This window comes from Streptomyces sp. BHT-5-2 (assembly GCF_019774615.1).
In the GTDB taxonomy this organism is placed as follows: Bacteria; Actinomycetota; Actinomycetes; order Streptomycetales; family Streptomycetaceae; genus Streptomyces.
The window spans coordinates 2,802,809-2,915,780 of record NZ_CP081496.1 but is presented as its reverse complement, the minus strand read 5'-3'; the positions used below and the strand labels follow the sequence as shown (position 1 = coordinate 2,915,780).

Genomic DNA, 112,972 nt, shown 5'->3' with positions numbered 1-112,972 from the left:
CAGCGTCGAACCGATGAACCCCTCGGCCCCGGTGACCAGGACCTTCCGTCCGGCCCACGACCGGGACACGGTGCTGTGCGTGCTCATGCTGACTCCTTCAGGGGGTTGACGAGGTGAGAGGAATGGGAGAGGTGGGAGGGATGGGTGTGGCCGGCCAGCGCCAGGGTCCGGGCGGCCAGCAGGTCGGCGGCGCGGGCGTGTGTGCCGGGGTCCGCGGCCGCGCCCATCGCCGCCAGCCGGTCCGGATCGGCCAGCAGCGGGGAGACCAGCGCGTCCAGCCGGTCGGCGGTGACCTCCGCGTCGGGCAGCAGCAGCGCCGCCCCGGCGTCGGAGAGCACCCGGGCGTTGTGCGTCTGGTGATCGCCGGGCGCGTGCGGATACGGCACGAGGACGGCCGGCATCCCGATGGTGGCCAGCTCGGCGACGGTCGCCGAACCGGCCCGGCAGAGCACCAGGTCGGCCGCCGCGTACGCCAGGTCCATCCGGTCCAGGTACGGCACCGCCGCGGCGACCGCCGCCCCGCCGTTCGCCTCCAGCGCGGCGCGGGCGCCGTCCAGCGCCGCCGGCCCGGTCTTGATCAGCAGCCGCAGCCGGTTCCGCGCCAGATAGCGGCCGGCGAGCCCGACGGCGGCCTCGGTGAGCCGGGCGGCGCCCAGGCTGCCGCCGTTGACCAGCAGCAGCCTCGCCTCCTCCGGGATCCCCAGGGCCCGGCGGGCGGCCTGCCGCAGCGCCGCCCGGTCCAGCCCGGCCAGCGGCCCGGACAGCGGCATCCCCACCGTCTCGGCCCGCTCGCCGCCCGCCAGGTGCGGGCGGCTGCGGTCGAAGGCCAGGGCGATGTGCGGGGTGAGCCGGGCGGCGAACTTGTTGGCCCGGCCCGGCACCGCGTTGGATTCGTGGATCAGGCTGGGCAGCCCCGCCATCCGGGCCCCGACGATCACCGGGGCGCTCGGGTAGCCGCCCATCCCGACGGCGACCTGGGCGCCCTGCGCCCGCAGGATCGCCCGGCACTGGGCGCCCGACTTCAGCAGCGCGGCCGGCAGCAGATAGCGCCGGGCGCCCAGCGACGGGTCGAAGGGGATCATGTCGACGGTGTGCAACTGATAGCCGGCCTGCGGGATCAGCCGTGTCTCCAGACCGCGGTCGGTCCCCACGAAGGAGATCACCGCGTCCGGCACGGCCCGGCGCAGCGCGTCGGCGAGGGCGAGTCCGGGATAGATGTGGCCGCCGGTGCCGCCCGCACCGATCACGACCGAGAGTGGTGTGCGCATGGCCGCCACGCTCGTCCGCCGCCTTAAGAACGTTCTAAGACGGCGTTTGGGAGCCTTGTTCCATGACCGCACGCCCCGCACCCGCGCCCGGGCCCCGCAACATCCCCTCGGTTCCGCCGGCCGCCGCCCCCCGGATCCTGGTCGTCGACGACGAACCGGAGGTCCGCGCCGCCGTGTCCGACGGACTCGCCGTCGAGGGCTACGAGGTCCGCGGCGCCGCCGACGGCCTGGCCGCGCTCTCCGAGGTCGCCACCTGGCAGCCCGACGCGCTGGTCCTCGACGTGATGATGCCGGTGCTGGACGGCCTGGCGGTCTGCCGCCGGCTGCGCGCCCTCGACGACCGCACCCCGATCCTGGTCCTGACCGCCCTGGACGCGGTCAGCGACCGGGTCGACGGCCTGGACGCCGGCGCCGACGACTACCTCGTCAAGCCGTTCGCCCTGGACGAGTTGATCGCCCGGGTGCGCGCCCTGCTGCGGCGGGCCGCGGCCGCCGCGGCCGACGACTCCCGGCTGGCCTTCGCCGACCTGGTCGTCGATCCCGCCACCCGCAGCGGCCACCGCGGCGGTCGGCCGCTGGAGTTCAGCCGCACCGAGTACACCCTGCTGGAACTGCTGCTCCAGCACCCCGGCCAGGTGCTGCCCCGGGAGACGATCCTGGAGCGGGTCTGGGGCCGGGACTTCGGACCGGACTCCAACTCCCTGGCCGTCTACGTCGGTTATCTGCGCCGCAAGCTGGAGGCCGGCGGCGAACCCCGGCTGGTGCACACCGTGCACGGCATCGGCTACCGCCTGGACCGGCCGGAGGGCACGTGAACGGGGACATGAACGGGGACATGAACAGGCACCTGAACGGGACCGCCCTCGGGGGCCGTTCGGCACGCACCGGCACGGGCACGTACGCGGGCGCGGGCCCCTACGCGGGCGCGGGCCCGGCGCACGGCGGGGGCGCGGCATGACCGGCCGGCGCCGCCTGGGCGGCCGCTGGGTCCGCCGCCGGCCGCTGCGCACCCGGCTGGCGCTGGCCGCCTCCGCCGCGGTCGCCCTGGTGGCGGTCGGCGTCTGCGCCGCCGCGTTCCTCGTCATCCGCGTCCAGATGACCCGCCAACTCGACCTCGCCCTGGGGCAGACGGCCACCCAGCAGCTCCAGCGCACCCGCGACTGGGGCCCCGTCGCGGGCGACACCGGCTGCCGCTACCCGGCCTCCGCCTGCATCCAGATCACCCCCGCCGACCCCCGCAAGGACGCCCGCGGCCACTACGTCCTGCCGGTCGCCCCCGCCACCCGCGAGGTCGCCGCCGGCCGCCACCTGCCCTACTACACGAACTCCACCGTCGCCGGTTATCCCGTCCGGGTCTTCACCACCCGCGTCCCCCACCGGGACGAGGCCCTGCAGGTCGCCCTCCGCTCCGACACCGTCGAACGCGGGGTGCGACAGGCCGCCTGGGGGCTGGCCGTGGTCGGCGGCGCGGGCGTCCTGCTGGCCGCCGGCCTGGGCTACTGGGTCTCCCGTACGGGTCTGGCCCCGGTCGCCCGGCTGACCGCCACCGCGGAGCGGATCGCCACCACCCGCGACCCCCGGCACCGCATCGACCTCCCGGCGGGGCCGCCCGGCCACGAGGACGAGGTCACCCGGCTCGCCGCCAGCTTCAACACCATGCTCGGCGAACTGGAGCAGTCCGTCACCGCCCAGCGCCGCCTGGTCGCCGACGCCTCCCACGAGCTGCGCACCCCGCTCACCGCGCTCCGCACCAACGCCGAACTCCTCGCCCGCGCGGACCGCTTGACGGACAGTCAGCGAGATCGGGCGTCGGCGGCGCTGGCCCGCCAGCTGCGCGAGGTCACCACCCTCGTCAACGACCTGATCGAGCTGGCCCGCGACGAGGAGCCCCGGCCGCTGCTCGAACAGGTCCGCCCGGCCGCCCTGCTGGAGCACGTGGTGACCGCGGCCCGCGAACACTGGCCGGACGTCGCCTTCACCCTCCGCATCGCCCCCGAGGCGGCGGACACCGCGCTCCCCGGCGTCCCCGCCCGGCTAACCCGGCTGCTGTCCAACCTCCTGGACAACGCCGCGAAGTTCTCCCCGCCCGGCGGCCCCGTGGAGACCGAACTGTCCTCCGTGGCGGACGAGGTGCACCTGACCGTCCGCGACCACGGCCCCGGCATCGACGCCGACGACCTGCCGTACGTCTTCGACCGCTTCTACCGCGCCCGGGCCGCCCGCGCGCTGCCCGGCTCGGGCCTGGGCCTGGCCATGGCGCGGCAGATCGCCCGCGCGCACGGCGCCGAGCTCAGCGCGGAGCAGGCGCCGGGCGGCGGCGCGCTCTTCCGCCTGCGCCTGCGCGGCGCCGGGCCGCCCGCCGGGACGGGGTGACGGGACGGCCCGGCACCGGCCTCGGCGGGCGGACGGCGGACAGTGGGCGGCGGGCGGCGGGCGGCGTCAGAAGCCCGCCGGCTCGGTGTACGTGCCCCACTCGTCGCGCAGCGCACCGCAGATCTCGCCGAGGGTCGCCTCCGCGCGGACGGCGTCCAGCATCGGCCCGATCATGTTGCGGTCGCCGCGGGCGGCGGCCAGCATCTCCTTCAGCGCGGCCTGCACCCGGGCGTCGTCGCGGGCGGCCTTCCGCCCGGCGAGGACCCGCACCTGCTCCCGCTCGACCTCGTGGCTGACCCGCAGGATCTCCAGGTCGCCGGTGACCGAGCCGTCGTGGCAGTTGACGCCGACGACCCTCTTCTCGCCCTTCTCCAGGGCCTGTTGGTAGCGGAACGCGGACTCGGCGATCTCGCCGGTGAACCAGCCGTCCTCGATGCCGCGCAGGATGCCGGAGGTGATCGGGCCGATGGGGTGCTGTCCGTCCGGCACCGCCCGCGCCCCGCGCTCCGTTATCTGCGCGAAGATCTTCTCCGCGTCCGCCTCCATCCGGTCGGTCAGCGCCTCCACGTACCACGAACCGCCCAGCGGATCGGCGACGTTGGCGACGCCGGTCTCCTCCATCAGCACCTGCTGGGTGCGCAGCGCGATCTCCGCGGCCTGCTCGCTGGGCAGGGCCAGCGTCTCGTCCAGGGCGTTGGTGTGCAGCGAGTTGGTGCCGCCGAGCACCGCGGCCAGCGCCTCCACGGCCGTGCGCACCACGTTGTTGTACGGCTGCTGGGCGGTCAGCGAGACGCCGGCGGTCTGGGTGTGGAAGCGCAGCCACTGCGCCTTCTCGCTGCGCGCGCCGTAGACGTCGCGCATCCAGCGCGCCCAGATCCGGCGCGCGGCGCGGAACTTGGCGATCTCCTCGAAGAAGTCCACATGCGCGTCGAAGAAGAAGGACAGGCCGGGCGCGAAGGTGTCGACGTCCAGCCCGCGGGAGAGGCCCAGCTCGACGTAGCCGAAGCCGTCGGCGAGGGTGTACGCCAGCTCCTGGGCGGCCGTCGCGCCGGCCTCCCGGATGTGGTAGCCGGAGACCGACAGCGGCTTGTAGGCGGGGATGCCGTGCGCGCAGTGCTCCATCAGATCGCCGATCAGCCGCAGATGCGGCTCCGGCTGGAAGAGCCACTCCTTCTGCGCGATGTACTCCTTGAAGATGTCGGTCTGGAGCGTGCCGTTGAGCACCGCCGGGTCGACGCCCTGCCGCTCGGCGGCGACCAGGTACATGCAGAAGACCGGGACGGCCGGGCCGCTGATCGTCATGGACGTCGTGACGTCGCCGAGCGGGATGTCCTGGAACAGGACCTCCATGTCGGCCGCCGAGTCGATGGCGACGCCGCAGTGCCCGACCTCGCCGAGCGAGCGCGGGTCGTCGGAGTCCCGCCCCATCAGCGTCGGCATGTCGAACGCCACCGAGAGGCCGCCGCCGCCGGCCTTGAGGATCATCTTGTAGCGCTCGTTGGTCTGCCGGGCGTTGCCGAAGCCGGCGAACTGGCGGATCGTCCACGTCCGGCCGCGGTAGCCCGTCGGATACAGGCCGCGCGTGAACGGGTACTCCCCCGGCCAGCCGATCCGGTCGAAGCCCTCGACGGAGTCGCCGGGGCGCGGACCGTACACCGGCTCCACCGGGTCGCCGGAGAGCGTGCTGAAGTCGGCCTCCCGCTTCCGGGCGGAGTCGTACCGGGCCTGCCAGCGACGGCGGCCCTCTTCGATCGCGTCAGCGTCCATGCCCACGAATTTACTAGGACGTCCTACTACCTGTCGATGGGAAGCGCCCCTGAAACACCCCTGAGCCCGCGTGCGCCCGGCCCCGGAGGCTCCACGGGGCGCCTCCCCTACGGGTCGCACCCACCCCCGGCCGGGGGGATGCCCGGCCCCGGCCACCGAAAACCCGGAAGCCCGGAAGAAGCCCGGAAGCCCGGAAGCCCGGAAGGACAGAAACCCGGAAACCCGGCGGCCCCGCCCGGCTCACCCGCCCGCCCCACCCCGTCCAGCACAAACGCGCCCCTCCCGCAACGGGAGAGGCGCGTGGGGCGCGCAACGGCACCGGCGACGGGCCGGGCCGCCGCCGTCAGACCTTGACCGGCTCCGGCGCGGTCTTGGCCAGCAGCGGCCGGACCTCGCGGACCACCTTGCGCTCCACGAAGAACGCGGCCGTCGGGATCGTCCCGGAGATCAGCACCCACAGCAGCTTGCCGAACGGCCAGCGCGCCTTGGAGCCCAGATCGAAGGCGAAGATCAGGTAGATGATGTAGAGCACGCCGTGGACCTGGGCGACGAAGAGGGTCAGGTCCTTGCCGATCCCGAAGCCGTACTTGAACACCATGCAGGCGCAGAGCACGAGCAGCATCACGGCGGTGATGTAGGCCATCGCCCGGTAACGGGTCAGCACGCTTGGCTTCATGCCCTGAGCGTAACCGCCCCTTCCGGGGCGATCTTCGCCACCCCCCGTTCCACGGAGTGCCGCCACGCGCACCGGCACGTCCGCCGCCCGGACCAGGGAAAACGCGGCCGGCCGCGGCCGGAGGAAGGCCCCGGGACGCCCCGCACGGCCGTCAGTCGTCCGTGAAATCCCCCGCCGCCACCCGCAGCGGCCGCAGCAGCGCGAAGACCTCCGCGCACTCCTCGGCGTCGTACGCGCGCAGCCCGAAGTCCATCGCCATCAGGTCCCGGGTGGCCGCGTCGCACACCTCGCGCCCCTTCCGAGTGATGGACGCCAGGGTGCCCCGGCCGTCGTTGGGGTTGGGCCGCTTGGCGACCAGCCCCGACTTCACCAGCCGGTCGACGGTGTTGGTCACCGACGTCGGGTGCACCATCAGGCGCTCGCCGATCTTGGACATCGGCAGTTCGCCCGCCTGGGAGAAGGTCAGCAGCACCAGCGCCTCGTAACGCGCGAAGGTCAGTCCGTACGGCTTGACCACCGCGTCCACCTCGGACAGCAGGATCTGCTGGGCCCGCATGATCGAGGTGATCGCGGCCATGGAGGGCACGGAGCCCCATCGCTGCTTCCAGAGTTCGTCGGCGCGAGCGATCGGGTCAAAGGCAAGGCTGAGCGGCTTCGGCACGCTTCCGACCCTACCCGGCGGTCATATGCTGGTCAGCCCTGTCTCAACTTTCGGTCTCATGAAGTGGTCCGCCCCGCTCCGGCCCGCGGACCCGGTGCGCCCCCGAGCGCCGTACGACGGCGATCACCCCCAGGACCGCGACGGCGCCCAGCACCCCCGCGGCGGGCATCACCACCGGCAGCGGTGCGTACTGCGCGGCCACTCCGGCCAGCGCCATCGCCAGCCCCATGACCGTCATCCGGCCCGCCTGCATCACCGTCATCGCCTGCCCCAGCAGTTCCTCGGGGACCGCGGCGACGAACCACCGGTCGACGCCGAAGTTGTACGAGATGCCGGTGCCGGTCAGCACCAGCAGCACCAGCGCCCAGCCCAGCGACGGCCGGGCCGCGAACCCCAGGGACGGCAGCACCGCGAACACCCCCATGGGGAACGTCAGCCGCGCCCGGGCCCGCGGCCCCAGCAGCGCCCCCACCAGGGTCTCGGCCACCACCGCCCCCACCGGCATCCCGCACATCAACAGCCCCTGCCCGGCCGGCCCCGCGCCCAGCAGGTCCCCGTACGGGACGAGCAGCGCCTCGGGGACGACCACGACCGCCGGCGGCACCCAGGTGAGCAGCAGCAGCGCCCGGACCCGCCGGTCGGCCAGCAGCCGCCGGGTGCCGGCCAGCGAGGCGCCCAGGAGCGCACCGTCCGCGCGTCCCCGCGCCGGGCGGGCGGCCGTCCCCAGCCGCAGCAGCAGCGCCGAGGCGGTGAACGTCGCCGCGGTGATCCCGAGCACCGCCCCGGGCGGCACCGCGGCCAGCAGCAGCCCCCCGGCGGCGAACCCGGCCAACTGCGCGCCCTGGTTGACGATCCGGATCAGCGAGCGCCCCAGGACGAACAGGTCGCCCTCGCCGAGGATCTCGCCGAGCGTCCCCGCCCGGGTGCCGGCGAAGACCGGCGCGACCGCCGCGATCGCGCAGCGCAGCCCGAGCAGGACCGCCACCGGCACCCCGGGCGCCGCCATCGCCGCGGCCGCCGCCGCACACACCGCGTCGCAGCAGACCAGCACCCGGCGGGCCGGATACCGGTCGGCGACGGCCGACAGCAGGGTGCCGCCGAGGACGTGGGGCAGCAGGCCGAGCGCGAACGTCAGCGCGCTGAGCAGCGGCGAGTCGGTGAGCCGGTAGACGAAGACGGAGAGCGCGAGTTCACAGACCACCACGCCCAGGGAGGAGAGCAGGTGGGCGGCGAAGACACGGCGGAACTCGGGGACGGCGAAGACGGCGCGGTAGCCGGTGCCGGCCGGCCCGGCGGCACCGGACGGGCCGGGGGCGGGCGGGCAGGCGGGAGCGGAGCCCGGTCGTACGGGCCCGGAAGGCGTCGGCATGGCGTCAGGCTGCCGCTGCCGCCCCGGGCCCCGTAGTGTTTCGTCGCCAGCCGAATCCTGGGGAGGGGAGGGCCCAGCGGTGCCGCTGGAGCTGCATTTCGGCGCGGACGACCTGCTGCGGATCCGGTTCGCGATCTCGCCGCTGTGCGAGACCCACGAGGCGCTGCGCACGCTGCGGCGCACCGACCGGCACGCCTACCACCTGCCGTGGCTGCGGCGGATGCGGGAGCGGGCGGCGGGGCTGGACCTGTCGCCGCTGTGGCTGTTCATGCCGTCCCCGCGCCCCGGTTACACACCCGATTTCCTGGGCCGGCCGCCCGAGGTGCCGCTGGCGGACTTCGCCGCGGAACTGGCCCGCCTGCGGGCCACCGACCCCGCCCTGGCCCGCGCCGAGATGGCCAAGTCGCTGGCCTGTACGCCCGGTGCGGCGCGGTCGCCGCGCGGCCGGGCGGCGCTGGCGGACCCGGCACGCACGGTACGGGAGCTGGCGGACCTCACCGAACGGGCCTGGGAGGTCCTGGTCGCGCCCGACTGGCCCCGGCTGCGGTCCCTGCTGGAGGCGGAAATCGCCTACCGCTCGCAGCAGTTGGCGAGCGGCGGCCTGCGCCTCCTGTTCACCGATCTGCATCCCCGGCTGTCCTGGTCGGACGACGGCACGCTGACCGTCCGCACCCGTACGGACTTCGCGCAGCTGCAGGACCTCGACGGCCGGGGCGTGCTGCTGCTGCCGAGCGTCTTCGTGTGGCCGGACGTGATCAGCGGCTTCGACCCGCCGTGGCAGCCGACCGTGATCTATCCGGCGCGCGGCATCGGCGGGCTGTGGCAGGAGCCGTCCGGCGGCCCCGCACTGGCGCGCCTGCTGGGCGCCAACCGGGCCGCGGTGCTCACCGCCCTGGACGCGCCGGCGACGACCTCGGCGCTGGCCCACCGGCTGGGCCTGGCCCCCTCGTCGGTCTCGGCGCACCTGTCCGTGCTGCGCGACGCCGGACTGCTGACCTCGCGCCGGCACGGACACCAGGTGCGCTACGAGCGCACACCGCTGGGCATCGCCCTCCTGGCCGGCGGCTGACGGCCGGCCCCGTCAGGAGCCCTGCGCGTCCCCGGCCAGATGGCGCTCGACGGTCTCCACCTTCGAGGTGAGCCCGTCGGTGACGCCGGGCCGGATGTCGGCCTTCAGCACCAGCGAGACCCGCCCGGCGCGCGCCTCGACGGCGGCCACCGCGCGCTTGACGACGTCCATGACCTCGTCCCACTCGCCCTCGACGGAGGTGAACATGGCGTCGGTGCGGTTGGGCAGGCCCGACTCCCGGACGACCCGGACGGCGTCGGCGACGTACTCGCCGACGTCCTCGCCGACGCCCAGCGGGCTCACGGAGAAGGCGACGATCATGCGTTCACCGTACCTTCCCGGCGGGCCCGGGCGGCGATCACACCGGCCTCCTCCTCGCGCTTGAGCACCTTGTCCGCGTACAGGCCGCCGAACGGCAGCACCGCGAGGAGGAAGAAGAACGCGACCCGCTTGAAGGGCCACTTGGTGCGGTTCCAGGCGTCCAGGAGCAGCACCAGGAAGATGGTGAACAGGATGCCGTGCAGCAGGCCGAGGGGCATGACGAGCTTGTCGTAGCCCAGGAAGATCCGGAAGCCCGTGCCGAATATCAGCAGCGCCGGGAAGGAGAGCGCCTCCGGGATGGATGCCAGGCGCAGTCGGTGCAGGGCGGCGGCGGTCTTGATGTCCACGGGAACCTCGTTCGGGCGGAGGGGAGGCGTCACATTGCTTGCGCAGAGGATGCTTGTGCAAGAGTTCACAAGCATCCCGCCCCATTGTTACAGCCGCCCCGACGATCACTGCGCCGGGGGCGGCCCGGGGCGGCCCGCCGCGGCGACGGGGGCGACCTCGGGGAAAGGTCCGGGAAAGGCCCGGGACAGGCCGGGGCGAAAGGTCCGGGTCGACTCCGGGACGAAAGCCCTGTCCCGCCCCACCCCCGCCGACTACCGTCTGACCCGTGGCTCAGTTTCGGCTCCAGGGGAGCAAGGTGCTCGCCGTCGACCTCGCGGGCGACGCCGTCAAGGCGAAGAACGGCGCGATGGTCGCGTACGACGGCACCATGACCTTCAAGAAGATGACCGGCGGCGGCGAGGGGCTGCGCGGCATGGTCACCCGGCGGCTGACGGGTGAGCAGATGACGGTGATGGAGGTGAAGGGCAAGGGCACCTGCTATTTCGCCGACCGCGCCGGCGAGATCAACCTCGTCCGCCTCCAGGGCGAGAAGCTGTTCGTGGAGGCGAGCAACCTGCTGTGCACCGAGGCGACGCTGCACACCGGCACGACGTTCACCGGCCTGCGCGGCGCCTCGCAGGGCAACGGCCTGTTCACCACCACCGTGGAGGGCCACGGACAGGCCGCGCTGCTCTCCGACGGCCCGGCCGTGGTACTGCGGGTCACCCCGCAGCAACCCCTCCAGGTCGACCCGGGCGCGTATGTCGCGCACACCGGGCGGCTGACCCAGCACTTCCAGTCCGGAGTGAACTTCCGCACATTCCTCGGCGAGGGCTCCGGCGAGGCGTTCCAGATCCGCTTCGAAGGCGAGGGCCTGGTCTACGTGCAGCCCAGCGAGCGCAACACCGTGGGAGGTGAGCTCTGATGCCGTTCACGGCCCTCAACTCCCGTATGGTGCAGGCCACGATCGCCCCCGGCCAGCGGCTGTTCAGCCAGCGCGGCGCGATGCTCGCCTACCGCGGCGAGGTCACCTTCACCCCCAACATCCAGGGCGGCCAGGGCGGCTTCGGCTCCATGATCGGCCGCCGGATCGCCGGCGAGGCGACGCCCCTGATGACCGTCGAGGTCCCCCAGGGTCCCGACGGCCGGGGAGGCGCCGCCACCGCCACGGTCATGTTCGGCCACGGCGGCCACCACGTCCACGTCGTCGACCTGACCGGCGACACGCTCTACGTGGAGGCCGACCGCCTGCTGGCCTTCGACGGCTCGCTCGCCCAAGGGACGATGTTCATGGGCGCGCAGGGCGGCGTGATGGGCATGGTGCGCGGACAGGTCACCGGCCAGGGCCTGTTCACCACCACCCTCCAGGGCCACGGCTCGGCCGCGGTGCTGGCCCACGGCGGCGTCATCGAGCTGCCGATCACCCCGCAGCGCCCCGTCCACGTCGACCCGCAGGCGTACGTCGCCCACCGCGGCGACGTCCGCAACCGCCTGTCCACCGCGATCGGTTGGCGCGAGCTGATCGGCCGCGGCTCGGGCGAGGCGTTCCAGCTCGAACTGTCCGGCCAGGGCACCGTGTTCGTACAGGCGTCGGAGGAAAAGCTGTGACCGGTCCCGTGATCCACGACGTCCACACCCTCCCCTCGGACGACAACGTCAACCCGTACGCCTTCAGCGTCGACCTCGACGGCCAGTGGTTCCTCCAGAAGGGGAAGATGATCGCCTACTACGGGCAGATCGACTTCCACGGCATCGGACACGGCCGCCTGGACCGCCTGATCGCCACCAGTTTCCATTCGCCACTGCACGCCGCGGACTGGGTCGTCGCCGAGGGCCGCGGAAAGATGCTCCTCGCGGACCGGTCCTTCGACATCAACTCCTACGACCTGGATGAGGGCAACCTCACTGTTCGCTCCGGCAACGTGCTCGCGTTTCAGCCATCTCTCTCCCTGAAGCAGTCGATCATCCCGGGCTTCCTCACCCTGATCGGCACGGGCAGGTTCGTGGCCGCCTCCAACGGCCCGGTCGTCTTCGCCGAGCCCCCGATCCGGGTGGACCCGCAGGCCCTCGTCGGCTGGGCCGACTGCCCCTCTCCCTGCCACCACTACGACCACCGGTACCTGCGGGGATTCCTGGGCGGCCTGCGTGCGCACACCGGCATCGGCGGCACCTCCGGCGAGGAGCACCAGTTCGAGTTCACCGGCGCCGGCACGGTCCTGCTCCAGTCCACCGAGCAGTTGATGGCGGAGCTGCCGACCGGCGCGCCGCCCACCGAGGAGGGTGTCCCGGGCAGCGGCGTCCCGGCGGCGGAAAGTGGCTCACAACTGCCGCAGCTGCCCGGCGGCCTGGGGGGCCTCCAGCGCCGCTTCGGGCTGTGAACGGTAGTCTGCGGACGGTGACCTCGAACGTCTGACCAACGGTGGGGCCCGGCCGGCCGTCTCACGCAACGCCGATATGCCACACGCCAACTAATTCATTATTCAACTTTCACGGGTAGAGTTCATCCATGACGACCGACAGCGACACTCCCTGGCTGACCGACCAGGAGCAGCGCGCCTGGCGCACCCATCTGGACGTCAGCAGACTGCTGATGCACCAACTGGAGCGCGATCTCCAGCCGTTCGGCCTGACGAACAACGACTACGAGATCCTGGTCAACCTCTCCGAGGCCGAGGACCACCGGCTGCGGATGAGCGATCTGGCCGCCAGCACCCTGCAGTCCAAGAGCCGCCTCTCGCACCAGATCACCCGCATGGAGAACGCGGGCCTCGTGCGCCGCGAGAGCTGCGAGTCGGACCGCCGTGGCCTCTACGCCGTCCTCACCGAGGACGGCTGGGAGACGATGCGCCGGGTCGCCCCGCACCATGTCGCCTCGGTCCGCCGCCACTTCATCGACCTCTTCACCGCCGAGGACCTCGACGCCCTCCGCGCCTCCCTCACCCCCGTCGCCGACCACCTCCGCAAGAGCCGCGGCAACCCCTGACCGACCCTGGCCGACCACACAAGGCCGACTACACAAAGTAATCATCCGGGAACTCCCGGCTCTCCTCCTTCGTTGCCGAAACAAGGAAGGAGGCACCCGGCCAAGGCGCCCGCCACGGCGCCCGAAGCGCCCGCCACGGCCGGGAACGGACCACGACCGCGAGCGGACCAGGACCACAGCGACAACCAGTCCAACAACCACAACCAGTTCAAACGGACCGCAACGCGCCACGACGCACGGGCCACGACGCGGGGAGGCCGGGCCCGGCCCGTCGTCACCCCCCGTTCGTCAGCCCCGCCACCAGTTCGTCCGCCGCCCGGTAGGGGTCCGTCTCACCGGCGACGATGCGTTCGGCCAGGGCGTCGAGATGGCGGTCGCCGGACAGGTCGCCGATGCGGGAGCGCAGCGTGGTGACGGCGATCGTCTCGACCTCGCGGGCCGCGCGGGCCAGCCGGCGCCGCGCCAGGACGCCGTGCTCCTCCATCCAGGCACGGTGCTTCTCAAGGGCTTCGAGGACCTCGTCGACGCCCTCGCCGCGGGCCGCCACCGTCTTGACGATCGGCGGCCGCCAGTCGCCGGGCGCGCGGGCCTCGCCCAGGCCCAGCATGTGGTTCAGCTCGCGTGCCGTGGCGTCGGCGCCGTCCCGGTCGGCCTTGTTGACGACGTAGACGTCGCCGATCTCCAGGATTCCGGCCTTGGCGGCCTGGATGCCGTCGCCCATGCCGGGTGCCAGCAGCACGACGCTGGTGTCGGCCTGGGAGGCGATCTCGACCTCGGACTGGCCGACGCCCACGGTCTCCACCAGGATCACGTCGCAGCCGGCGCCGTCCAGCACCCGGATGGCCTGCGGGGCGGCCCAGGCCAGCCCGCCGAGGTGGCCGCGGGTGGCCATCGAGCGGATGTAGACGCCCGGGTCCGAGGCGTGTTCGCTCATCCGGACCCGGTCGCCGAGCAGCGCACCGCCGGAGAACGGCGAGGACGGGTCAACGGCGAGGACGCCGACCCGTCGGCCCGCCTTGCGGTAGGCGGTGACCAGCGCGGACGTCGTGGTGGACTTGCCGACGCCCGGCGAGCCGGTGAGCCCGACCACGTACGCGCCGCCGGTGAGCGGCGCCAGCGTCGCCATCACCTCGCGCAGCTCCGGCGCCGCTCCCTCGACGAGGGAGATCAGCCGGGCCACCGCCCTCGGGCGGCCCTGCCGGGCCTGTTCCACCAGCTGGGGGACGTCCACCATCGCGCTCGGCTCCTTCGACCTCGACTCACTGGCTGGTACGCGCTGCTCCCGTGCCGCGCGCCGGTTCCCGGCCGGCGCGCGGGCCCGTCACTTGCCCGGTACGCGGAGGATCAGCGCGTCGCCCTGACCGCCGCCCCCGCACAGGGCGGCCGCGCCGATCCCGCCGCCGCGCCGGCGCAGTTCCAGCGCGAGGTGCAGCACGATACGGGCGCCGGACATGCCGATCGGGTGCCCCAGCGCGATGGCACCACCGTTGACATTCACCTTTTCCGGGGAAACCCCGAGATCCTTCATTGACTGCACGGCGACCGCGGCGAACGCCTCGTTGATCTCGATCAGGTCGAGGTCGTCGACGGTCAGGCCGTCCTTGGCGAGCGCGTGGTTGATGGCGTTGGACGGCTGGGACTGGAGGGAGTTGTCGGGGCCGGCGACGTTGCCGTGCGCGCCGATCTCCGCGATCCACGAAAGGCCCAGTTCCTGCGCCTTGGCCTTGCTCATGACGACCACGGCGGCGGCGCCGTCGGAGATCTGCGAGGAGCTGCCCGCGGTGATGGTGCCGTCCTTGGCGAAGGCCGGGCGGAGCTTGCCGAGGCTCTCCGCGGTGGTCTCCGCGCGGATGCCCTCGTCCTTGCTGAAGAGCACCGGGTCGCCCTTGCGCTGCGGGATCTCCACGGGGGTGATCTCCGCCTCGAACAGGCCGTTCTTCTGGGCGGCGGCGGCGCGCTGGTGGGAGAGCGCGGCGATCTCGTCCTGCTCGGCCCGACCGAGGCCGAGGCGGGTGTTGTGCTTCTCGGTCGACTCGCCCATCGCGATGCCCTCGAAGGCGTCGGTGAGGCCGTCGTGGGCCATGGCGTCGAGCATCTCCACCGCGCCGTACTTGAAGCCCTCGCGGGACTTGGGCAGCAGGTGCGGGGCGTTGGTCATGGACTCCTGGCCGCCGGCCACGACGATGTCGAACTCGCCGGCGCGGATGAGCTGGTCGGCCAGGGCGACGGCGTCCAGGCCGGAGAGGCAGACCTTGTTGACGGTGAGCGCGGGGACGTTCATGGGGATGCCGGCCTTGACCGCGGCCTGGCGTGCCGGGATCTGCCCCGCCCCGGCCTGCAGCACCTGACCCATGATCACGTACTGCACCTGGTCACCGCCGATCCCCGCGCGGTCCAGAGCCGCCTTGATGGCCACTCCGCCGAGGTCGGCCCCGGAGAAGCTGCGCAGCGAGCCGAGCAGGCGGCCCATGGGGGTGCGCGCCCCGGCCACGATCACGGAGGTGGTGCCGTTCGTTGCAGACATACGATGCGGCCTTCCTTTGCAGGGAAGTTAACGAGGGTTCCCGTCAATGTACTGAGGGGTAGTCGCCGGGTCACCGGCAAGCGGGTGTGATCGCGCGCACGTTGCGTAACCAGCCGTGCGAGCGGTGCACTGGAGCCATGCTGACGCGAATCGACCACATCGGGATCGCCTGTTTCGACCTCGACCGGACCGTCGAGTTCTACCGTGCCACGTATGGCTTCGAGGTGTTCCACACCGAGGTCAACGAGGAGCAGGGAGTCCGCGAGGCGATGCTCAAAATCAACGAGACGTCGGACGGCGGCGCCTCGTACCTCCAGTTGCTGGAGCCGACCCGGGAGGACTCCGCGGTGGGCAAGTGGCTGGCCAAGAACGGCGAGGGGGTGCACCACATCGCGTTCGGCACGGCGGACGTGGACGGTGACTCCGAAGCCGTGCGCGGCAAGGGTGTCCGGGTGCTCTACGACGAGCCGCGGCGCGGTTCGATGGGGTCGCGGATCACCTTCCTGCACCCCAAGGACTGCCATGGTGTGCTGACCGAACTCGTCACCGCGGCGCCTCCGGACGCGACTGACCACTGACCTTCCGCTTCCCCGGCCGGTAGAGTGCAGCTTCGGCCGGGGTACGGGAATGGGGCTCGGTCCATACTCTGCCGATGATCTGACACCATTTCTTCGGAAGGGTCAGCTCCGAAGGGCGCGAGTTCGGTACACCGTCGTGTGTGCGGAACCTGCGCCGCAGGGCCGGAGCCGGCCGCCGCCATGACCAGGGGACGGATGGGACCGCGCAGTGCGGGGCAACGAGCGCCAGGAGCGTCAGTGGGCTGAGGCCGACCACCTCTCGCAGTTCGAAGCCGAGATGGAGCGGCTGAAGACCGAGCGGGACAAGGCCGTCCAGCACGCCGACGACCTCGGGTACCAGGTCGAGGTGCTGCGCGCCAAGCTCCACGAGGCGCGCCGCAACCTCGCCTCTCGGCCTGCCTACGACAATCTCAGTCACCAGGCCGAACAACTGCTGCGCAATGCGCAGATCCAGGCCGACCAGCTGCGCTCGGACGCCGAGCGGGAGCTGCGCGAGGCGCGGGCGCAGACGCAGCGGCTGCTGCAGGAGTCCGCCGAGCGGCAGGCCCGGATGGAGGCCGACCTGCATGCCGAGGCGGTCAGCCGTCGGCAGCGGTTGGACGAGGAACTCAACGAGCGCCGGCAGACGGTCGAGTCGCACGTCAACGAGAACGTGGCGTGGGCGGAGCAGTTGCGGGCCCGTACGGAGTCCCAGGCGCGGCGTCTGATGGAGGAGTCGCGGGCGGAGGCCGAGCAGGCGCTGTCGGCGGCGCGTGCCGAGGCGCAGCGGCTGGCGGATCGGGCGCGGGAGCGGCTGGGGACGGCTGCGGAGGAGGCTCGTGCCGAGGCCGAGTCGATCCTGCGTCGGGCACGTACGGATGCCGAGCGGCTGCTGAACGCCGCGTCGAACCAGGCGCAGGAGGCCACGGACCAGGCGGAGCAGTTGCGCTCGGCGGCGGGTTCGGAGGCGGAGGAGGCGCGCCGGCAGGCGGCCGAGTTGACGCGGGCCGCCGAGGAGCGGGTGCGGGAGGCCGACGGCGCGCTGCGGGAGGCGCGGGCCGAGGCGGAGAAGCTGCTGGAGGAGGCTCAGCAGTCGGCCGGGAAGCGGCTGTCGGCGGCGGAGTCGGAGAACGAGCAGCGCGCGCGGACCGCCAAGGCGGAGGTGGCGCGGCTGGTGGCCGAGGCCACCAAGGAGGCCGAGGCGCTGAAGGCGGAGGCCGAGCAGCTGCGGGCGGATGCCCGGGCGGAGTCGGAGCGGCTGCTTTCGGAGGCGCAGGAGTCGGCGCGGTCGAAGGCGGCGGAGGATTCCGCGGCGCAGTTGGCGAAGGCCGCGCGGTCGGCCGAGGAGATGGTGTCGAAGGCGTCGGAGGACGCCAAGGCCACGACGAAGGCGGCCGTCGAGGAGGCGGAGCGGCTGCGGCGGGAGGCCGAGGCGGAGGCCGACCGGCTGCGCGAGGAGGCGCACGACACCGCCGAGCAGTTGAAGGGCGCGGCGAAGAACGACACCAAGGAGTACCGCGCCAAGACCGCCGAGCTCCAGGAGGAGGCGCGGCGGCTGCGCGGTGAGGCGGAGCAGCTGCGGGCGGATGCGGTCGCCGAGGGCGAGCGGATCCGTGGTGAGGCGCGCCGGGAGGCCGTTGCGCAGATCGAGGAGGCGGCGGGGACCGCCGAGGAGCTGCTGTCGAAGGCCAAGTCGGATGCGGAGGAGACCCGTTCGGGTGCGGTCGCGGAGAGCGAGCGGGTGCGGACGGAGGCCATCGAGCGGGCGGCGGCGCTGCGGCGGCAGGCCGAGGAGGCGCTGGAGCGGGCTCGTGACGAGGCCGAGCAGTTGCTGCTGGAGGGCACGCAGGCCGCCGAGGAGTTGACGGGCGAGGCGGAGAAGAGCGCGGCGAAGCTGCGGGCCGAGGCCGAGGAGGCCGCCGAGGAGCGGCGGGCGGAGGCGCAGGCGGAGCTGGATCGGCTGCGGGCCGAGGCCGAGGAGAAGGTGGCGGCGGCGGAGGAGTCGCTGCGGGAGGCGCGTTCCGAGGCGGAGCGGCTGCGGCGGGAGACGCAGGAGGAGGCGGCCCGGCTCAAGGCGGAGGCCGCGGAGCGGCGTCGGTCGTTGCAGCAGCAGGCCGAGGAGGAGGCCGAGCGGCTGCGCGAGGAGGCGGCCGGGGATGCGTCGGCGGCGCGTGCGGAGGCCGAGGCGGCGGCGACGCGGCTGCGGAGCGAGGCCGCGGCGGAGGCCGAGCGGCTGAGGGCGGAGGCGCAGGAGACCGCGGACCGGGTGCGTGCGGAGGCGGCGGCTGCCGCGGAGCGTACGGGCGCGGAGGCGGCGGAGGCGCTGGCCGAGGCGCAGGAGGAGGCGGCGCGGCGGCGTCGGGAGGCCGAGCAGCTGCTGGCGGAGGCGCGCGAGGAGGCGCACCAGGAGCGGACGGCGGCGCGGGAGCAGAGCGAGGAGTTGCTGGCGTCGGCCCGTACGCGGGTGGGCGAGGCGCAGGCGGAGGCCGAGCGGCTGGTCGAGGAGGCGGACCGGCGGGCGGCGGAGCTGGTGGCGGCGGCGGAGCAGACCGCGCAGCAGGTGCGGGATGCGGTCGCGGGGCTGCACGAGCAGGCCAACGAGGAGATCGCGGGGCTGCGTTCGGCTGCGGAGCATGTCGCGGAGCGGACGCGGACCGAGGCGCAGGAGGAGGCGGACCGGGTCCGCGCGGACGCCTACGCGGAGCGGGAGCGTGCTTCGGAGGACGCGTCGCGGGTGCGTCGGGAGGCGCAGGAGGCGACGGAGGCCGCCAAGTCGCTTGCCGAGCGGACGGTTTCGGAGGCCATCGAGGAGGGCGAGCGGCTGCGGTCGGAGGCGGCCGGGGTGCTCGACGAGGCGCGCCGGGACGCCAACGCGGCGCGGTCGGAGGCCGCGGAGCAGGCCGACCGTCTGGTGACGGAGGCGACGGCACAGGCCGAGGAGCTGGTCGCGGAGGCCACCGCGAAGGCCGAGAAGCTGGTCGGGGACGCCACGGCGAAGGCGCAGCAGCTGCGTACGGACGCGTCGGATGCGTTGGCGTCGGCGGAGCAGGACGCGGCGCGGGCGCGGGCCGAGGCGCGGGGCGACGCGAACCGGATGCGGTCGGAGGCGGCGGAGCGGTCCGAGCGGCTGTTGGGCGAGGCCCGTGCGGAGGCGGAACGGATCGTCACCGAGGCGGCGGAGCTGACGTCTTCGGCGCAGGACGATGCGGATCGTGCGGTCCGGGAGGGCCAGGAGGCCGCGGAGCGGCTGCGGGCCGAGGGCGAGCAGCGGGCGCAGCGGATGGTGGCGGAGGCCACCGAGGCGGCGGAGCGGCTGCGGGCCGAGGCGGCCGAGGCGCTGGAGAGTGCCCGGGCGGAGGCCGAGCGGACGGGCGACGAGGCGCGTGCGGCGGCGAACCGGACGCGGGCCGAGGCGGCGGCGCAGGCCGACGAGTTGGTGGCGGAGGCGGCCGGCGAGGCGGAGCGGCTGCGGTCGGAGGCGGCGGAGCGGACCGCGGAGGCCGAGCGGGCGGCGGACCGTGCCCGGGCCGATGCCCGTGAGCAGGCGGACCGGATGGTCGCGACGGCGACGGCGGAGGCCGATCGGCTGCGGGCCGAGGCGGCGGAGACGGTGGCGGCGGCGCAGGAGCATGCGACGCGGACGCGTGCGGAGTCGGCGCAGGTCCGTGCGGATGCGGAGGAGGCCGCCGAGCTGGCCCGTGCCGAGGCGCAGGAGGAGGCGGACCGGCTGCTGGACGAGGCGCGCGAGGATGCCGCGAAGCGGCGGAGCGACGCGGCGGAGCAGGCGGACCAGTTGATGGCCAAGGCGCAGGAGGAGGCGCTGAAGACGGCGACCGGCGCGGAGGAGCAGGCCGACGCGATGGTCGGGGCGGCGCGCAAGGAGGCCGACCGGATCGTCGTGGAGGCCACGTCCGAGGGCAACGCGCGGGTGGAGAAGGCCCGTACGGATGCGGACACGCTGCTGGGCGAGGCGCGCCGGGACGCGACGGCCATAAGGGAGCGCGGCGAGGAGCTGCGGGTCCGGGTCGAGGCCGAGGTCGAGGAGCTGCACGAGCGGGCGCGCCGGGAGTCGTCGGAGGCGATGAAGAACGCCGGCGAGCGGGTGGACAAGCTGATCGAGCAGGCGACGGCGCAGCAGGTGGAGGCCGAGGAGAAGGCCGACAAGTTGATGGCGGACGCCAACAGCGAGGCGAGCAAGGTCCGGATCGCGGCGGTGAAGAAGGCCGAGGGCCTGATCAAGGAGGCCGAGAACAAGAAGGCCGAGGCGGTGCGCGACGCGGAGCGGATGCGGGTCGAGGCGAAGGAGGAGGCCGCGCGGATCGTGGCGGAGGGCAAGCGGGAGCTGGAGTTGCTGGCCCGTCGTCAGCAGGACATCAACACCGAGATCTCCCGTGTCCAGGACGTGCTGGAGGCGTTGGAGTCGTTCGAGGTGCCTGCGCAGGGCGGAGAGGGAAAGGGCGGGGCGGTGAAGGCCGCCGCGGGCGCCGGGACAACTCGTTCGAGTGGCAAGCAGTCTGAAGGGTAGCCACTCAAATGAGGGGTCATTCTCCACTTCAAACGCGCAATGACTCGATGACACGCCGTTAAGGCCCCTAGGATTCTCCTTATCACCTCACCGGTCTCTTTCGACAGGAACCCCATGAGCGACACTTCCTCCCCCTTCGGCTTCGAGCTCGTGCGGCGTGGGTACGACCGCGGTCAGGTGGATGACCGCATTACGAAACTGGTCGCGGACCGCGACAGTGCGCTGGCCCGTATCACCTCGCTGGAGAAGCGCATCGAGGAGCTGCACCTCGAGACGCAGAACGCCCAGGCTCAGGTCACCGACGCCGAACCCTCCTACGCGGGCCTCGGGGCGCGCGTGGAGAAGATCCTCCGCCTGGCGGAGGAGGAGGCCAAGGAGCTGCGCGAGGAGGCCCGGCGGGCCGCCGAGCAGCACCGCGAGCTGGCCGAGTCGGCCGCCCAGCAGGTCCGTAACGACGCCGAGCAGTTCGCCGTGGAGCGGAAGGCGAAGGCGGAGGACGAGGGTGCCCGGATCGTCGAGAAGGCGAAGGGCGAGGCGTCCACGCTGCGCGCCGAGGCGCAGAAGGACGCCCAGTCCAAGCGTGAGGAGGCGGACGCCCTCTTCGAGGAGACCCGCGCCAAGGCCGCGCAGGCCGCCGCGGACTTCGAGACGAATCTGGCGAAGCGTCGCGAGCAGTCCGAGCGGGATCTGGCCTCGCGTCAGGCGAAGGCGGAGAAGCGGCTGGCGGAGATCGAGCACCGGGCGGAGCAGCTGCGTCTGGAGGCGGAGAAGCTGCGGACGGACGCGGAGCGTCGGGCCCGGCAGACGGTGGAGACCGCGCAGCGGCAGGCCGAGGACATCGTGGCGGACGCCAACGCCAAGGCCGACCGGATCCGCAGCGAATCGGAGCGCGAGCTGGCGGCGCTCACCAACCGCCGCGACTCGATCAACGCGCAGCTGACCAACGTCCGGGAGATGCTGGCGACGCTGACGGGTGCGGCGGTGGCCGCGGCCGGTGCGCCGGGCGACGAGGAGTCGGTGACCCGCGGGGTGCCGGCCCAGCAGAGCCGCTGACGCCGGGAAAGGTTTCGGGCGGTCTTTCGTGCCCCCGTATCGCCGTTGTGGCGGTGCGGGGGCGCTTTCGTTCCGGGGGGGGCGGGGCGCTCCTCCGGGCGGCGCGTCCCGGTGGCGGGGGTCCGGGGGCGCCCCTAGCGTGCTGTACATGATCGAGTTGGCGGGGCTGACGAAGCACTACGGCGACACGGTCGCGGTGGACGGGCTGACGTTCACCGTGCGGCCGGGTATCGTCACCGGCTTTCTCGGCCCCAATGGTGCGGGGAAGTCCACCACCATGCGGATGGTGCTCGGTCTGGACAATCCGACGGCCGGTTCGGTGCGGATCGAGGGCCGGCGCTACCGGGAGTTGCGGAATCCGCTGACGTGCGTGGGGGCGTTGCTGGACGCCCGGGCGATGCACGGTGGCCGGAGTGCGGTGAACCATCTGCGGTGTCTGGCGCAGAGCAACGGCCTGCCGCCGTCGCGGGTGGCGGAGGTGCTGCATCTGGTGGGGTTGACGTCGGTGGCGCGGCGGCGGTCGAAGGGGTTCTCGCTGGGGATGGGGCAGCGGTTGGGGATCGCGGCGGCGCTGCTCGGCGATCCGCGGATCCTGATGTTCGACGAGCCGGTCAACGGGCTGGATCCGGAGGGCATCCAGTGGATCCGGAATCTGATGAAGACGCTCGCCGCGCAGGGGCGGACGGTGTTCGTGTCGTCGCATCTGATGAGCGAGATGGCGTTGACGGCGGAGCATCTGGTGGTGATCGGGCAGGGGCGGCTGTTGGCGGACACGTCGATGGCGGAGTTCATCCGGGAGAACTCGCGGTCGTATGTGCGGCTGCGGTGTCCGGAGCGGGAGCGGTTGCTGGATGTGCTGTACGGGGAGGGCGTCCGGGCGGTGGCGGGGCCGGAGGGCGCGGTGGAGGTGGACGGGGTGCCGGCGGAGCGGCTGGGTGAGCTGGCGGCCGCGCATCGGCTGGTGTTGCACGAGCTGAGTCCGCAACAGGCGTCGTTGGAGGAGGCGTTCATGCAGTTGACGGCGGGGGCGGTGCAGTACCACGCGCATCGGGCCGGGCCGGGCGGGCCGGGCGGGGTGCGGCCGGGCGGGGGGCCGGCGCGGCCGGCGGTGCCGCAGGGGGCGTTCTCGGGTGGGCCGCCGCCGGGCGGTCGGGGGCAGGGCTGGCAGCGGAGGAGGAGCTGAGGATGGCGGTGGTCGGGCAGGTCCTGCGGTCGGAGTGGACGAAGATCCGGTCGGTGCGGTCGACGGTGTGGACGCTGGGCGTGGCGGTGGCGGTGACGCTCGTGGTGGGCGTGCTGATCTGCACGCTGGCCCGGAAGGACTTCGACTCGATGCCGGACGCGCGGAGGGTCGCCTTCGATCCGACGAACGTCAGCTTCGCCGGGATGGGGCTGGGGCAGCTGGCGATGATCGTGTTCGGGGTGCTGGTGGTGTCGAACGAGTACAGCACCGGGATGATCCGGGCGTCGCTGTCGGCGGTGCCGCGGCGCGGGGTGTTCCTCTTCTGCAAGCTGACGGTGGCCACCGCGCTGGTCCTGGCGGTCGGGATGGTGACGAGCTTCGCGACGTTCTTCGTGGGGCAGGCGGCGCTGGGCGAGCACCGGGCGTACCTGGGTGATCCGGGGGTGCTGCGGGCGGTGGTGGGCGGCGGGCTGTACATGACGATGATGGCGTTGTTCTCGATGGCGGTGGCCACGATGCTGCGCAGTCCGATGTTGTCGCTCGGCATCCTGATGCCGTTCTTCTTCCTGGTGTCCAACATCCTCGGGAACGTCTCGGCGACCCGGAAGGTCGGCCGTTATCTCCCGGACCAGGCGGGTTCGCGGATCATGCAGGTGGTGCCGCAGGTCGGGGACGATGCGCCGTACGGGCCGTGGGGCGGTTTCGCGATCATGGTGGGGTGGACGGTGGCCGCGTTGCTGGTGGGCTGCCTGTTGTTGAACCGGCGGGACGCCTGACGGCTCCGCGGGCCGTCGGCCGTCGCGCCGCGCTTTGGCGGGAACCGTCAACGCCCCGATAGCCTCATAACCCTCACGGGGGCACGAGGGCGCCTCTGCCCCGACCATCTCGCGAGGGGCGGAGAATGATCGAGGCAGTCGGCCTGACCAAGCGCTACGGGCCCAAGACGGCCGTGCACAACCTGTCGTTCCAGGTGCGTCCGGGCACCGTCACCGGCTTTCTGGGGCCCAACGGCTCCGGCAAGTCGACGACGATGCGGATGATCCTGGGCCTCGACGCCCCGACGTCGGGCCGCGCCACGATCGGCGGCCGCCCGTTCCGGCAGACCCCCAACGCGCCGCGCCAGGTGGGTGCGTTGCTGGATGCCAAGGCGGTGCACGGCGGGCGCAGTGCGCGGGCGCATCTGCTGTCGTTGGCGCAGCTGTCCGGGATCCCGGCCCGGCGGGTCGACGAGGTGCTGGGGGTGGTCGGTCTGCAGGACGTGGCCGGCCGCCGGTCGAAGGGGTTCTCGCTGGGCATGGGCCAGCGGCTGGGGATCGCCGCGGCGCTGCTCGGCGATCCGCAGGTGCTGCTCTTCGACGAGCCGGTCAACGGACTGGACCCGGAGGGCATCCTGTGGGTGCGGAACCTCATGAAGCAGCTGGCGGCGGAGGGCCGTACGGTCTTCGTCTCCTCGCACCTGATGAGCGAGATGGCGCTGACCGCCGAGCACCTGATCGTGATCGGCCGGGGGCAGTTGCTCGCGGACATGCCGGTGAAGGACTTCATCTCGGCCAACTCCGCGGACTTCGCCCGGGTGCGGACGCCGGACGGTGCGCCGGAGCAGCGCGAGAAGCTGCTCGCGGCGGTCGCCGAGGCGGGCGGTCGGGCGGAGCCGGAGGCGGACGGTGCGCTGCGGGTGACGGGGCTGCCGCTGCCGCGGATCAGCGAGTTGGCGCACACGGCCGATGTCCGGCTGTGGGAGCTGTCGCCGCACCAGGCGTCGCTGGAGGAGGCGTACATGCGGATGACGCAGGCGGCCGTCGACTACCGGTCGACGGCGGACCAGCGGGCCGGTTTCCAGCCGGCGCCGGCCGGTTATCCGCCGCCGGGCGCCGCTCCCCAGGGGCCGCAGGGGTATCTGCCGGGGCAGCCGGGCGGGCCGGGCCAGATGCCGCCCGGGGTGTCCGCGCCACCGCAGTATGCGCAGCCGGGCGCGTACGGGCAGCCCGCCGGGGCCGCCCCGGTGCCGGGCGCTCCCGTGCCGCCGCAGCAGGGTCACCCGTACGGGGCACCCGCTCCGTACGGCGCACCGCACCCGTACGGGCAGCAGCCGCCGGCCCAGCCGCCGGTACCGCCCACCGCCCCCAAGCTCTCAACTCCGTTCGAGCAGGGGGGACCCTCATCCGTCGACCAGCCCACGCCGCACACCCAGGACGTTCGATGACCAGCCCTCAGCAGCCGCAGCCCCAGCCGCAGCCGCAGCCCGCGCCGGAGTCCGGTGGGCAGCCGATGCCGCCCACCGCCGGGCCGATGCCGCCCGCGTCGCCGCAGCCGGCCGCCGGACAGCCGGCGCCGCAGCAGCCCTCCCCCGAGCCCTCGACCCCGTTCGAGCAGGGGGGTTCCCCGTCCGCCGGGGAGGCGGGGACGATGATGCTGCAGGCGCAGCCGCAGCCCGGGCCCGGGCCCGCCAAGGAGGCCGGCACGATGCTGCTCCAGGCGCAGCCGCCGGCCGGTGGCCACCCCGAGCCGCGGCCGCTGTCGGCGCACGGGCCGGGCAGGTCGGGCAACGAGCCCGGCACGATGATGCTCACCGTCCCCGCGTCGCAGCCCCAGCCCCAGCCCCAGCAGGCGCAGCAGCCCCAGCAGCCGCCGCAGGCACCGGCCCCGCAGCAGCAGCCGCCGCACCCGCAGCAGCCGCCCGCCACGCCCAACTGGCAGGCGGCCGGGGCTGGTTACGTCTCCCCGATACCCGTCCGCCCGACCCACCTGGGCCATGCGCTGGCCGCAGAGTGGACCAAGATCCGTTCGGTGCGCTCGACGATGTGGACGCTGGGCGTGATGGTGGCCCTGATCGTCGGCATCGGCCTGCTGACCGCCACCGCCCTGTCGGGCCACCGCGTCGGCCTCGGCATCTCCTACGGCTTCTTCAGCGTCCTGCTGGGCACCCTGTGCATCATCCCGCTCGGCGTCCTGGTGATCTCCTCCGAGTACGGGACGGGGATGATCCGGACCACCATGACCGCCTGCCCCAGCCGGGCCCGGGTGCTCGCCGCCAAGGCGATCGTCTTCTTCCTGCTCGCCTTCGTGATCACGACGCTCACCACCACGCTGGTGACGCTCGCCCTGTCCGGCATGCTGGACAGCCGGGAGCCGACGCTCGACGAGTGGCTGCGCTGCACGGTGGGCGCCGGACTGTACGTCTCGATGCTCGGCCTGCTGGCCATGGCGGTGGGCTCGCTGCTGCGGCACTCCGCGGGCGCCATCAGCGCCATGTTCGGGGTGGTCCTGCTGCCGATGCTGCTCGCGGTGTTCATGCTCGGCTCGTCGAGTCTGCAGTGGCTCGCCAAGGGGCTGATCACGTACTCGGTGCCCAACGCGCTGGCGACGCTGTACGGCATGCCGTTCCTCGGCACCGGTGAAGGCCCGCAGGGCTGGGGGCCGCTGGGGATCCTGACCGGCGTCGCCGCGGTCGCGCTGGGCGCCGCCTTCGTCGTCCAGGAGCGGCGCGACGTGTGACGTCCTCAGTATCTGGGGGCATTACGGGACCGCTGGAGCCGTGCGCTCCGGCGGTTCCGTGCGTTCCAGCAGGCTTTGTGCCAGTGCCGGCGGTCGTCGACGTCGCCGTGCCGGGGCCAGGTGACGACGTGCGGGACGCCGGGCGGGATCTCCTGGTCGCAGCCGGGGCAGCGGTAGTGCTTGGCCGCGCCGGCGGCGCCGACCGGCCGGACCACCCAGTCCTCGCCGCGCCACTCCTCGGTGGTCTCCAGTCCGTAGCGGCCGAGCCCCGCGTGATCCGCGCGGGCTGGGTGGTCGGGGCGGTTCGCACCGCGTTGGCGGTTTCGGCGCGGGGACACGGCACACCTCGGCAGGTTGAGGGGGTCACAGGCTGTCACCAGCGTACGCGGCACGGTCAGGGGCAGACGCCCGCCGTCACGTTTCTGCGATGATCTGGAAATTTCGCGTCAGGCCGTGCCCTGGGCACGTGTCGCCCGTTGTTGCCGGGTGAGGGGGGGTCGCGTCGGCTGCAAGGAGGCAGAGAGCGATGCGCGTAGGGGCTTTCATCCTGGCCGCCCAGTTCCCCGGTCAGGGGCAGGGGGAGGCACTGCACCGCGCGGTGCGTTCCGCGGAGGTAGCGGAGCAGTCCGGACTCCACGAAGTCTGGCTCGCCGAACACCACTTCGTCCCGTACGGGGTCTGCCCGCAGGCGGCGACGCTGGCCGCGCTGCTGCTGGGGCGGACGAGCCGGATCGGGGTCGGGACGGCGGTCAGTGTGCTGCCGACCCAGCATCCGGTGGCGCTCGGCGAGCAGGCGGCGCTGCTGCACCTGACGTCGGAGGGGCGGTTCACGCTCGGGGTCGGCCGGGGTGGTCCCTGGGTGGATCTGGAGGTCTTCGGCTCCGGTCTGGCGGCGTACGACCGCGGTTTCCCGGAGTCGCTGGACCTGCTGCTGCGGTGGCTGCGCGAGCCGCGGGTGGGGGCGCGCGGCGAGCGCTATGCGTTCCGGGAGGTGGCGGTGGTGCCGCGGTCGGCCGAGGCGCTGACCGACCCGGACGACCCGGACGGGCTGCTGGCCGGTCCGCCGGTGGTGGTGGCGTGCACCTCCCCGTCCTCGGTCCGGCTGGCCGCGGTCCGCGGGCTGCCGATGCTGCTGGGGATGCACTGCGGCGACGAGGAGAAGGCGGAGATGGTCGCGCTGTGGCGGGCGGCGGCGCTGGAGGCCGGCCGGGATCCGGTCGAGGTGGCCGCGGCGGAGCACGTCTCGGCGGGCGTGGTGCAGGTCGCGGACGACCGGGCGGCCGCGGTGGAGACGCTGACGAAGGCGATGCCGGGCTGGCTGCGGCAGGGCCTGGGGGCGCATGTGACGGTCGACGGCCGGTATCGGTCGATGCGCGATCCGCTGGCGTACACGGAGTTGCTGTGCGCGCTGCACCCGGTCGGCACCCCGGAGTTGTGCGCGGACCGGCTGGCGGCGACGGCGGAGCGTACGGGCATCAGGCGGTTCGCGCTGCTGGTGGAGGGCTCGGGGGATCTGGCGGCCACGGAGGAGAACGTCCGGCGGCTGGGCGCCGAGGTGCTGCCGCAGTTGGGGTGACCCCGCCGGGGCGGGAGCGGGGTGCGGGACCCGGCTGGTCGGTGGTGCTGCCGCCGGTGCACGACCCCGGAGGGTGCTCCGGCCGGCCCGCTCAGCGGCAGCAACTCCGATCAGCAGTCGCGGAGTTCGGGCGACTGGTTCAGCAACTGACCGCGGATGGACGTGAAGCGGGCCAGCCGGTCGTCGACGGCCGGGTCGAGCGGGAAGACCGCGACCCGGTGGCAGTTCTGGAAGGCGAGGCGCACACCGAAGTGACGCTCCAACGAGCCGCGGATGGCGTTGCTCGCCAGTGCGCGGAGCAGTTGGCCGCGCGCCTGCTCGTCCGGCGGCGGCGTCTGGTTGTCGGCGAACTCTCCGCCGTCCGCCTTCAGCCGGTCCACCAGAGAGCTGATCATCCCCCACGCGTAGGGCAGGGAAGTCCGGACGCAGTCGACAAACGCGGCTTCGTCGACCTCGCCTCGCTCGGCCTGTTCGAGGAGGGCCGGTGAGACGTCGAGCGACATGAGGTTCTCCTCTCGCGGCCCCGTCGGAACAGGCGGGGCCTCATGGATGGGACAAGGGGAATTCGCGACACAGCGTGTTCGCCTCACGACCCCCCGCGTCAACGGTATGCCGCGCAAGGGGCCCGCACCAGGAGATTGCACATACAACCGGCCATGCCCGGGCGCCGGGGGTGCGGGGGTTTCCGCCGTAAAGAGACCCCGGTGCGGGGGCGAATCGCGTCGGCGGCCCCGATTCGAGTAGCGTGGCGCACCATGCGTCTCGTCATTGCCCGTTGCTCCGTGGACTACGCGGGCCGGCTCACCGCCCATCTGCCCTCCGCGCCCCGCCTCATCCTCGTGAAGGCGGACGGGTCCGTGTCCATCCACGCGGACGACCGGGCCTACAAGCCCCTCAACTGGATGTCCCCGCCCTGCTCCCTCAAGGAGGGTGACGGCAGCGTCTGGACGGTGGAGAACAAGGGCGGCGAGAAGCTCATCATCACCCTGGAGGAGGTCATGCACGACTCCTCGCACGAGCTGGGTGTGGACCCCGGGCTCATCAAGGACGGCGTGGAGGCCCACCTCCAGGAGCTGCTCGCCGACCGGATCGAGACACTGGGCGAGGGCTACTCGCTTATTCGGCGTGAATACCCCACTGCCATTGGCCCGGTGGATATCTTGTGCCGGGACGCCGACGGCCAGACCGTCGCCGTCGAGATCAAGCGGCGCGGCGAGATCGACGGCGTGGAGCAGCTCACCCGCTATCTCGAACTCCTCAACCGCGACCCGCACCTGGCCCCGGTGAAGGGCGTCTTCGCAGCTCAGGAGATCAAGCCGCAGGCCCGCGTGCTGGCCACCGACCGCGGCATCGGCTGTGTGGTGCTGGACTACGACGCGCTGCGCGGCATCGAGGACGACAAGCTGCGGCTGTTCTGACCGGTCGCGCCGGCCGCACCGCGACGGCCCGGTACGGAAGTCGTCCGCCTCTTCGGCGGGCGGTCCGTACCGGGCCGTCGCGCGTTGCGTCGGGTGCCGGGTGGGGCCTACGGGGCTCCGGTGGCGTCAGCCGGCCGGGGTGCCCTGGCCTGATGCCGACTGGCCGGATGCCGACTGGCCCGTGGCCGGCGCGCCGGTGTCGTCGGCGCTCCCGTTGCTGGTGGACGGCGCCACCGCGGAGTTGTTGCCGGACGGGCTGCCGCCCGAGCTGCCGCCGGATGTCGTCGGCGGCTCGCCGGTCGGGGTGTCCGTAGGCTTGTCGGTCGGGGTGGGGCCGGTCGGGGTGTCGGTGGGGTGCTGGGTCGGCGTGGGGTGGGTGGGGGTGCCGGTGGGCTTGTGGGTGGGGTGGGTCGGGTTGCCGGTGGGCGAGGTGGGGCCGCCGGTGGGGTTGCCGGTGGTCGAGGTCGGGCCACCGGTCGGGGTGCCGGGGCCGCTGGGGGCGCCGGTGGTGCCGGGGGCGGACGGCGAGGTGCCGCCCCGGTGGCCGGGGGTGCCGGGGGTACCGGGCCGGGTGGTGCCGGAGCCGGTGGGTGGCAGGCCGGCGCCGGTGCCGGGCTCCTGGGCCGGCTCCTGGCCGTCGCCGCCGGCCGCCGGGGACTGGTCGGTGGTGACCTTGTCGTCGTGCGGGCCGGAGTTGTCGGAGGTCATGCCGAGGGTGACGACGGTGCCGAGCACACCGGCCAGCACCACTCCGGCGGCGACCGCGACGAGGTTGCGGCGGCCGGTGCGGCGGATGCCGCGCGCGAGTCCCCCGCCGGCGCCGGCCGGGCCGGACTTCGCGGCGTGGGCGCCGTGCGCGGCCTTCCCCGCCTGCCCCGCCGCCTTGCCCGCGTTGCCCGTCTGGCCCGCCTTGGCGAACGGGAGCGCCGCGGTGGTCTCCTGCGGCGCGGCCGATCCGGCCTGGTCGAACGGGCTGGTCAGGTCGGCGGCGGTCCGGGCGCTGACCGTGCCGGCCGTCCCCTCCGGGCGGGCGACGGCGTGGAGCTTGGCGGTCGAGACGGCGTCGGGCGACGCCTCGCCGGCCGGTCCGGCAGCCGGGTCGCGGGGCTCCGACGCGTCCGCGCCGTCCGCGGCGGCCCCGGCGTCACCGGACGCGGGAGCGACGGCCGCCAGCAGCGTCGTCGGCGCGTTCGCGGCGGCGGCCCGGGACCGGTCGATGACCAGGGCGAGGGCCCGCCGCCCGGCGATCGCACCGTCGCGGTCGGAGAGCACCCCGCGCAGCCCGATGGACGCCTCCAGCTCGGCGCGCGCCCGGTCGACGTTGCCGCTGCACAGCGCGAGCACGCCCAGGTCGTGGTGGAAGTACGCCTCCTCGGCGACCTCGCCGGCCAGCCGGGCGGCCTCCTGGCCGTGCCGCAGGCTGCGCTCCCAGGCGCTCCAGTGCAGCGCCGCGGCGAACGCGGGCGCGGCGGTGCGGGCCAGCAGCACCGCGGCGGCCGGGTGGCCGCTCTCCCGGCTGCCGGTCAGCACGCCCATGGCGGCCAGCACCGCGTCGGACTCGGCGGCGGCCCGCTCGGGGGTGACCGAGGGGTGACCGGCCCACCAGGCGTAGTGCTGGGCCGCCGTGTGCGCCCGGGCGGCGGCGTCCTCGGCGTAACCGGCGGCGGTGAGCTGTTCCTGGACGGTGGCGGCGAGGCGGTAGTGCCCGCCGGCCGGGCTGATCAGACCGCAGCCGAGCAGCTCGCCCAGGGCGGCGTCGGCGTGGGTGTCCTGGGTGAGGGCCGGCAGATGCGCCTGGTGCGGCAGTTCGCCGTTGAGGGCGACCGCGAAGCGGAGGGTCTCCTGGGCGGCGACGCCGAGCCGTTCGGCGAGCAGCGGGGCGGGCGCGGCGGCCTCGCCGACGGCCGGCAGCGGGACCTCGGGGCGCTGCTCCGGGTCGGCCGTGCCGTCCTCGGGGAAGAGGCCGTAGCCGTCGTCGAGGGCGCCCGGTGCGGTCCGGGCCTTGTCGCGCTGGCGCAGCAGAGCGGCGCCCTGGACGAACCGCAGCGGCAGCCCCTCGGACTCGAACCACAGGTCGGCGGCCCAGGCCGCCTCGTCCTTGGTGAGCGGCCGGTCCAGGGCGCGCTCCAGCAGCCGCCGGCCGGCGTCCTTGCCGATCCCGCCGACGAAGACCTCCTCGACGTGCGCGCCGGCGCTGGGCGCGGGGACGTCGGGGGTGGCGGCGAGGAGGAAGGCGCACTCGGGGGTGGCGTCCAGCAGCTCGTCGAGCGCGGCACCGCCGAACTCCAGGTCGTCCAGGACGACGATCGCGCCGACGCCGCCGAGCAGACGCAGCAGCTCGGGCCGCTCCGGGCGGTGCTGCGGGGCCCGGTGGACCGCGGCGAAGAGGGCGTACAGGACGTCGGTGACGGTGCGGTGGTAGCCGGAGAGCCGCACCACGCCGTCCGGGGCGAGCTCGCCGACGCGGTCCGCGACGGCGTCCAGCAGCCGGGTCCGGCCGGAGCCGGCGGGGCCGGTGACGCGTACCGAGCGGCCGCGGGTGAGCAGCCGCTCCAGCCGGGCGATGTCCTCGTCGCGCTCTTCGAGGGGGATCTCGTGGCCGGCGAACGAGACCGGTCCGGAGGGCACCGGCGGCTGGGCGGCGCGGGCCGCGGCCGCGCGCTCCTCGGCGTCGAGCTTCTCGGGCGGAGCGGGGCGCTCACCGGGCGGGCAGGGCTGTATCTCGCAGCCGTCGACGGGGTTGACGGTGACGAGGTAGTTGCCCGAGACGAGCCGGACGACGCGGGCGAGGCCGCCGGATCCGGCGGGACGGCCGGCCGACTCGGGAGCCGGCGGACCGGCCGTGCCGGCCTGCTCGCCGTGCTCCTCGGGGCCCGGGTGGGTGTTCGGGTCCATGCTGCAAGCTCTCCAGAATGTGCGTGCCGTCGGTGCTTCCGGCCGTCCGCACTGCCCCGGCTCCGGCGGATCTCCTCAGCCGTCGCGTCTGGTCCGGTGCGCCGCCGCGGATGATGACACACGGCGGACAACCGAACCATAGACCGATCCCGGGCCCGGGGCACGACCGGGGTGGCACCTTGAGGGGAACAACACAGATCGACTGGAATGCGCGCCTTGCCGTATTTCGCCCGGCCCCTCCGATCCGTTCCCCGACCGATTCCCCGACCGGTTCCCCGGTCCGGCCGCGGCGGGGCCGGACCACAGGACGGGGCGGGGCGCCACCCCCGCCCCGCCACCCCACTCCTCGCAGCCGAGCACACCCGGGCGCACCCGGCGCACCCGGTCACGGCCGGTCGCGCCCGGTCACACCCGGGGCAGCGACTCCGCCTCGATCCCGCCCTCGATGGCGAGGATGCGGTGCAGCCGGGTGGCGACCAGCAGCCGCTGCATCTGCGGCGGCACCCCGCGCAGCACCAGCCGGCGGTTGTTGCGGCCGGCCCGGCGGTGCACGCCCATGATCACGCCGAGGCCGGTGGCGTCCCACGAATCCAGCTCGGTCAGGTCCAGCACCAGATCACCCCGGCCGGAGTCCACGGCGGCGTGCAGGGCCGTGCGGGCGTCCGCCGCGCTGCGGACGTCGAGTCGGCCCCCGACGACCAGCTCGGCGTGGTCGCCCCTGATGTGCATATGCGCTCCCCGATGTCATGGGTTGTGGTGCATTGTCGTCTACCGATCTGACTGCCTCTCATACGGCGAAGTTGCCGTCTGTAAGCGAACCGATACCGAAATCACCCCGGCGGGTGACCCGTCGGGGTACAGCCCTGACGCGGTATCAGTGGGTGTAGAAGCCCTGGCCGCTCTTGCGGCCGATGTCGCCGGCGTCCACCATGCGGCGCATGATCTCCGGCGGGGCGAACTTCTCGTCCTGGGACTCGGTGTAGATGTTCTCGGTGGCGTGCAGCAGGATGTCGACGCCTGTCAGGTCGGCGGTGGCCAGCGGCCCCATCGCGTGGCCGAAGCCCAGCCGGCAGGCGATGTCGATGTCCTCGGCGCTGGCCACGCCCGACTCGTAGAGCTTGGCGGCCTCGACGACCAGCGCCGAGATCAGCCGGGTGGTGACGAAGCCGGCCACGTCGCGGTTGACCACGATGCAGGTCTTGCCGACCGACTCGGCGAACTCCCGGGCGGCGGCGAGGGTTTCGTCGCTGGTCTTGTGGCCGCGGACCAGCTCGCAGAGCTGCATCATCGGCACCGGCGAGAAGAAGTGGGTGCCGACCACCCGCTCGGGCCGGGAGGTGGCCGCGGCGATCTTGGTGATCGGGATCGCGGAGGTGTTGGAGGCCAGCACCGCGTCTTCCTTGGCGAGCTTGTCCAGCGCCTGGAAGATCTCCCGCTTGACCTCGACCTTCTCGAAGACCGCCTCCACGACGACGTCCGCGTCGGCGACCGCGTCCAGGTCGGTGGTGGTGGTGATGCGGCCCAGCGCGTCCTCGGCGGCGGCCGCCTCCAGCTTGCCCTTGGCCACGAACTTCTCGTAGGAGGCCGCGATGCCGCCCTTGCCGCGGGCCAGCGCCTCGTCCGTCACATCACGGAGGACGACGTCCCAGCCGGCCTGGGCCGAGACCTGCGCGATCCCGGAACCCATCAGTCCGGCGCCGATGACGGCAAGCTTCTTTGCCACTGCTTGTCCCCTCACACCCTGTGCATTTGACGGTCCCCAGTGACGTTAGCGGTCACCGGCGATCGATTGGCGGGGAAGAGATGCGCGTCACTCCCACCCGTCACCCGACCGCCACCCCCCAACGAGGCCCTTCGGGCCGCAGCGCCTCTCTTCCATGACGGACATCACAGCCGCGGGTTGCGGCGGGCACCCGGAAGGCCGTCAGCCCGCCGCCCCCGGCACGTAGTTGAGGGGCTTTCCGCCGGGCGCCGGCACCGTCCCGTCCCGTCCCGTCCCGTCCCACACGACGAACGCCTGGGCGGAGCCCGCGGTGCTGCCCTCCGCGAAGGGCCCGCGGCCGGGTCTTCCGCCGGGCCGCGGCGTAGTCTCGCTCGTATGGTGAATCTGACCCGCATCTACACCCGTACCGGAGACAAGGGCACCACCGCGCTCGGCGACATGAGCCGGACCGCCAAGACCGACGCCCGCATCGCGGCGTACGCGGACGCCAACGAGGCCAACGCGGCGATCGGCGTGGCGCTGGCCCTCGGTGCGCTGCCGGAGGAGATCACCGCGGTGCTGCTGCGGGTGCAGAACGACCTCTTCGACGTCGGCGCCGACCTCGCGACGCCCGTCGTGGAGAACCCCAAGTTCCCGCCGCTGCGCGTCGAGCAGTCCTACGTCGACAAGCTGGAAGCGGACTGCGACCGCTTCCTCGAAGGGCTGGAGAAGCTGCGCAGCTTCATCCTCCCCGGCGGCACCCCCGGCGCCGCCCTGCTCCACCAGGCGTGCACCGTCGTCCGCCGGGCCGAACGCTCCACCTGGGCGGCCCTGGAGGAGCACGGCGAGACCATGAACGCACTCACCGCCACCTACCTCAACCGCCTCTCGGACCTCCTGTTCATCCTGGCCCGGACGGCCAACAAGGAGACCGGGGACGTGCTGTGGGTACCGGGCGGCGAGCGCTGAAGCCCCGCCGCCCCCGCCTCAGCGGACGCTCTTCTCCCGGGGCCGGGCCGGCGACTCCTCCGGCGCGGTCCGGTCCTTGGGGGCCTTCTTCGGCCAGATGAGATACGTCAGCACGATCACGGCGTGGATCGCCACGATGCGCAGGCCGGTCCCCTGCCAGCTGCGCAGCGACGAGACGTCGCCGTCACCGCCGACGTACCAGATCGCGCCCTGCAGCAGTGCCGCCGCCACCGCGGCCATCAGCACCGTGCGCAGCCACAGCTTCGCCTCGTGCGTGAGGGCGTCCCGGCCGTAGCGTTTGACCGGGGGCGGGCCGCCGGCGAAGCGGTGCGCGACGTGCACGTCCACCCATGTGATCGTGTAGTGGCCGTAGGCGACGGTGTAGCCGATGTAGAGGGCGGCCAGGCCGTGCTTCCAGTCCGCGGTGGCGCCGTTCTTCAGGTCGATCGCGGTGACGACCAGCAGCGCCAGTTCCAGCAGCGGTTCCAGCAGCAGCACCACCGCCCCGGTCCTCGGCATCCGCGCCAGATAGCGCAGCGCCAGACCCGCGACGAGCAGCACCCAGAAGCCGACCTCGCAGGCGATGATCAGTGTGACGACCACGGTGACTCTCCTCTCCGGCCGCCCCGCGCCCCGGGCGTTTCCGGGGCTCCCGCCGAGCGGAGCGACCTCGTCCAGCGTCCCAGCCACCGGCGCCCGGAACGTCACCGGCGACGACGATCCGGTGCTGCATCTTTCGATGTAGTCGGCCTGGTCCGCGGGGTGGCGGCGGAGCGCGCCGGCGCCGTGTTGGATGGAGGGGTGACCGCCAGAGCCCTCGCCGCCCCCGGACGCCCGCGCCGCCACGACGTGCTCATCGCCGGCGGCGGCCTGGCCAGCGGGGTGCTGTTGCGGGCGCTGCACCTGCACGGCGGGCCGCCGCTGCTCGGCCTGCCCGCGTCGCTGAACCTGCTCGCACTGACCGTCATGGCCGGGGCCGAACTCCTCCGCCGGACCGCTCCGTTGGCCGCGCTGGCCCTCGCCGTACCGGCGCTGGCACTGGACTTCTGCACCGGCACCCTGATCGCCACCGTCCTGATGTTCACCGACGTCGTCTACGCCGCGGTGCTCTACGGCCCACCGGCCGCGGCCCGCCGGATCCCACTCGCCTCGGAACTGGTGTCGGTGCTGGCCACGGCCGTGACGGCGGCGTTCTGGCACAACCCGCAGGTGCTGCTGATCGGCATCGGCATCGCGCTGGTCACGGTGGCCCCGGCGTGGACCGGCCTGATCATCCGCAACCACCGGGACGCCGCGCAGACCGCCCGGCTGCGGGCCGAACAGACCGCGCTGCTGGCCGAGATGGACCGCACCCAGGCGGTGGCCGGCGAACGCGCCCGGATGGCTCGGGAACTGCACGACCTGGTCGCCAACCACCTGTCCGCGATCGCCATCCACGCCACCGCCGCGCAGACCCTCGACGAGCCCGCCGCGACCCGTGCCGCGCTCGGCGTGATCCGCGAGAACAGCGTCCAGGGCCTGGCCGAAATGCGGAGGCTCATCGGCCTGTTGCGGGACGCGAACGCCGGGGAGGAGCCGGCGGCCACCCCCACCCTCGACGGGCTGGAAGCCCTGATCGCCCAGGCCCGTGCCAACGGCGCCGCCAGCGGCCTGGAGTTCGTCCTCGACGACGACCGCCGGGCGGCTGGTGCGGGCGCTGAACGGCCGCCCGCACCGGTCGAGTTGGCGGCGTACCGCATCGTCCAGGAGTCGCTGACCAACGCGCTCAAGCACGCCGCGCCCGGCGAGGTCCGGGTGCGGATCGCCGACGGTCCCGGCGGGGCACTCGCCGTCACCGTCCGCAGCCCGTACGCCGACCGGCCGGGGCCGCGCGCACCCGGTTCCGGGGCCGGCCTGGTCGGTATGCGGGAGCGGATCGCCCTGCTGGGCGGGGAGTTCGACGCCGGCCCGGAAGGCGGGCCGGACGGAAGCGTCTGGCTGGTCCGGGCAGCACTGCCCGCCGCCGGGGAGGGAGAGCAACGATGACCGGTGCCGCCGAGCGGCCCGTCCGGGTCCTGGTCGCCGAGGACCAGTCCGCCGTACGGGCCGGGCTGGTCCTCATCCTGGGGTCCGCGCCCGACATCGAGGTCGCCGGGGAGGCCCTGGACGGCGAGGAGGCGGTCCGCCTGGCCGAGGCGCTGCGCCCCGACCTCGTCCTCATGGACATCCAGATGCCGCGGCTGGACGGGGTCTCGGCCACCCGCCGGATCACCGAGGAGGGGCTGGCCGACGTCCTGGTGCTGACCACCTTCGACCTGGACGAGTACGTCTTCGGCGCGCTGCGCGCGGGCGCCGCGGGCTTTCTGCTCAAGGACAGCGACGCGCCGACGCTGCTCGGCGCGGTGCGCACGGTGGCGGCCGGCGAGGGGCTGATCGCGCCGGCGGTGACCCGGCGGCTGCTCGCCGAGTTCGCCCGGGCGCGGCCGGCGGCCCGGCGGTCACGGGACCGGACGGCCCCGGACCCGGCGGTCCTGGACACGCTGACACCGCGCGAGCGGGAGGTGCTGGGATGCCTGGGCGAGGGCCTGTCGAACGCCGATATCGCGCTGCGCCTGGCGATGGCCGAGGCCACCGTGAAGACCCACGTCAGCCGGCTGCTGAACAAGCTGGCGCTCCGCAGCCGCCTCCAAGCGGCCGTACTGGCCCAGGAGTTGGGGGTGGAGGCGCCGTGAAGGGGGCTGTGCGCGGTGAGAAGAGACTGGCGTCGTGGGGGCTGGCTCGGGGGGGGCGGGGGTGCCGTAGGGGCCACCCGAACGGATCCCGTAGGGGTCGCGACGCCCCCCTGCGGGGCCACAACGGCCGAGCGGCGGAGAAATATTCCGGGTCGCCGCACGCCCCGACCGACCCTGCTCGCCCCTTCTCAGTCCCTCACGCCACGTTCACCCGCTGTCCGGGTGGGGCCGCCTCCAGCCAGGCGAGGAAGCCGGTGAGGGCGTCCTCGCTCATCGCCAGTTCGACGCGGATGCCGCCATGGGCGCAGGCCAGCACGATGGAGTCGGAGAGCAGCGCGAGCTCCTCCTCGCCCTGCGGGGTGCGGCGCGCCAGCACCTCGATGGCGGAGCGCTCCAGCAGGCGACGGGGCCGGGGCGCGTACGAGAACACCCGGAACCACTCGATCCGGTCGCCGTTGTACCGCGCCACGCCGTAGATCCAGCCCTTGCCGCTGGGCTCGTCCTCCGGCACGTTCCAGCGCAGGCTGCAGTCGAAGGTGCCGCCGGGTCGCTGGATGAGCCGTCGTCTCAGTCCGAAGACGAACAGCCCCAGCAGGACCAGCAGCACGACCGCGCCGCTCACAAGCAGAGCGAGGACCATCTCGACCGACCTCCTCGCCTCGGTGGGGGTGGCCCCGGACGGGGTCCGGGGCAGGGAAACGCACCTGCATTGCCTCAGCCGCGGACCGCTCCGGAAGTCCGGGCAGCCCGCGGCTGAGGATCGATCTCGTCGGTGACGGAGCTCAGTGAGCGCCCGCCACCGCGCGCAGCCGGACGTCGGCGCGGCGCTCGGCGGCTGCGTCAGCATCCGACTTCGCCCGCTCCAGTGCCCGCTCCGCACGCTGGACATCGATCTCGTCCGACAGCTCGGCGATCTCCGCGAGCAGAGACAGCTTGTTGTCGGCGAACGAGATGAAGCCGCCGTGCACCGCGGCGACGACGGTGCCGTCCCCGCTCTCCCCGGTCGTACGAATCGTCACCGGGCCCGACTGCAGCACGCCGAGCAGCGGCTGGTGTCCGGGCATGACGCCGATGTCGCCCGACGAGGTGCGCGCGACGACCAGGCTGGCCTCGCCGGACCAGACCTGCCGGTCCGCGGCGACCAACTCGACGTGCAGCTCAGCCACGATGGCTCCTCGGGTCTCCACCTGCCTGGTGTGGCAGATGTTGGGTCAAATACTAGTGGTCGTACGGGCCGGGGACGGCCAGGGCCGCCCCCGGTCCGGGAGCACGGGTCAGGAGACGCCAAGCTCCTTGGCGTTCTTCTTGAGGTCCTCGAGACCACCGCACATGAAGAACGCCTGCTCCGGGAAGTGGTCGAACTCGCCGTCGGCGATCGCGTTGAAGGCCGCGATCGACTCGTCCAGCGGCACGTCCGAACCGTCGACACCGGTGAACTGCTTCGCCACGTGGGTGTTCTGGGAGAGGAAGCGCTCGATCCGGCGGGCGCGGTAGACCGTGAGCCGGTCCTCCTCGCTGAGCTCGTCCATACCCAGGATGGAGATGATGTCCTGGAGGTCCTTGTACTTCTGCAGGATCGACTTCACGCGCGAGGCGCAGTTGTAGTGGTCCTGCGAGATGTAGCGCGGGTCCAGGATCCGGGACGTCGAGTCCAGCGGGTCGACCGCCGGGTAGATGCCCTTCTCCGAGATCGGACGCGAGAGAACGGTGGTCGCGTCCAGGTGGGCGAAGGTGGTCGCCGGCGCCGGGTCGGTCAGGTCGTCCGCGGGGACGTAGATCGCCTGCATCGAGGTGATCGAGTGACCGCGGGTCGAGGTGATGCGCTCCTGGAGGAGACCCATCTCGTCGGCCAGGTTCGGCTGGTAGCCCACCGCGGAGGGCATCCGGCCGAGCAGGGTCGAGACCTCGGAACCGGCCTGGGTGAAGCGGAAGATGTTGTCGATGAAGAACAGCACGTCCTGCTTCTGGACGTCGCGGAAGTACTCGGCCATGGTGAGGCCGGCCAGCGCGACGCGCAGACGGGTGCCCGGGGGCTCGTCCATCTGACCGAAGACCAGCGCGGTCTTGTCGATGACGCCGGAGTCGGTCATCTCCTCGATGAGGTCGTTGCCCTCACGGGTGCGCTCGCCGACACCGGCGAACACCGACACACCGTCGTGGTTGTTGGCCACGCGGTAGATCATTTCCTGGATCAGAACGGTCTTGCCGACACCGGCGCCACCGAACAGACCGATCTTGCCGCCCTTGACGTACGGGGTCAGCAGGTCGATGACCTTGATGCCGGTCTCGAACATCTCGGTCTTCGACTCGAGCTGGTCGAAGGACGGGGCCTTGCGGTGGATCGCCCAGCGCTCGGTGACCTCGGAAGCCGCCTCCGGCTTGTTGAGGATCTCGCCGAGGGTGTTGAACACCTTGCCCTTGGTGATGTCACCGACCGGAACGGTGATGCCGTTGCCGGTGTTGGTCACCGTGGCCTGGCGGACCAGGCCGTCGGTGGGCTGCATGGAGATCGCCCGGACGAGGCCCTCGCCGAGGTGCTGCGCGACCTCGAGCGTGAGGGTCTTGGTGGCACCGGCCTCGGCGGGGTCGGCGACCTCGACGGTCAGCGCGTTGTAGATGTCGGGCATCGCGTCGACGGGGAACTCCACGTCGACGACCGGGCCGATGACCCGGGCGACGCGGCCCGTGGCAGCGGCCGTCTCAACAGTGGTGGTCATAGTTGTCAGTCACTCCCCGCGGTCGCGTCGGCCAGTGCGGCACTGCCGCCGACGATCTCGCTGATTTCCTGGGTGATTTCGGCCTGGCGGGCCGCATTGGCAAGCCGCGAGAGCGACTTGATGAGGTCTTCCGCGTTGTCGGTCGCCGACTTCATCGCACGCCGGGTGGCGGCGTGCTTGGAGGCGGCGGCCTGCAGCAGCGCGTTGTAGATCCGCGACTCCACGTACCGCGGCAGCAGGGCGTCCAGGACGTCCTCGGCCGACGGCTCGAAGTCGTAGAGCGGGAGGATCTCGCCCTTGGACTTCTCTTCGGACTCTTCCGCGGCGGCCTTGTCCAGGGACAGCGGCAGCAGACGGTCGTCCAAAGCGTTCTGCGTCATCATCGAGACGAACTCGGTGTAGACGATGTGGAGTTCGTCCACCCCGCCCTCGGCGGTGTCCTTCTGGACCGCCTCGATCAGCGGGGCGGCGACCTTCTTGGCGTCGCCGTAGTTCGGGCTGTCGGTGAAGCCGGTCCACGACTCCACGACCTTCCGCTCGCGGAAGCCGTAGTACGACACACCCTTGCGGCCGACGATGTAGGTGTCGACCTCCTTGCCCTCGGCCTTGAGGCGCTCGGTGAGCGCCTCCGCGGCCTTGATGACGTTGGAGGAGTAGGCACCGGCCAGACCGCGGTCGCTCGTGATGAGCAGCAGCGCGGCCCGGGACGCCTTCTCGGTCTCGGTGGTCAGCGGGTGCTGGGTGTTCGAACCCGTGGCAACCGCGGTCACCGCGCGGGTCAGTTCACTGGCGTACGGCGTCGATGCCGCCACCTGGCGCTGCGCCTTGACGACGCGCGAGGCGGCGATCATCTCCATCGCCCTGGTGATCTTCTTGGTCGCGGAGACGGAGCGGATGCGACGCTTGTAGATCCGGAGCGAGGCTCCCATGGATCAGGTCCCTTCCGTCGTCACTTGCCGGAGGCCGGGGTGTCCTCGCCGAGCAGCTTGCCGTCCGAGGTCTCGAACTGCCGCTTGAAGGCGTCGACCGCGTCGGCGATGGCACCGATGGTGTCGTCGGACATCTTGGCGCCCTCGCGGATGCTGGTCAGCAGGTCCTTCTTCTCCCGGCGGAGGTGGTCGAGGAGCTCGCGCTCGAAGCGGCGGATGTCCGCGACCGGCACGTCGTCCATCTTGCCGTTGGTGCCGGCCCAGATGGAGATGACCTGGTCCTCGGTGGCCATCGGCGCGTACTGGTCCTGCTTGAGCAGCTCGGTCATGCGCTGACCGCGGCCCAGCTGGGCCTTCGAGGCCGCGTCCAGGTCGGAACCGAAGGCGGCGAACGCCTCCAGCTCGCGGTACTGGGCGAGGTCCACGCGGAGCCGGCCGGAGACCTGGCGCATGGCCTTGTGCTGGGCCGAACCACCGACGCGGGAGACCGAGATACCGACGTTCAGTGCCGGACGCTGGTTGGCGTTGAACAGGTCCGACTCCAGGAAGCACTGGCCGTCGGTGATGGAGATGACGTTGGTCGGGATGAACGCCGAGACGTCGTTGGCCTTGGTCTCGACGATCGGCAGACCGGTCATCGAGCCGGCGCCCATGTCGTCGGAGAGCTTGGCGCAGCGCTCCAGCAGACGCGAGTGCAGGTAGAAGACGTCGCCCGGGTACGCCTCACGGCCCGGCGGGCGGCGCAGCAGCAGGGAGACGGCGCGGTAGGCGTCGGCCTGCTTCGAGAGGTCGTCGAAGATGATCAGGACGTGCTTGCCCTGGTACATCCAGTGCTGGCCGATGGCCGAGCCGGTGTAGGGCGCGAGGTACTTGAAGCCCGCCGGGTCGGACGCCGGGGCGGCGACGATGGTGGTGTACTCCAGGGCACCGGCCTCCTCCAGCGCGCCGCGCACGGACGCGATGGTGGAGCCCTTCTGGCCGACGGCGACGTAGATGCAGCGGACCTGCTTCTTCGGGTCGCCGGAGCGCCAGTTGTCGCGCTGGTTGATGATCGTGTCGACGGCCAGGGCGGTCTTGCCGGTCTGGCGGTCGCCGATGATCAGCTGACGCTGGCCGCGGCCGATCGGCACCATGGAGTCGACGGCCTTGTAGCCGGTCTCCATGGGCTCGTGGACCGACTTGCGGACCATGACGCCGGGGGCCTGCAGTTCGAGGGCGCGGCGGCCTTCGGTCTCGATCTCGCCGAGGCCGTCGATCGGGTTGCCCAGCGGGTCGACGACGCGGCCGAGGTAGCCCTCGCCCACGGCGACCGAGAGCACCTCGCCGGTGCGCTGCACCGGCTGGCCCTGCTCGATGCCGCTGAACTCGCCGAGGATGACCGCACCGATCTCGCGCTCTTCGAGGTTGAGCGCGAGGCCGAGGGTGCCGTCCTCGAACTTCAGCAGTTCGTTCGCCATCGTCGAGGGCAGGCCCTCGACGTGCGCGATACCGTCACCGGCATCGCTGACCGTGCCGACCTCTTCGCGCGAGGCCGCGTCCGGCTTGTACGCCTGGACGAAGTTCTCCAGTGCGTCCCGGATCTCCTCCGGCCGGATCGTGAGCTCCGCCATCTGGGTTCCCTGCTCTCCTTGTTGGGCCCGAAGTTACGTGCGGTGTCCGGGGGCTCGTCCCCCACGGGCTTTCCGCTTACGGCCCAACTCGGGCCGCCGTCGTGCTTGTGCTGTTCTCCGGGGCGTCGTCCGGACCACGGCCGGACCTGTCGGTCCGGCGGGTCCGGTGTCCGGCCGCCGGGTGTGCAGCTCTTGAGTTGGTGGCTGGGTCAGCCGGCCATCCGACGGGCTGCCTCGTCGAGGCGGTCCGCGATGGTCCCGTTGATGACCTCGTCGCCGATCCGGACCTGGACGCCGCCGAGGACCTCGGGGTCCACGTCGAGGTTCAGGTGGATCTGCCGTCCGTACAGTGCGGCCAGTGCCGCGCCGAGGCGCTGCCGCTGTCCGTCGCTGAGCGGCACCGCGGAGGTGACCACCGCGACCATCCGGTCCCGGCGGGCCGCCGCCAGCTTGGAGAGGGCGTCGAGCCCTGCCTCCAGGCTACGGCCCCGCGGCTGTGCGACAAGACGGATCACCAGCCGCTCGGTGACCGGGTTGGCCCGGCCGCCCAGCAGCGTGTGCAGCAGCTCCGTCTTGGCGGAGACCGTCGCGCTCCGGTCGGTGAGGGCGCGGCGGAGCTCGGCGCTGGACGCGATGATCCGGCCGAACCGGAACAGCTCGTCCTCGACGTCGTCCAGCCGTCCGTCCCGCTGGGCCGCGACGAGGTCGGCGCTGTAGGCCAGCTCCTCGATCGCGTCCGGCAGGTCGCGGGAGCGCGACCAGCGGGCGCGGACCATTCCGGTCACCAGGTCGAGCGCGGCCTCGCCGACCTGGCCGCCGAGCAGCCGCCGGGCCAGCTCGGCCCGCGCCTCGGCGGGCTGCGCCGGGTCGGTGAGGACCCGACGCAACGACACCTCGCGGTCGAGCAGAGCGGTGACGGCAGCCAGCTCCTCGGCGAGGTTCGCGGCGTCGACGGAGGTGTTGTCCGTCAGCGCGTTGAACTGCTCGCGTGCGGAGGCGAGTGCCTCGCGGCTCGCTCCATTCATCGGCCGGCCTCAGCCTTCGTCACGTCCGACGCCGCCTTGGCCTCGAGGTCGTCGAGGAAGCGGTCGATGGTCCGGCTCTGCCGGGCGTGGTCCTCGAGGGACTCGCCGACGAGCTTGCCGGCCAGTTCGGTGGCGAGCTTGCCCACGTCCTGGCGCAGCGACTGGGCGGCCGCCTTGCGGTCCGCCTCGATCTGGGCGTGGCCGGCGGCGATGATCTCCTCACGCTGCCGCTGGCCCTCGGCGCGCATCTCGGCGATGAGCGTCGCGCCCTGCTCCTGCGCCTCCTGGCGCAGACGCGCGGCCTCGTGGCGGGCGTCGGCGAGCTGGGCCCGGTAGTCCGCGAGAACCTGCTGCGCCTCGGCCTGGGTCGCCTCGGCATCCTCGATACGGCCTTCGATCTGCGCCCGGCGCTCGTCCAGAACCTTGTTGATGTTCGGGAGGAGCTTCTTGGCGAGGAAGCCGAAGACGATGAAGAAAGCGATCAGGCCGATGACAAGCTCTGGAATCGGCGGGACGAGGGGGTTCTCGGGAACCTCCACCGCCAAGTTCAGGGCGTTCACATCAGTGCCTTCCGTCTGAATGGATAGTCGATGCGGCTTCGGTTTACTTGTAGACGAAGCCCATGACGATGCCGATCAGGGCGAGCGCCTCACAGAAGGCGAAACCCATCATCTGGTTGGTGCGGATCAGGCCGGCGGCCTCGGGCTGGCGGGCCAGGGCCTGGGTGCCGTTACCGAAGATGATGCCGACGCCGACGCCGGGGCCGATGGCGGCGAGGCCGTAACCGATCGACGCGACGTTGCCGACCACCGTGGTCTTGGCGGAGTCGCCGGCGGCGGCGAGGTGGTTGACCATCTCGAGAGCAGCGGACATGCCGTTACTTCCTTCTCGTTTCACGTACCGGTGGGGGTTGGCCACCGGACAGCTGTTGGTATGGGGAGGCGGGGTGCTCAGTGGTGCTCGGCGAGCGCGCCCTGGACGTAGTTGCAGGCCAGAAGGACGAAGATGTACGCCTGGATGGCCTGGATGAACAGCTCGAAGGCCGTCATCAGGAGGGTCATGACGAACGAGGCGCCGGCGTAGGCGAAGCCGATGCCGTTCATCAGGTACCAGCTCGCGACGGTGAACATCACGATCAGCAGGTGGCCCGCAAACATGTTCGCGAAGAGTCGTACCGCGTGGGTGAACGGCCGGATGATCAGGTTCGAGAGCAGCTCGATGACCATCAGCAGCGGCAGGACCCAGCCGAGCGACTTGTCATAGCCGGTGAAGTTCTTGAAGGCGCCGACGAAGCCGTGCTTCTTGAAGGTGAGGAAGACCCACAGGATGTAGACGACCGCGGCCAGTCCGGCGGGGAACGCGATGATCGAGGTCACCGGGAAGGAGGCGACCGGAATGATCGACCACAGGTTCATGATCCACACGAAGAAGAACAGCGAGACCATGAAGGGGACGTACTTGTCGCCCTCCTTCTTCCCCAGCGCGTCGTAGACGAGTCCGCGTCGGACGAAGTCGTAGCCCGCCTCGCCGATCATCTGGAGCTTTCCGGGCACCACCTTCGCCCGGCCGAATGCAGCCCAGAAGAACCACACCACGACGACCGTGCTGAGCAGTGCCAGCAGCATCGGCTTGTTGAACTCGAATCCGCCGATGGTGAAGAGCGGCTCGAAGACAAAGTTATGGAGCCCGGGAGCATCAAAACCGCACCCGGAAAAGATGTGGCAGTCGGTCTCGAAGGCGAGCATCGTTTCAGCACTCACCGCGAGCTCCTTCAGCGTGGCGCATAGGTACGGCAACCTCGTTGTGTCGGCGCGGCGTTGAGCCACGGAGCGGCACTGGACTGGTCTTACGGATTGGGGGGCGGCTGGTCGGCGCAGGGCCGGACCGGATCACAGGCATTGGCCGCGAGAACTTCCCGGTCCGCTTCGTGGACTCCGGGAGCTCAGCCGCCTGCGCCAGCAGCGCCGCAGTTGGCACCGGACGATAGCAGGCCCGCATGAGGCCGTTTATCTCGGCCCTACGTGTCACGTCGGCGACCCCGCCGTCTCGGCCGTCTCGGCCTTCGCGGAGTCGGGATCCACGTACAGGATCTTCGCCTTCATGTGGCCGCGCGCCTGGGCGGCGATCCACACGAGGGTGGCTGCGAGCAGGGTGAACGCAAATGCCTTGGTGTCGAAGAGAGTTGTGCCCTTGAAGGCGATGAGGAACACCGCCACGAACAGGATCTGCACCGTGTACAGCAGCAGGCCCATCATCTGGAACAGCTGCGGAAGCTTCTTGGCGGTCTGCTGCAGGACGAAGAGTCCGGCCCCCATCACCAGCACCACCAGCACGGTGCCGACGACGCCGCCGATCGCTCCTGTGGCACCGGCGACCAGACCGCTCACGGCGACGGCGACGGCGCCGACGGCAAGGGTGGGCACGGCGGCTTGAAGAAGGAGTCGGGCGTCATTCGACTGCATGGTGGCGCTCCGGCATTGGGTGGGGGTGTGTCGTCAGGGACGAGCGTAGACCCGGCCTGAGGGAGAACCTGAGGCCGAAGGGCCGTCGCACTACGGTCCTTCGGCTCTGTCGCCGGGTTTCGTGAACGGTATCACAAACTATTTGATGAGGTCTTTACCTGGTTCGTGTGGATCCTGTCACACGTGAGAGTGACAGCGCCCATAGGTGCACTGACAGGCCGTCACTTGTCTGATATGGGGTCAACCGTCCCGATTCCCGGCGCACTTTCGAGCGACCTCGGCCCCCCTCAGCGATGACTCCCCGCCTTCCGGCGGTCCACGAAGCGTGACCGGTCGCCGATCGCCGTGGCGCCGTGGATCCCGGCCGGAACGGCCGGCCGGCGCTCCTCGCCCGCCGCCCCGTCGGCCGCGCCGCCCGCGTCCTCCGCCGCCGGCGCGCCCGTGCCGGCCACCGCGCGGACGACCCGGCGGTAGCGCGGCGGCACCAGTCGCTCGGCCCACAGCGGGGCCCGCGGGGTGAAGCGCGGCAGCAGGAGCAGCACCAGGCCGACGGCGCTGAGCAGCACGATTCCCAGGACGATCCACATGCTGGCGTCGTTCGCCGAGTACGCCACCGCGCCGAACGCGATCAGCGCCGACCAGAAGTACATGATCAGCACCGCGCGGCTGTGGGAGTGACCGATCTCCAGCAGGCGGTGGTGCAGGTGCCCGCGGTCCGCCGCGAACGGCGACTGGCCCTTCCAGGTCCGTCGCACAATGGCCAGAATCAGGTCCGCGACCGGCACCGCGATGATCGTCAGCGGCAGCAGCAGCGGGATGTAGACCGGCACCATCGCGTGGGTCGCCTCGCGCAGACCGCCCGCCTTCTGGTTGAGCAGGTCGGGGTCGACCTGGCCGGTCAGCGAGACCGCGCCGGCCGCCATCACCAGGCCGATCAGCATGGAGCCGGAGTCGCCCATGAAGATCCGCGCGGGGTGCATGTTGTGCGGCAGGAAGCCCAGGCACATGCCCATCAGGACGACCGAGAACAGCGTGGCCGGCGCCGCGGCCTCGATGCCGTAGCCGAACCAGAGCCGGTACGTGTACATGAAGAACGCTGCGGCGGCGATGCAGACCATGCCGGACGCCAGGCCGTCCAGGCCGTCGACGAAGTTCACCGCGTTGATGGTGATGACGACCAGCGCGACGGTCAGCAGCGTGCCCTGCATGGGGGTCAGCGCGACGGTGCCGATGCCGGGGACCGGGAGGTAGAGGATCGTCAGCCCCTGGAGGACCATCACGCCCGCGGCGATCATCTGGCCGCCGAGCTTGACCAGGGCGTCCACGCCCCACTTGTCGTCGAGCACGCCGAGGATCCAGATCAGCGCGGCGCCGGAGAGCAGCGCCCGGGGCTCGTTGGTCTCGAAGACGCTCTTGAGGTTGGTCAGGTGCCCGGCGACCAGCAGCCCCGCGCACAGCCCGCCGAACATCGCGATCCCGCCCAGTCGGGGGGTCGGCTCGCGGTGCACGTCACGGGCGCGGATCTCCGGCACGGCACCGGCGGCGATCGCGAACTTCCGCACCGGGCCGGTCAGCAGGTAGGTCACCGCGGCAGTGACGCACAGCGTCAGCAGGTATTCACGCACGGGCTGCCCCATCGAGATAGCTGGCCATCACAGCCCCACACCTTATGCGCGTCCGCCCCCGGGCCGTGAACACAGGGGAATACCCGAGAGGACGCCGGGGCCCCCGCCGGCGGTTCCGCGGACCGGACGGATCAGGACCGATCGGGATAGGGCGGGAACCGGCCGACCAGCCCCGCGACGGCCGCCCGCACCGCGCCGTCCTCCCGCAGCGCCGCCCCGATCAGCTCGGCGATCCGGTGCATCTCCGCCTCCCCCATGCCCTGCGTCGTCACCGCGGCGGTGCCCAGCCGGATCCCGGTCGGGCACCGCCCGGAGCCCGTGGACGGCCCCCCGCCCGGCAGTGCGCAGGTGTCCAGCACGATCCCGGCGGCCGCCAGCCGGCCGCGGGCGGTGCGCGCCTCCACGCCGAGCCCCGTGGTGTCCGCGGTGATCAGGTGGGTGTCGGTGCCGCCGGTGGTGACCGCCAGGCCCTCCGCGGCCAGTCCGTCGGCCAGCGCCCGGGCGTTGGCGATCACCTGGTGCGCGTAGCCGCGGAACGCGGGCGTGGCGGCCTCCGCGAAGGCCACGGCCTTGGCGGCGACCGCGTTCATCTGGGCACCCCCCTGGGTGAACGGGAACACCGCGCGGTCGATGCGGTCGGCCAGCCGCGCCCGGCACAGGATCATCCCGCCGCGCGGCCCGCGCAGCACCTTGTGGGTGGTGGCGCACACCACGTCGGCGTACGGGACCGGGCTGGGCGCCGCGCGGCCCGCGATCAGTCCCATCGGGTGGGCCACGTCGGCGATCAGGTAGGCGCCGGTCTCGTCGGCGATGTCGCGGAGCGCGGCGTAGTCGATGTGCCGCGGATAGGAGATCGAGCCGCAGACCAGGGCCTTGGGGCGGCGCTCGCGGGCCAGTGCGCGGATCGCGCCGTAGTCGAGCAGCCCGCTGTCGCCGTCGACGCCGTAGCCGGCGAAGTCGAACCAGCGGCCGGAGAAGTTGGCCGGCGAGCCGTGGGTGAGGTGCCCGCCGTGCGGCAGGGACATCGCCAGGACGGTGTCGCCGGGGCGCAGCAGGGCGGCGTAGGCGGCGAGCACGGCCGAAGACCCCGAGTGGGACTGGACGTTGGCGTGTTCGGCGCCGAACAGGGCCTTGGCGCGCTCCACCGCGATCCGTTCGGCGAGGTCGACGATCTCGCAGCCGCCGTGGTGTCGGGCGCCCGGATAGCCCTCGGCGTACTTGTTGCTCAGCGGGGAGCCGAGGGCGGCCAGCACCGCGGGCGAGACGAAGTTCTCGGCGGCGATCAGCTGGAGCCCCTCGCTCTGCCGGGCGCTCTCGGCCAGCAGGACGCCGGCGATCTCCGGGTCCTGGTCGAGCAGCGTGGCGAAGTCCGGTGAGCCGGGCGGGCGGGTGAGTTCGTCGCGGACGGCGGTCCGCGCCTGCCACTCGGCGGTCTCGGCCGCCTCGGCGGTCCGGGGCGCGGCGGCCGGGGGGCGGCCGGCGGCGGAGGTACGGCGGGATGACGCGGTGGTGGCGGGCATCGCTGGCTCCGGGCCTCGTACGGGGACCAGGGCACGTCGCACGTGCCCCCAGGGCCCGTCCGGACCTCGTGCTCCCGGGCAGGCCCCAATCCCAATGTAGGCGCGGCAGGGGGTTCGGGCGCGGCGGGTGGGGCGGTCGGGGGCCCGGGGCCGGCCCACGGGCCGCCAAGGGCCCTCCAGGGCCGTTCCCCGGGGTGGTTACGCCGGTGCCGGGACCCCGGTGAGGGCCGTGACGACCGGGTCGAGCGCGCGGTTGATCTCGTCGCCGATCGAGCGGAAGAACGTGATCGGCGCGCCGTAGGGGTCGTGGACCTCGTCGGACTCCGGGTTGGGCGCCAGCAGCCAGCCGCGCAGCGCGGCGGCCGCGCCGACCAGCGCGCGGGCCCGCTCGACCAGTCCGCCGTCGGGCAGGCCGGGGTCGGGCGCCGGCAGGGTGGCCGGATCTATGGCGCGAACCAGCCGGTTGAACTCCTTCAGGGTGAAGGTCCGCAGCCCGGCGGAGTGCCCCATCGAGATCACCTGCGCACGGTGGTCGCGGGTCGCGGTGAGCACCAGGTCGGCGCGGATGACGTGCTCGTCGAGCAGTTCGCGGCCGATGAAGCCGGCCGGGTCCGCGCCGTAGTCGGCGAGCACGGTCGCGGCGTGCGCCTCCATGGGCGCGCCCTCATGGCCCCAGGTGCCCGCGCTCTCCACGAGGAGGCCGCAGCCGCGGACCGCCTGCGAGGAGCCCAGCCGCTCCTCCAGCGCATGGCGGTGCAGCCGCTCGGTGATCGGCGAGCGGCAGACGTTGCCGGTGCTGACGTGGAGGATCCGGAAGCAGGGCGCGTGGTCCGCCGGGACGAGGAGGGGGTCGTCGCCTGGTCCCGCTATGCCACGCCCCTGCGGCGGGGGCATCAATGCGACACCTCGAGCTCGGGTACGACCTTGCGGAGCTCCTCCGCACTGATCGCGCCCTCGCGCAGCAGCACCGGCACCGTGCCGGTGACGTCCACGATCGAGGACGGCACGGCGGCCGGGGTCGGGCCGGCGTCGAGGTAGACCGAGACGGAGTCGCCGAGCATCTCCTGGGCGGCGTCGCAGTCCTGCGGCGACGGATGGCCGGTGAGGTTGGCGCTGGAGACCGCCATCGGGCCGAACTCGGTGAGCAGCTCGATCGCGACCGGGTGCAGCGGCATGCGGACCGCGACCGTGCCGCGGGTCTCGCCGAGGTCCCAGGTCAGCGACGGCTGGTGCTTGGCGACGAGGGTGAGTGCCCCCGGCCAGAACGCGTCGACCAGCTCCCACGCCTGCTCGGAGAACTCGGTGACCAGGCCGTGCAGGGTGTTGGGGGACCCGACCAGGACCGGGGAGGGCATGCCCCGGCCGCGGCCCTTGGCCTCCAGCAGGTCACCGACGGCGTCCGGGCTGAAGGCGTCCGCACCGATGCCGTAGACGGTGTCGGTCGGCAGCACGACCAGCTCGCCGCGGCGGACGGCCGAGGCGGCCTCACGCAGGCCGGTCGCGCGGTCGGTCGCGTCGCTGCAGTCGTATCGCCGTGCCATTAGCGGTCCTCCTCGTGCGGAACGAATACTTCGGATGCATCGGGTGCATCGGGCGCCGGGGCGGTGCGGTTCATGGCGTCGCCCGGCGCGCGGTGGCGAATCGGGGCCGGTTGTTGAGGTCGGGGTGGTCGGCCGCGTCGGCCCAGCCCCGCTCCTCGTTGAAGATCCACGGCACCTGCCCGCCCTGGGTGTCGGCGTGCTCGATGACGACCACGCCGCCGGGGCGCAGCAGGCGGTGTGCGGTCCGCTCGATGCCCCGGATGGTGTCCAGGCCGTCCTCGCCGGAGAACAGCGCCAGCTCCGGATCGTGGTCGCGGGCCTCGGGGGCGACGTACTCCCACTCGGTGAGCGGGATGTACGGCGGGTTGGAGATCACCAGGTCGACCTGCCCGTCCAGCTCGGGGAGCGCGGTGAGCGCATCGCCGTGGTGGAGAACGACGCGGGACCCCTCCACGTTCTTGCGGGCGTAGCCCAGGGCGTCCTCGGAGAGCTCCACGGCGTGCACCCGCGACCGGGGGACCTCCTGCGCCAGGGCGAGGGCGATCGCCCCCGAGCCGGTGCAGAGGTCGACGATCAGGGGCTCGACGACGTCCATGGCGCGCACCGCGTCTATGGCCCAGCCGACCACCGACTCGGTCTCCGGGCGGGGCACGAACACCCCTGGCCCGACGGCGAGTTCGAGGTAGCGGAAGAACGCCCGGCCGGTGATGTGCTGGAGCGGCTCGCGCGCCTCGCGGCGGGCGATGGCCTCCCAGTAGCGGGCGTCGAAGTCCGCGTCGGGGACCGTGTGCAGCTGGCTGCGCCTGACGCCGTGCACGTGCGCGGCCAGCTCCTCCGCGTCGAAGCGCGGCGAGGGCACGCCGGCATCGGCCAGCCGCTGGGTGGCCTGGGCCACCTCCGCGAGCAGCAACGATCGGGAGTTCGGGGGGCGCCCCCCGGAATCGTGCGGCACTGGTCCTCCAGCCGGTACGTCCTGGTCTTGCGGTCTTACTGGGCGGCGGCGAGCTTGGCCGCCGCGTCGGCGTCGACGCACGCCTGGATGACGGGGTCCAGCTCGCCGTCGAGCACCTGGTCCAAGTTGTACGCCTTGAAGCCCACCCGGTGGTCGGAGATGCGGTTCTCCGGGAAGTTGTACGTGCGGATGCGCTCCGAGCGGTCGACGGTGCGCACCTGGCTGCGCCGGGCGTCGGACGCCTCCTTCTCGGCCTCCTCCTGGGCCGCGGCCAGCAGTCGCGAGCGGAGGATGCGCAGGGCCTGCTCCTTGTTCTGGAGCTGGCTCTTCTCGTTCTGGCAGGAGACCACGATGCCGGTGGGCAGGTGGGTGATCCGGACCGCGGAGTCGGTGGTGTTGACGGACTGGCCGCCGGGCCCGGACGAGCGGTAGACGTCGATCCGCAGGTCGTTGGCGACGACCTCGACCTCGACCTCCTCGGCCTCGGGCGTGACCAGCACGCCGGCCGCGGAGGTGTGGATCCGGCCCTGCGACTCGGTGGCGGGCACCCGCTGGACGCGGTGCACCCCGCCCTCGTACTTCAGCCGCGCCCAGACGCCCTGTCCCGGCTCGGTGGCACCGCCGCCGCCCTTGGTCTTCACCGCGACCTGGACGTCCTTGTAGCCGCCGAGGTCGGACTCGTTGGCGTCGAGGATCTCGGTCTTCCAGCCGACCCGCTCGGCGTACCGCAGGTACATCCGCAGCAGGTCGCCGGCGAACAGTGCGGACTCCTCGCCGCCCTCGCCGGCCTTGACCTCCAGGATCACGTCCTTGTCGTCGCTGGGGTCGCGCGGGACGAGCAGCAGCCGGAGCTTCTCGGTGAGCTCCTCGCGGAGGGCCTCCAGCTCCTTGACCTCGTCGGCGAAGTCCGGGTCGTCCGCGGCCAGTTCCCGGGCGGTCCCGATGTCGTCGCCGGTCTGCTTCCAGGAGCGGTAGGCGGCGATGATCGGGGTCAGCTCCGCGTAGCGCTTGTTGAGCCGCATGGCCTCGCGCTGGTCCGCGTGGACCGCCGGGTCGGCCAGCCGCTTTTCGAGGTCGGCGTGCTCGCCGACCAGTTCTTCGACCGCCTCGAACATCGTGTGTTCCTCTGCTGACTGCTGGTGTGACTTCCCGGGGCGACTGTGCCCCACTGCCGCGGTGCGGCGGGCCGTCCCCCGGCCGGGCGGGCAGAGGGTACGGACGACAAAGACGCCGGTCCGGTCCCCCCTGTCCAGGGGCGACCGGAGACCGGCGCCTTGCGGGTCGCTACTTCTTGGCGGCCTGGGCGGACTTGCCGAAGCGGGCCTCGAAGCGGGCCACGCGGCCGCCCGTGTCCAGAATCTTCTGCTTGCCCGTGTAGAACGGGTGGCACTCGGAGCAGATGTCGGCGCGGATGGTGCCGCCGGCGACGGTGCTACGGGTGGTGAAGGACGCGCCACAGGTGCAGCTGACCTGGGTCTCGACGTACTCCGGGTGGATGTCGCGCTTCAAGGGATTCTCCTAGGTTCGGGAGTGCACCGGGTCGTGGCGCGGATTGCGTCACGTGAACCGGGGCCGACGGTCCAGTCTGCCAGCACTGGCCGTATCTCCCAAAACCGGGGTACGGCCGGAGCTATTCCCGTGCGGCCGGCGGGCGGGCGCGGGGCGGGTGACGTGCGGGGCGGCTACTTGACGTAGTGGGACGTGCCGCCCTTGTCACCCGCGGAGCCCTTGAGCGCGGACTTCGGGATGGCCTGGTCGTTGCGGAGCGCGTCCCAGACCATGCGGCCCTGGGCGGTGAGCGGCAGCACCCGGTCGGGGTCGACCGGGTCGTAGGTCACCGGGAGCGTCACCATGTCGATGCCGTCGGAGGGTATCCCGCCGAGTTCCTTGGCCAGGCCGGACAGGGCGGTGACGGAGTTCAGGTCGGTGTCGGTGGTGACGGCCTTGGTGGCGGTGTCGGCGATGTCGTAGAGCTTGCCCGGGTTGGAGAACACGCCGACGCTGCGGACCTGCTGCATCAGTGCCTTGACGAAGGTCTGCTGGAGCTGGATGCGGCCCAGGTCGCTGCCGTCGCCGCCGGGGACGCCGTGCCGGGTGCGGACGAGGCCGAGGGCGTCCTCGCCGCCCAGGGTGTGCGTGCCGGGCTTGAGGTGCAGGTGGCTGTACTTGTCGTCGATCGCCTTGGTGGTGGTGATCTGCACGCCGCCGAGGGCGTCGATGAGCTTCTTGAAGCCGGTGAAGTCGACCTCGACGAAGTGGTCCATGCGGATCCCGCTCATCGACTCGACGGTCTTGACGGCGCAGGCCGGGCCGCCGACCTCGAAGGCGGTGTTGAACATCGCCCGGCGCTGGCCGTGGACGGTCCGGCCGCCGTTGGTGCAGTCGGGCCGGGTGACCAGGGTGTCCCTGGGGATGCTGACGACGCTGGCCTTCTTGTGGCCCTTGAAGACGTGGACGACCATCGCGGTGTCGGAGCGGGCGCCGCCCTCGTCCCGGCCGTAGGAGGAGTTCTTGCCGGAGCGGGAGTCGGAGCCCATGACGAGGATGTCGATGGAGCCGTTGTCGACGTTCTGCGGGCGGTCCTTGCCGAGGGCGGCGTTGATGTCGACGCCCTTGAGGTTGCCGTTGAACTTGAAGTAGAGGTAGCCGAGCCCCGCGCCGCCGAGCAGGACGACGCCGACCAGTGCGCACAGCGTGGTGGTGAGGACCCGGCGGCGCCGGGTGCGGGTCTTGCGTCGCCGGCCGGTGGCACGTAGGGAACGGCCGCGGTCTCCGGCCGGCCGCGGGGTCCCGTCGCTCTGCGCCATCTGTTCCTCAGTCCTTCGTCGGTCGACTGCGCCTCTCCGTCGCCCTGTCGCAGGCGGTCGATTGCCCAGTCAGACGGGAGGCCGACCGGAAGGGTTGCACAGCGCGTTATGAGCGTTTTCTTAGAAGAACGGGGCGCACAGGACCGGCTCGGGGGCCCGGGGGCGGCTCTCACCAGGGCTTTCGTCGCGGCGTGCGCTCCGGTGGAATCCGTGGGCGCGGTACGGATCTGTGCGAAAGGTCTCAAGCGGGGCACGGCCGCGCGCGACGCGGGTCACACCCGGCACGAAAGCGCCCGGGCCCCCTCACCACGGTGGGTGCGGGGGCCCGGGCGACGGCGGCGGGGCCGCGGGCGTCAGTCGTTGCCGTTGCCCGTGGTCGGCGTCGTCTTCTGGATCTGGAGCAGGAACTCCGCGTTGGACTTCGTCTGCTTCATCTTGTCCAGCAGCAGCTCGATGGCCTGCTGCTGGTCCAGCGCGTGCAGCACCCGGCGCAGCTTCCAGACGATGGCCAGCTCGTCGCTGCCCATCAGGATCTCTTCCTTGCGGGTGCTGGACGCGTCCACGTCCACCGCCGGGAAGATGCGCTTGTCGGAGAGCTTGCGGTCGAGCTTGAGCTCCAGGTTGCCGGTGCCCTTGAACTCCTCGAAGATCACCTCGTCCATCCGCGAGCCGGTCTCCACCAGTGCGGTGGCCAGGATGGTCAGCGAACCGCCGTCCTCGATGTTGCGCGCGGCACCGAAGAAGCGCTTCGGCGGGTAGAGCGCGGTCGAGTCGACACCACCGGACAGGATGCGGCCGGAGGCGGGCGCCGCGAGGTTGTACGCGCGGCCCAGGCGGGTGATGGAGTCCAGCAGGACGACCACGTCGTGGCCGAGCTCGACGAGCCGCTTGGCGCGCTCGATGGCCAGCTCGGCGACGGTGGTGTGGTCCTCGGCCGGGCGGTCGAAGGTCGAGGAGATGACCTCGCCCTTGACCGACCGCTGCATGTCGGTGACCTCTTCGGGACGCTCGTCGACGAGGACGACCATCAGGTGGCACTCGGGGTTGTTGCGGGTGATCGAGTTGGCGATCGCCTGCATGATCATGGTCTTGCCGGTCTTCGGCGGGGCCACGATCAGACCGCGCTGGCCCTTGCCGATCGGGGTGACCAGGTCGATGATCCGGGTCGTCAGGCCGCCCGACTCGCCCTCCAGGCGCAGTCGCTCCTGCGGGTAAAGGGGCGTCAGCTTCCCGAACTCCGGCCGCTGGCGGCCCTGTTCGGGCGCCATGCTGTTGACGCTGTCCAGTCGCACCAGGGCGTTGAACTTCTCGCGCCGCTCGCCGTCCTTGGGCTGGCGGACCGCACCGGTGACGTGGTCGCCCTTGCGCAGGCCGTTCTTGCGGACCTGGGCGAGCGAGACGTAGACGTCGTTCGGGCCGGGGAGGTAGCCGGAGGTCCGGATGAACGCGTAGTTGTCGAGGATGTCGAGGATGCCCGCGACGGGGATCAGCACATCGTCCTCGGCCAGCTGCGGCTCACTGGCGAAGTCGTCGCGGCCACGGCGCCCGCGGCGGTCGCGGTAGCGGCCGCGCCGGCCGCGCCGGCCGCCCTCGAAGTCCTCGTCGTCGCCGTCCCGGCGGTCCCGCTGGCGGTTGCCGCCCTGAGCGCCCTGGCCACCGTCGCCCGCGTCGCTCTTGCGGCGGTCACGGTCACGGTCGCGGTCGCGGTCGCCGCGGTCGCGGTCCCGGTCGCGCCGGCCGCGCTCGCCCTTCTGGCCGCGGTCCTGGCGGTCCCCGCGCTCCTGGCGGTCGGCAGCCTTGGCGGCCCGGCCCTCGCCGGTCTCCTGCGGGGCGGTCTCGGTCCGGGCCTCGGTCTTGACCGCGGTGGCGGTCTCGGCCTTGACCTCGGCGTCGGGGCTGCCCGCGGGGGCGGTGGCCCGACGGCGGCGGCGCTCGCCGGCCGGCGCCTCCTCGGCGGCGCTGCCCTGGGGAGAGGGCTGGCCGGGGATGTCGATCTGCTGCTGGGTCCCGGCCTTCTCCGTGGTCCTGGCCGTCTTGGCGGCCTTCTCGGTCTTCGCCGCGGGCTCGGCAGCGGCCTCGCCGGTGCGGGCCTTGGAGGTCGTACGGCGCTTGGGCTTGGTCTCGGTGTCTGCGGGCGCGTCGGCCTTGGCGGAGGTCCCGGAGCCGGCGGCCTGCTTCTCCTTGATGACCTCGATCAGCTGGCTCTTGCGCATCCGCGCGGTGCCCTTGATACCGAGGCCGGAGGCAATCTGCTGCAGCTCTGCCAGGACCATGCCCTCAAGGCCGGTGCCGGAACGGCGGCGCCGCGTGGTGGCAGGCGCGGCGGGAGCGTCCGTGGCGGGCGTGGTGGCACTGCCATCGGTGCGCGCGCCCATCAGATCGGTGGTGTCGCTCACGAAGGGTCCTTCCCTGGAGCGGGCGTCGGCCTGTCTGGCTCGGCGACCGGTTGTGCTGTCCGGCCGGGTCCTTGGGTCTTGCGGACCGGGCCGGGGCGGTGGTCCCGCCGGATACGGCGGAAAGATCAATTCATGGCTTCGGCGTGAAGATCTGGGGTGTGTCTTTTGTCGTCACGCCGATTCCGGAGCGTGCTCACTCCTGCTCAGGACAAAAGCTCCAAGCAGTTGGGGAGGCTCCCGGAAGAAAGTGGTCCCGATGGGGGACACGAAGCACCGCGCCACACTGGCGTCGAGTACTGACTTGAGGTTAACACTACCGGATCCAACAAACATTCCCCCTCTCCAAGACCGGCGATCGGTGATCGCGCGGTGCGATCACCCGGCGAGCGGCAGCACACACGTACCGGCCGCGTCGAGGGTCAGCCGGTTGGCCGCCCACCCCTCGCCCGCCAGCGCGGCGACCTTGTCGGCCGCCGCCTCTTCGACCAGTGCGAGCACCGTGGGGCCCGCACCGGAGATGACTGCGGGGACGCCGTCCGCGCGCAGTCGGTTCACCAGGGTCATGCTCTCCGGCATCGCCGGTGCGCGGTACTCCTGGTGAAGTCGGTCCTCGGTCGCGGCGAGCAGCAGCTCGGGGCGCCTGGTCAGCGCCTCGACGAGCAGTGCCGCGCGACCGGCGTTGGCCGCGGCGTCCCCGTGCGGGACGGTACGCGGGAGCAGTCCGCGGGCGGTCTCGGTCAGCACGGGTTTGCCGGGCACGAAGACCACCGGAACGATGGAATCGGCCGGATCCATCCGGATCGCCCGCGCCGTGCCGGTGTCCGTCCAGGCCAGCGTGAAGCCGCCGAGCAGGCAGGCGGCGACGTTGTCGGGGTGGCCCTCGATCTCGTTGGCGAGTTCCAGCAGCGCGGTGTCGTCGAGCTTCTGCTCGCCGCCTATGGTCACGGCGCGGGCGGCGACGATGCCGGCGCAGATGGCGGCGGAGGAGGAGCCCAAGCCACGGCCGTGCGGGATGCGGTTGGCGCAGACGATCTCCAGGCCGCGCGGCTGCCCGCCGAGCAGGTCGAAGGCGGTGCGCATGGCCCGTACGAGCAGATGGCTCTCGTCGCGCGGCAGCGTCGGGGCGCCCTCGCCGGCGATGTCGACGTGCAGACCGGAGTCGGCGACCCGTACCACGACGTCGTCGTACAGACCCAGGGAAAGTCCCAGGGCATCGAAGCCGGGGCCGAGATTGGCGCTGGTGGCGGGGGTGCGCACCCGGACGGCGGCGGCGCGGAACGCGGGACCGGCCATCGCTCGATGACTCTCCTTGGTTGATGCTGCGGTACTGCCCCGGAGCGCAGCACCGCGTTACCGAGGTGCCGGGACGGCTCGTGGGGTCTGTTCTGACCTGCCCTGCACGCCACTGCGTTATGCCGTGGGGAGGGGAGTTGGGTGCCAGCCTATCGAAGGAAGGTTCTGTCGCGACATAGGGCGCACAGGAGGCGCACGATGCGTGTCGCGCGCGAACCTCTGCCCCGACGCCACCTTTGCAGTTTGCAGAGTTTGCCGGAGCTTGCCGCGACGGGCGGTACGCGGGGCGACGGGCGGCCGGCCCGGCCGTCGCCCCCGCACGTCTTCGCAGGTCCGGAGGGTGTCCGGGCCGGTCAGGCGAGGCCGAGCCGCTCGGCGGCGGCGTCGGCGTCGATCGGGACCGTGACCGGCTGCGGCGCGCCGGCCACCGCCCAGTCGGGGTCCTTGAGGCCGTTGCCGGTGACCGTGCAGACGATGCGCTGGCCGGGGTCCACCCTGCCCTCTTCGGCGGCCTTGAGCAGACCGGCGACCGAGGCGGCCGAGGCGGGCTCCACGAAGACGCCCTCCTTGGCGGCCAACAGGCGGTAGGCGGCCAGGATTTGACGGTCCGTCACGTCTTCGATGAGGCCGCCGGACTCGTCCCGGGCGCGCTCGGCGAACTCCCACGAGGCGGGGTTGCCGATGCGGATCGCGGTGGCGATGGTGTGCGGGTCCTTCACGACCTCGCCGCGCACGATCGGGGCGCTGCCGGACGCCTGGAAGCCCCACATCCGCGGGGTGCGCGCGGCGAGGCCGTCGGCGGCGTACTCGCGGTAGCCCTTCCAGTAGGCGGTGATGTTGCCGGCGTTGCCGACCGGCAGCACATGGATGTCCGGGGCGTCGCCGAGCATGTCGACGATCTCGAAGGCGGCGGTCTTCTGGCCCTCGATCCGCACCGGGTTGACGGAGTTCACAAGTGCGACCGGGTACTTCTCGGAGAGTCCGCGGGCCAGCGTCAGACAGTCGTCGAAATTCCCGTCGACCTGGAGGATCTTGGCGCCGTGCACCAGTGCCTGACCCATTTTGCCGAGCGCGATCTTGCCCTGCGGGACCAGCACCGCGCAGACCATCCCGGCCCGGACCGCGTAGGCGGCGGCCGAGGCGGAGGTGTTGCCGGTGGAGGCGCAGATGACGGCCTTGGCGCCCTCTTCCTTGGCGCGGGTGATGGCCATCGTCATCCCGCGGTCCTTGAACGAGCCCGTGGGGTTGGCACCCTCGACCTTGAGGTGCACCTCGCAGCCGGTGCGCTCGGACAGCACCTGGGCCGGTACCAGCGGCGTACCGCCCTCGCGGAGGGTGACGACCTCGGTCGTCTCGCCGACCGGCAGCCGGTCGCGGTACTCCTCGATGATTCCGCGCCACTGACCGTTCGCGGTGGTCACGGTGGAATTGGCAGACATGGGTTCCTTTACTCCCCTTCGACCCGCATGATGCTGACGACACCGCGGACGGTGTCCAGCTCGCGCAGTGCCCCGACCGTCGACGACAGGGCCGCGTCGGTCGCTCGGTGGGTGACGACGACGAGATCCGCCTCGCCGTCCCTTCCCTGCTGACGGACCGTGTCGATCGACACGCCGTGTTCGGCGAAGACCGTCGCGACCTGTGCCAGGACGCCCGGCTTGTCGGCCACGTCGAGACTGATGTGGTAGCGGGTGACGACCTCGCCCATCGGGCCCACGGGCAGCGCGGTGTACGCGGACTCCCCCGGCCCGGTGGCGCCGGCGAGCTTGTTGCGGCAGACCGCGACGAGGTCGCCGAGGACCGCGGAGGCGGTCGGTGCGCCGCCCGCGCCGGGGCCGTAGAACATCAGCCGGCCGGCCGCGTCGGCCTCCACGAAGACCGCGTTGTACGCCTCGCGCACGGAGGCCAGCGGGTGCGTCAGCGGGATCATCGCCGGGTGCACCCGCGCGGTCACCGAGGCGCCGTCCGCGGCCCGCTCGCAGATCGCCAGCAGCTTGACCGTGCAGCCCATCCGCTTGGCGGAGGCGATGTCGGCGGCGGTGACCTCGGTCAGCCCCTCGCGGTGCACGTCGTCGATGGTGACGCGGGTGTGGAAGGCGATCCCGGCGAGGATCGCGGCCTTGGCGGCGGCGTCGAAGCCCTCGACGTCGGCGGTCGGGTCGGCCTCGGCGTACCCGAGCGCGGTGGCCTCGTCCAGCGCCTCGCTGTAGCCGGCGCCGGTGGTGTCCATCTTGTCGAGGATGAAGTTGGTGGTGCCGTTGACGATGCCGAGGACGCGGTCGACCTTGTCGCCGGCGAGCGACTCGCGCAGCGGCCGTACCAGCGGGATCGCGCCGGCGACCGCCGCCTCGTAGTACAGGTCGGCGTTGTGCTTCTCGGCCGCCGCGTGCAGCGCGGCGCCGTCGGCGGCCACCAGGGCCTTGTTGGCCGACACCACGCTCGCGCCGTGCTCGAAGGCGGTGGTGATCAGGGCACGGGCGGGCTCGATACCGCCGATGACCTCGATGACGACGTCGATGTCGCCGCGTTTGACCAGCGCGGTCGCGTCGGTGGTGATCAGCTCGGCCGGGATCCCGTCCCGCACCCGCTCCGGGCGGCGGACGGCGATCCCGGCGAGCTCCACCGGCGCGCCGATGCGGGCCGCGAGGTCGTCGGCGTGCGTCGTCATGATGCGCGCCACCTCTGAGCCGACCACACCACAGCCCAGCAGCGCCACCTTCAGCGGACGCGTACGCATCATTCGACCTCGTCTTTTCTTCGATCCAGCGGTTTCATGCTCGGTCACACACCAGTTTCCTGGTCATGCACCAGTCTCACGCACCGGACGGCCGTTTCCGCCGTTCGTCCGGATACCGAGACATTTATTTCATCCGGGGCCCGGACCCGGCGATCCGGCCCTACCCGACATCCAACCGCAGGAGATCTTCCTCCGTCTCCCGCCGGACGATGACCCGGGCGGCGCCGTCCGCGACCGCCACCACCGGCGGCCGCAGCGCGTGGTTGTAGTTGCTCGCCATGGACCGGCAGTACGCGCCGGTGGCGGGCACCGCGAGCAGGTCGCCGGGCGCCACGTCGGACGGCAGGAAGGCGTCCCGGACGACGATGTCGCCGCTCTCGCAGTGCTTGCCGACCACGCGCGAGAGCATCGGCTCCGCGTCCGACGTCCGGGAGGCCAGCACCACGCTGTACTCCGCGTCGTAGAGCGCGGTGCGGATGTTGTCCGACATCCCGCCGTCCACCGAGAGGTACGTCCGCAGCCCCTCCAGCTCCTTGACCGTGCCGACCTCGTAGAGGGTGAAGGCGGTCGGGCCGACGATCGCCCGGCCCGGCTCGACCGAGAGCCGCGGCACCCGCAGCCCGGCGGCCTCGCACTCGCGGCCGACGATCTCCCGCAGCGCCTGGGCGATCTCGTGCGGCTCCCGGGGGTCGTCGTCCGAGGTGTAGGCGATGCCGAGGCCGCCGCCGAGGTCGATCTCCGGCAGCTCCACGCCGTGCTCGTCGCGCACCTCGGCGAGCAGCTGCACCACCCGGCGTGCGGAGACTTCGAAGCCGGCCATGTCGAAGATCTGCGACCCGATGTGGCTGTGGATCCCGATGAGTTCGAGCCCGTCCAGCTTCAGCGCCCGGCGCACCGCCTCGGCGGCCTGGCCGCCGGCCAGCGCGATGCCGAACTTCTGGTCCTCGTGGGCGGTCGCGATGAACTCGTGGGTGTGCGCCTCGACGCCGACGGTCACCCGGATCTGCACCCGCTGCCGCTTGCCGAGCCGCTCGGCGATGTGCGCGACCCGCACGATCTCCTGGAACGAGTCGAGCACGATCCGGCCGACCCCGGCCTCGACGGCCCGGGTGATCTCCTCGGTGCTCTTGTTGTTGCCGTGCAGTGCGATGCGCTCGGCGGGCATTCCGGCGGCCAGTGCGGTGGCCAGCTCGCCGCCCGAACAGACGTCGAGGTCCAGGCCCTCCTCGTTCAGCCACCGCACGACGGCCCGGGACAGGAACGCCTTGCCCGCGTAGAAGACGTCGGCGTCCGGCCCGAAGGCGTCCTTCCAGGCCCGGCAGCGCGCCCGGAAGTCCTCCTCGTCGAGGAAGTACGCCGGGGTGCCGAACTCCTCGGCGAGCGCGGTCACGGACAGCCCGCCGATCGTCACCACGCCGTCGGCGTCGCGCCGGACGGTGCGGGACCAGACCCGCGGGTCGAGGGAGTTGAGATCGGCCGGCGGCCCGGCGTAGTGCCCCTCGGGCAGTACGTCGCCATGCCGGGGCCCTGCGGGGTGTGCGGAACGGCTCATAACGGAAACGGTCCCCTCAAGATCGTTCAGAGGTCCTGACCGGGGCAGTCCTCGGCGCGCTCCGCGGATGTTCGGACGCGTACATCAGACATTTCCAGATTCAGGCGTGTGCGGATCAGACATGTTCAGGAGAAGAGATGCCGAGCAGGTGCAGGCCGTTGCACAGCACCGTCCCCGTGGCCTCGGCGAGGGCCACCCGGGCGCGGTGCACGGCCGAGGGTTTCTGCTCGCCGGCGGGCAGCGGCGGAAACTCCTCCTGCCAGCGCAGAGCGGCGTCCGCGGTGGCTTCCAGATGGCGCACCAGCCGATCCGGCGCGCAGCTCCGGGCCGCCGTCGCGACGGCCGTCGGATACGTCGCGAGGCAGCTCTCCAGCGCCTGGACCAGCCGTGCGTCCCCGTGGCCGGCGGCGTCTCTCACGTCCCCCGGCTCGCCCGTGAAACCCAGCTCGCCGGCGTTCCGCACCATCGCGCGGCTGCGCGCGTGGGCGTACTGCACCCGGAACCGGGGGTTGTCCTCGTGCTGCACCGGCCGGGCCGGCGGCCGCACCGGGTCCGCCGCCGCGGGCTTCAGCAGCGCCCAACGCGCCTCGTCGGCGCCCAGCCGCGCGACGAGCCCGGCCAGCTCCGCGCGACCGGGGGCCGCCGGCGTCCCGGCACGGACGTCGTCCCGCCCGAGCCGCACCAGCACCTCCCGTACGACGCTCTCGCGGGCCGCGGCCCACTCCCCCGCACAACGTGCCGGTCCCTCGGCGATCCGCCCCGGCCCGGCTCCCGCCGCGGCACCGGACGCCGCCGGCTCGCCGTAGCGCTCGCCCCGGGCCAGCACCTCGCGTACGAGACCGGCCGACGCCCCGTCCCCCAGATGGAAGTTCAGAAATCCCGGCCCGGCGATCTCGACCCGGGCGATCCCGGCGCTCCCGGCCAGCCGCCGGCACAGGATCTCGGCCACCTCACGCGCCGGCCGCCCCGCCTGCTTCGCCAGCTGGAGCGCCACGTTGGAGGCGTAGTCCCCGCACCCGGGCCGCGGCGGCGGCTGCACCACGATCCGCGCCGGCACGGGCACGGAGAGCTCGCGCTCCGCAACGGCACCGCGCACGGAGCGCAGAACGGTGCGGGAGAGCTCGGCCGGGGTCACACGACAAGCGTATGGGAGAAGGGGGGCACCTGGGCGAACGGGTTTCGCGTTGTGGACAGCGGGGTGGGGGCGGAGGCACGACCGGGGTCGGCGCCGAGGCCGGCGCCAGGGTTCGGTGTGACCGTTGTGTGGACAGCGGGCCGGGGCGCCTGCGGCTGCCCCACGGACCGCGCGGTGCCGGGCGCCGCGCATCGCCGTCACCCCGCGGCCCGTTCCCCCTCGCTGCCCGGTTCGCCGCGCTGCGCGCGCCCCGGCACTCGGTTCGGGACGCCGTCCCGCGGGCCGGCACCCCGGCCGCCCGCGGCGCCCCGCCCCGCCCCCTCAAGCCCTTGCGGCCCTCCCCCGCACCCCTCACATCCCGCGTGACACCCCTCGCGACACCCCGCCGTGCACTCCTCGTGCCCTTCGCATCCCTGACGCTCCCGCTGCTGTCGCCCCTCGCGCACCAACGTCCCCACCGTGCGCACCAGATCCATCGGCTCGAACGGCTTGGCCAGGTAGGCGTCGATGGCCACCGACTCCCCGCTGTCCACCTCACTCCGGCCGCAGGCGCTGACGATGGCGATCGGGATGTCCCACGTCCGCGGGTCGGAACGCAGCCGCGCCGCGGTGTGCAGCCCGCCCAGCCGCGGCATCACCACGTCGAGGGTGACGACGTCGGGTCTCACCTGGTGCACGACGTCCAGACATTCGGCACCATCAGCCGCGGTCACGACCTCGAAGCCCTCCAGCTCAAGGTTGACCCTGATCAACTGCCGGATCACCTTGTTGTCATCGACCACAAGGATCCGACCGGACAAGCCAGGCACACCATGAGACTAGGCGCGCGCCTGTGGCTGCGTCCCGGTTTTGCCCACTTCCGCCCCCGTGCGAGGGACCTTTCGGCGACCGCCGCCGCCCCGCCCGCGGCATGCGCTAAGGGCGCCCTTCCCTGACCGCCGGAGCACCCCCGTCCTCCGCCCCCGCGACCACCCCACAAAGCGTTCATGACCACCCCATCGGAGCTGGTAGTGTTCTACCCGTCGCCGCAACGAGCGGCAACAAAGCCCCCGTAGCTCAGGGGATAGAGCAACGGCCTCCGGAGCCGTGTGCGCAGGTTCGAATCCTGCCGGGGGCACTTCGAGTGAAGTGCCGGAAGACCCCGTCGTCAGTGGAAACACTGAGGTCGGGGTCTTTTTGTGTGCGCGTACGCGGCGTCGGCGGTGTTCGGTCAGTGGTGTGGGGGTGGCCGGTGGGCGGCCCGGCGGGCGTTTTTGTGGCGCAGTTCGGTAAGCCAGTCCCAGGGGCCCGGTGGCGGTTGTTCCGGGCAGGCCAGGTGGTGCGCGATGCGGCACCGCTGGTGGGGAACGGGCGGGCAGACGCCGTAGACGACCACCCGGCCGTCGGACAGTTCGATCCAGCGGTGGTCCGCGGGCACCGTGTGGGCCAGGGGGGCCACGTCCGGTTCCAGGAGGATCTCGTCTTCCAGGAGGATCTCGTCGTGTTCGAGCGTCGGGACGCGGTCGCAGAGCAGGCCGCAGTCAGGGCAGTGGGCCTGTGGGCCACGGGACGGCGGACAGTGGGACGGTGTGTCGCCGGGTCGGTGCGGTCGGTGCGGTCGGTCTTCGGAAACCCCCATGGGGGGAGGGTCGGTGGTCGGGGAGCGTACGGGTAGGCCGCCGGTCGGACGGGGCTGGTGGGGCGGGCGTCCAACGGGGCAGCGGGAGTCGACGCGGCAGGTGCCGTGGGCAACTGGCGGCCGGGGAGCGGTGGCCGAGAGCCGATGGGGGTGTCAGTGCCGGATGGCGAGCGGGCGGCCGTGGGCTGCGGCGGCGCCTGAACGCCGTGGTGGCGCGGCCGAGTTCGGGGCGGGGGCCCATCGAGGGGGGTGTGGGGGCTTTTGTCGGGGTGGATGCAAGTTGGGTGCGGTGTGCGGGGGTTGGTGGCAGTGTGATGGTCGGCGGGCGGCCGTCGCCGCCCGCCCCGCCTCAGGCGTCCAACCGCACCGGTAGGGAGTCCAGGCCGTAGACGATGGAGAGCTTGCGGAATTCGAGTTCCTCGGGGCGGACGGCGAGGCGCATGCTGGGGAAGCGGCGGACCAGGGCGGGGTAGGCGGCGCGGAGTTCCATACGGGCGAGTTCGGCGCCCACGCAGCGGTGGATGCCGTAGCCGAAGGCGAGGTGGGAGGGGACCTTGGGGCGGTGGGGGTCGAACCGCTCCATGTCGGGGCCGAGTTCGCCGTCGCGGTCGGCGCCGCTGAGGGAGCACAGGACGACGTCGCCGGCGGAGATCCGGACGCCGGCGATCTCCATGTCCTCGCGGGCGAAGCGAGGGAAGGCGACCTGGACGACGGTGAGGTAGCGCAGCAGCTCCTCGACGTAGCGGTCGACCGCCTCGTCGCCGTCCTTGAGGGTGGCGAAGTGCTCCGGGTCCTGGAGGAGGACCAGGGCGCCGAGCGCGAGCATGCTGGCGGTGGTCTCGAAGCCGCCGGTCAGGACGCCGTCGGCGAGGCCGGCCAGTTCCTCGTCGGTGACCGAGTCGCCGTGTTCGCGGACGATCATGCCGAGCAGGCCGTCGCCGGGGTTGGCGCGCTGCTTCTTGACGACCTCGCGGAAGTAGGAGAGCGATTCGGATATGGCGCCGAAGGAGGCGTTGGCGCCGCTGAAGAGGTCGAAGCGGGCGGCACTGAGGCGCTCGAAGTCGTCGCGGTCCTCGTAGGGGACGCCGAGCAGTTCGCAGATGACGAGGGAGGGGATGGGCAGGGCGAAGGCGGCGACGAGGTCCACCGGGTCGCCGTCGCGGCCGGCCTTCTCCATGGCGTCGAGGCGCTCCTCGACGATGTCGTGGATGCGGGGCGTGAGCCGGCCCAGGCGGCGCATGGTGAATTCGGGCGTGAGGAGCCGGCGGAGGCGAGTGTGCACCGGCGGGTCGGCGAAGCCGAGGCCGCCGGGGTTCTGTTCGGCACCGGCGCCGGCCTTGCCGATGAGGTTGGTGAAGTCCGAGCTGAAGGCGTCGGCCTTGCCGAGCACCGCCTTGGCCTCGTCGTAGCCGGTGACCAGCCAGACGTTGGCGGCTATCGGGACCGGGAGCTTGCTGATGGGCTCGCGTTCGCGGACGGCGGCGAGGTCGGGCACCGGGTCGAGGCCGTCGCGGCGCAGGGGCATCAGGACGGAGTCCGGCAGGAAGGACATCCGGGAGAGGTCGAAGCCCTTCTTTCTCGTTCTCGCCAGGTAGAGGCGGCCGGCCCAGGCGAAGATCCGGGAACGGAGGGTCGTCATGGCGCTCATACTGCCTTTCGTCGCGGGGGACGGTCACCCGCGCTCGGCCGCCCCCGTGGGCCGAAACGGCGCGGGACCTTCACTGGCGTGCTCGGTGTCGTACGCCACAGCCCCTCGCGTGCGGCGCCATGGCGTGTGTCCATGGCGTCGACCGGTGCGATCGGTCGTCCGCATCAGCGTGACGAGCTCGGCCTTCTGTTTTCGTTCTGACCGAGTTTACAAACTGCCATTGACCTCGTTCACGGAACAGCCGGGACCCGCCCCTCTCGGGCCCCTGAATCTTCCCCTAGGGGGACGGTCCGGGGCCGGGAAGTGGCGGGCGTCACCGCGACGGCTCGGCACCAGCGGGCGATATGGGCGAATTGCTGCAATTTGCTTGCTACGTTGCGGTTGTGGATGTGGCGGACGGGCCGGGCGGGGCTGATGCGGCCGAGGTACGGGCGAAGCCGGCGGGCGGCGGGTGGGCGGGGGACGCGCCCCCGGCGCCGCCGCGGTCCAGGAGGCGGGGCGTCGAACTGGCCCTCCTCGTAGGCGCCGTGCTCATCAGCGTCTGCGGCTATCTGGTGGTGGGGGCGGCCCGGGCGCAGGCGGTGCCGGCCGGGGCGCTGCGGTACGCGGCGGGCCTGGGCGGGCTGGCGCTGCTGGCGCACCTGGTGGTGCGGTTCGGCGCACCGTACGCCGATCCGCTGCTGCTGCCGACCGCGGTGCTGCTCAACGGGCTCGGGCTGGTGCTGATCTTCCGGCTCGACCTGGAGACGCCGGCCGACCGGGCCGCGCCCGCCCAGCTGGTGTGGTCCACGGTGGGGGTGGCGCTGTTCATCGCGGTGGTGGCGGTGCTGCGGGACCACCGGGTGTTGCAGCGGTGCGCCTACGGGTGCGCGGGACTGGCGCTGGCCCTGATGGTGGCGCCGATCCTCTTCCCGGCCGTCAACGGGGCGCGGATCTGGATCCGGGCGGCCGGATTCTCGCTGCAACCGGGCGAGTTCGCCAAGGTACTGATCACGGTGTTCTTCGCGGCGTATCTGGCGGCCAACCGGGAGGCGCTGGCGCACCCCGGGAAGGTGGTGTGGCGGCTGCGGCTGCCGGCGAAGGGGGCACCCCCTGCTCATGGGGGTACCCCCGCGCATGGGGGTCCCCCCGCTCGAACGGGGTTGAGAGTGGGGGAGGAGTTGAGAGCGGGGGAGGAGTTGAGAGCCTGGGGGAGGGTGCTCGCGCCGGTCGTCGCCATCTGGCTGGTGAGCGTAGGGGTGCTGGTCCTCGAACGGGACCTGGGGACCTCGCTGCTGTTCTTCGGGGTGTTCGTGGTCCTGCTGTACGTGGCCACCGGGCGGGCCGGGTGGATCGCGGTGGGGGTGCTGATGGCGGTGGCCGGGGCGGCGGCGGTGGGGACGCTGGAGCCGCATGTGCACGGCCGGGTGCAGGACTGGCTGCATCCGTTCGCCGGGATCGCGGCCGGGCGGGGACCCGGGCAGCTGGCGCAGTCGCTGTTCGCGTTCGCCGCGGGCGGGACGTTCGGAACGGGCCTGGGACAGGGGCACTCGTCGCTGATCGGGTTCGCCCGGAAGTCGGACTTCATCCTGGCGACGCTCGGCGAGGAGCTGGGGCTGGCCGGGCTGAGCGCGCTGTTCCTGCTGTACGCGCTGCCGGCGGTGTGCGGCTTCCGGGCGGCGCTCGGGCTGCGCGAGGCGTTCGGCAGTCTGCTGGCGGTCGGGCTGGCGGTGCTGCCCGCGCTCCAGGTGTTCGTGATCGCGGGCGGGGTGATGGGGCTGATCCCGCTGACCGGGATGGCGATGCCGTTCCTGGCCCAGGGCGGGTCGTCGGTGGTGACCAACTGGATCATCGTGGCGCTGCTGGTACGGATCAGCGACCGGGCGCGGGGGCCGCGGCCCGACACCCCCGCCCGGCCGGCCCGCGCCGCCCCGGACGCCCTCGGGGCGCTCCGGTGACCCGCGCCATCCGGCGCACCGCCGCGTTCTCCTTCCTGCTGCTGGCGGCGCTGCTGGTCAACGCCTTCCGGGTGCAGGTCGTCGAGGCGGACCGGTACGCCGGCAACCCGGCGAACCGGCGGGCCGCGATCGCCCGGTACGCCCAGCCGCGGGGCGCGGTGCTGGTGGGCGGCCGCCCGGTCACCGGCTCGCGGGACAGCGGCGGGCGGCTGCGCTACGAGCGCACCTACACCGAGGGCCCGCTGTACGCGCCGGTCACCGGCTTCGCCTCGCAGACGTACGGCACCTCGTTGCTGGAGCACAGCGAGGACGGCGTCCTCGCCGGGACCGACCGCCGGCTGACCCCGTTCCCCTGGTGGGACCGGCTGATCCGCCGGCGGCCGCCGGGCGGCCGGGTCGAGACGACCATCGACCCGGCGATGCAGCGCGCCGCATACCGGGGGCTGGCCGGCCGGAAGGGCGCGGTGGTGGCCGTCGAGCCGCGCTCCGGGCGGGTGTTGGCGCTGGTCAGCTCGCCGTCGTACGACCCCGGGGTGCTGTCCGGGAACGGCCGGTCGGTGACCGGGGCCTGGCGGCGGCTGAACGGGGCCCCGGACCGGCCGATGCTCAACCGGGCGCTGCGGCAGACCTATCCGCCCGGTTCGGTCTTCAAGGTCGTCACCGCGGCCGCCGCGCTGGAATCCGGGCTGGTGAGGGACGTCGACGAGCCGCTGGACGTGCCCGACCCGTACACCCTGCCGGACACCGGCACGCCCCTGGGCAACCCGACGGAGGGCTGCGCCCACGTGGGGCTGCGGGACGCGTTCCGGCTCTCCTGCAACACCGTCTTCGCGCGGCTGGGGGTGGGGGTCGGGCTGCGCGGGATGGCCGAGACCGCGGAGCGGTTCGGGTTCAACGAGCGGAGGCTGCGGATCCCCTCCCCCGTCGCGCCGAGCACCTTCGACACCAGGATGGATCCGGCGCAGCTGGCGCTCTCCGCGATCGGCCAGTACGACACCGCCGCGACCCCGCTGCAGATGGCGATGGTGGCGGCGGCGGTGGCCAACGACGGCCAGCTGACGCCGCCGTACCTCGTCGAGCGGGTGACCGACGCCGGCGGGGTGCTGGTCGCTCCGGGGACGCGGCGGCACACCCGGAAGGTGATGGATCCGGCCACCGCCGAGCAGCTCCAGGAGCTGATGACGGAGGTCGTCGAGCACGGGAGCGGGCGGACCGCGGCGATCGACGGGTACATCGTGGGCGGCAAGACGGGGACCGCCCAGCACGGCGTCGGCAACGAGGGCACGCCGTACGCCTGGTTCGTCTCCTGGGTGCGGGACCGGCGGAACCACGAGCCGCTGTCGGCGGTGGCGGTGGTCGTGGAGGACGCGGAGGCCGAGCGCGCGGACATCAGCGGGGGCGGCAGCGCGGGGCCGATCGCGCGGGCGGTGATGGGGGCGGGGTTGCGGTGAGGGCGGTAGCCGGACGGCGGAGGGGGACGGGGCCGCGGGGGTGGGGACGCCGTCACAATGGCGCCATGGCTATGGCTTCTGATGCGGAAGGGGCCCCCGCGGGGGTGCCGCGGCTCTCGCTCGCCGAAGTGGAGGCGCTGGCCCGGCGGGCGCACGAGGGGCAGACGGACAAGGCGGGCCGCCCGTACACCGAGCATCTGGCGGCGGTCGCGGCCGGGGTGCGGGCGCGCGGCGGCAGCGAGGCGCAGATCGCCGCGGCCTGGCTGCACGACGCGGTCGAGGACGGGGCGGTGAGCGCCGAGTGGCTGGCCGGGGCGGCGCTGGACGAGACGACCAAGGCGATGGTCCTGGCGGTCACCAAGCGGCCCGGGGAACCGGTCGAGGAGTACACCGCCCGGATTCTGGCCACGCCCGGTGCGCTGCTGGTCAAGGAGGCGGATCTGGCACACAACGCCGACCCGGCGCGGCTGGCCGTCCTGGACGCGCCTACGCGGGAAAGGCTGAGGGCCAAGTACGCGCGGGTTCGGGGGTTGTTGGGGGTGGGGTGAGGGGGAGGGGCAGGGGCAGGGGTGGACCTGTGGTTCGTGGCCGGGAGTGGCTCGGCGGGGTTCCACGCATCGGACGGGTGCGCGGGAAGGTGTCGTACGCAGCTAATGTGCCGCGATGACTCGTAGGCAGCCTTCGGAACCGCCGTCCTCGTCTTCCTTCCCGTCTCCGTCCTCGTCTGCGTCCCCGTCTCCGTCGTCGCCTCCTTCCTCGTCTCCGTCTCCTTCCTCGTCTCCTTCCTCGTCCGCGTCACCGTCCTCGGCCGGTCGGGCCGCCGGAGTGCAACTGCCCGAGGCGGGGCGGGTGATCGCCGCGCTGGCGGGCGTCGGCGTCCGCCGCTACACCACCGGTCAGGTCATCCTCGACGACGTCGACTGGACGGTGCGCGCGGGCGAGCACTGGGCGCTCCTCGGTGCGAACGGCGCCGGCAAGACCACCGTGCTGCGGCTGATCGGCGCGCTGATGTTCCCGACCGTCGGCACCGTCGAGGTGCTCGGCCACCGGCTCGGCCGGGTGGACGTGCGGGAGCTGCGCGCCGCCATCGGCCTGGTGTCCGGCGCGCAGAAGGTGCCGCCGGACGCGACCGCGCACACGGTGGTGCTGACCGGCGCGACCGGCACCGTGCAGCCGCTGTGGCGGAAGTACGACCAGGCGACCCGGGAACGGGCCCATGAGCTGCTGACCGAGCTGGAGTGCAAGGAGCTGGCGGACCGGCCGTTCGGGGTCTGCTCGGGCGGCCAGCGGGCGCGGGTCCTGATCGCCCGGGCGCTGATGGCCGATCCCTCGTTGCTGCTGCTCGACGAGCCGTTCAACGCGCTGGACCTGCCCTCCCGGGAGGACCTGATCGACGCGCTGCACCGGCTGGCCGTGGGGCGGCCGGAGCTGGCGACGGTGACGGTCACCCACCATCTGGAGGAGCTGTCCCCGGCCATCGGGCGGGCCGTGCTGCTGCGGGAGGGGCGGGTGCAGGCGCTCGGCCCCGTGGCGGAGGTGCTGACGGGCGAGCGGATGACGGCCTGCTTCGGGCGGCCGATCGAGGTGTCCCGGCACGAGGGGCGGTGGCTGGCGCGGTCGGGGCGGCGGTGAGGGAACGGCCGGTCTGAGGGGTCGGGCGGGTTCAGAAGTCGGGCGGGCTCAGGGGTCGGGCGTTGCGTCCCGGACGCCCGTCAGGAAGCGGTGGATCGCGGACCGTTCGGTGTCGTCGAAGGTTTCGAGCAGATCGAGGGTGCGCGCGATCAGCGGGCCGAAGAAGGACTGTCCCAGGGCGATCGCGCCGGCGTCCACGACCAGTAGGACGCGCCGCCGGTCGCGGGTGTCGCGGACCCGGCGGAGGTGCCCGAGCCGTTCCAGGCGGTCGACCAGCGCGGTCGTACCGGCGGAGTTCAGGCCGAGCCGGACGCCGAGCCGGCCGGCGGTCAGCTCCTCGCCGGACCGGGCCGCGTCCAGCAGGGCGATCAGGGCCCGCAGGTCGGTGGGGTGCAGGCCGTTGCGGGCGGCGAACTCCGCGCCTGCGAGGTCGAGTCGGAGTGTCACCTCGCGCAGCAGATGGATCAGATCCATGCCCGCCGGCTCCCGCTTCGGCTCCCGCTTCGGCTCCCGCTTCGGCTCCCGCATCGGCTCGCGTTCCCCGGCCGTCGTCACGGTTTTCCACCTTTCTCCCGCGCCGGGTCTCCGGCGATCCGGCGGAAACAGCAACCTAACCCGGGCGGGAGGCGTAGGGTCGCCAATTACCTCGCCGAGCGAGATACTTGCCGGGCGAGGCGAATGTGGCCGTCGCGTTTCCTGCCTTCTCGTTCCCACTATCCCCTCCCATCCCCTCCCATCCCCTCTCATCCTTCTCGCCCCTCCTCGCTCCTTCTCCTCCCTTCTCCCTTCTCGTACCTTCTCGTTCCTTCTCGTCGCGGAGGCGTGCCGTGAATGCGAAGTCCCGTCCTGGAAAAGCCTCTTCGGCGGCCCCGGCGCACCGTGCGCCCTCGACATCCCCGGTGTCCCCCATGTCCCCCGTGTCCCCGGCTTTTCGGGTGGCCTACGAGGAGGCGCTGAGGCTGTGGCCGGTGGCGGTCGAACCGGTCGATGTGGAGACGGAGTTCGGCGTCACGCGGGTCAACGCCTGCGGGCCGGTCGACGGGCCGCCGCTGGTGCTGCTGAGCGGCGGCGGGACGACCTCCGCCGGCTGGTACGCGCGGGCGGGCGGCCTCGCGCGGACGCACCGGGTCCACGCGGTGGACCTGATGGGCGGGCCCGGGCTGAGCGTGCCCGGCGGCCGTGCGCTGCGCCGGCCGGCCGATCTGGCGGCCTGGCTGGACGGGGTGCTGGCGGCGCTCGGGGTCGAGCGGGCGGCGCTGCTGGGGCACTCGTACGGGGGCTGGATCGCGCTGAGTTACGCGGTGCACGCAGCGACGGGGGTCCCCTCTTGCTCCTCAAGAGCTTGCGGGAAAGTGGAACGGCTGGTGCTGCTCGATCCCACGCAGTGCTTCGGTGGGTTCCGGAAGCCGTATCTGGTGCGAGCGGTGCCGTTGCTGGTGGCGCCCGGCGAGGCCGCGGCCCGGCGGTTCCTGGCGTGGGAGAGCCGTGGGGGGCCGGGGGTGGCGCCGGAGGTGGTGCGGCTGATGGGGGTGGGCGGCCGGGAGTTCCGGGGGTGGCGTCCGGTCACCGGGCCGCGGCCGGCGGTGGGGCGGCCGGGGGCGGACCGGTTGGGAGACCTGGCGCGGCGCACGCTGGTGGTGCTTGCGGGGCGCAGCAGGGCGCACGATGCGCGGCGGGTCGCGGAGGCGGCGGGGCGGATGCTGGCGGGGGCACGGGTCGTGACGGTGCCGGGAGTCGGGCATCATGCGTTGCCGGAACTGCGGTCGGCGGTGCTGGAGAGGGAGTTGAGCGGGTTTCTGGCGGGGTGAGGGGCCCCGTCGGTCACACCCCGCCGCCCCGGTCCGGTAATGGCTCGCGTCTGCGGGGCCACTTCTCGGCGAGGGCGCTCGTTCCGGTGCGGGCGGCCACCACGCCGCCGGTGATGGCGCGGGTGGTGTCCACGTCGCCGAGGCCGGCCGCGGTGGCCCACAGGGCGGTCGGCAGCTCGTCGGGGTGGTGGGCGGCGTGTCAGAGGGCGGTCGTGGGTGTCCACGGGCGGACCCTGCCGTCCGTGCCCCGGGGCGTGGGGCGCGGCCGGGTCAGTCGGCGGCGGCTCCCCGGGCGATGGCGTCGGCGACCTCGGCGGTGCGGGCCGCCTCCTCGGCGGCGAAGCGTTCGGCGTCCAGTCGCTCGGCGAGTTCCTCGTCCTGGGCCATCAGCAGGTCCAGGTTGGCGTCGCCCAGTTCGAAGACGCCGAGGTCCACGTAGGCGCGCTGGAGGCGCTCGCCCCACAGGCCGATGTCCTTGACGCAGGGGACGATCCGGCTGAACAGCAGCTTCCGGAAGAGCCGGAGGAACTCCGAGCGCTCGGTGAACTCGGCGGCCTCGGCGGGCGGGATGCCGAAGTTCTCCAGGATCTCGGTGCCGCGCAGCCGGTCGCGCATGAGGTAGCAGCCCTCGATGACGAACTCCTCGCGCTCGCGGAGCTCGGCGTCGGTGAGCTGCCGGTAGTAGTCGCGCAGCGCCATCCGGCCGAAGGCGACGTGCCGGGCCTCGTCCTGCATGACGTAGGCGAGGATCTGTTTCGGCAGCGGCTCGGCGGTGGTGTCGCGGATCATGCCGAAGGCGGCCAGCGCCAGCCCTTCGATGAGCACCTGCATGCCGAGGTAGGGCATGTCCCAGCGGGAGTCGGCGAGGGTGTCGTCGAGCAGTGCCTTGAGGTTGTCGTTGACCGGGTAGAGCATCCCGATCTTGTCCTTGAGGAAGCGGCCGTAGATCTCCGCGTGCCGGGCCTCGTCCATGGTCTGGGTGGCGGAGTAGAACTTGGCGTCGAGGTCCGGGACGGACTCCACGATCCGTGCGGCGCAGACCATCGCGCCCTGCTCGCCGTGCAGGAACTGGCTGAACTGCCAGGCGGCGAAGTGCTGTCGGAGGTCGCCGCGGTCCTTCTCCGTCATCCGGTCCCAGTACTTCGTCCCGTACAGGGCCAGGGCGTCGTCGGGAGTGCCCAGCGGGTCCTTGGGGTCCACCTCCAGGTGCCAGTCGATCCGGGTGGTGGCGTCCCACTGCTTGTCCTTGCCCTTCTGGTAGAGGGCCAGCAGCCGGTCGCGCCCGTCGTCGTACTCCCAGGTGAAGCGGGCCGCACCGGTGGCCGGCACGGTCCACAGGCCATCGCCCGGATCCTGCGCATAGAGCTCTCGGGTCGACACGGCGCCTCGCCTCCTCCGCCCGCCGAACGCCTCGTAACGGCCGGGCAGTTGGCAGATTCACACGCTTCTTACCGGCGGGTCAATAAGTCGTGCGGGAGGGATTGACGTCCCTGCTGACACGCAGTCTCATAAGAGGCAGCCGCATGTGACCGCGGGTAACCCCGACTGTGAGGTGTAGTCAGAGCCATGACGAGCGCGTCCACCGCAATGACCGAGGCGGACATCGACGTCCTGCGCGACGCCCTCGGGCTGCTCAAGGACCGCGAGCAGATCGCCGAGCGGCTGCTCGCCTCCTCCGCCAGGCACTCCTTCGACCCGGACACCGAACTCGACTGGGACGCGCCCTTCGAGGAGGGCAAGTGGTTCTGGCCGCCGGAACTGGTCTCGCTGTACGACACCCCGATGTGGCGGCGGATGAGCGAGGAGCAGCGGATCCTGCTCTCCCAGCACGAGGCCGCGGCGCTCGCCTCGATCGGCATCTGGTTCGAGATCATCCTGATGCAGCTGCTCGTCCGGCACATCTACGACAAGCCGGCGACCAGCGCGCACGTCCGCTACGCGCTCACCGAGATCGAGGACGAGTGCCGGCACTCGAAGATGTTCGCCCGGCTCATCTCGCGCGGGGACACGCCCTGGTACCCGGTCGCCCGGGTGCACCGGAACCTCGGCCGGCTCTTCAAGACGATCTCCACCACCCCCGGCTCCTTCACCGCGACCCTGCTCGGCGAGGAGGTCCTGGACTGGATGCAGCGGCTGACCTTCCCCGACGAGCGGGTGCAGCCGCTGGTCCGGGGCGTCACGCGGATCCACGTGGTGGAGGAGGCCCGCCATGTGCGGTACGCGCGGGAGGAGCTGCGGCGGCAGATGGTGACCGCGCCGAAGTGGTCGCAGGAGTTCACCCGGGTCACCTCCGGCGAGTTCGCCCGGATCTTCGCCGTGGCGTTCATCAACCCCGAGGTCTATACCAATGTCGGCCTGGACAAACGGGCGGCCATGGCCCAGGTGCAGGCCAGTGGCCACCGCCGCGAGGTCATGCAGAACGGCGCCCGGCGCCTGACGGACTTCCTGGACGACATCGGGGTCCTGCGGGGCGTGGGCCGCCGACTGTGGCGCAGCTCCGGACTGTTGGCTTGAAGTTCGCGCCCGGGCCCCGTCAACGGCCGAGCACCTGTGCGACTGCGAAACCCCGGCGGTTACGCTGCTTTTCATGAACGGCAGCGGCACCGCCCCAGCAGTACCGAGACCCGCCTACCGCAGGCTGAGCGTGGAGCAGCGCCGCAGCCAGCTACTGGCCGCCGCGCTGGGCCTGTTCGCCCAGCGTGCACCGGAGGACGTCTCGTTGGACGACGTCGCCACCGCGGCCGAGGTCTCGCGGCCGCTCGTCTACCGCTATTTCCCCGGCGGCAAGCAGCAGTTGTACGAGGCGGCGCTGCGCAGTGCCGCCGACGAACTGGAGCGGTGCTTCGCGGAGCCGGAGACCGGCCCGCTGACCCGCCGGCTGGGCCACGCCCTGGACCGCTATCTCGCCTTCGTCGACCAGCACGACGCCGGGTTCAGCGCGCTGCTCCAGGGCGGCAGCGTGGTGGAGACGTCCCGGACGACCGCGATCGTGGACGAGGTCCGGCGCGCCGCGGCCGAACAGATCCTGCACCACCTCGGCGAGCCGGAGCCGGGCCCGCGGCTGCGCACCACGGTCCGGATGTGGATCACCGCGGTCGAGGCCGCCTCGCTGATCTGGCTCGACGAGGACAAGCAGCCCTCCCTCGCCGAGCTGCGGGACTGGCTGGTGGACCACTTCGTCGCGCTGCTGACCGCCACCGCGGCCCGGGACCAGCAGACCGCCCGGGTGATGCGGGCGGCGCTGAAGGGCGAGTCCCCCGACGGCCCGGCCGGCGACCTGGCGCGCCGGATCCTGCCCGTGGTGAGCGAGGCCGCCCACCTGCTGTGACACTGGATCGGTGCGCAGCGAGAAAACCCTCTTCGTCGGCGGTCCCCTGGACGGCCGGATCCTTCCCGTCCTGGTGGGACCCACCGGCCTGCCCCCGAAGACCTACGAGATCCCGGTGCCCCGCGACGACGGGCGGCCGCCGGAGGTGCACCTGTACCGCCGGGTGCCCGGCCCCCCGGGCCGGCTGGGGCTGCCGCGCGGCTGGCAGTACGCCTACGCCCCCGAGGGGCGCAGCGACGACGGCCCCAAGTGGCCCTGGCGCAGGCGGCGTTGACGGAGGAGTCACGGAACGACGGAGCGACGGAACGGGGACGGGGAGACGAGAGAGACCGGAAACGGGGAGAACGGGGAGAACGGGGAAAAGGACGCAACGGCGAAAGGCCGGCGGCCGCCATGCGGTCCGCCGGCCTTTCGGTGCGTATCGGGGTCAGCCGGTCAGCGACGCCAGGTAGGCGGCGGTCTTCTCCGGCTCGAAGAAGAAGTTCTCGAAGTCGGACGGGTCGTCGAAGCCGTTGGCGAACCGGTCGGCGGCCGGCGGGAGCTGTCCGGCGGCGCCGAGGAGGTTCAGCACGTGCTCCGGCGGCGGGGCCAGCATCGCGTTGGTCCACTTGGTGACGTGCCGGGCGGTCCGCCAGTAGCGGTCGAAGGCGGCCTGCATCCACTCCGCGTCGAACGGCTTCTCGCCGTGCTCCACGATGGACGCGAGGTAGGCCGCGGCGCACTTGGACGCCGAGTTGGAGCCCTGCCCGGTGATCGGGTCGTTGGCGACCACCACGTCCGCGACGCCCAGGACCAGGCCGCCGGAGGGCAGCCGGCCGATCGGGTTGCGGACGGTGGGGGCGTAGCGGCCGGCCAGCGTGCCGTTGGCGTCGGTCAGTTCGACCTCGGCGCTGCGCTCGTACTCCCACGGCAGGAACGTCTTCATCAGGTCCAGCGTGAGCGCCAGGTGCTCGCGGGGGTCCCGCACGCCCTGGAAGGCGTCCACCGGGCCGCCGGGGATGCCCTCCCAGAAGAGGATGTCCGCGCGGCCGGTGACGGTCAGGGTGGGCATCACGAACAGTTCGCCGACGCCGGGGACGATGTTGCAGCGCACCGCGTCGAACTCCGGGTGCTCCGGGCGCGGGCCCATGCCGTGCACGTAGGCGACGGCCAGCGCGCGCTGCGGGGCGTCGTACGGCGAACGGGCGGCGTCCCGGCCGAACATCGACACCAGCTCGCCCTTGCCGGCCGAGACCAGCGTCAGGTCGTAGCGCTGGGCGAAGAAGTCCAGGTCGGAGACGGCCGCGCCGTGGATGACGACCTGGCCGCCGCGCTGGGCGAAGGTCTCCAGCCAGCCGGCCATCTTGACCCGCTGGTCGACGGACTGGGCGTAGCCGTCGAGCCGGCCGACCCAGTCGATGGCCCGCTGGGTGCCGCCGGGCGCCTCGTGGCTGCCGGGGGCGGCGACCGAGACGCCCAGGCCGTCGATGCGCGGGGCCTGCTGCTCCCAGAAGTTGAGCGACAGGTCGCGCTCGTGCTGGAGGGCGGTGTGGAACATGCACTGCGTCGACATCACCCGGCCGGAGCGGATCTCGTCGGCGGTGCGGTTGGACATCAGGGTGACCTCGTAGCCCTGGGACTGGAGGCCGAGCGCGAGCTGGAGACCGGACTGGCCGGCTCCGACGATGAGTATCTTCCGCATGGCGGGGCTCTTCTCTGTTCCTGCGGTTCGGGGAGCGGGGGGTGGCAGGGGTTATTCGGGGGTGACGTCCAGCGCGTGGCCGACGAGCGCCAGCAGCGACTCGATGACGGTGGGCCGGCGCCGGGCGTCCATCACCACGACCGGCACCTCCGGCGGCACGGTCAGCGCGTCCCGGACGTCGTCGACCTCGTAGCGTTCGGTCCCCTCGAAGTGGTTGACCGCGACGATGTACGGCAGTCCGCAGCTCTCGAAGTAGTCCAGCGCCGGGAAGCAGTCCTCCAGGCGCCGGGTGTCGGCCATCACGACCGCGCCGATCGCGCCGCGCACCAGGTCGTCCCACATGAACCAGAAGCGCTGCTGGCCGGGCGTGCCGAAGAGGTACAGCACCAGTTCCTGGTCGAGGGTGATCCGGCCGAAGTCCATGGCGACCGTGGTCGTGGTCTTCTCCGGCGTCGCGGACAGGTCGTCGGTCGCCTCGCTGGCCTGGGTCATCAGCGCCTCGGTCTTGAGCGGGGTGATCTCCGAGACCGATCCGACGAACGTGGTCTTGCCGACGCCGAAGCCGCCCGCCACCACGATCTTGGTGGCGACCGGTGCCTGCGTCCGGTCCATCTGCCAGCTCTGCAGCCCCGCTTCGTCGGCGGCGGCCGGGGCGGCCGGTGCCGCGGGGCCGGCGGCCGGTGGCGTCCCGGCCGCTATCGTGTCAGAGCCTGTGAAGTCCACTCAGCACCCTTTCGAGCAGCGCGCGGTCGGGCCGGCCGGTGCCGTGCCCGGTGCCGTAGACGCGAATCTTTCCCTGGTCGGCGAGGTCGCTGAGGAGGACGCGGACCACCCCCAGCGGCATCTTGAGCAGCGCGGAGATCTCCGCGACCGAGCGCATCCGGCGGCACAGCTCGACGATCGCGCGCATCTCCGGCATCACGCGGTCGAGCCAGCCCGCGCCGGACGAGGCGGTCAGCTCCCGGCGTTCCTCGGGTGCCTCCAGCGCGGCCACGAACGTCTCGACGAGCAGCACATGGCCGAACCGGGTCCGGCCGCCGGTCAGCGAGTACGGCCGGACCCGCGCGGGCCTGGGGGTCCCCCCTGTTCGAGCGGAGCCGAGAACTCGGGGGAGGTCCCCGCCGCGCACGGGGAGTTTCGGACGGGAACTCATGCCGGGACCTCGCTTCGCTCGGCCTCGGGTCCGCACGGCACGCACCGCTCTTCGGTTCGCTGGCTTCGCTCGGTCACTGGGCGCTCTCCATCGACTTGCGGAGTTCGGTGCGGAGTTCGGGGGTCAGGACGTGGCCGGCCCGGCCGACGAAGAGGGCCATGTGGTAGGCGATGGTGCTCATGTCGCAGTCGGGGGTGGCGTGCACGCCGAGCAGCGAGCCGTCGCTGATCGACATCACGAACAGGCTGCCCTCGTCCATCGCGACCATCGTCTGCTTGACCGTTCCGCCGTCCATCAGCTGCGCGGCCCCGTTGGTGAGGCTGCCGAGGCCGGACACGATGGTGGCGAGGTCGGCGCTGGAGCCCTGGGGGCCGTCGTCGCCGACGTGCGCCACGGTGCCCGCCGCCGCCCGCTCGGGGTCGGAGGAGAGCAGCAGCAGGCCGTCGGAGGAGACCACCGCGACCGAGTGGATGCCGGGCACCTCGTCGACCAGATCGCTCAGCAGCCAGTGCAGGTTACGTGCCTGGGTGCTCAGTCCCTGTCCATGCGCCGTGGGCGCTTGCGCCTTCAATCGCGTGCCTCCTCGCCGGTATGGCTGTCTCCCGGGGCCCCCGCTCCGTCGGTGTCCTTCACTGGGATGGTCTGCTCCGCGGTGCGTTCCGCGATCTCGGCCGCCACATCGCGGCGGCCCTCCCGTGCCCCCTGCTGGAATCCGCCGAGCCGGCGGCGCAGGGCCTCGGCGTTGGCCGCGCCGGTCCTGCGGGGCGCGGCCGGCGCCTGCTTCTGCGCCACGTTCTTCGGGGTGCGTTTGGGCAGCCCGGTGCTGGTCCGGCGCTGCGGTCGGGACGCGCCGGTTGCCGGCGCCGGTGGTGCCTCCCCTTGGGACGCCTGGTCCGGGTGGGCCGGTTCCGGGGCCGCGGCGGGCTCCGGGGCCGGGCGGGTGTGCTGGTCCGGCCCGATGGCGTACGGGTCGGCGACGGCGGGTGCCGGGGCGGCGTGCCGCCCCTTCCCGGGTGCCGGGGCGGCCGGGCCGCTCTCGGTCGGGGACGCGTCCCCGGCCGGCGGCGGGTTCTCCCCGGGACGGGTGTGCTCGCCGGTGGTGCCGGCGGCGGTCCCGGCGGAGGCGTACGGGCCGGGCGACTGCGGTCCGTACGGGCTCGGTTCGGGCCGCGCCGCGGACGCCGGCGCGGCGGGCGACTCGGCGGACGGCTCGGCCGGGCCCCGGGAGCGGGGCCGGGCCTGGGGCGGTACGAGCGGGGCGGCGGGCGCTGCCGGTTCCGCGGCCTCCGCGGGTTCGGCGGCCTCCGCCGGGTCCGCAGCCTCGGCCGGGTCCGCAGCCTCGGCCGGGTCCGGTGCCGCCAACGGGTCCGCTGCCGCGGCCGGTTGTGCTGCCTCCGCCCGTTCCGGTGCCTCCGCCGCTTCCGGCTGTTCGGCAGCGTCGGCCGGCTCCGCCGCCTCCGCCGGCCCGGTGGCCTCCCCGGGGGCCGGGTGGCCCAGCCCCGCCGCGTCGATGGCGCGCTCGGCCGCGGCGACGAACGGGTCCGCGGCGAGCCCCCGCCGGCCGGCCGGCCGCCGCTCGGGGGCGGGCTCCGGCGCGGGCTCCGGCGCGGGCACCGCCGGGGCAGGCTCGGGGTCGGGTTCGGGGGCCGTCGGCCGTTCCGCCGGGTCGACCCGGTTCGTCCGGGTCTGCAGGGTGTTGGAGTTGGCCTCCGCGACCGAGCCCGGGAGGGCCGGCGCGGACGGCGCGCCCCTCTCCGCCGAGCGGGCGGGCGGCACCGGCGCCGGACGGTTCGGCAGGATCGAGCCGGGCAGCACGACGACGGCGGTGATCCCGCCCTGCTTGCGGTCGCGCAGCTGCACCCGCACGCCGTGCCGGGCGGCCAGCCGCACCACCACGTACAGGCCCAGGCCCAGCGCCTCGTCCACGGTCTCGGAGGTGGACGCGGTCTCGGCGTCCGCGAGCCGCTCGTTGACCTCGGCCAGCCGGTCCGCGGTCATCCCGATGCCCTCGTCCTCGACCGAGAGCATCAGCTCGCCGCTCTCCAGCAGCCAGCCGGACAGCTCGACATGGGCGTCCGGCGGGGAGAACGCGGTGGCGTTCTCCAGGAGTTCGGCGACCAGGTGGCTGAGGTCGTCGGCGACGAACCCGGCGACCTGGGCGTGCGGCGGCAGCGACGTGATCCGCACCCGCTCGTACCGCTCGATCTCGCTGACCGCGGCGCGCAGCATGTCGAGCAGCGGCACCGGCCCGGGGTGGCTGCTGCCGTGCTGTTCGGCGCCGGCCAGGACCAGCAGGTTCTCGCTGTTGCGGCGCATCCGCGCGGCGAAGTGGTCCAGCTTGAAGAGGGTGTCCAGTCGCTCCGGGTCCTGCTCGCTCTCCTCCAGGGACTCCAGGACCGCGAGTTGGCGCTCCACCAGGCCCAGGGTGCGCAGCGAGAGGTTGACGAACCGGCCGTGGACGCCGGTGCGCAGCACCGCCAGCCGCTCGTCGAGCGCGGCGACCTCCTCCTTGAGCGCCTCCGCCTGCTCCTGGAGGGCCTCCCGCTCGGCGACCAGCCGCTGCCGGCCGCCGACCAGGCGCTTGCGCTCGCCCTCCCACTCGGCGGCGCGCCGGGCGGTCTCGGCGACCTGGGTGTGCAGCGCGTTGACGGACCGGACGGCGGCGGCGAACTCGTCGTTGCGGCCCTTGTAGTCAATGGGGTCCTCGTGGCCGGGGTCGGCCGCCAGCCGCTTGGCACCGAGCCGCAGCGCGGCCAGCGGCTGGGTCATGGTGCGGGCGGCCCAGACGGCGGTGCCGACGGCCACCAGGAGGCAGAGGCCCTCCAGGCCGACGGCGATCTCCAGGGCCGTCACGTCGTCGTCGCGCAGCCGGCCCAGGCGCTGGATCTCGGCGGTGGCGACGGCCGACTCGACGCCCCGCATCAGGCCGACCCGGGCGGTCAGCGCGGCCTGCACCCGGCGCCGGCTGAGCGCCATGTCCGCGGCGTCGAGGACGGGCTGGTCGGTGAGCTTGGTGAGGTAGCGCTCGGCGGCGTCGACGTCGGTGCCGTTGACAGTGCGCTGGAAGCGGTCCCGGGCGCTCTGGCTGGCGATCTGGTGGAAGTCGCCGAGGGCGCCCTGCTCGCGGAGGTGGGCGACCTGCGCGGCGGCGGTCAGCCGGGGCTGGGAGCCGCCCGCCTTGAGCCCGGCGAGCAGCAGCGCGCGGGTGCCGGCGGCCTGGTCGACGGCCCGGCCGAGGTCGGGCAGCGCCCGGGTGTCGGCGGCCCCGCCGTCGGCCCGTGCGGGCAGGCCGCGGGCGATGTCGTCGCCGAGCGCGCCGAGCGCCGCGACGGCCTCGCTGTAGGCGTCGTAGACCTGGTCGGCGGTGGCGGGCCCGGAGAGCGCCGTCTGGCGGGTGTCGGGCAGCTGCTTGAGGAGCTTGTCGGCGGCGGCGAGGGCGCCGGTGTCACCGGCCACGCCCTGGGCCTGGCTGCGCAGTTCGTCGATCTGCCGGTCGACCTGGGCCCGCTGGTCGTCGGTGGGGGCCTGGGTGACGTTGCGGCCGGTGCGGCCGGCGGCGACGTACGCGGTCATCGCGTCGCGCTCGTCGGCGAGGGAGTGCGCGAGGGTGACGGCGTGCGCGTTCAGCCCGGCGAGGTCGACCAGGTGCTGGCTGTCCCGGGCGTTGCCGGCGGCGGTCATCAGCGCGGGGGCGCCGGCTCCCAGGACGGCGACGGCGACCACGGCGACGGCTGCCATGAGCCGGTTGCGGACCCGCGCGGGACGCCGTCCCGAGCCGTCCGTGCCGCCGCCCGCGCCCGGTCCCGCACCGGATCCCGTGCCCGGTACCGAGACCGGTCCGGCCGGTGAGCCCGGCTTCCCTGCGCCGCCCCGAAGCCGCTTCTTCCGCACCGCTGCTCGCATTCCTGTCTCGCCTGCCCACGCCGTGCCGGCGTCGCGGACCCGGTCCGCTCACCGTTCGCGGGGCGAGTCTGCGCGACGACCGCGGCAGCGCACCGTTCCGCGAGAGGGGAACAGCCCGGCTCTGCGCGTCGCGACGAACGTCCTGACCACCCCGGTTACTCCGGGAATCGACCATTCCATCGGCGCCGCGCAGTGGCTCGGCAACACATGTCCGGCCACCTGAACGAGTGAACAACAATCGGAGTTTGGCCATCAACTTCCGTGTGGCGGCAGTTTCGGCCGCAACCTCGCGCAACCCCCCGATGGGTTTGGAGATGCGTGGCGGTCCTGAAAGGATGCGCGCCCGCATTCGGGCCCGTGCCCCGGGGCCCCGCGTGCCCGCCCCTGCCCGCTCACCCGCCGCGGCCGCCGGCCACCGCTCGTTTCCGGCCACCTCCGGCAGACTTTCCCGCATGCGCATCGAACTCGCCACCGAGCCGGGCGATCCCCAACGCCCCAACGAGGACTACGCGTCGGTCGCCCTGCCGGCGTCCGGGGAGGGCGGCGCCCTGGTCCTGCTGGACGGGGTGACCCCGCCGGAGGGGGACTTCGGCTGTGTCCATTCCGTGCCGTGGTTCACCGCGCGGCTCGGGGGCGCAATGCTCGAACTGTCGGTTTCACACCGCGACATGACGCTCACTGAGGCGCTCGCCGCCGCCGTCGCGAGAACGGCCGAAGCCCACCGCACCACCTGTGACCTTTCTCACCCCCGTACGCCGCAGGCGACGGTGGTCGCCGCGCGCTGGTCCCCGGAGACCGTGGAACACCTGGTGCTGTCCGATTCCGTACTGCTCCTGGAGAAGGCGGACGGCTCGGTGCATCCGGTACGGGACACCCGGCTCGACGAGCTCCCGCCCGCGGTCCGCGACCGGCGCACGGCGGTCCGGGCACTGCCCCGCGGCACGGCCGAACGCGCCACCGCGGCCCGGGAGTACGTCCGCGCGGTGGAGGCCCTGCGGAACGCCGAGGGCGGCTTCTTCACCGCGGCCGCCGACCCGTCCGTCGCGTCCCGCGCGATCACCGGCACCACCCCGCGCACCGCCGTCCGCTCGCTGACCGCACTGACCGACGGCGCCGGCCGCTGGGTGGACGTCTTCCACGCGGGCTCCTGGTCCGAGTGCGCAACCCTGGTCGCCGAGTCCGGCCCCCAGGCCCTGATCGACCGCGTGCGGCAACTGGAGGCCGCCGACCCGGAATGCGCCACCCACCCCCGAGGAAAGGCCCGGGACGACGCGGCGGTGATCCATGTGGCGCCGTAGCGCCATCGCACCGGCAACGACCGGGCCCCGGCGGCCGGCAGGAGGGGCCGGCCGCCGGCGGGAGCTACCGGGGCGACCCGCACATGGCCGACGGAACGGGCCAAGGGTCACCAGGACAACATGTGCCGACCACCGGCCCTCCGCCCCCGGACCCGGCACCACGGACGACCGGGCCGGAGGTAGGGGCCGCACCCAGCGCCCGGCGCCCAAGCCCCCGCGCGGGGGCGCGGTCCAGGAGGGAGCTACCCCTCCTCCCCCTCCTGCTCCGCATTCAGCCGATGCAGCAACCGCGCCAACTCCGCGACCTCGGCCCGCTCCCACGAGGCGAGCCGCCGGGCGTAACGGGCGCGGCGCGCGGTACGGACGCGGTTGAAGCGCTCCCGCCCCTCGTCGGTGATCCGCACCAGCACCGCGCGCCCGTCGGCCGGATCCGGCGCACGGGCGACCAGCCCGAGCCGCTCCAGGGCGTGCAGTTGGCGGCTTATCGTCGCCTTGCCGACGCCGAAGAACGCCGCGAGGTCGGTGGCGCGCTGGGAGCCGGCGTCGGCGAGCCGCACGAGCAGCCCGTAGGCGGCCGGTTCGAGGTCGGGGTGGACCTCGCGGGCGAGTTCACCGGAGGAGGCGCGGGCGCGGCGCAGGAATACCGCCAATTCGCGTTCCAGGGACAGGAATGCCGGGTCCACACCCATCGGCTCGCCGTCCGAGGTGGTATCGCCGGCTCCGGTGTCGTGCACGTCAGCACCCTTCCCGCGTTGTCCGCATGTCCAGCAATTCCCCTCGCCGTGTTCGCCCCGCGTTTCCGTCCGGCTGAAATTTTCTTTCCCGTTCCGTGCGGAGCCGCAGTTGGGCCAGTATTTCGCAGGCTTAGACCAACGGCAGCCCGCGCCCCCCTATTGTCACGGGGGTCTACGCGCGTATCGTCATTTGTGGCATGACCACACCAAACGTGTGGGCTCCAGTACGCCGGCACCTCCCCCTCAAGGTCACTTCCCCACGAAGTCACCGCACCGAGATCCACCGAGATCCACGGAGGCAGTACATGTCCGTGCTCAGATCCGGCTCCCCGTACCGTTCCCCGCGCTCCCGCGCACTCGTGGCCGGGGCCCTTCTCGCGACCGTCTCCCTCGTCGGCCTGCCCGGCACGGCCGGTGCCGCGGCCCGGCACCGCGCGCCCGAGCCCACCCACCCGGCGCAGGACTGGGCCGGCTCCCAGATCGCCAAGCACGAGGGCAGGGGCGGCCTGCTGCCGCCGCTGCCCTCGCTGACCGCGTCCGTCGAGGGCGTGGACGTCAGCAGCCACAACGGCAGCGTCGCCTGGTCGACGCTGTGGAACAGCGGCGTGAAGTTCGCCTACGTCAAGGCCACCGAGTCCACCAGCTACACCAACCCGTCCTTCGCGCAGCAGTACAACGGCTCCTACGACGTCGGCATGATCCGCGGCGCCTACCACTTCGCCACGCCCGACACCTCCAGCGGCGTGGCCCAGGCCAACTACTTCGTGGACCACGGAGGCGGCTGGTCCAAGGACGGCAGGACGCTGCCCGGTGCGCTGGACATGGAGTACAACCCCTACGGCTCGACCTGTTACGGGCTGAGCGCGGCCGGGCTGGTGAACTGGATGAAGGACTGGTTCGCCACCTACAAGGCGCGCACCGGCCGGGACGCCGTCGTCTACACCTCCACCAGCTGGTGGAAGCAGTGCACCGGCAACTCCGGCGCGTTCGGCGCGATCAACCCGCTGTGGGTCCCGCGCTACGGCTCGTCGGTCGGTGAACTCCCGGGCGGCTGGGGCTTCCACACCATCTGGCAGTACACCTCGACCGGTGCGACGGTCGGCGACCACAACCGGTTCAACGGGGCCTACGACCGGCTCCAGGCGCTGGCCAACGGCTGACGCGCCCGGAGGCCGGCCCGGGTCTCCCCCGGGCCGGCCTCCGCGGTCCGCGCCCCGTCCGCGCCGTCCTCGCCGCGCCTACGCCGCTACCGGGAACTCGGGCCGCTGCCCGTTCGCGGCCGGCGTCAGGGCCAGCTCCAGCACCTGCCGGACGTCCGCCACCGGGTGCACCTCCAGCGCTTCGAGGACCTCGGCCGGGACGTCGTCCAGATCCGGTTCGTTGCGCTTGGGGATGATCACGGTGGTGATGCCGGCCCGGTGCGCGGCCAGCAGCTTCTGCTTGACGCCGCCGATCGGCAGCACCCGGCCGGTGAGCGAGACCTCGCCCGTCATCGCGACGTCCGGGCGGACCTGGCGGCCCGACAACAGCGAGGCCAGCGCGGTGGTCATCGTGATGCCCGCGCTCGGGCCGTCCTTGGGGACGGCGCCGGCCGGGATGTGCAGATGGACGCCGCGCTCCTTCAGGTCGCCCACCGGGAGCTCCAGTTCGGCGCCGTGCGAGCGCAGGAAGGACAGCGCGATGTGCGCCGACTCCTTCATCACGTCGCCCAGCTGGCCGGTCAGCCGCAGACCGGAGGCGCCGGTCTCGGGGTCGGCCAGCGACGCCTCGATGTAGAGCACGTCGCCGCCGGCGCCGGTGACCGCGAGACCGGTGACGACGCCGGGCACCGCGGTCCGCCGCTCGGCCGGGTCCTGGGCGGACTCCGGGGTGTGGCGCGGGCGCCCGATGAGCGGGCGCAGCGCGTCCGCGCCGAGGGTGAACGGCAGCTCCTGCTCGCCCAGTTCGTGCCGGGCGGCCACCTTGCGCAGCAGCCTGGCGATCGCGCGCTCCAGATTCCGCACGCCCGCCTCGCGGGTGTACTCGCCGGCCAGTCGGCGCAGCGCGTCGTCGGTCACGGTCACCTCGTCGGGCGCGAGTCCGGCCCGCTCCAGCTGACGCGGCACCAGGTGGTCCCGGGCGATGACGATCTTCTCGTCCTCGGTGTAGCCGTCCAGCCGGACCAGTTCCATCCGGTCCAGCAGCGGCTCCGGGATGGCCTCCAGGACGTTGGCGGTGGCCAGGAACACCACGTCGGAGAGGTCCAGTTCGACCTCCAGGTAGTGGTCCCGGAAGGTGTGGTTCTGCGCCGGGTCCAGCACCTCCAGGAGGGCGGCGGCCGGGTCGCCCCGGTAGTCGGAGCCCACCTTGTCGATCTCGTCGAGGAGGACGACCGGGTTCATCGAGCCGGCCTCCTTGACGGCCCGCACGATCCGGCCGGGGAGCGCGCCGACGTAGGTGCGCCGGTGGCCGCGGATCTCCGCCTCGTCCCGGACGCCGCCCAGGGCGACCCGCACGAACTTCCGCCCCATGGCCCGCGCCACGGACTCCCCCAGCGACGTCTTGCCGACGCCCGGCGGCCCGACGAGCGCCAGCACGGCCCCGCCCGCCCGTCGCCCGTCGACGGGTCCCGGCCCGCGCTCCGAGCGCCGCTTGCGCACGGCCAGGTACTCGGTGATCCGTTCCTTGACGTCCTCCAGGCCCGCGTGGTCGGCGTCCAGGACCTCCTTGGCGCCGGCGATGTCGTAGGCGTCCTCGGTGCGTTCGTTCCAGGGGAGTTCCAGGACGGTGTCGAGCCAGGTGCGGATCCAGCTGCCCTCGGGGTTCTGGTCGCCGGCCCGCTCCAGCTTGTCGACCTCCTTCAGAGCCGCCTCGCGGACCTTCTCCGGCAGGTCTGCGGCCTCCACGCGGGCGCGGTAGTCGTCGGGCTCCCCGGCTGCGTTCCCGGCGTTCTCGCCGTTCAGCTGGCGCAGCTCCTTGCGGACGGCCTCCAGCTGACGGCGCAGCAGGAACTCTCGCTGCTGCTTCTCGACGCCCTCCTGGACGTCCTTGGCGATGGACTCGGCGACGTCCTGTTCGGCGAGGTGGGAGCGGAGCACTTCGGTGGCGTACTTCAGGCGGGCGACCGGCTCGGCGGTCTCCAGCAGCTGGAGCTTCTGCTCGCCGGTCAGGAACGGCAGGTACCCGGTGTTGTCGGCGAGTGCGGGGACGTCGTCGATGCCGGTGACGCGGTCCACGACCTGCCAGGCGCCGCGCTTGCGCAGCCAGCTGGTGGCCAGCGCCTTGTACTCGGTGACGAGTTCGGTGACGGCTCCGGGGAGGGGGTCGGGGACCTTCTCCTCGACGATGGCCCCCTCCACCCAGAGCGCGGCGCCCGGGCCGGTGGTGCCGGCGCCGATCCGGACCCGGCCCAGGCCCCGGATGAGGGCTCCCGGATCGCCGTCGGACAGCCGTCCCACCTGCTCGATCCGCCCGAGCGTGCCGATCGCCGCGTACGTCCCGTCGATCCGCGGGACCAGCAGCACCCGGGGCTTGCCGCCCGAGGGGGCGGCGGCCTGGGCGGCCTCCACCGCGGCGCGCACCTCGGCGTCGGACAGGTCCAGGGGCACCACCATGCCGGGCAGGACGACCTCGTCGTCGAGGGGCAGCACGGGCAGGGTGAGCGAGGTGGACTCCGTCGACCGAGCAGACTCAGCAGTCATGATCTCCCCTTCGGCAAGCAAGTTGAGCTTTACCCACTCAATGCTGAGGGTCCCGCCATTGTTCCCCGAGGCGCGTTCGCTCTGAGCGATCAGCCGCGGGCAACTCGGTTGCGCAGCAAGGGGCGTGGCGCGCGAGGCACGGGCGCGGGGCGCGGGGCGTGGGCCCCGGCCGGAGGGGAGGGCCGGCGCTACCAGTGGCCGGGGCGGCGCAGACCGCGCGGCAGCCTGGTGGCCGCGTCGCCCCGGGCGGCGTTCACCTGGGCCTGCGTCAGGAAGATGCTGCCGGTGAGGTCGGCGCCGCGCAGATCGGCGTCCCGGAGGTCGGCGCCGATCATGTCCGCGGACCGCAGGTCGGCGCCCCGGAGGTCGGCGGCGATGAGATACGCCCCGCGCAGGTTCGCGCCCTTCAGGTCCGCGCCCTTGAGGCGCGCGCCCATCAGGTCCGCGCCGCGCCGCTCCTTCTTCCGGCCCGGGACCTTCGCCCGGACCAGCTCACTGACCCGCAGCAGCAGGACGTTGACCGCACCGCGGTGGGCGGCCACGTCCAGCGCGGCCAGTTCCTCGGCGGTGCCCAGGGTCAGCCGCTCGGTCCTCTCCAGGAGGGCACGCAACTCGTCGCGCACCGGGCGGGCGGGGGGCAGCGCGACCGCCTCGGTCAGGTACCAGAGCAGTTCGTGGAGCTGGCGCATCACGGCGAACGCGTCGAACATCGGCCGGGCGGTCTCCGGCGCGCTCCGCCAGTCCGTCCCCCCGAAGGTGACCTGGGAGACCTTCTGCCCGGCGCCGAAGCACTCGAAGACGGTGCAGCCGGAGAAGCCGCGCTGCCGCAGGTCCCGGTGGACGCCGCAGCGGAAGTCGTCCTGGAGGTTCGGGCAGGGCCGCCCGGCCTCCTTGTCCAGGGCGAAGTCCGCCGACCGCGCGAACGGCAGCGCCACACAGCACAGCCCGAAGCAGTTCCCGCAGTCGGAGAGCAGCGGGAGCCGGGCGGCGTCCGGGCCGTCCGGGCTCTGCGGCGGGGCGGACGGGCGGTCCTCGGCGGGTCGGCGGCGCTCGTGCGACACGGTTCTTCTCTGCTCCTGCGGCCGGCGGGCCCCTTCGTCACGACACCCGCGAAGGCCCCATTCTCCGCGATCGCAGCCCGGCAGGTCGTCCGGCACATCGTCCGGGCGCCCCGGCAGCGGCGACACGGAGCGCCCCCGTGGGCCGGGGGCCGCATCCCCTCGCCCCTAGGGCGGGTCGTCGAACTCCCGTCGTCCGCCCGGGGGGCGGGAGTTTGACGACCCGCCCTAGGGCACCCGCGCCGCCCGCAGCGCCGGGTGGCCCAGGTCGCCCGGCAGTGGCGCGGGCCCGGTGCGCTGCCGCCACCAGTAGTGGAGCAGTGGCCAGGCGGCGACGCCCAGGGCGAGTGAGAGCAGATGGCCCCAGTCGGTCATCGGGTCCACGTAGTCGAGCAGGCCGCTCAGCGCCTGGAAGCCGCCCACCGCCAGCAGCGGCCAGCGCCCCCAGGCGGGCAGCAGCCCGGCGAGCGCCCCGATGCAGGTCATCACGCCGAAGCTGATGCCGTAGTCGAGGCGGTGCAGCGAGCTCTCCGGCAGTTCCCCGGCGGCGACCGAGAAGGCGACCGGCACCTCGGTCGCCAGGGTGGCCAGCGCGTGCCCGCCGAAGAAGACCGTCGCGGTGCGCACCCCGCCGATCCGCCGCTCCAGGGCGGTCAGCACGAAGAGGAAGGCGACGGCGAAGCCCGAGGCGAGTCCGCCGGCGCTCCACAGGGCGCTGGCGATCAGCACCGGCAGCGGTGCCTGGGTGAGGTGCACCACGTCCGTACTGGAGCCCTGGAGCAGCGCGGACACCACGGAGGGGTCGCCGTGCTCCGCGTAGAGCGAGGTGCCCACGAGCAGCAGTGCGTAACAGAAGGTGAAGGGGGTGCCGGTGGGGGTGGGGAGCAGCCGCCGGAGGCGGGGGCCCGCGGCGCGGCGGCCGGCCGGGGCGACCGATGCGGGCGGCTCGACCGGTTCGGCCGCGGCGACCGGGGCGGCGGCCGCGGCCGCGCCCCCGCGCTGCCGGGGCACCCCGGGCAGCAGCACCGGAGCGCCCTCGCCGCCCACGCCCTCCGAGGCCGGCGCGCCGCCGGCCACCTCCACCGCACTCGCCATCCCCGGTCCCTTCCGCCACCCGCGCACCGTCCGCGGTCCACTTTGCACGGCCAACCCATGAGTCAGCTGTGTGAGTGATATCCCTCACAGCCCTCAACCTCCGTGCGATGCGCCGCGTCGGCGTGGCGGCCGCCGCGCGCCCCGGTGCAGGCACCGGCTCCACCGGAGCGGCTGTCGCCGCGCGCACTGATGCTCCCCCGCCCGCCGACCGTTGGACCGAGCCGCCCGGCGTTGGCCAAGATGGCCGCATGGCTCCCGTTCACCCCTGGCTTCCGGCCGCCGGCGACGAGCCGGCCGTACACACCCTCGACCGCCGCGAGGGCCCCTACGGAGAGGTGGTGCTGCGACGGCGGGGCCCAGCCGCCGAAAACCCCAACGCCCTTACGGGGCACGGGGAAAGCGGCCCGGTGTACGAGATCATCGCCAACGGCTGCTTCCTCATGGACACCTCCGACGGCCGCTCCGAACGGCTGCTGGTGGACGCCGCGCTGGCGGCCCTGCCACCGGACCGCGCGGCCCCCTCGGTGCTGATCGGCGGACTGGGCGTGGGCTTCTCGCTGGCCCGGGCCGCAGCCGAGCCGCGCTGGGGCCGGATCACCGTCGTGGAGCGGGAGTCGGCGGTGATCGACTGGCACCGCACCGGCCCGCTGGCGGCGCTGTCGGGGGGCGCGCTGGCCGATCCGCGCACCGAGATCCGGCACGCCGACCTGGTCGCGCACCTGCGCCCGGAACGCGGCCGAGCCGGCCAACTCGCCTACGACGCCCTGTGCCTGGACATCGACAACGGCCCCGACTGGACCGTCACCAAGGACAACGACAGCCTGTACTCCCCCGCCGGACTGGCCGCCTGCCGGGACCGCCTGACCCCCGGCGGAGTGCTCGCCGTGTGGTCGGCACAGCCGTCGCGGGACTTCGAACGGGCGCTGGGAAATGCCGGTTTCGAGGGTGTACGGACCGAAGAGATCCCCGTTGCCCGAGGAGTCCCGGACGTCGTCCACCTGGCGCTCCGGTCCGCGTAGGGCGCGTAGCCGACTGTCACATCATGCCCTTACGCTGCTGCCCAGCAAGACGCGACCACGCAGGGCACATGCAGGGGCGGGCGATGGACCAGACTCAGACAACCCAGGGCGGCACCACCGCGGCCACGCCGGGCGCCCAGCGCCGGGTCCTGGTCGTGGAGGACGATCCGACGATCGTCGAAGCCATCGCGGCCCGGCTGCGCGCCGAGGGCTTCCAGGTGCAGACGGCCACCGACGGCCCGGCCGCGGTCGACACCGCCGAGGCGTGGCAGCCCGACCTGCTCGTCCTGGACGTGATGCTGCCGGGCTTCGACGGCCTGGAGGTGTGCCGCCGGGTGCAGGCGCAGCGCCCGGTGCCGGTGATGATGCTCACCGCACGCGACGACGAGACCGACATGCTGGTCGGCCTCGGCGTCGGCGCCGACGACTACATGACCAAGCCGTTCTCCATGCGGGAGCTGGCCGCCCGGGTGCACGTCCTGCTGCGCCGGGTCGAGCGGGCCGCGCTGGCCGCGCACACCCCGCGCAGCGGCATCCTGCGGCTGGGCGAGCTGGAGATCGACCACGCCCAGCGCCGGGTCCGGGTGCGCGGCGCCGACGTCCACCTGACGCCGACCGAGTTCGACCTGCTGGTCTGCCTGGCGAACACCCCGCGCGCGGTGCTCTCCCGCGAGCAGCTGCTGGCCGAGGTCTGGGACTGGGCGGACGCCTCGGGCACGCGGACGGTCGACAGCCACATCAAGGCGCTGCGCCGCAAGATCGGTGCCGAGCGGATCCGCACCGTCCACGGCGTCGGCTACGCCCTGGAGACCCCGCCCGCATGACCGGCGGGTGGCGGCCGCGGGCGCGGGCCCTGTGGGACCGGGTCTGGGAGGCGCTGCGGCCGCTGGACCCGTACCGCTCGGTCAAGGCGGCGCTCGGCGCGCTGGTGATCGTGTCGGTGATCATCACCACACTGCTGGTGTTCGTGGCGATGCACTCGGCCACCGAGCTGCGGGTGATCACGGTCTTCTCGATCATCGCCTCGCTGCTGATCACCCAGTTCGTGGCGACCGGCCTGACCGCCCCGCTCGGTGAGATGACGGACGTGACCCGGTCCATGGCGCACGGCGACTACACCCGCCGGGTGCGCGCGGACCGCCGCGACGAGTTCGGCGACCTCGCCGACGCCTTCAACCGCATGGCCGCCGACCTGGAGGCGGTGGACACCCACCGCAAGGAACTGGTCGCCAACGTCTCGCACGAGCTGCGCACCCCCATCGCGGCGCTGCGCGCGGTGCTGGAGAACGTCGTCGACGGGGTCTGCGAGCCCGACTCCGACACCATGCGGACGGCACTGAAGCAGACCGAGCGGCTGGGCCGGCTGGTGGAGCACCTGCTGGACCTCTCCCGGCTGGACAACGGCGTGGTGCCGCTGCACACCCGCCGCTTCGAGGTCTGGCCCTACCTCTCGGGGGTGCTCAAGGAGGCCAACATGAGCCGCGGCGCCGCCACCCTCTCCGGGCTCGCCGGCTCGGGCACCCACACCCGTACGGACGTCCATCTCCACCTCGACGTCTCCCCGCCGGAGCTGACCGCGTACGCCGACGCCGAGCGGCTGCACCAGGTCGTGGCCAATCTCATCGACAACGCGATCAAGCACAGTCCGCGGCACGGCCGGGTCACGGTCCGGGCCCGCCGCGGCGACGGGCCCGAGGGCCTGGTGCTGGAGGTGCAGGACGAGGGCCCGGGCATCCCGGAGTCGGAGCGCTACCGGGTCTTCGAGCGGTTCAACCGCGGCGGGCCGCGCCCCTCGGGGCCGGGCACCGACGGCGGCACCGGACTGGGCCTGGCGATCGCACGCTGGGCGGTGGACCTGCACGGCGGACGGATCGGGGTGGCCGAATCACCCCGGGGTTGCCGGATCCGGGTCACTCTTCCGGGGCAGGAGTCATCCCGGGGTTGACGTGGTCTGACGTAGGGTCGGTGGTGGGAGCACTCATTCCGGGGTGCTACGGCCATGAGTGCTACCCGCACACGGGCAAACCACGTGTGTTTCCCGCCATGTCAGGCCCTGAAACCCTTCGGTGAATGTGACGTGCGCGACGAGTGGCCCTCCCGGACTGCACCAAAGGTCACAAGAGGCGTAGCCTTTATTCCCGCTGTCCACCACCTTAGGAAGCGGAAGAGGGCGGTTGCCGCCGTGTCGCTACAGTCCCCCAACAGTGCGAGTGTCTCGACCGAACAGGGCGAGCAGGGGAAGAATCCCGCTGCCGCGTTCGGGCCCAACGAGTGGCTCGTCGATGAGATCTACCAGCAGTACCTCCAGGACCCGAACTCGGTAGACCGAGCCTGGTGGGACTTCTTTGCCGACTACAAGCCGGGGGGAGCCACCGCGCCGGCCAAGCCCGCGGAGGCAGCGTCCCCCGCCCCGGCTCCGTCGGCCCCGGCCCCCGCGGCCGCGCCGAAGCCCCCCGCCGCCCCTGCGGCCCAGCCGGCGGCCCCGGCGAAGCCGGCCGCGGCGGCCCCGGCGAAGCCGGCCGCGGCGGCCCCGGCCAAGACCGCCCCCGCGAAGCCCGTGGCGAAGCCGGCGGCCGAGCAGCCCGCCGAGGCCCCCGCGGGCCCCGAGCTGGTGACGCTGCGCGGCCCCTCGGCTGCCGTGGCGAAGAACATGAGCGCGTCCCTGGAGCTGCCGACGGCCACGTCCGTCCGCGCGGTCCCGGTGAAGCTGCTGTTCGACAACCGCATCGTCATCAACAACCACCTCAAGCGCGCCCGCGGCGGGAAGGTCTCCTTCACGCACATCATCGGGTACGCGATGGTGCAGGCCCTCAAGGCCATGCCGTCGATGAACAACTCCTTCGCGGAGAAGGACGGCAAGCCGACGCTGGTCAAGCCCCCGCACATCAACCTCGGCCTGGCGATCGACCTGGTCAAGGCGAAGGGCGAGCGCCAGCTGGTGGTCGCGGCCATCAAGAAGGCCGAGACCATGAGCTTCTTCGAGTTCTGGCAGGCGTACGAGGACATCGTCCGCCGGGCCCGGGACAACAAGCTCACCATGGACGACTTCACCGGCGTCACCGCGTCGCTGACCAACCCCGGCGGCATCGGCACCGTCCACTCCGTGCCGCGTCTGATGCCGGGCCAGTCCATGATCATGGGCGTCGGCTCGATGGACTACCCGGCCGAGTTCCAGGGCACCTCGCAGGACGCCCTGAACAAGCTGGGCGTCTCCAAGGTCATGACGCTGACCAGCACCTACGACCACCGGGTGATCCAGGGCGCCGCCTCCGGCGAGTTCCTGCGGATCATGAGCCAGCTGCTGCTCGGCGAGAACGACTTCTTCGACGACATCTTCAAGTCGCTGCGGATCCCCTACGAGCCGATCCGCTGGCTGCGCGACATCGACGCCTCGCACGACGACGACGTCACCAAGGCCGCCCGGGTCTTCGAGCTGATCCACTCCTACCGGGTCCGCGGCCACGTCATGGCCGACACCGACCCGCTGGAGTACCACCAGCGCAAGCACCCCGACCTGGACATCACCGAGCACGGCCTCACCCTGTGGGACCTGGAGCGGGAGTTCGCGGTCGGCGGCTTCGCCGGCAAGTCGATGATGAAGCTGCGGGACATCCTGGGCGTGCTCCGCGACTCGTACTGCCGCACCACCGGCATCGAGTTCATGCACATCCAGGACCCCAAGCAGCGCAAGTGGATCCAGGACCGGGTCGAGCGCCCGCACAAGTCGCCGGAGCGCGACGAGCAGCTGCGCATCCTGCGCCGGCTGAACTCCGCCGAGGCGTTCGAGACCTTCCTCCAGACCAAGTACGTCGGCCAGAAGCGGTTCTCGCTGGAGGGCGGCGAGTCGGTCATCCCGCTGCTGGACGCGGTCATCGACTCTGCGGCCGAGTCGCGGCTGGACGAGGTCGTCATCGGCATGGCCCACCGCGGCCGGCTCAACGTCCTCGCCAACATCGTCGGCAAGTCCTACGCCCAGATCTTCCGGGAGTTCGAGGGCAACCTCGACCCGAAGTCGATGCACGGCTCCGGCGACGTGAAGTACCACCTGGGCGCCGAGGGCACCTTCACCGGCCTGGACGGTGAGCAGATCACCGTCTCGCTGGTCGCCAACCCCTCCCACCTGGAGGCCGTGGACCCGGTCGTCGAGGGTGTCTCCCGCGCCAAGCAGGACATCATCAACAAGGGCGGCACGGACTTCACGGTCCTGCCGATCCAGCTCCACGGTGACGCGGCCTTCGCCGGCCAGGGCGTGGTCGCCGAGACGCTGAACATGTCCCAGCTGCGCGGCTACCGCACCGGCGGCACGGTCCACGTCGTCATCAACAACCAGGTCGGCTTCACCGCCGCGCCGGAGTCCTCGCGCTCCTCGATGTACGCCACGGACGTGGCCCGCATGATCGAGGCGCCGATCTTCCACGTCAACGGCGACGACCCCGAGGCCGTCGTCCGGGTCGCCCGGCTCGCCTTCGAGTTCCGCCAGGCGTTCAACAAGGACGTGGTCATCGACCTGCTGTGCTACCGGCGTCGCGGTCACAACGAGACCGACAACCCCGAGTTCACGCAGCCGCTGATGTACCACGTGATCGACAAGAAGCGCTCGGTGCGCAAGCTGTACACCGAGTCCCTGATCGGCCGCGGCGACATCACGCTGGAAGAGGCCGAGCAGGCGCTGCAGGACTTCCAGGGTCAGCTGGAGAAGGTCTTCACCGAGGTGCGGGACGCCACCGCCGCCCCGGCCCCGGCCGAGGTCCCGCGGCCGCAGGCGGAGTTCCCGGTCCACGTGGACACCGCGGTCTCCCAGGAGGTCGTGAAGCGGATCGCCGAGTCCCAGGTCAACATCCCCGACCGGGTCACCGTCCACCCGCGTCTGCTGCCGCAGCTGCAGCGCCGCGCGCAGATGATCGAGGACGGCACGATCGACTGGGGCATGGGCGAGACGCTGGCCATCGGCTCGCTGCTGATGGAGGGCACCCCGGTCCGGCTGTCGGGCCAGGACTCCCGCCGCGGTACCTTCGGCCAGCGCCACGCGGTGCTGGTGGACCGCAACACCGGCGAGGACTACACCCCGCTGCTCTACCTCTCCGACGACCAGGCCCGCTACAACGTCTACGACTCGCTGCTGAGCGAGTACGCGGCGATGGGCTTCGAGTACGGCTACTCCCTGGAGCGGCCCGAGGCGCTGGTGATGTGGGAGGCCCAGTTCGGCGACTTCGCCAACGGCGCGCAGACCGTCATCGACGAGTTCATCTCCTCCGCGGAGCAGAAGTGGGGCCAGACCTCCGGCGTCACCCTGCTGCTCCCGCACGGCTACGAGGGCCAGGGCCCGGACCACTCCTCGGCCCGGATCGAGCGCTACCTCCAGCTGTGCGCGCAGAACAACATGACCGTCGCGATGCCGACGCTCCCGTCGAACTACTTCCACCTGCTGCGCTGGCAGGTGCACAACCCGCACCACAAGCCGCTGATCGTCTTCACCCCGAAGTCGATGCTGCGTCTGAAGGCGGCGGCGTCGAAGACGGAGGAGTTCACCACGGGCGGCTTCCGGCCCGTCATCGGCGACTCGACGGTCAAGGCCGAGGACGTCCGCAAGGTCGTCTTCTGCTCCGGCAAGGTCTACTACGACCTGGCGGCGGAGCGGGAGAAGCGCGGCGCCTTCGACACCGCGCTGGTCCGCATCGAGCGGCTGTACCCGCTGCCGGGTGCCGAGCTCCAGGCGGAGATCAAGAAGTTCCCGAACACCGAGAAGTACCTGTGGGCGCAGGAGGAGCCGGCGAACCAGGGTGCCTGGCCGTTCCTCGGTCTCAACCTGATCGACCACCTGGACCTGGCGGTCGGCGCCGACGTCCCGCACGGTGAGCGCCTGCGTCGCATCTCGCGGCCGCACGGCTCGTCGCCGGCGGTCGGCTCGGCCAAGCGGCACCAGGCCGAGCAAGCCCAGCTGCTGGCGGAGGTCTTCGACGCGTGAGCGTCCGACGCCGCTGAGCACGGTCCACGAGGGGCCCGTCCCCACCTTCGGGTGGGGCGGGCCCTTCGGGCTTCTCGGGGGCGGCGGACGTCGGCCGGGCGTCCGCGGCCCGTGGCACGGGCGGTCCGCCCGGCTGCCTATCCTGGCCGAACTGTCCCATTGACCTGCTGACCTGCTGGAGAGCACGTGTATTTCACCGACCGCGGTATCGAGGAGCTGGAGAACCGGCGCGGCGAGGAGGAGGTCACCCTCGGGTGGGTGGCCGACCAACTGCGGACGTTCGTCGACCTCAACCCGGACTTCGAGGTTCCGGTGGAGCGGCTCGCCACGTGGCTGGCCCGGCTGGACGACGAGGACGACGAGTAGGGCGCCTACGGCGAGTAGGGCGCGTAGACGTACGGCGGGTGACGGTCGGTGGGCGGCGGCCGTCACCCAGGGGATGAGGAGGGGGCTTCTCAGGGCCGGCTCAGGGTTGGACCCACTTGACTCCCACGGGCTGCGATATATCGTGTTTATCGAAGACGCGATATGTTGCGTTGTCTGCCTACCCTGGGGAGGCCAGGTATGTCAGCCCGGACCGAGTGGACGGTCTCCGCATCCCGCACGCTGGAGATCGAGGAGCCCGTCACCACCCTCGCCGTGCGCCTGGTGGGCGGCACCGTCAATGTCGTCGGCACCTCCGAGACCGGGCCGGCCCGGGTGGAGGTCGCCGAGCTGCACGGCCCGCCGGTGTCCGTCTCCTGCGAGGACGGCACCCTCACCGTCGGCTACGACGACCTGCCCTGGAAGGGCCTGCTGAAGTTCCTGGAGCGCAAGGGCTGGCACCGCGGCGCGGTGGTCTCGGTGAGGGTGCCGGCCGGCACCCGTGTCGAGGTCGGGGTGGTCGGCGCCACCGCGGTCGTCTCGGGCATCGCGGGCCGCACGGAGCTGCGCGGGGTCAGCGGGGACAGCACCCTCGTCGGCCTCTCCGGCCCGGTCCGCGCCGAGACCGTCTCCGGCAGCGTCGAGGCCCAGGCCCTCACCGGCGACCTCACGTTCCACTCCGTCTCGGGCGATCTGACGGTCGTCGAGGGCATCGGCGGCGCGGTGCGCGCCGAGACCGTCAGCGGCGACATGGTCCTGGACCTGGACCCGGTGGCGGGCGCGCAGATCGAACTGAGCACGGTCTCCGGCGAGATCGCCATCCGGCTGCCCGACCCGGCCGACGCCGAGGTGGACGCCAACACCGGCACCGGCGTGGTCACCAACGCCTTCGACGACCTGCGGGTCACCGGCCAGTGGGGCACGAAGCGGATCACCGGCTCGCTGGGCGCCGGCACCGGCCGCCTCAAGGCCACCACCGTCTCCGGCGCCCTCTCCCTGCTGCGCCGCCCCGCCTCCGAGGAGCCGGACGGCCCCATCGGCGGCGGCCCGGTCGGCGACAGCCCCGTCGACGGACCTGCCGACGCCCCCTCCCCCACGACCCCGCCCGCCGGGAAGAAGGTGCTCTGAGCATGCCCCCCGTCTTCGCCCACGGCCGTCTGCGCCTCTATCTCCTCAAGCTGCTCGACGAGGCCCCGCGGCACGGCTACGAGATCATCCGCCTCCTGGAGGAGCGCTTCCAGGGCCTCTACGCCCCCTCCGCCGGCACGGTCTACCCGCGGCTGGCCAAGCTGGAGGCCGAGGGCCTGGTGACCCACACGACCGAGGGCGGGCGCAAGGTCTACTCCATCACCGACGCCGGCCGCGCCGAGCTGGCCGACCGCGGCGGTGAACTCGCCGAACTGGAGCTGGAGATCCGGGAGTCGGTGGCGGCCCTCGCCTCCGACATCCGGGAGGACGTCAGCGGCTCGGCGCGCGATCTGCGCCGAGAGGTCCGGGAGGCCGCCCAGCAGGCCCGGGCGGGCGCCGGGAAGGGCGGGCGGCCGTTCCCGGAGGCCTCGGACTACTTCGACGCCGCGTTCGGCGACAAGGACGCCTGGCAGCAGGCGAAGGAGGAGTTCCGGCGCGCCAAGGAGGAGTGGCGGGAGCAGGCCCGCCGCGCCAAGGAGGAGAGCCGCCGCGCCCGGCAGGAGGCCCAGCGGGCCCGCAAACAGGCCCGGGACGCCCAGGTGTTCGCCCGCGAGGAGGTGCAACGCGTCATCAGGCGCGTCCAGGAGCAGACCCAGGGGGCGGTGCGCTCCGGCGACTGGTCGGCGGCGGTGCGGGACGCGCTGAGCGAGGTCTCCCGCGAGGTCGGCCACTACACCAGCGGCGCGGCGGGCGCCGGCCGCGCCGAGGAGCCGGCCCCGGGCACCCCGGAGGACACCGGGCGCACGGAGCGCACCGGCGCCCAGGACGGCCCCCACATCACGGTCGAACGCATCGACCTGACGAAGGAGGCCGGGGAAGCGAAGGAAGAAGAGGCGACCGGGGAGACCGGGGAGGGCAGGGAGGCCCCGTCGCGGACCCCGGCCGAACCGCCCGCGCCCGCTTGGGCCGCCGAACCGGGCAGCGGCGATCCGGCCCGCGACTTCGACCGCCTGCTGGACCGCTTCCGCGACGACCTGCGGGACGCCGCCCGCGACCACGGCGTCACCGCGGAACAGCTCGCGGAGTCCCGCCTCCGGCTGGCGGCCGCCGCCGCCCGGATCGGGGGGCTGCTGCGCCGTTCCGGTCCGGAGGGGACGGCGACGGAGGGGACGGCGACGGGCCCGGAGGCGTGACGCCCGAGCCGGAGGCGTGACTCCCGGGTCGGAGGCGCCGCCGGCCGATGCGGCGATCCGCGCCGGGACGAGGGCGAGCGGGCCCCTCGCCCGGCGCGGCCCCGATCCCCTTGACCTCAACCGCACTTGAGGCACGAGGCTCCTGTTCACCGACCCACACACCAGGGAGCCCGTATGCCGTCCGTCACCGGCCTGCCCGACGTCCGCCGCCCCGACGCCGCCACCGTCCTCGTCAGCCCCTGGCTCGTTCCGGCCGCCCGTTTCCAGCAACCGGCGGCCGACGCGGTGCTCGACGCGTGGGAGCACCAGCCGCGCCCCGACGCGATGCTGGCGCTCGCCACCCTGCTGAGCACCGACGGCAGCCATGTCCTCAACTACGCGCAGTGGACCGACGACGACGCCCACCGGGAGTGGGTGCGCACCCGGCGCCCCGCGGCCATCGGCCCGATCGACGAGGCCATCCCGGGCATCCGCCGCCCCGGCCCGACCCGTTACCGCCACTACCGCAGCCACGTCCCCCAGGACCCCGCCGCACCCCGGCCCGCCTTCGTGACCACCCCGGTCTTCGCCACCACCGGCCCGGACGCCCAGCGCGCCCTCGCCGACACCGTCGTCGACCTCCTGGACCGCGCACGCGTCCCCGGGCTGCTCGGCGCCCACTTCCACGTCGCCCCGGACGGCGGCCGGGTGCTCAACTTCGGGGAGTGGACGGACGCTTCGGCCTGGCAGTCCTTCCGTACCGGGGAGACCTCGGAGCGGCTGCGGGCGGCGATCGCGGACCTGCCCGGCGTCACCGTCGCACCGGCCGTCCCCGTCGGACACCCTGCGGCGGGCGGCCCGGCCCGGCCGGCGGCGAACGGCCCGGCCGTCCCGCCCGCGGCCTGCTACCGCCCCTACCGGACCCTGGTCAACATCCCGCCCCCGCGGGCCCGTTGACGTCTGACAGCCCGATCAGCGCGGCCACCCCGTCCGTCCGCAGCAGCACCGGCGCCGCCCCGACGTCCGCCGGCTCCAGTACGGCCGCGTCGTACCGCCCCAGCCGCACACCCGGCTCCCCCGCCCCGCCGCCGAGCAGGCGGGCGTCGCCGTCCACCGCGACCACCACCGTGGTCCCCGGCCCCGTCGCCTCCCGGCTGCCGCGCACCATCTCCACGCCCGCCGCCGTCCGGCCCTCGCGGACCATCACGTTCAGATTGACGACCGGGCCGTCGAGCAGCCGGGAGTCGGTGGCGGCGGCGCCGGAGAAGGCGAACGGGCGGTGGCGGCCGGGGAGTCGGTGCGGCGCGCCGTCCACCGTCAGTTCCAGCCCGGCGCCGGCCACGACGGTGAGGATGCGCCGGACGCCGGGCAGCGGCGAGTACGGCCCGTCCCGGGTCACCTCGGCCAGGCTCACCCGCCAGGCGAAGGCATCCCAGCCCGCGTCCGGCGGGTGGGCCGCGACCTCGCGGGTGAGCCCACCGCCGTTGCGCCACGGCACGGCCACCCGCCCGTCGGCCCGCAGGATCCGCATGCCCTCGTCCCCTCCCCGCCGCACCGTCACACCGTCAGCACGACCTTGCCGAAGAGCTCCCCCTCGGCCATCTTCGCGAAGCCCTCGCGTGCCCGGTCCAGCGGCAGGGTGGAGTCGATCACCGGCCGGACGCCCTTGGCGGCGCAGAAGCTCAGCAGTCCGGCCAGCTCCTCCTTGCTGCCCATCGTCGAGCCGACGACCTTCAGCTCCAGGAAGAAGATCCGGTTCAGCTCCCCGTTCTCGGGCGTGAAGCCGCTGGTGGCGCCCGAGATGACCAGGGTCCCGCCGGGCCGCAGCGACTTGACCGAGTGCGACCAGGTGGCGGCGCCGACCGTCTCGATCACCGCGTCCACCCGCCGGGGCAGCCGCTCACCGGAGGCGAACGCCGCCTCGGCGCCCAGCTCCACGGCCCGCTTGCGCTTGCTCTCGTCCCGGCTGGTGGCGAAGACCCGCAGGCCGGCGGCGGCGCCCAGGACGATGGCGGCGGTCGCCACCCCACCGCCGGCGCCCTGGACCAGCACGCTGTCCCCGGGCCGGACCCCGGCGTTGGTGAACAGCATCCGGTACGCGGTCAGCCAGGCGGTGGGCAGGCACGCGGCCTCCGCGAACGACAGGCCGGCGGGCTTGGGGAGGACGTTCCAGGAGGGCACGGTGACCCGCTCGGCGAAGGTGCCCTGGTAGCGCTCGGTGAGGATGGAGGGCTTCTCGTCGGGGTCGACGCCGTGGCCGGTCTGGCCGATGACGGAGTGCAGCACGACCTCGTTGCCGTGCTCGTCGATGCCGGCGGCGTCGCAGCCGAGGATCATCGGGAGCGACTCCTCGGTGATCCCGACGCCGCGCAGCGTCCACAGGTCGTGGTGGTTGAGGGAGGCGGCCTTGACGTCGACGGTGGTCCAGCCGGGGCGGGCGGCGGGGGCCGGGCGCTCCCCCAGTTCGAGGCCGTTCAGCGGCTGGTCGCGGTCGATACGGGCGGCGTAGGCAGCAAACATGATCCCAAAGTAGGCCGCGGGGGCGCGCCGCGACAGCGGGCGCGGGTGTGACACGCGCCGCCTCGCCGGAGCCGTGGGCGTCCGGAATCCCACCGCTTTTTCCGGCCCTCGCCGCAGATGCCCGACGGGCCGGGCCCGCACCCGCGGGGGTGCCGGTCCGGCCCGTCGGCGATGTACGGCGGGACGAGGTCAGCGCCGGGCGACGCCCTCCGCACGGGCGGCGGCCGCGACGGCCGCGGTGACGGCCGGGGCGACCCGCTCGTCGAACGGCGAGGGGATGACCTTCTCCGCGCTCAGCTCGTCGGCGACGACGGCGGCCAGCGCCTCCGCGGCGGCGAGCTTCATGCCCTCGGTGATCTGCGAGGCGCGCACCTGCATCGCGCCGGCGAAGATGCCGGGGAAGGCCAGCACGTTGTTGATCTGGTTGGGGAAGTCGCTGCGCCCGGTGGCGACCACCGCGGCGTACTTGTGGGCGACGTCCGGGTGGATCTCCGGGTTGGGGTTGGCCATCGCGAAGATCATCGAGTTCTTCGCCATCTTCGCCACCGCCTCCTCCGGCACCGTGCCGCCGGAGACGCCGATGAAGACGTCGGCGCCGTCCAGCGCGTCCTCCAGGGAGCCGCTCAGGCCCGCCTTGTTGGTGAAGCCGGCCAACTCGCGCTTGACGTCCGTGAGGTCGCCGCGGTCGGCGGAGACGACGCCCTTGCGGTCGCAGACCGCCACGTCGCCGATGCCCGCCTCGACGAGGATCTTGGCGATGGCGACCCCGGCCGCGCCGGCGCCCGAGATGACCGCCCGCAGCTCGCCCAGCGACCGGTCGGTGAGCTTGGCGGCGTTGCGCAGCGCGGCGAGGGTGACCACCGCGGTGCCGTGCTGGTCGTCGTGGAAGACCGGGATGTCCAGGCGCTCCTTGAGCTTGCGCTCGATCTCGAAGCACCGGGGCGCCGAGATGTCCTCCAGGTTGACGCCGCCGAAGGAGGGCGCGAGGCGGACGACGGTGTCCACGATCTCGTCGGTGTCGGTGGTCGCGAGCGCGATCGGCACCGCGTCCACACCGCCGAACTGCTTGAAGAGGATGGCCTTGCCCTCCATCACTGGAAGGGATGCCTCCGGGCCGATGTCGCCCAGGCCCAGCACCGCGGTGCCGTCCGTGACCACGGCCACGACCTGGGACTTCCATGTGTAGTCGTGCACGAGCTCGGGCCGCTCGGCGATGGCGCTGCACACCTTGGCGACGCCCGGCGTGTACGCGAGGGACAGGTCGTCCTTGTCCCTCACCGGCACCGTTGCCTGGACGGCCATCTTGCCGCCGCGATGCAGCGCGAAGGCCGGGTCGAAGAGTTCGTCGGACGTGCCGTCCGCTCCGCCCTCCGTGCCCGTCTCGCTGTCGCTGCGAGGATTGACGATCTCCGCTGCCACTGTTCTCTGACCCCTTTGTCGTAAATCTGTTGAGGGTTGACCACTCCCTGGTTGAGGAGTGGGCGGGCACCGCGCCCGTGCCCTGCGCAGCGGATGGCCGCCGCGCGGGGGGAGGTACGGACGCCGGGCGCGCCGCACACGCGCCCTGAGCCCCGGATGAGGGGTGTAACGAACCTTTCTACCGGACGGGCGCGCGCGGCGACGAGTCAGATTCGTTACCTGCCGGTACAAGGCTCCGACAATAGCGACGGATTGGCGGAAAACGCCGGAGATCCCCCAGGACTGTCCGAATTCCGAGACGCGGCCCCGCTCACGGAACGTCCCGCCGTGCCGCCGGACCGCGATTTCCCTTCTGCCGCAAGACCGGGAAGCGCCACTCTCCGTCCGTTATGCGATTTTGACCTGAACGGCAGTCCGAATACCGGAGCCCGGATGGCAAGATTCCCGTCACCGACCGAGGGCGCGACGCCCAAAGGTGCCCAAAGGTGTGTGCCCACCCCCTTCTCACCAGCACGTCGACTGCCCACACTGGCACGTCGGTTACCCACCCGCAGGAGGATCCGCATGACCGCAGACACCACCCGTCGCGCGGCGGCCGGCAGGTCCGGCAGGTCCGTACGGACCGCCGCCGCGATAGCCACGGTCACCGCATCGCTGCTGCTGCTCAGCGCCTGCGGTGACCAGACGGACGCGGCCATCGCCCGACGGGAGGCGGCCAAGAACCGGAATCCGCACGCCCCGCTGTTCAACAGACTCCCCAAGGACGTCCAGGACAAGGCGATGCTCCAGGTCGGCTCGGACATCACGTACAAGCCGGTGGAGTTCCGCTCGAACGGCGCGGTGGAGGGCATCGATCCGGATCTCGGGGCGGCGATCGGCAAGGAATTGGGCATCAAGCTCAATTTCAACAACGCCACTTTCGACACCCTCATGGGCGGCCTGAAGTCCAAGCGCTACGACATCGCGATGTCGGCGATGACGGACACCAAGGACCGGCAGGAGGGCATCGACTCCACCACCGGCAAGAAGATCGGTGACGGCGTCGATTTCGTGGATTACCTCAACGTCGGTGTCTCGCTCTACACCCAGAAGGGCAAGACCAAGGGCATCGACGGCTGGGAGGCCATGTGCGGCAAGAAACTCGCCGTGCAGCGCGGCACCGTCTCCCACGACCTGGCCAAGGACAAGTCCAAGGCATGTGAGGACGGCGGCCAGCAGCCGATCTCCATCGAGGCGTTCGACAACGACTCCGAGGCCCAGACCCGGCTGCGGACCGGCGGGGTGGACGCGGTCTCCAGCGACTACCCGGTCGCGGCCTACGCGGTGAAGGTCTCCGGCGGCGGCAACGACTTCCAGATGGTCGGCGGCGCCCCGCTCAAGGCGGCGCCCTACGGCATCGCCGTCCCCAAGGGGCAGGCGCAGCTGCGCGACGCGATCAAGGCGGCCGTGGAGCTGGTGATCAAGAACCACGCATACGACGGCGTCCTGGCCAAGTGGAACGTCAAGGACGCCGCGGTCAAGGAAGTGCAGATCAACGGCGGTACCTGAGCCGGCGCCCGGTTCCGTCCCGCCGGCGCGCTCCGCGCGGCCCCCCACGCCTCTCCCGTCACACGCTGAAAGGCTTTTCTCCGTGTCAGTTGACGTCGACAAGCCGGCCGAGCCGCCGGCGGCCGCTCCGCCGACCCAGCCCGAGCCCATCAAAGCCATACCGGTCCGCCACTACGGGCGCTGGGTCGCCGCGCTCGTCGTCATCGGGCTGCTGGTCCTGCTCGTCCGGGCCTTCGCCTCCGGGAAGGTCAACTGGGGCGCGATACCGGAGTACATGTTCAACGCGGACATCCTCAAGGGCCTGCGCAACACCCTGTGGATCACCGTGCTGTCGATGGTGATCGGCATCGTGCTGGGCGTGATCCTGGCGGTCATGCGGCAGTCCAAGAACCCGGTGACCAAGTCGGTGTCGTGGTTCTACATCTGGTTCTTCCGCGGCACCCCGGTCTACGTCCAGCTCTTCCTGTGGTTCAACCTCGGCCTGGTCTTCCAGTACATCGACATCATGCCGATCTACAAGGACGAGTGGTCGGACTTCATGACCCCGTTCCTGTGCGCGCTGCTGGGCCTCGGCCTCAACGAGGCCGCGTACATGGCCGAGATCTGCCGGGCCGGCCTGAACGCCGTCGACGAGGGCCAGACCGAGGCGGCGCACGCGCTGGGCATGAGCCACGGCAAGACGCTGCGCCGGATCGTCGTGCCGCAGGCGATGCGGGTGATCGTGCCGCCGACCGGCAACGAGGTCATCAACATGCTCAAGACCTCCTCCCTGGTCATCGCCGTCCAGTACTACGACCTGCTGCAGGCCGCGCAGAACGTCGGCCGGGACTCCGGTGTGGTGGTCGAGATGCTGATCCTGGCCGCCGCCTGGTACCTGATCGCGACGACGGTGCTCAGCATCGGCCAGTACTACCTGGAGCGCTACTACGCCCGCGGCTCCAGCCGCCAGCTTCCGCCCACCCCGTTCCAGCGCCTCAGGGCGAAGCTGGCCGGCCCGAACCGCGCCGGAGGTGCGGCATGAGCACGAGCAAGAACAACAGCACGGACAACAGCACGGACAAGGCCACGGACAAGGGCGCGAACGAGGGCACCGGCCCGGCCGCGGAAACCGGTTCCGGCGAGGCCGTCGTCCCGATGGTCAAGGCCGAGGGCGTCCACAAGTCCTTCGGCACCGCGCACATCCTCAAGGGCATCGACCTGGAGGTCGCGCCCGGTGAGGTCTTCTGCCTGATCGGCCCGTCCGGTTCCGGCAAGTCGACGTTCCTGCGGTGCATCAACCACCTGGAGAAGATCAACGCCGGCCGGCTGTCGGTCGACGGCGAACTGGTCGGCTACCGCGAGCAGCACGGCAAGCTCTACGAGCTGCGCGACCGCGAGGTCGCCGCCCGCCGCCGGGACATCGGCATGGTCTTCCAGCGCTTCAACCTCTTCCCGCACATGACCGCGCTGGAGAACATCATGGAGGCGCCGGTCCAGGTCAAGGGCGAGTCCAAAACGGCCGCGCGGGACCGGGCGGCGGCGCTGCTGGAGCGGGTCGGGCTGGGCGACAAGGCCGGCAACTACCCCTCGCAGCTCTCCGGCGGCCAGCAGCAGCGGGTGGCGATCGCCCGGGCGCTGGCCATGGAGCCGAAGCTGATGCTCTTCGACGAGCCGACCTCGGCCCTCGACCCGGAGCTGGTCGGCGACGTCCTGGACGTCATGAAGGACCTGGCGGCCGACGGCATGACGATGGTCGTGGTGACCCACGAGATGGGCTTCGCCCGCGAGGTCGGCGACTCGCTGGTCTTCATGGACGACGGCGTGGTGGTCGAATCCGGCCATCCCCGCGACGTCCTCACCAACCCCCGGCACGAGCGGACCCAGTCGTTCCTGTCCAAGGTCCTCTGACCGCGGCGGCGCGGTGGGCGGCACCCTCGCGGTCCCCCCCCCGCCGCGTGCGCCGGGCGCTACTTCAGCGCCAGGACGAGGCTGTCCGTCGGCGAGGCCCACACCGGGCGCACCTCCGCGAAGCCGGCCTCGCGCAGCGCCCCGACGTGCCACTGCACGGCCGGCGTGTCCCCGTCGGCGTGCTCGCCGTAGATCTCGAAGCGCTCGGCGGTCGGCCCGGCCAGGCGCGGGTCGGCGCCGGCCAGCCGCCACCACTCGGCCCAGTCCACCGCGCCGGTCTCCTTGGCCCGCGCCATCCGGGCGTGCCGGAACTCCCGCTCGGCGGCGTTGATCCGCGGGGTGGTGTCGTCGGGCATGTGGTCGGCGTTGAGGAACACCCCGCCGTCCCGGACGAGGCCGCCCAGCTGCCCGTACAGCGTCCGCAGCTGCGGGGAGTGCAGCCAGTGCAGCGCGGTGGCGGTGAGCACCGCGTCGTAGGAGTCGTGGGGGAGCTTTTCCGGCCACGCCGGGTCCTTGAGGTCGGCGCGGACGAAGCGCACCCGCGGCTCGTGCTCGAAGTGGCCCTCGGCGATGGCCAGCAGCGCGGGATCGAGGTCCACCCCCACGCTTATCGCCTTCGGGAACCTCTTCAGCAGCCGGTCGGAGATACTGCCCGTACCGCATGCCAGATCGAGCACCCGCGGCTCGGGGCCCACCAGCGCCTCGACCATGTCCAGCATCACCCGGAACCGCTCCTCGCGGTCGGGCATGTACCACTCCTGTTGCCGGTCCCAACTCTCCTGCCACGCCTGCCAGTCCCCGCCGACAACGGTCTCGGTCATCACAATCCCTCCGGCCCGTAATACCCTCGTACTGACAACACCCATTACGCAGGTGGGTACTCGCACCCTAGACGCGCGCCGTAAGGACTACAAGTGGAACTGGCCTATTACTCGGACTATGCCGTGCGGCTGGTCAACACCGAGCAGCCCGAGCGCGGCGGGGACACACTGACGTCGGTCGAGGCGGTCCGCGAGCTCTTCGGTCCCGCCCAGCAGGCCGCCCGGCGGGCCACCGAGAGCGATGTGACGCGGCTGCGCACCGTCCGCTCCCGGCTCCGCGCGGTCTTCGAGGCCGCCGACCGCGGCGACGAGGTGCTCGCCGTCGACCTGCTGAACGCGCTGATGATGGAGTTCCCGGTCAGCCCGCAGATCTCCGGCCACGAGTTCCGTGATGACGACGGGCGCCCCAAGTGGCACATGCACATCGCCGACCACGCCGCCAACGCCACCGCCGGCTTCACCGCGACCGCCTGCATGGGCCTGGCCTTCCACCTCACCGAGCTGGGCGTGGACCGGCTGGGCATCTGCGAGGCCAAGCCCTGCCGCAACGCCTACCTGGACACCTCGACCAACCGCTCCCGGCGCTACTGCTCCGACCGCTGCGCCACCCGCGCCAACGTCGCCGCCTACCGCGCCCGCAAGCGCCTGGAGAGCGGCCGCACCGCCGAGAGCGCCCAGGCACCCCAGTCGAGCACCGCCCGCGGCGAGCGCTGAAGGCCGCGCGGCGGCCGCACCCGCAGCCAGGCCCGGGCGATCACCAGCTCGTCCGGGACCGCCCCGAACTCCCGACTGTCGTTCTCCACGTACGGGTTGTCGCCGCGCACCCACCAGCCGCCGTCCCGCCGCTCCACCGCACGCTTGACGATCAGCAGGTCCTGGCGGAACGGGTGCCGCAGCACGACCACGTCGCCGGGACGCACCGCCGCCCCGTACCGGACCACCAGCTGGTCGCCCGGCCGGAGCGTGGGCACCATCGACGGGTTGTAGACCTCCGCGAGCCCGAACGCCCGCAGCGGCCCGCCCCGCACCGGCTCCGCGCCGCCACCGCCCTCCCGCTCCGGCTCGCGCACCCGCTCCGGCATCCGTACCTCCCCGTCCAGCCCCCGTGCGACGTTCACCGGACCATCCTCCATCAGTCCCGACCCGGCACCGGACTTTTGCCCTAAGACCCCCGGGGCACCCGAGAAAAGCCTTCCCGCACCGAGTAATCTCGCACGTGAGAAGACGATCACGAGGAAGGACTGAACATGCTTTCCCGCCTGTTCGCCCCCAAGGTGAAGGTCAGCGCCCACTGCGACCTGCCCTGCGGCGTGTACGACCCGGCCCAGGCCCGCATCGAGGCCGAGTCGGTCAAGGCCGTCCAGGAGAAGTACCAGGCCAACGACAACCCGGACTTCCGCACCCGCGCCGTCCTGATCAAGGAGCAGCGGGCCGAGCTGGCCAAGCACCACGTCTCGGTGCTGTGGAGCGACTACTTCAAGCCCCCGCACTTCGAGAAGTACCCGGAGCTGCACCAGCTGGTCAACGACACCCTCAAGGCCCTGAGCGCCGCCAAGGGTTCGAACGACCCGGCCACCGGCCAGAAGGCCCTGGACCTGATCGCCCAGATCGACAAGATCTTCTGGGAGACCAAGAAGGCCTGATCTTGGATCATGCCCTCTGAGCTGCGATTTCCTTATTTGCAGCGTCGCCCTGTCCGCACCCGGTCCGCAGGCCGCCCAGCACGGCGTCCATGACGGACCGGGTGCGGTCTTCTTCACCCGGCCACAGGTGGGCGTAGATCCGCAGCGTGATGACGGCGGACGCGTGACCGAGGACGAGCTGGACCTGCTTGATGCCGGCCCCTCCCGCGATGAGCGCGGAGGCATGGAAGCGCCTCAGGTCGTGCGTCACCATGTGCGGCAGCTCGACGGGCCGGCGCCCCTCGCGCTCGGCTGCCTCGTTCTCCGCCTTCCGCGGCGCCTTGCGGGCGCACTTCCACTCGGTCTTCCAGCGGCTGTAGTTGAGGGGCTCCCCCTCCTCCATCGTGAACAGCCACTCCTTCGAGGGCCGAGCGGCGAGGTGCGCGAGGAGGGCGTCCGTGACGACCTCTCCGACCGGGACGGTGCGCCGGGACTCGGTGGTCTTCGGCGGGCCGACGAGGCCGGACTGCGGCCGCTGCCGCTCGATGCGGATGGCACCCCTCTTGAAGTCGACGCCCGAGACTTCAGGCCGAGCAACTCACCAATGCGCAGCCCCGATCCGGCCGGCACGACGATCGCCGCTCGAAGGTACGGCGGCATGACGCCGGCCATCGCCTCGACCTGCGGGACGGTGGGCGGCGTGGCCTCCTCGTCCGAGATGGCCGGCAGCGTGATCCGCTTGCACGGGCTCGTGACGATCACCTTGGCCTCGTCCTCGACAGCGGCCGTCATGACGCGGACGAGGACGTCGTAGACGTCGCGCACGCTGCCGGGACCAAGCCATCACGTCGACCTGCGCACGCGCGAGCCGGGCGGCAAGAAGCCACCGCAGCACATGTGGCGCTGTCCGTTACGTACCGCGCCGGGTGACCGCTACCTGACCGATGCCTAATGGGCCGAGGTCTCCCGCCGCGTCGTCGCCGCCACCGGCATCGTCCCCGAAGGCGACGAGACCTCCCCATCCCGGACCTTGCCGAACGGGTCCGCGAGGAGTTCGCCCACGTCCTGGGCACTCCCACCGGCCGAGTCGGTGAACTGACCGCCTGCACCGAAATCCTTCAGGCGGCTGCCCGAGTTCCGTTCTACTCCGACCTGGCCGACGGCGTGCGGCAGCATCTCGATCACCTCAGCTGAACGTCTGCGGCGCCAGCGCGACTGGTGCAGAACGTGATCGATGGGTGTCGGTCGCCCGCCGATCTCCTCAACTCGGGTACGTAGCTTGATCAATGGGCGCGTCCGGGGGCACTGCCCTACATAGGCGAGCCAGCGCCGTAGCAGGGGACATCGATACCGCCGCGCCTGTGCCGGAGCCCTTTGCGCTGCCCGCGCCGCCGCTCACCACACGCCTAAGGCGTCGCCGTGGCCCGTTCGGTGGTCAGGCGGGCCCGCCAGTCACGGACGTAGTCATGGGAGATGGAGGCCAGGCGGGCTATCTCCGCGTCGTCGCGGCCGTCGGCCCACGCCAGGATCCGGGTCACGGTGCGGTTCCGCGCGGCGCGGAAGTCCTTGAGCATGCCTTCGAGACGTTCGACCTCCTCGCCTTCGTAGACGAGCTGTCGGTCGACGGCGGCCCGTTCGTCGGCGCGCAACTGCCGAAGATAGGCGGGCAGGCCCGTCAGGACCAACCCCTCCTCGTGCGCGGCGCTCTGGAAGCGTTCGGCCAGGGCCGCCAGCACGCAGTCCGGCACATCGGCGAGAGTG

General features: G+C 72.5%; 103 protein-coding genes, 1 tRNA gene and 3 pseudogenes (2 of these 107 cut by a window edge). 44 read left to right on the top strand and 63 right to left on the bottom strand.

Annotation, left to right across the window (positions count from 1 at the left end; translation table 11 throughout):
* Positions 1 to 87 carry the 5' end (the start) of a GDP-mannose 4,6-dehydratase gene (locus K2224_RS13015; RefSeq protein ID WP_221906716.1) on the bottom strand. The gene continues 927 nt to the left of window position 1, outside the view, so the window shows 87 of its 1,014 coding nt (coding positions 1–87); the start codon lies at positions 85 to 87; the stop codon falls past the left edge of the window.
* A complete protein-coding gene (locus tag K2224_RS13010; protein ID WP_221906715.1) occupies positions 84 to 1,268 on the bottom strand; it encodes a glycosyltransferase in 1,185 nt (394 codons plus the stop codon). Before K2224_RS13010 ends, K2224_RS13015 begins: the two co-directional genes overlap by 4 nt.
* Positions 1,269 to 1,330: 62 nt before the next feature.
* Here K2224_RS13010 and K2224_RS13005 point away from each other — a divergent pair, with 62 nt between their 5' ends.
* Entirely contained in the window at positions 1,331 to 2,083 is a 753-nt protein-coding gene (locus K2224_RS13005; protein ID WP_260692569.1) for a response regulator transcription factor, read from the top strand.
* Positions 2,084 to 2,222: 139 nt separating this feature from the next.
* On the top strand, positions 2,223 to 3,641 hold the full coding sequence (locus K2224_RS13000) for a HAMP domain-containing sensor histidine kinase (RefSeq protein WP_221906714.1): 1,419 nt from the start codon (positions 2,223 to 2,225) through the stop codon (positions 3,639 to 3,641).
* Between the two features lie 66 nt (positions 3,642 to 3,707).
* Here K2224_RS13000 and K2224_RS12995 read toward each other — a convergent pair whose 3' ends face one another.
* The 4 genes from K2224_RS12995 to K2224_RS12980 all read right to left on the bottom strand — a co-directional run bounded on the left by K2224_RS12995 (position 3,708) and on the right by K2224_RS12980 (position 8,114).
* Positions 3,708 to 5,408, bottom strand: a complete 1,701-nt coding sequence (locus K2224_RS12995; RefSeq protein ID WP_221906713.1) for a methylmalonyl-CoA mutase — start codon at positions 5,406 to 5,408, stop codon at positions 3,708 to 3,710.
* A 343-nt stretch (positions 5,409 to 5,751) separates the two neighbouring features.
* Positions 5,752 to 6,084, bottom strand: coding sequence for a DUF3817 domain-containing protein (locus tag K2224_RS12990; RefSeq protein ID WP_221906712.1), 333 nt, complete (start codon positions 6,082 to 6,084; stop codon positions 5,752 to 5,754).
* A gap of 151 nt (positions 6,085 to 6,235) precedes the next feature.
* On the bottom strand, positions 6,236 to 6,745 hold the full coding sequence (locus K2224_RS12985; protein WP_221906711.1) for a MarR family winged helix-turn-helix transcriptional regulator: 510 nt from the start codon (positions 6,743 to 6,745) through the stop codon (positions 6,236 to 6,238).
* Between the two features lie 43 nt (positions 6,746 to 6,788).
* Positions 6,789 to 8,114 carry an MFS transporter gene (locus K2224_RS12980; protein WP_221906710.1) on the bottom strand — a complete coding sequence of 442 codons (1,326 nt, stop codon included), beginning with the start codon at positions 8,112 to 8,114 and terminating at the stop codon, positions 6,789 to 6,791.
* A 79-nt stretch (positions 8,115 to 8,193) separates the two neighbouring features.
* Here K2224_RS12980 and K2224_RS12975 point away from each other — a divergent pair, with 79 nt between their 5' ends.
* Complete coding sequence (locus tag K2224_RS12975) at positions 8,194 to 9,183, top strand: DUF5937 family protein (protein ID WP_221906709.1); 990 nt, start codon at positions 8,194 to 8,196, stop codon at positions 9,181 to 9,183.
* Between the two features lie 12 nt (positions 9,184 to 9,195).
* Here K2224_RS12975 and K2224_RS12970 read toward each other — a convergent pair whose 3' ends face one another.
* Both K2224_RS12970 and K2224_RS12965 read right to left on the bottom strand, forming a co-directional pair.
* Positions 9,196 to 9,504, bottom strand: a complete 309-nt coding sequence (locus K2224_RS12970; RefSeq protein WP_221906708.1) for an MTH1187 family thiamine-binding protein — start codon at positions 9,502 to 9,504, stop codon at positions 9,196 to 9,198.
* Complete coding sequence (locus tag K2224_RS12965; protein ID WP_066986625.1) at positions 9,501 to 9,851, bottom strand: DUF3817 domain-containing protein; 351 nt, start codon at positions 9,849 to 9,851, stop codon at positions 9,501 to 9,503. The genes K2224_RS12970 and K2224_RS12965 overlap by 4 nt, the downstream gene beginning before the upstream one ends.
* Before the next feature lie 266 nt (positions 9,852 to 10,117).
* Between K2224_RS12965 and K2224_RS12960 the strand changes: the two genes are divergently transcribed.
* The 4 genes from K2224_RS12960 (at position 10,118) to K2224_RS12945 (ending at position 12,814) form a co-directional block, all read left to right on the top strand.
* Positions 10,118 to 10,756, top strand: a complete 639-nt coding sequence (locus K2224_RS12960) for an AIM24 family protein (protein ID WP_221906707.1) — start codon at positions 10,118 to 10,120, stop codon at positions 10,754 to 10,756.
* On the top strand, positions 10,756 to 11,439 hold the full coding sequence (locus K2224_RS12955) for an AIM24 family protein (protein ID WP_221906706.1): 684 nt from the start codon (positions 10,756 to 10,758) through the stop codon (positions 11,437 to 11,439). Before K2224_RS12960 ends, K2224_RS12955 begins: the two co-directional genes overlap by 1 nt.
* A complete protein-coding gene (locus tag K2224_RS12950; protein ID WP_221906705.1) occupies positions 11,436 to 12,209 on the top strand; it encodes an AIM24 family protein in 774 nt (257 codons plus the stop codon). The genes K2224_RS12955 and K2224_RS12950 overlap by 4 nt, the downstream gene beginning before the upstream one ends.
* Positions 12,210 to 12,337: 128 nt before the next feature.
* Positions 12,338 to 12,814 carry a MarR family winged helix-turn-helix transcriptional regulator gene (locus K2224_RS12945; protein WP_221906704.1) on the top strand — a complete coding sequence of 159 codons (477 nt, stop codon included), beginning with the start codon at positions 12,338 to 12,340 and terminating at the stop codon, positions 12,812 to 12,814.
* Positions 12,815 to 13,088: 274 nt separating this feature from the next.
* On the opposite strand, the gene meaB is transcribed toward K2224_RS12945, so the two are convergent.
* Positions 13,089 to 14,048, bottom strand: a complete 960-nt coding sequence (meaB, locus tag K2224_RS12940) for a methylmalonyl Co-A mutase-associated GTPase MeaB (protein ID WP_221906703.1) — start codon at positions 14,046 to 14,048, stop codon at positions 13,089 to 13,091.
* 87 nt (positions 14,049 to 14,135) lie between these two features.
* Positions 14,136 to 15,311 carry an acetyl-CoA C-acetyltransferase gene (locus tag K2224_RS12935; protein WP_221909651.1) on the bottom strand — a complete coding sequence of 392 codons (1,176 nt, stop codon included), beginning with the start codon at positions 15,309 to 15,311 and terminating at the stop codon, positions 14,136 to 14,138.
* Positions 15,312 to 15,475: 164 nt separating this feature from the next.
* On the opposite strand from K2224_RS12935, the gene mce reads away from it, so the two are divergent.
* From mce to K2224_RS12900, 7 genes are all read left to right on the top strand, one after another.
* Complete coding sequence (gene mce / locus K2224_RS12930; protein WP_221906702.1) at positions 15,476 to 15,916, top strand: methylmalonyl-CoA epimerase; 441 nt, start codon at positions 15,476 to 15,478, stop codon at positions 15,914 to 15,916.
* A 208-nt stretch (positions 15,917 to 16,124) separates the two neighbouring features.
* Positions 16,125 to 20,420, top strand: coding sequence for a polarized growth protein Scy (gene scy / locus K2224_RS12925; protein ID WP_221906701.1), 4,296 nt, complete (start codon positions 16,125 to 16,127; stop codon positions 20,418 to 20,420).
* Between the two features lie 114 nt (positions 20,421 to 20,534).
* Complete coding sequence (locus K2224_RS12920) at positions 20,535 to 21,473, top strand: cellulose-binding protein (RefSeq protein WP_221906700.1); 939 nt, start codon at positions 20,535 to 20,537, stop codon at positions 21,471 to 21,473.
* A 148-nt stretch (positions 21,474 to 21,621) separates the two neighbouring features.
* A complete protein-coding gene (locus tag K2224_RS12915) occupies positions 21,622 to 22,656 on the top strand; it encodes an ABC transporter ATP-binding protein (RefSeq protein WP_221906699.1) in 1,035 nt (344 codons plus the stop codon).
* Positions 22,657 to 22,658: 2 nt separating this feature from the next.
* Complete coding sequence (locus K2224_RS12910; RefSeq protein WP_221906698.1) at positions 22,659 to 23,432, top strand: ABC transporter permease; 774 nt, start codon at positions 22,659 to 22,661, stop codon at positions 23,430 to 23,432.
* A gap of 125 nt (positions 23,433 to 23,557) precedes the next feature.
* A complete protein-coding gene (locus tag K2224_RS12905) occupies positions 23,558 to 24,859 on the top strand; it encodes an ABC transporter ATP-binding protein (RefSeq protein ID WP_221906697.1) in 1,302 nt (433 codons plus the stop codon).
* Positions 24,856 to 26,151, top strand: a complete 1,296-nt coding sequence (locus K2224_RS12900) for an ABC transporter permease subunit (RefSeq protein ID WP_313904772.1) — start codon at positions 24,856 to 24,858, stop codon at positions 26,149 to 26,151. Before K2224_RS12905 ends, K2224_RS12900 begins: the two co-directional genes overlap by 4 nt.
* 5 nt (positions 26,152 to 26,156) lie before the next feature.
* Here the strand turns inward: K2224_RS12900 and K2224_RS12895 are convergent, their stop codons facing one another.
* On the bottom strand, positions 26,157 to 26,489 hold the full coding sequence (locus tag K2224_RS12895; RefSeq protein ID WP_221906696.1) for an ATP/GTP-binding protein: 333 nt from the start codon (positions 26,487 to 26,489) through the stop codon (positions 26,157 to 26,159).
* Between the two features lie 188 nt (positions 26,490 to 26,677).
* On the opposite strand from K2224_RS12895, the gene K2224_RS12890 reads away from it, so the two are divergent.
* On the top strand, positions 26,678 to 27,727 hold the full coding sequence (locus K2224_RS12890; RefSeq protein ID WP_221906695.1) for an LLM class flavin-dependent oxidoreductase: 1,050 nt from the start codon (positions 26,678 to 26,680) through the stop codon (positions 27,725 to 27,727).
* A gap of 110 nt (positions 27,728 to 27,837) precedes the next feature.
* Here the strand turns inward: K2224_RS12890 and K2224_RS12885 are convergent, their stop codons facing one another.
* Positions 27,838 to 28,230 (bottom strand): SCO5389 family protein, encoded by a 393-nt coding sequence (locus K2224_RS12885; protein ID WP_221906694.1) that lies wholly within the window; start codon positions 28,228 to 28,230, stop codon positions 27,838 to 27,840.
* 252 nt (positions 28,231 to 28,482) lie between these two features.
* Here K2224_RS12885 and nucS point away from each other — a divergent pair, with 252 nt between their 5' ends.
* On the top strand, positions 28,483 to 29,145 hold the full coding sequence (gene nucS / locus K2224_RS12880) for an endonuclease NucS (protein ID WP_221906693.1): 663 nt from the start codon (positions 28,483 to 28,485) through the stop codon (positions 29,143 to 29,145).
* Positions 29,146 to 29,271: 126 nt separating this feature from the next.
* Here nucS and K2224_RS12875 read toward each other — a convergent pair whose 3' ends face one another.
* The 3 genes from K2224_RS12875 to K2224_RS12865 all read right to left on the bottom strand — a co-directional run bounded on the left by K2224_RS12875 (position 29,272) and on the right by K2224_RS12865 (position 33,763).
* Complete coding sequence (locus K2224_RS12875) at positions 29,272 to 32,040, bottom strand: ATP-binding protein (protein ID WP_221906692.1); 2,769 nt, start codon at positions 32,038 to 32,040, stop codon at positions 29,272 to 29,274.
* A gap of 405 nt (positions 32,041 to 32,445) precedes the next feature.
* Entirely contained in the window at positions 32,446 to 32,769 is a 324-nt protein-coding gene (locus K2224_RS12870; protein WP_018536077.1) for an STAS domain-containing protein, read from the bottom strand.
* 145 nt (positions 32,770 to 32,914) lie between these two features.
* Positions 32,915 to 33,763, bottom strand: coding sequence for a 3-hydroxyacyl-CoA dehydrogenase family protein (locus tag K2224_RS12865; protein ID WP_221906691.1), 849 nt, complete (start codon positions 33,761 to 33,763; stop codon positions 32,915 to 32,917).
* Between the two features lie 375 nt (positions 33,764 to 34,138).
* On the opposite strand from K2224_RS12865, the gene K2224_RS12860 reads away from it, so the two are divergent.
* Positions 34,139 to 34,711 (top strand): cob(I)yrinic acid a,c-diamide adenosyltransferase, encoded by a 573-nt coding sequence (locus K2224_RS12860; RefSeq protein WP_221906690.1) that lies wholly within the window; start codon positions 34,139 to 34,141, stop codon positions 34,709 to 34,711.
* Between the two features lie 18 nt (positions 34,712 to 34,729).
* On the opposite strand, the gene K2224_RS12855 is transcribed toward K2224_RS12860, so the two are convergent.
* Positions 34,730 to 35,314: a hypothetical protein gene (locus K2224_RS12855; RefSeq protein ID WP_221906689.1), complete on the bottom strand. Its 585-nt coding sequence runs from the start codon at positions 35,312 to 35,314 to the stop codon at positions 34,730 to 34,732.
* A gap of 198 nt (positions 35,315 to 35,512) precedes the next feature.
* Between K2224_RS12855 and K2224_RS12850 the strand changes: the two genes are divergently transcribed.
* Positions 35,513 to 36,736 (top strand): sensor histidine kinase, encoded by a 1,224-nt coding sequence (locus K2224_RS12850; RefSeq protein WP_221906688.1) that lies wholly within the window; start codon positions 35,513 to 35,515, stop codon positions 36,734 to 36,736.
* Positions 36,733 to 37,422, top strand: a complete 690-nt coding sequence (locus tag K2224_RS12845; protein ID WP_221906687.1) for a response regulator transcription factor — start codon at positions 36,733 to 36,735, stop codon at positions 37,420 to 37,422. The genes K2224_RS12850 and K2224_RS12845 overlap by 4 nt, the downstream gene beginning before the upstream one ends.
* 196 nt (positions 37,423 to 37,618) lie before the next feature.
* Here the strand turns inward: K2224_RS12845 and K2224_RS12840 are convergent, their stop codons facing one another.
* The 25 genes from K2224_RS12840 to K2224_RS41595 all read right to left on the bottom strand — a co-directional run bounded on the left by K2224_RS12840 (position 37,619) and on the right by K2224_RS41595 (position 64,532).
* Complete coding sequence (locus K2224_RS12840) at positions 37,619 to 38,062, bottom strand: DUF2550 domain-containing protein (RefSeq protein WP_221906686.1); 444 nt, start codon at positions 38,060 to 38,062, stop codon at positions 37,619 to 37,621.
* Between the two features lie 142 nt (positions 38,063 to 38,204).
* Complete coding sequence (locus tag K2224_RS12835; protein ID WP_018536084.1) at positions 38,205 to 38,588, bottom strand: F0F1 ATP synthase subunit epsilon; 384 nt, start codon at positions 38,586 to 38,588, stop codon at positions 38,205 to 38,207.
* A gap of 108 nt (positions 38,589 to 38,696) precedes the next feature.
* Positions 38,697 to 40,139 carry a F0F1 ATP synthase subunit beta gene (atpD, locus tag K2224_RS12830; protein ID WP_221906685.1) on the bottom strand — a complete coding sequence of 481 codons (1,443 nt, stop codon included), beginning with the start codon at positions 40,137 to 40,139 and terminating at the stop codon, positions 38,697 to 38,699.
* A gap of 5 nt (positions 40,140 to 40,144) precedes the next feature.
* Entirely contained in the window at positions 40,145 to 41,068 is a 924-nt protein-coding gene (locus K2224_RS12825) for a F0F1 ATP synthase subunit gamma (RefSeq protein ID WP_221906684.1), read from the bottom strand.
* A 20-nt stretch (positions 41,069 to 41,088) separates the two neighbouring features.
* Positions 41,089 to 42,678 carry a F0F1 ATP synthase subunit alpha gene (gene atpA / locus K2224_RS12820; protein WP_221906683.1) on the bottom strand — a complete coding sequence of 530 codons (1,590 nt, stop codon included), beginning with the start codon at positions 42,676 to 42,678 and terminating at the stop codon, positions 41,089 to 41,091.
* Between the two features lie 209 nt (positions 42,679 to 42,887).
* The gene (locus tag K2224_RS12815) at positions 42,888 to 43,703 is read right to left on the bottom strand and encodes a F0F1 ATP synthase subunit delta (RefSeq protein ID WP_221906682.1); all 816 of its coding nucleotides are present in this window, start codon (positions 43,701 to 43,703) and stop codon (positions 42,888 to 42,890) included.
* Positions 43,700 to 44,263, bottom strand: coding sequence for a F0F1 ATP synthase subunit B (locus tag K2224_RS12810; protein ID WP_221906681.1), 564 nt, complete (start codon positions 44,261 to 44,263; stop codon positions 43,700 to 43,702). The genes K2224_RS12815 and K2224_RS12810 overlap by 4 nt, the downstream gene beginning before the upstream one ends.
* Before the next feature lie 43 nt (positions 44,264 to 44,306).
* On the bottom strand, positions 44,307 to 44,576 hold the full coding sequence (gene atpE, locus K2224_RS12805; protein WP_221906680.1) for an ATP synthase F0 subunit C: 270 nt from the start codon (positions 44,574 to 44,576) through the stop codon (positions 44,307 to 44,309).
* A 77-nt stretch (positions 44,577 to 44,653) separates the two neighbouring features.
* Positions 44,654 to 45,448: a F0F1 ATP synthase subunit A gene (atpB, locus tag K2224_RS12800; RefSeq protein WP_221909642.1), complete on the bottom strand. Its 795-nt coding sequence runs from the start codon at positions 45,446 to 45,448 to the stop codon at positions 44,654 to 44,656.
* Between the two features lie 279 nt (positions 45,449 to 45,727).
* On the bottom strand, positions 45,728 to 46,165 hold the full coding sequence (locus K2224_RS12795) for a hypothetical protein (protein ID WP_221906679.1): 438 nt from the start codon (positions 46,163 to 46,165) through the stop codon (positions 45,728 to 45,730).
* A 287-nt stretch (positions 46,166 to 46,452) separates the two neighbouring features.
* Positions 46,453 to 47,802 carry an MraY family glycosyltransferase gene (locus tag K2224_RS12790; RefSeq protein WP_221906678.1) on the bottom strand — a complete coding sequence of 450 codons (1,350 nt, stop codon included), beginning with the start codon at positions 47,800 to 47,802 and terminating at the stop codon, positions 46,453 to 46,455.
* 119 nt (positions 47,803 to 47,921) lie between these two features.
* Positions 47,922 to 49,310: a serine hydroxymethyltransferase gene (glyA, locus tag K2224_RS12785; RefSeq protein WP_221906677.1), complete on the bottom strand. Its 1,389-nt coding sequence runs from the start codon at positions 49,308 to 49,310 to the stop codon at positions 47,922 to 47,924.
* A gap of 198 nt (positions 49,311 to 49,508) precedes the next feature.
* Positions 49,509 to 50,204, bottom strand: coding sequence for a protein-tyrosine-phosphatase (locus K2224_RS12780; protein ID WP_221906676.1), 696 nt, complete (start codon positions 50,202 to 50,204; stop codon positions 49,509 to 49,511).
* Positions 50,204 to 50,851 (bottom strand): L-threonylcarbamoyladenylate synthase, encoded by a 648-nt coding sequence (locus K2224_RS12775; protein ID WP_221906675.1) that lies wholly within the window; start codon positions 50,849 to 50,851, stop codon positions 50,204 to 50,206. The genes K2224_RS12780 and K2224_RS12775 overlap by 1 nt, the downstream gene beginning before the upstream one ends.
* A gap of 70 nt (positions 50,852 to 50,921) precedes the next feature.
* Complete coding sequence (prmC, locus tag K2224_RS12770) at positions 50,922 to 51,803, bottom strand: peptide chain release factor N(5)-glutamine methyltransferase (protein ID WP_221906674.1); 882 nt, start codon at positions 51,801 to 51,803, stop codon at positions 50,922 to 50,924.
* Between the two features lie 35 nt (positions 51,804 to 51,838).
* The gene (gene prfA, locus K2224_RS12765; RefSeq protein WP_221906673.1) at positions 51,839 to 52,918 is read right to left on the bottom strand and encodes a peptide chain release factor 1; all 1,080 of its coding nucleotides are present in this window, start codon (positions 52,916 to 52,918) and stop codon (positions 51,839 to 51,841) included.
* A 169-nt stretch (positions 52,919 to 53,087) separates the two neighbouring features.
* Positions 53,088 to 53,312: a 50S ribosomal protein L31 gene (rpmE, locus tag K2224_RS12760; protein WP_018536099.1), complete on the bottom strand. Its 225-nt coding sequence runs from the start codon at positions 53,310 to 53,312 to the stop codon at positions 53,088 to 53,090.
* 173 nt (positions 53,313 to 53,485) lie between these two features.
* A complete protein-coding gene (locus K2224_RS12755; protein ID WP_221906672.1) occupies positions 53,486 to 54,610 on the bottom strand; it encodes an LCP family protein in 1,125 nt (374 codons plus the stop codon).
* Between the two features lie 353 nt (positions 54,611 to 54,963).
* Positions 54,964 to 57,006, bottom strand: a complete 2,043-nt coding sequence (rho, locus tag K2224_RS12750) for a transcription termination factor Rho (RefSeq protein ID WP_221906671.1) — start codon at positions 57,004 to 57,006, stop codon at positions 54,964 to 54,966.
* A gap of 375 nt (positions 57,007 to 57,381) precedes the next feature.
* Positions 57,382 to 58,299 carry a homoserine kinase gene (gene thrB / locus K2224_RS12745; protein WP_221906670.1) on the bottom strand — a complete coding sequence of 306 codons (918 nt, stop codon included), beginning with the start codon at positions 58,297 to 58,299 and terminating at the stop codon, positions 57,382 to 57,384.
* Between the two features lie 353 nt (positions 58,300 to 58,652).
* Positions 58,653 to 59,738, bottom strand: a complete 1,086-nt coding sequence (gene thrC, locus K2224_RS12740; RefSeq protein WP_221906669.1) for a threonine synthase — start codon at positions 59,736 to 59,738, stop codon at positions 58,653 to 58,655.
* 8 nt (positions 59,739 to 59,746) lie between these two features.
* On the bottom strand, positions 59,747 to 61,039 hold the full coding sequence (locus K2224_RS12735; protein WP_221906668.1) for a homoserine dehydrogenase: 1,293 nt from the start codon (positions 61,037 to 61,039) through the stop codon (positions 59,747 to 59,749).
* A gap of 157 nt (positions 61,040 to 61,196) precedes the next feature.
* On the bottom strand, positions 61,197 to 62,588 hold the full coding sequence (gene lysA, locus K2224_RS12730; protein WP_221906667.1) for a diaminopimelate decarboxylase: 1,392 nt from the start codon (positions 62,586 to 62,588) through the stop codon (positions 61,197 to 61,199).
* Positions 62,589 to 62,703: 115 nt separating this feature from the next.
* Positions 62,704 to 63,723 (bottom strand): ArgS-related anticodon-binding protein NrtL, encoded by a 1,020-nt coding sequence (gene nrtL / locus K2224_RS12725; protein WP_221906666.1) that lies wholly within the window; start codon positions 63,721 to 63,723, stop codon positions 62,704 to 62,706.
* 197 nt (positions 63,724 to 63,920) lie between these two features.
* On the bottom strand, positions 63,921 to 64,532 hold the full coding sequence (locus K2224_RS41595) for a response regulator (protein WP_398195011.1): 612 nt from the start codon (positions 64,530 to 64,532) through the stop codon (positions 63,921 to 63,923).
* 236 nt (positions 64,533 to 64,768) lie between these two features.
* Between K2224_RS41595 and K2224_RS12715 the strand changes: the two genes are divergently transcribed.
* Positions 64,769 to 64,840, top strand: a tRNA-Arg gene (locus K2224_RS12715).
* A 93-nt stretch (positions 64,841 to 64,933) separates the two neighbouring features.
* Here K2224_RS12715 and K2224_RS12710 read toward each other — a convergent pair.
* Positions 64,934 to 65,341, bottom strand: a complete 408-nt coding sequence (locus K2224_RS12710; protein WP_221906665.1) for a DUF6083 domain-containing protein — start codon at positions 65,339 to 65,341, stop codon at positions 64,934 to 64,936.
* Positions 65,342 to 65,690: 349 nt separating this feature from the next.
* Positions 65,691 to 66,989 (bottom strand): cytochrome P450, encoded by a 1,299-nt coding sequence (locus tag K2224_RS12705; protein WP_221906664.1) that lies wholly within the window; start codon positions 66,987 to 66,989, stop codon positions 65,691 to 65,693.
* 506 nt (positions 66,990 to 67,495) lie between these two features.
* Between K2224_RS12705 and K2224_RS12700 the strand changes: the two genes are divergently transcribed.
* The 4 genes from K2224_RS12700 (at position 67,496) to K2224_RS12685 (ending at position 72,009) form a co-directional block, all read left to right on the top strand.
* Positions 67,496 to 68,926: an FtsW/RodA/SpoVE family cell cycle protein gene (locus K2224_RS12700; protein WP_260693450.1), complete on the top strand. Its 1,431-nt coding sequence runs from the start codon at positions 67,496 to 67,498 to the stop codon at positions 68,924 to 68,926.
* Entirely contained in the window at positions 68,923 to 70,377 is a 1,455-nt protein-coding gene (locus K2224_RS12695; RefSeq protein WP_221906663.1) for a penicillin-binding transpeptidase domain-containing protein, read from the top strand. The genes K2224_RS12700 and K2224_RS12695 overlap by 4 nt, the downstream gene beginning before the upstream one ends.
* A gap of 71 nt (positions 70,378 to 70,448) precedes the next feature.
* A complete protein-coding gene (locus K2224_RS12690) occupies positions 70,449 to 70,925 on the top strand; it encodes an HD domain-containing protein (RefSeq protein WP_221909638.1) in 477 nt (158 codons plus the stop codon).
* A gap of 301 nt (positions 70,926 to 71,226) precedes the next feature.
* A complete protein-coding gene (locus K2224_RS12685) occupies positions 71,227 to 72,009 on the top strand; it encodes an ABC transporter ATP-binding protein (RefSeq protein WP_221909637.1) in 783 nt (260 codons plus the stop codon).
* A gap of 48 nt (positions 72,010 to 72,057) precedes the next feature.
* Here the strand turns inward: K2224_RS12685 and K2224_RS12680 are convergent, their stop codons facing one another.
* Positions 72,058 to 72,537, bottom strand: a complete 480-nt coding sequence (locus K2224_RS12680; RefSeq protein ID WP_221909635.1) for a helix-turn-helix domain-containing protein — start codon at positions 72,535 to 72,537, stop codon at positions 72,058 to 72,060.
* 380 nt (positions 72,538 to 72,917) lie between these two features.
* Here K2224_RS12680 and K2224_RS12675 point away from each other — a divergent pair, with 380 nt between their 5' ends.
* Positions 72,918 to 73,817: an alpha/beta fold hydrolase gene (locus K2224_RS12675; RefSeq protein ID WP_260692566.1), complete on the top strand. Its 900-nt coding sequence runs from the start codon at positions 72,918 to 72,920 to the stop codon at positions 73,815 to 73,817.
* A gap of 13 nt (positions 73,818 to 73,830) precedes the next feature.
* On the opposite strand, the pseudogene K2224_RS12670 reads toward K2224_RS12675, so the two are convergent.
* Both K2224_RS12670 and K2224_RS12665 read right to left on the bottom strand, forming a co-directional pair.
* Positions 73,831 to 74,013: pseudogene (locus tag K2224_RS12670) on the bottom strand (ADP-ribosylglycohydrolase family protein); the annotation flags it as partial.
* 74 nt (positions 74,014 to 74,087) lie between these two features.
* Entirely contained in the window at positions 74,088 to 75,197 is a 1,110-nt protein-coding gene (locus K2224_RS12665; RefSeq protein WP_221906662.1) for a ferritin-like domain-containing protein, read from the bottom strand.
* A gap of 207 nt (positions 75,198 to 75,404) precedes the next feature.
* Here K2224_RS12665 and K2224_RS12660 point away from each other — a divergent pair, with 207 nt between their 5' ends.
* The 3 genes from K2224_RS12660 (at position 75,405) to K2224_RS12650 (ending at position 77,419) form a co-directional block, all read left to right on the top strand.
* Positions 75,405 to 76,331, top strand: coding sequence for a diiron oxygenase (locus K2224_RS12660; RefSeq protein ID WP_221909631.1), 927 nt, complete (start codon positions 75,405 to 75,407; stop codon positions 76,329 to 76,331).
* A gap of 73 nt (positions 76,332 to 76,404) precedes the next feature.
* Positions 76,405 to 77,145, top strand: a complete 741-nt coding sequence (locus K2224_RS12655; protein ID WP_221906661.1) for a TetR/AcrR family transcriptional regulator — start codon at positions 76,405 to 76,407, stop codon at positions 77,143 to 77,145.
* 10 nt (positions 77,146 to 77,155) lie between these two features.
* Positions 77,156 to 77,419, top strand: a complete 264-nt coding sequence (locus K2224_RS12650; RefSeq protein WP_221906660.1) for a hypothetical protein — start codon at positions 77,156 to 77,158, stop codon at positions 77,417 to 77,419.
* A 153-nt stretch (positions 77,420 to 77,572) separates the two neighbouring features.
* On the opposite strand, the gene K2224_RS12645 is transcribed toward K2224_RS12650, so the two are convergent.
* The 5 genes from K2224_RS12645 to K2224_RS41355 all read right to left on the bottom strand — a co-directional run bounded on the left by K2224_RS12645 (position 77,573) and on the right by K2224_RS41355 (position 83,717).
* Positions 77,573 to 78,826, bottom strand: coding sequence for a styrene monooxygenase/indole monooxygenase family protein (locus K2224_RS12645; protein ID WP_221906659.1), 1,254 nt, complete (start codon positions 78,824 to 78,826; stop codon positions 77,573 to 77,575).
* A gap of 51 nt (positions 78,827 to 78,877) precedes the next feature.
* On the bottom strand, positions 78,878 to 79,438 hold the full coding sequence (locus K2224_RS12640) for an ATP/GTP-binding protein (RefSeq protein ID WP_260693449.1): 561 nt from the start codon (positions 79,436 to 79,438) through the stop codon (positions 78,878 to 78,880).
* A 91-nt stretch (positions 79,439 to 79,529) separates the two neighbouring features.
* Complete coding sequence (locus tag K2224_RS12635) at positions 79,530 to 79,979, bottom strand: DUF742 domain-containing protein (RefSeq protein WP_260692565.1); 450 nt, start codon at positions 79,977 to 79,979, stop codon at positions 79,530 to 79,532.
* Between the two features lie 73 nt (positions 79,980 to 80,052).
* On the bottom strand, positions 80,053 to 80,550 hold the full coding sequence (locus K2224_RS12630; RefSeq protein ID WP_221906657.1) for a roadblock/LC7 domain-containing protein: 498 nt from the start codon (positions 80,548 to 80,550) through the stop codon (positions 80,053 to 80,055).
* Positions 80,547 to 83,717, bottom strand: coding sequence for a nitrate- and nitrite sensing domain-containing protein (locus tag K2224_RS41355; protein WP_221906656.1), 3,171 nt, complete (start codon positions 83,715 to 83,717; stop codon positions 80,547 to 80,549). Before K2224_RS41355 ends, K2224_RS12630 begins: the two co-directional genes overlap by 4 nt.
* A gap of 617 nt (positions 83,718 to 84,334) precedes the next feature.
* On the opposite strand from K2224_RS41355, the gene K2224_RS12620 reads away from it, so the two are divergent.
* Positions 84,335 to 85,180 carry a protein phosphatase 2C domain-containing protein gene (locus tag K2224_RS12620; protein ID WP_221906655.1) on the top strand — a complete coding sequence of 282 codons (846 nt, stop codon included), beginning with the start codon at positions 84,335 to 84,337 and terminating at the stop codon, positions 85,178 to 85,180.
* Positions 85,181 to 85,422: 242 nt separating this feature from the next.
* Here K2224_RS12620 and K2224_RS12615 read toward each other — a convergent pair whose 3' ends face one another.
* A complete protein-coding gene (locus K2224_RS12615) occupies positions 85,423 to 85,869 on the bottom strand; it encodes a MarR family winged helix-turn-helix transcriptional regulator (protein WP_221909629.1) in 447 nt (148 codons plus the stop codon).
* A 350-nt stretch (positions 85,870 to 86,219) separates the two neighbouring features.
* On the opposite strand from K2224_RS12615, the gene K2224_RS12610 reads away from it, so the two are divergent.
* A complete protein-coding gene (locus tag K2224_RS12610; protein ID WP_221906654.1) occupies positions 86,220 to 87,074 on the top strand; it encodes a lysozyme in 855 nt (284 codons plus the stop codon).
* A 78-nt stretch (positions 87,075 to 87,152) separates the two neighbouring features.
* Here K2224_RS12610 and lon read toward each other — a convergent pair whose 3' ends face one another.
* The 3 genes from lon to K2224_RS12595 all read right to left on the bottom strand — a co-directional run bounded on the left by lon (position 87,153) and on the right by K2224_RS12595 (position 91,747).
* The gene (gene lon / locus K2224_RS12605) at positions 87,153 to 89,594 is read right to left on the bottom strand and encodes an endopeptidase La (protein WP_221906653.1); all 2,442 of its coding nucleotides are present in this window, start codon (positions 89,592 to 89,594) and stop codon (positions 87,153 to 87,155) included.
* Between the two features lie 188 nt (positions 89,595 to 89,782).
* Complete coding sequence (locus K2224_RS12600; RefSeq protein WP_221906652.1) at positions 89,783 to 90,655, bottom strand: pentapeptide repeat-containing protein; 873 nt, start codon at positions 90,653 to 90,655, stop codon at positions 89,783 to 89,785.
* A 225-nt stretch (positions 90,656 to 90,880) separates the two neighbouring features.
* The gene (locus tag K2224_RS12595) at positions 90,881 to 91,747 is read right to left on the bottom strand and encodes a rhomboid-like protein (protein ID WP_221906651.1); all 867 of its coding nucleotides are present in this window, start codon (positions 91,745 to 91,747) and stop codon (positions 90,881 to 90,883) included.
* 248 nt (positions 91,748 to 91,995) lie between these two features.
* Here K2224_RS12595 and K2224_RS12590 point away from each other — a divergent pair, with 248 nt between their 5' ends.
* The 8 genes from K2224_RS12590 (at position 91,996) to K2224_RS12555 (ending at position 102,351) form a co-directional block, all read left to right on the top strand.
* Positions 91,996 to 92,766, top strand: a complete 771-nt coding sequence (locus tag K2224_RS12590; RefSeq protein ID WP_221906650.1) for a spermidine synthase — start codon at positions 91,996 to 91,998, stop codon at positions 92,764 to 92,766.
* Between the two features lie 83 nt (positions 92,767 to 92,849).
* Positions 92,850 to 93,590 (top strand): response regulator transcription factor, encoded by a 741-nt coding sequence (locus tag K2224_RS12585; protein ID WP_039632823.1) that lies wholly within the window; start codon positions 92,850 to 92,852, stop codon positions 93,588 to 93,590.
* The gene (locus tag K2224_RS12580; protein WP_221906649.1) at positions 93,587 to 94,711 is read left to right on the top strand and encodes an ATP-binding protein; all 1,125 of its coding nucleotides are present in this window, start codon (positions 93,587 to 93,589) and stop codon (positions 94,709 to 94,711) included. The genes K2224_RS12585 and K2224_RS12580 overlap by 4 nt, the downstream gene beginning before the upstream one ends.
* A gap of 237 nt (positions 94,712 to 94,948) precedes the next feature.
* Positions 94,949 to 98,731 (top strand): multifunctional oxoglutarate decarboxylase/oxoglutarate dehydrogenase thiamine pyrophosphate-binding subunit/dihydrolipoyllysine-residue succinyltransferase subunit, encoded by a 3,783-nt coding sequence (locus tag K2224_RS12575; RefSeq protein ID WP_221906648.1) that lies wholly within the window; start codon positions 94,949 to 94,951, stop codon positions 98,729 to 98,731.
* A 186-nt stretch (positions 98,732 to 98,917) separates the two neighbouring features.
* On the top strand, positions 98,918 to 99,097 hold the full coding sequence (locus K2224_RS12570) for a DUF6104 family protein (protein ID WP_030811338.1): 180 nt from the start codon (positions 98,918 to 98,920) through the stop codon (positions 99,095 to 99,097).
* A 198-nt stretch (positions 99,098 to 99,295) separates the two neighbouring features.
* Positions 99,296 to 100,222, top strand: coding sequence for a DUF4097 family beta strand repeat-containing protein (locus K2224_RS12565; RefSeq protein ID WP_221906647.1), 927 nt, complete (start codon positions 99,296 to 99,298; stop codon positions 100,220 to 100,222).
* A 2-nt stretch (positions 100,223 to 100,224) separates the two neighbouring features.
* The gene (locus tag K2224_RS12560; RefSeq protein WP_221906646.1) at positions 100,225 to 101,415 is read left to right on the top strand and encodes a PadR family transcriptional regulator; all 1,191 of its coding nucleotides are present in this window, start codon (positions 100,225 to 100,227) and stop codon (positions 101,413 to 101,415) included.
* A gap of 174 nt (positions 101,416 to 101,589) precedes the next feature.
* On the top strand, positions 101,590 to 102,351 hold the full coding sequence (locus K2224_RS12555; RefSeq protein ID WP_221906645.1) for an antibiotic biosynthesis monooxygenase: 762 nt from the start codon (positions 101,590 to 101,592) through the stop codon (positions 102,349 to 102,351).
* On the opposite strand, the gene K2224_RS12550 is transcribed toward K2224_RS12555, so the two are convergent.
* The 3 genes from K2224_RS12550 to K2224_RS12540 all read right to left on the bottom strand — a co-directional run bounded on the left by K2224_RS12550 (position 102,323) and on the right by K2224_RS12540 (position 105,333).
* On the bottom strand, positions 102,323 to 102,925 hold the full coding sequence (locus tag K2224_RS12550) for a HutD family protein (RefSeq protein ID WP_221906644.1): 603 nt from the start codon (positions 102,923 to 102,925) through the stop codon (positions 102,323 to 102,325). The genes K2224_RS12555 and K2224_RS12550 overlap by 29 nt on opposite strands.
* 26 nt (positions 102,926 to 102,951) lie before the next feature.
* Positions 102,952 to 103,914, bottom strand: a complete 963-nt coding sequence (locus K2224_RS12545) for a zinc-binding dehydrogenase (RefSeq protein ID WP_221906643.1) — start codon at positions 103,912 to 103,914, stop codon at positions 102,952 to 102,954.
* Between the two features lie 189 nt (positions 103,915 to 104,103).
* Positions 104,104 to 105,333, bottom strand: a complete 1,230-nt coding sequence (locus tag K2224_RS12540) for an NADP-dependent malic enzyme (protein ID WP_221906642.1) — start codon at positions 105,331 to 105,333, stop codon at positions 104,104 to 104,106.
* A 564-nt stretch (positions 105,334 to 105,897) separates the two neighbouring features.
* On the opposite strand from K2224_RS12540, the gene K2224_RS12535 reads away from it, so the two are divergent.
* The 3 genes from K2224_RS12535 to K2224_RS12525 all read left to right on the top strand — a co-directional run bounded on the left by K2224_RS12535 (position 105,898) and on the right by K2224_RS12525 (position 108,768).
* Positions 105,898 to 106,881: an ABC transporter substrate-binding protein gene (locus K2224_RS12535; RefSeq protein WP_221906641.1), complete on the top strand. Its 984-nt coding sequence runs from the start codon at positions 105,898 to 105,900 to the stop codon at positions 106,879 to 106,881.
* Between the two features lie 82 nt (positions 106,882 to 106,963).
* Positions 106,964 to 107,902, top strand: a complete 939-nt coding sequence (locus K2224_RS12530) for an amino acid ABC transporter permease (RefSeq protein ID WP_221906640.1) — start codon at positions 106,964 to 106,966, stop codon at positions 107,900 to 107,902.
* Between the two features lie 113 nt (positions 107,903 to 108,015).
* Entirely contained in the window at positions 108,016 to 108,768 is a 753-nt protein-coding gene (locus tag K2224_RS12525; RefSeq protein ID WP_221909628.1) for an amino acid ABC transporter ATP-binding protein, read from the top strand.
* A gap of 59 nt (positions 108,769 to 108,827) precedes the next feature.
* Here the strand turns inward: K2224_RS12525 and K2224_RS12520 are convergent, their stop codons facing one another.
* Complete coding sequence (locus tag K2224_RS12520) at positions 108,828 to 109,589, bottom strand: trans-aconitate 2-methyltransferase (RefSeq protein ID WP_221906639.1); 762 nt, start codon at positions 109,587 to 109,589, stop codon at positions 108,828 to 108,830.
* 93 nt (positions 109,590 to 109,682) lie between these two features.
* On the opposite strand from K2224_RS12520, the gene K2224_RS12515 reads away from it, so the two are divergent.
* Positions 109,683 to 110,303 (top strand): CGNR zinc finger domain-containing protein, encoded by a 621-nt coding sequence (locus tag K2224_RS12515; RefSeq protein WP_221906638.1) that lies wholly within the window; start codon positions 109,683 to 109,685, stop codon positions 110,301 to 110,303.
* On the opposite strand, the gene sodX is transcribed toward K2224_RS12515, so the two are convergent.
* Positions 110,216 to 110,671, bottom strand: a complete 456-nt coding sequence (gene sodX, locus K2224_RS12510; RefSeq protein ID WP_221909626.1) for a nickel-type superoxide dismutase maturation protease — start codon at positions 110,669 to 110,671, stop codon at positions 110,216 to 110,218. The two genes, K2224_RS12515 and sodX, sit on opposite strands and share 88 nt — an antisense overlap.
* A gap of 165 nt (positions 110,672 to 110,836) precedes the next feature.
* On the opposite strand from sodX, the gene sodN reads away from it, so the two are divergent.
* The gene (gene sodN, locus K2224_RS12505; protein ID WP_221906637.1) at positions 110,837 to 111,232 is read left to right on the top strand and encodes a superoxide dismutase, Ni; all 396 of its coding nucleotides are present in this window, start codon (positions 110,837 to 110,839) and stop codon (positions 111,230 to 111,232) included.
* Between the two features lie 7 nt (positions 111,233 to 111,239).
* On the opposite strand, the pseudogene K2224_RS41350 reads toward sodN, so the two are convergent.
* Positions 111,240 to 112,051, bottom strand: a pseudogene (locus K2224_RS41350) (tyrosine-type recombinase/integrase); the annotation flags it as partial.
* Between the two features lies 1 nt (position 112,052).
* Between K2224_RS41350 and K2224_RS40405 the strand changes: the two are divergent.
* A pseudogene (locus K2224_RS40405) lies at positions 112,053 to 112,223 on the top strand (mobilization protein); the annotation flags it as partial.
* On the opposite strand, the gene K2224_RS41590 reads toward K2224_RS40405, so the two are convergent.
* Positions 112,160 to 112,387, bottom strand: a complete 228-nt coding sequence (locus K2224_RS41590; RefSeq protein ID WP_221906636.1) for a hypothetical protein — start codon at positions 112,385 to 112,387, stop codon at positions 112,160 to 112,162. The pseudogene K2224_RS40405 and the gene K2224_RS41590 overlap by 64 nt on opposite strands.
* A gap of 230 nt (positions 112,388 to 112,617) precedes the next feature.
* Positions 112,618 to 112,972, bottom strand: the 3' end of a protein-coding gene (locus K2224_RS12490; protein WP_221906635.1) for a hypothetical protein. The gene runs 905 nt beyond the window's last position; the window shows 355 of its 1,260 coding nt (coding positions 906–1,260); its start codon lies off the right edge, out of view; the stop codon is at positions 112,618 to 112,620.

Coding starts and splice junctions, on each gene's coding strand:
- K2224_RS13010 (WP_221906715.1), bottom strand. CDS start 1,268: ATGCGCACACCACTCTCGGTCGTGATCGGTGCGGGCGGCACCGGCGGC.
- K2224_RS13005 (WP_260692569.1), top strand. CDS start 1,331: ATGACCGCACGCCCCGCACCCGCGCCCGGGCCCCGCAACATCCCCTCG.
- K2224_RS13000 (WP_221906714.1), top strand. CDS start 2,223: ATGACCGGCCGGCGCCGCCTGGGCGGCCGCTGGGTCCGCCGCCGGCCG.
- K2224_RS12995 (WP_221906713.1), bottom strand. CDS start 5,408: ATGGACGCTGACGCGATCGAAGAGGGCCGCCGTCGCTGGCAGGCCCGG.
- K2224_RS12990 (WP_221906712.1), bottom strand. CDS start 6,084: ATGAAGCCAAGCGTGCTGACCCGTTACCGGGCGATGGCCTACATCACC.
- K2224_RS12980 (WP_221906710.1), bottom strand. CDS start 8,114: ATGCCGACGCCTTCCGGGCCCGTACGACCGGGCTCCGCTCCCGCCTGC.
- K2224_RS12970 (WP_221906708.1), bottom strand. CDS start 9,504: ATGATCGTCGCCTTCTCCGTGAGCCCGCTGGGCGTCGGCGAGGACGTC.
- K2224_RS12955 (WP_221906706.1), top strand. CDS start 10,756: ATGCCGTTCACGGCCCTCAACTCCCGTATGGTGCAGGCCACGATCGCC.
- K2224_RS12945 (WP_221906704.1), top strand. CDS start 12,338: ATGACGACCGACAGCGACACTCCCTGGCTGACCGACCAGGAGCAGCGC.
- meaB (WP_221906703.1), bottom strand. CDS start 14,048: ATGGTGGACGTCCCCCAGCTGGTGGAACAGGCCCGGCAGGGCCGCCCG.
- mce (WP_221906702.1), top strand. CDS start 15,476: ATGCTGACGCGAATCGACCACATCGGGATCGCCTGTTTCGACCTCGAC.
- K2224_RS12920 (WP_221906700.1), top strand. CDS start 20,535: ATGAGCGACACTTCCTCCCCCTTCGGCTTCGAGCTCGTGCGGCGTGGG.
- K2224_RS12915 (WP_221906699.1), top strand. CDS start 21,622: ATGATCGAGTTGGCGGGGCTGACGAAGCACTACGGCGACACGGTCGCG.
- K2224_RS12910 (WP_221906698.1), top strand. CDS start 22,659: ATGGCGGTGGTCGGGCAGGTCCTGCGGTCGGAGTGGACGAAGATCCGG.
- K2224_RS12905 (WP_221906697.1), top strand. CDS start 23,558: ATGATCGAGGCAGTCGGCCTGACCAAGCGCTACGGGCCCAAGACGGCC.
- K2224_RS12900 (WP_313904772.1), top strand. CDS start 24,856: ATGACCAGCCCTCAGCAGCCGCAGCCCCAGCCGCAGCCGCAGCCCGCG.
- K2224_RS12890 (WP_221906695.1), top strand. CDS start 26,678: ATGCGCGTAGGGGCTTTCATCCTGGCCGCCCAGTTCCCCGGTCAGGGG.
- K2224_RS12885 (WP_221906694.1), bottom strand. CDS start 28,230: ATGTCGCTCGACGTCTCACCGGCCCTCCTCGAACAGGCCGAGCGAGGC.
- nucS (WP_221906693.1), top strand. CDS start 28,483: ATGCGTCTCGTCATTGCCCGTTGCTCCGTGGACTACGCGGGCCGGCTC.
- K2224_RS12875 (WP_221906692.1), bottom strand. CDS start 32,040: ATGGACCCGAACACCCACCCGGGCCCCGAGGAGCACGGCGAGCAGGCC.
- K2224_RS12870 (WP_018536077.1), bottom strand. CDS start 32,769: ATGCACATCAGGGGCGACCACGCCGAGCTGGTCGTCGGGGGCCGACTC.
- K2224_RS12860 (WP_221906690.1), top strand. CDS start 34,139: ATGGTGAATCTGACCCGCATCTACACCCGTACCGGAGACAAGGGCACC.
- K2224_RS12845 (WP_221906687.1), top strand. CDS start 36,733: ATGACCGGTGCCGCCGAGCGGCCCGTCCGGGTCCTGGTCGCCGAGGAC.
- K2224_RS12840 (WP_221906686.1), bottom strand. CDS start 38,062: ATGGTCCTCGCTCTGCTTGTGAGCGGCGCGGTCGTGCTGCTGGTCCTG.
- atpD (WP_221906685.1), bottom strand. CDS start 40,139: ATGACCACCACTGTTGAGACGGCCGCTGCCACGGGCCGCGTCGCCCGG.
- K2224_RS12825 (WP_221906684.1), bottom strand. CDS start 41,068: ATGGGAGCCTCGCTCCGGATCTACAAGCGTCGCATCCGCTCCGTCTCC.
- atpA (WP_221906683.1), bottom strand. CDS start 42,678: ATGGCGGAGCTCACGATCCGGCCGGAGGAGATCCGGGACGCACTGGAG.
- K2224_RS12815 (WP_221906682.1), bottom strand. CDS start 43,703: ATGAATGGAGCGAGCCGCGAGGCACTCGCCTCCGCACGCGAGCAGTTC.
- atpE (WP_221906680.1), bottom strand. CDS start 44,576: ATGTCCGCTGCTCTCGAGATGGTCAACCACCTCGCCGCCGCCGGCGAC.
- atpB (WP_221909642.1), bottom strand. CDS start 45,448: ATGCTCGCCTTCGAGACCGACTGCCACATCTTTTCCGGGTGCGGTTTT.
- K2224_RS12795 (WP_221906679.1), bottom strand. CDS start 46,165: ATGCAGTCGAATGACGCCCGACTCCTTCTTCAAGCCGCCGTGCCCACC.
- K2224_RS12790 (WP_221906678.1), bottom strand. CDS start 47,802: ATGGGGCAGCCCGTGCGTGAATACCTGCTGACGCTGTGCGTCACTGCC.
- glyA (WP_221906677.1), bottom strand. CDS start 49,310: ATGCCCGCCACCACCGCGTCATCCCGCCGTACCTCCGCCGCCGGCCGC.
- K2224_RS12780 (WP_221906676.1), bottom strand. CDS start 50,204: ATGCCCCCGCCGCAGGGGCGTGGCATAGCGGGACCAGGCGACGACCCC.
- K2224_RS12775 (WP_221906675.1), bottom strand. CDS start 50,851: ATGGCACGGCGATACGACTGCAGCGACGCGACCGACCGCGCGACCGGC.
- prfA (WP_221906673.1), bottom strand. CDS start 52,918: ATGTTCGAGGCGGTCGAAGAACTGGTCGGCGAGCACGCCGACCTCGAA.
- K2224_RS12755 (WP_221906672.1), bottom strand. CDS start 54,610: ATGGCGCAGAGCGACGGGACCCCGCGGCCGGCCGGAGACCGCGGCCGT.
- thrB (WP_221906670.1), bottom strand. CDS start 58,299: ATGGCCGGTCCCGCGTTCCGCGCCGCCGCCGTCCGGGTGCGCACCCCC.
- thrC (WP_221906669.1), bottom strand. CDS start 59,738: ATGTCTGCCAATTCCACCGTGACCACCGCGAACGGTCAGTGGCGCGGA.
- K2224_RS12735 (WP_221906668.1), bottom strand. CDS start 61,039: ATGATGCGTACGCGTCCGCTGAAGGTGGCGCTGCTGGGCTGTGGTGTG.
- lysA (WP_221906667.1), bottom strand. CDS start 62,588: ATGAGCCGTTCCGCACACCCCGCAGGGCCCCGGCATGGCGACGTACTG.
- K2224_RS12710 (WP_221906665.1), bottom strand. CDS start 65,341: ATGGGGGTTTCCGAAGACCGACCGCACCGACCGCACCGACCCGGCGAC.
- K2224_RS12705 (WP_221906664.1), bottom strand. CDS start 66,989: ATGAGCGCCATGACGACCCTCCGTTCCCGGATCTTCGCCTGGGCCGGC.
- K2224_RS12690 (WP_221909638.1), top strand. CDS start 70,449: ATGGCTTCTGATGCGGAAGGGGCCCCCGCGGGGGTGCCGCGGCTCTCG.
- K2224_RS12680 (WP_221909635.1), bottom strand. CDS start 72,537: ATGCGGGAGCCGAAGCGGGAGCCGAAGCGGGAGCCGAAGCGGGAGCCG.
- K2224_RS12675 (WP_260692566.1), top strand. CDS start 72,918: ATGTCCCCCGTGTCCCCGGCTTTTCGGGTGGCCTACGAGGAGGCGCTG.
- K2224_RS12660 (WP_221909631.1), top strand. CDS start 75,405: ATGACCGAGGCGGACATCGACGTCCTGCGCGACGCCCTCGGGCTGCTC.
- K2224_RS12655 (WP_221906661.1), top strand. CDS start 76,405: ATGAACGGCAGCGGCACCGCCCCAGCAGTACCGAGACCCGCCTACCGC.
- K2224_RS12645 (WP_221906659.1), bottom strand. CDS start 78,826: ATGCGGAAGATACTCATCGTCGGAGCCGGCCAGTCCGGTCTCCAGCTC.
- K2224_RS12640 (WP_260693449.1), bottom strand. CDS start 79,438: ATGGACCGGACGCAGGCACCGGTCGCCACCAAGATCGTGGTGGCGGGC.
- K2224_RS12635 (WP_260692565.1), bottom strand. CDS start 79,979: ATGAGTTCCCGTCCGAAACTCCCCGTGCGCGGCGGGGACCTCCCCCGA.
- K2224_RS41355 (WP_221906656.1), bottom strand. CDS start 83,717: ATGGCAGCCGTCGCCGTGGTCGCCGTCGCCGTCCTGGGAGCCGGCGCC.
- K2224_RS12620 (WP_221906655.1), top strand. CDS start 84,335: ATGCGCATCGAACTCGCCACCGAGCCGGGCGATCCCCAACGCCCCAAC.
- K2224_RS12615 (WP_221909629.1), bottom strand. CDS start 85,869: ATGGGTGTGGACCCGGCATTCCTGTCCCTGGAACGCGAATTGGCGGTA.
- K2224_RS12610 (WP_221906654.1), top strand. CDS start 86,220: ATGTCCGTGCTCAGATCCGGCTCCCCGTACCGTTCCCCGCGCTCCCGC.
- lon (WP_221906653.1), bottom strand. CDS start 89,594: ATGACTGCTGAGTCTGCTCGGTCGACGGAGTCCACCTCGCTCACCCTG.
- K2224_RS12595 (WP_221906651.1), bottom strand. CDS start 91,747: ATGGCGAGTGCGGTGGAGGTGGCCGGCGGCGCGCCGGCCTCGGAGGGC.
- K2224_RS12590 (WP_221906650.1), top strand. CDS start 91,996: ATGGCTCCCGTTCACCCCTGGCTTCCGGCCGCCGGCGACGAGCCGGCC.
- K2224_RS12585 (WP_039632823.1), top strand. CDS start 92,850: ATGGACCAGACTCAGACAACCCAGGGCGGCACCACCGCGGCCACGCCG.
- K2224_RS12580 (WP_221906649.1), top strand. CDS start 93,587: ATGACCGGCGGGTGGCGGCCGCGGGCGCGGGCCCTGTGGGACCGGGTC.
- K2224_RS12565 (WP_221906647.1), top strand. CDS start 99,296: ATGTCAGCCCGGACCGAGTGGACGGTCTCCGCATCCCGCACGCTGGAG.
- K2224_RS12560 (WP_221906646.1), top strand. CDS start 100,225: ATGCCCCCCGTCTTCGCCCACGGCCGTCTGCGCCTCTATCTCCTCAAG.
- K2224_RS12555 (WP_221906645.1), top strand. CDS start 101,590: ATGCCGTCCGTCACCGGCCTGCCCGACGTCCGCCGCCCCGACGCCGCC.
- K2224_RS12550 (WP_221906644.1), bottom strand. CDS start 102,925: ATGCGGATCCTGCGGGCCGACGGGCGGGTGGCCGTGCCGTGGCGCAAC.
- K2224_RS12545 (WP_221906643.1), bottom strand. CDS start 103,914: ATGTTTGCTGCCTACGCCGCCCGTATCGACCGCGACCAGCCGCTGAAC.
- K2224_RS12535 (WP_221906641.1), top strand. CDS start 105,898: ATGACCGCAGACACCACCCGTCGCGCGGCGGCCGGCAGGTCCGGCAGG.
- K2224_RS12525 (WP_221909628.1), top strand. CDS start 108,016: ATGGTCAAGGCCGAGGGCGTCCACAAGTCCTTCGGCACCGCGCACATC.
- K2224_RS12520 (WP_221906639.1), bottom strand. CDS start 109,589: ATGACCGAGACCGTTGTCGGCGGGGACTGGCAGGCGTGGCAGGAGAGT.
- sodX (WP_221909626.1), bottom strand. CDS start 110,671: ATGCCGGAGCGGGTGCGCGAGCCGGAGCGGGAGGGCGGTGGCGGCGCG.
- sodN (WP_221906637.1), top strand. CDS start 110,837: ATGCTTTCCCGCCTGTTCGCCCCCAAGGTGAAGGTCAGCGCCCACTGC.
- K2224_RS41590 (WP_221906636.1), bottom strand. CDS start 112,387: ATGCTGCCGCACGCCGTCGGCCAGGTCGGAGTAGAACGGAACTCGGGC.